General features: G+C 60.5%; 95 protein-coding genes, 1 tRNA gene, 1 pseudogene and 1 riboswitch (1 of these 98 cut by a window edge). Of the genes and pseudogenes, 59 read left to right on the top strand and 38 right to left on the bottom strand.

Annotated features, from left to right (window positions below; genetic code table 11):
* Positions 1-124 precede the first annotated feature (124 nt).
* The 7 genes from rpsO to I7X13_RS03670 all read left to right on the top strand — a co-directional run bounded on the left by rpsO (position 125) and on the right by I7X13_RS03670 (position 9,472).
* Positions 125-400 (top strand): 30S ribosomal protein S15, encoded by a 276-nt coding sequence (rpsO, locus tag I7X13_RS03700; RefSeq protein ID WP_198068462.1) that lies wholly within the window; start codon positions 125-127, stop codon positions 398-400.
* A 200-nt stretch (positions 401-600) separates the two neighbouring features.
* Positions 601-2,772, top strand: coding sequence for a polyribonucleotide nucleotidyltransferase (gene pnp, locus I7X13_RS03695; protein ID WP_198074392.1), 2,172 nt, complete (start codon positions 601-603; stop codon positions 2,770-2,772).
* Positions 2,773-2,895: 123 nt separating this feature from the next.
* Entirely contained in the window at positions 2,896-3,759 is an 864-nt protein-coding gene (locus tag I7X13_RS03690) for a sigma-70 family RNA polymerase sigma factor (protein WP_035566352.1), read from the top strand.
* Positions 3,760-3,946: 187 nt separating this feature from the next.
* Positions 3,947-4,882 carry a thioredoxin-disulfide reductase gene (gene trxB / locus I7X13_RS03685; protein WP_198068459.1) on the top strand — a complete coding sequence of 312 codons (936 nt, stop codon included), beginning with the start codon at positions 3,947-3,949 and terminating at the stop codon, positions 4,880-4,882.
* Between the two features lie 142 nt (positions 4,883-5,024).
* On the top strand, positions 5,025-6,146 hold the full coding sequence (locus I7X13_RS21875) for a peptidoglycan DD-metalloendopeptidase family protein (protein WP_211531972.1): 1,122 nt from the start codon (positions 5,025-5,027) through the stop codon (positions 6,144-6,146).
* A gap of 147 nt (positions 6,147-6,293) precedes the next feature.
* Positions 6,294-7,013, top strand: a complete 720-nt coding sequence (gene bshB1, locus I7X13_RS03675; RefSeq protein WP_198068458.1) for a bacillithiol biosynthesis deacetylase BshB1 — start codon at positions 6,294-6,296, stop codon at positions 7,011-7,013.
* 59 nt (positions 7,014-7,072) lie between these two features.
* Positions 7,073-9,472 (top strand): YCF48-related protein, encoded by a 2,400-nt coding sequence (locus I7X13_RS03670; RefSeq protein WP_198074391.1) that lies wholly within the window; start codon positions 7,073-7,075, stop codon positions 9,470-9,472.
* A 174-nt stretch (positions 9,473-9,646) separates the two neighbouring features.
* On the opposite strand, the gene I7X13_RS03665 is transcribed toward I7X13_RS03670, so the two are convergent.
* Positions 9,647-10,069 carry a secondary thiamine-phosphate synthase enzyme YjbQ gene (locus I7X13_RS03665; protein ID WP_198069015.1) on the bottom strand — a complete coding sequence of 141 codons (423 nt, stop codon included), beginning with the start codon at positions 10,067-10,069 and terminating at the stop codon, positions 9,647-9,649.
* Between the two features lie 235 nt (positions 10,070-10,304).
* Between I7X13_RS03665 and parS the strand changes: the two genes are divergently transcribed.
* From parS to I7X13_RS03650, 3 genes are all read left to right on the top strand, one after another.
* Positions 10,305-10,748, top strand: a complete 444-nt coding sequence (gene parS / locus I7X13_RS03660) for a type II RES/Xre toxin-antitoxin system antitoxin (RefSeq protein WP_198068456.1) — start codon at positions 10,305-10,307, stop codon at positions 10,746-10,748.
* An 8-nt stretch (positions 10,749-10,756) separates the two neighbouring features.
* Positions 10,757-11,215 (top strand): RES family NAD+ phosphorylase, encoded by a 459-nt coding sequence (locus I7X13_RS03655; RefSeq protein WP_198074390.1) that lies wholly within the window; start codon positions 10,757-10,759, stop codon positions 11,213-11,215.
* A gap of 73 nt (positions 11,216-11,288) precedes the next feature.
* A complete protein-coding gene (locus tag I7X13_RS03650; protein WP_198074389.1) occupies positions 11,289-12,077 on the top strand; it encodes a bestrophin-like domain in 789 nt (262 codons plus the stop codon).
* Positions 12,078-12,189: 112 nt separating this feature from the next.
* On the opposite strand, the gene accC is transcribed toward I7X13_RS03650, so the two are convergent.
* Positions 12,190-13,701 carry an acetyl-CoA carboxylase biotin carboxylase subunit gene (gene accC / locus I7X13_RS03645; protein WP_198074388.1) on the bottom strand — a complete coding sequence of 504 codons (1,512 nt, stop codon included), beginning with the start codon at positions 13,699-13,701 and terminating at the stop codon, positions 12,190-12,192.
* 258 nt (positions 13,702-13,959) lie between these two features.
* Between accC and I7X13_RS03640 the strand changes: the two genes are divergently transcribed.
* Positions 13,960-15,207: an aminotransferase class I/II-fold pyridoxal phosphate-dependent enzyme gene (locus I7X13_RS03640; protein WP_198068452.1), complete on the top strand. Its 1,248-nt coding sequence runs from the start codon at positions 13,960-13,962 to the stop codon at positions 15,205-15,207.
* 254 nt (positions 15,208-15,461) lie between these two features.
* Positions 15,462-15,632: pseudogene (locus I7X13_RS21870) on the top strand (histone H1); the annotation flags it as partial.
* 253 nt (positions 15,633-15,885) lie between these two features.
* Here I7X13_RS21870 and tyrS read toward each other — a convergent pair.
* Entirely contained in the window at positions 15,886-17,196 is a 1,311-nt protein-coding gene (gene tyrS, locus I7X13_RS03630) for a tyrosine--tRNA ligase (protein ID WP_198074387.1), read from the bottom strand.
* Positions 17,197-17,348: 152 nt separating this feature from the next.
* On the opposite strand from tyrS, the gene holA reads away from it, so the two are divergent.
* The 10 genes from holA (at position 17,349) to trmB (ending at position 29,618) form a co-directional block, all read left to right on the top strand.
* Complete coding sequence (holA, locus tag I7X13_RS03625; protein WP_198074386.1) at positions 17,349-18,407, top strand: DNA polymerase III subunit delta; 1,059 nt, start codon at positions 17,349-17,351, stop codon at positions 18,405-18,407.
* Between the two features lie 57 nt (positions 18,408-18,464).
* On the top strand, positions 18,465-18,668 hold the full coding sequence (locus I7X13_RS03620) for a hypothetical protein (RefSeq protein WP_198074385.1): 204 nt from the start codon (positions 18,465-18,467) through the stop codon (positions 18,666-18,668).
* Positions 18,669-18,911: 243 nt separating this feature from the next.
* Complete coding sequence (locus I7X13_RS03615; protein WP_198074384.1) at positions 18,912-22,175, top strand: tetratricopeptide repeat protein; 3,264 nt, start codon at positions 18,912-18,914, stop codon at positions 22,173-22,175.
* A 35-nt stretch (positions 22,176-22,210) separates the two neighbouring features.
* Positions 22,211-24,013 carry a TonB-dependent receptor gene (locus I7X13_RS03610; protein ID WP_198074383.1) on the top strand — a complete coding sequence of 601 codons (1,803 nt, stop codon included), beginning with the start codon at positions 22,211-22,213 and terminating at the stop codon, positions 24,011-24,013.
* A gap of 101 nt (positions 24,014-24,114) precedes the next feature.
* Complete coding sequence (locus tag I7X13_RS03605; protein WP_198074382.1) at positions 24,115-25,347, top strand: HU domain-containing protein; 1,233 nt, start codon at positions 24,115-24,117, stop codon at positions 25,345-25,347.
* 8 nt (positions 25,348-25,355) lie between these two features.
* Positions 25,356-26,054 (top strand): MotA/TolQ/ExbB proton channel family protein, encoded by a 699-nt coding sequence (locus I7X13_RS03600; RefSeq protein WP_198068444.1) that lies wholly within the window; start codon positions 25,356-25,358, stop codon positions 26,052-26,054.
* 91 nt (positions 26,055-26,145) lie between these two features.
* Positions 26,146-26,565: an ExbD/TolR family protein gene (locus I7X13_RS03595; protein ID WP_198074381.1), complete on the top strand. Its 420-nt coding sequence runs from the start codon at positions 26,146-26,148 to the stop codon at positions 26,563-26,565.
* 33 nt (positions 26,566-26,598) lie between these two features.
* Complete coding sequence (locus I7X13_RS03590; protein WP_198068442.1) at positions 26,599-27,483, top strand: hypothetical protein; 885 nt, start codon at positions 26,599-26,601, stop codon at positions 27,481-27,483.
* A gap of 113 nt (positions 27,484-27,596) precedes the next feature.
* Positions 27,597-28,910 (top strand): bifunctional folylpolyglutamate synthase/dihydrofolate synthase, encoded by a 1,314-nt coding sequence (locus I7X13_RS03585; RefSeq protein ID WP_198074380.1) that lies wholly within the window; start codon positions 27,597-27,599, stop codon positions 28,908-28,910.
* 42 nt (positions 28,911-28,952) lie between these two features.
* Complete coding sequence (gene trmB, locus I7X13_RS03580; protein WP_198074379.1) at positions 28,953-29,618, top strand: tRNA (guanosine(46)-N7)-methyltransferase TrmB; 666 nt, start codon at positions 28,953-28,955, stop codon at positions 29,616-29,618.
* 86 nt (positions 29,619-29,704) lie between these two features.
* Here the strand turns inward: trmB and I7X13_RS03575 are convergent, their stop codons facing one another.
* The gene (locus tag I7X13_RS03575; protein ID WP_198074378.1) at positions 29,705-30,301 is read right to left on the bottom strand and encodes a beta/alpha barrel domain-containing protein; all 597 of its coding nucleotides are present in this window, start codon (positions 30,299-30,301) and stop codon (positions 29,705-29,707) included.
* 135 nt (positions 30,302-30,436) lie between these two features.
* Here I7X13_RS03575 and rpe point away from each other — a divergent pair, with 135 nt between their 5' ends.
* From rpe to hisIE, 9 genes are all read left to right on the top strand, one after another.
* Positions 30,437-31,150 (top strand): ribulose-phosphate 3-epimerase, encoded by a 714-nt coding sequence (gene rpe, locus I7X13_RS03570; protein WP_198074377.1) that lies wholly within the window; start codon positions 30,437-30,439, stop codon positions 31,148-31,150.
* 27 nt (positions 31,151-31,177) lie between these two features.
* A complete protein-coding gene (locus I7X13_RS03565) occupies positions 31,178-33,781 on the top strand; it encodes a TonB-dependent receptor (RefSeq protein ID WP_317191517.1) in 2,604 nt (867 codons plus the stop codon).
* Between the two features lie 402 nt (positions 33,782-34,183).
* Entirely contained in the window at positions 34,184-35,035 is an 852-nt protein-coding gene (gene hisG / locus I7X13_RS03560; protein ID WP_198074375.1) for an ATP phosphoribosyltransferase, read from the top strand.
* 11 nt (positions 35,036-35,046) lie between these two features.
* Positions 35,047-37,449 carry a histidinol dehydrogenase gene (hisD, locus tag I7X13_RS21865; RefSeq protein ID WP_317191516.1) on the top strand — a complete coding sequence of 801 codons (2,403 nt, stop codon included), beginning with the start codon at positions 35,047-35,049 and terminating at the stop codon, positions 37,447-37,449.
* A gap of 45 nt (positions 37,450-37,494) precedes the next feature.
* Positions 37,495-38,601, top strand: a complete 1,107-nt coding sequence (hisB, locus tag I7X13_RS03550; protein ID WP_198074374.1) for a bifunctional histidinol-phosphatase/imidazoleglycerol-phosphate dehydratase HisB — start codon at positions 37,495-37,497, stop codon at positions 38,599-38,601.
* Between the two features lie 67 nt (positions 38,602-38,668).
* Positions 38,669-39,256 (top strand): imidazole glycerol phosphate synthase subunit HisH, encoded by a 588-nt coding sequence (gene hisH / locus I7X13_RS03545; protein ID WP_198074373.1) that lies wholly within the window; start codon positions 38,669-38,671, stop codon positions 39,254-39,256.
* A 32-nt stretch (positions 39,257-39,288) separates the two neighbouring features.
* Entirely contained in the window at positions 39,289-40,005 is a 717-nt protein-coding gene (locus tag I7X13_RS03540) for a 1-(5-phosphoribosyl)-5-[(5-phosphoribosylamino)methylideneamino]imidazole-4-carboxamide isomerase (protein ID WP_198074372.1), read from the top strand.
* A gap of 39 nt (positions 40,006-40,044) precedes the next feature.
* Positions 40,045-40,800: an imidazole glycerol phosphate synthase subunit HisF gene (gene hisF, locus I7X13_RS03535; RefSeq protein WP_198074371.1), complete on the top strand. Its 756-nt coding sequence runs from the start codon at positions 40,045-40,047 to the stop codon at positions 40,798-40,800.
* 30 nt (positions 40,801-40,830) lie between these two features.
* Positions 40,831-41,505, top strand: a complete 675-nt coding sequence (gene hisIE, locus I7X13_RS03530; protein ID WP_233454648.1) for a bifunctional phosphoribosyl-AMP cyclohydrolase/phosphoribosyl-ATP diphosphatase HisIE — start codon at positions 40,831-40,833, stop codon at positions 41,503-41,505.
* Between the two features lie 84 nt (positions 41,506-41,589).
* Here the strand turns inward: hisIE and I7X13_RS03525 are convergent, their stop codons facing one another.
* The 5 genes from I7X13_RS03525 to I7X13_RS03505 all read right to left on the bottom strand — a co-directional run bounded on the left by I7X13_RS03525 (position 41,590) and on the right by I7X13_RS03505 (position 48,657).
* Positions 41,590-42,639: a hypothetical protein gene (locus I7X13_RS03525; protein WP_198074370.1), complete on the bottom strand. Its 1,050-nt coding sequence runs from the start codon at positions 42,637-42,639 to the stop codon at positions 41,590-41,592.
* A gap of 869 nt (positions 42,640-43,508) precedes the next feature.
* The gene (locus tag I7X13_RS03520) at positions 43,509-44,666 is read right to left on the bottom strand and encodes a tetratricopeptide repeat protein (protein WP_198068430.1); all 1,158 of its coding nucleotides are present in this window, start codon (positions 44,664-44,666) and stop codon (positions 43,509-43,511) included.
* Positions 44,667-44,850: 184 nt separating this feature from the next.
* Positions 44,851-47,496, bottom strand: coding sequence for a DNA gyrase subunit A (gene gyrA, locus I7X13_RS03515; RefSeq protein WP_198068429.1), 2,646 nt, complete (start codon positions 47,494-47,496; stop codon positions 44,851-44,853).
* A gap of 225 nt (positions 47,497-47,721) precedes the next feature.
* Positions 47,722-47,952 (bottom strand): hypothetical protein, encoded by a 231-nt coding sequence (locus I7X13_RS03510; RefSeq protein ID WP_198068428.1) that lies wholly within the window; start codon positions 47,950-47,952, stop codon positions 47,722-47,724.
* Between the two features lie 57 nt (positions 47,953-48,009).
* The gene (locus I7X13_RS03505) at positions 48,010-48,657 is read right to left on the bottom strand and encodes an HD domain-containing protein (RefSeq protein WP_233454647.1); all 648 of its coding nucleotides are present in this window, start codon (positions 48,655-48,657) and stop codon (positions 48,010-48,012) included.
* A 133-nt stretch (positions 48,658-48,790) separates the two neighbouring features.
* Here I7X13_RS03505 and I7X13_RS03500 point away from each other — a divergent pair, with 133 nt between their 5' ends.
* Positions 48,791-49,615, top strand: coding sequence for a phosphatase PAP2 family protein (locus I7X13_RS03500; protein WP_198074369.1), 825 nt, complete (start codon positions 48,791-48,793; stop codon positions 49,613-49,615).
* A gap of 92 nt (positions 49,616-49,707) precedes the next feature.
* Here I7X13_RS03500 and I7X13_RS21335 read toward each other — a convergent pair whose 3' ends face one another.
* From I7X13_RS21335 to I7X13_RS03485, 4 genes are all read right to left on the bottom strand, one after another.
* The gene (locus I7X13_RS21335; protein WP_213019008.1) at positions 49,708-49,905 is read right to left on the bottom strand and encodes a hypothetical protein; all 198 of its coding nucleotides are present in this window, start codon (positions 49,903-49,905) and stop codon (positions 49,708-49,710) included.
* A gap of 122 nt (positions 49,906-50,027) precedes the next feature.
* A tRNA-Thr gene (locus tag I7X13_RS03495) sits at positions 50,028-50,103 on the bottom strand.
* A gap of 122 nt (positions 50,104-50,225) precedes the next feature.
* Positions 50,226-52,694, bottom strand: coding sequence for a DUF349 domain-containing protein (locus I7X13_RS03490; protein ID WP_198074368.1), 2,469 nt, complete (start codon positions 52,692-52,694; stop codon positions 50,226-50,228).
* A gap of 90 nt (positions 52,695-52,784) precedes the next feature.
* The gene (locus I7X13_RS03485; protein ID WP_198074367.1) at positions 52,785-53,339 is read right to left on the bottom strand and encodes a YqgE/AlgH family protein; all 555 of its coding nucleotides are present in this window, start codon (positions 53,337-53,339) and stop codon (positions 52,785-52,787) included.
* Positions 53,340-53,591: 252 nt separating this feature from the next.
* Here I7X13_RS03485 and pdxH point away from each other — a divergent pair, with 252 nt between their 5' ends.
* From pdxH to I7X13_RS03465, 4 genes are all read left to right on the top strand, one after another.
* The gene (pdxH, locus tag I7X13_RS03480) at positions 53,592-54,242 is read left to right on the top strand and encodes a pyridoxamine 5'-phosphate oxidase (protein ID WP_198074366.1); all 651 of its coding nucleotides are present in this window, start codon (positions 53,592-53,594) and stop codon (positions 54,240-54,242) included.
* A 128-nt stretch (positions 54,243-54,370) separates the two neighbouring features.
* The gene (locus I7X13_RS03475; protein ID WP_198068371.1) at positions 54,371-55,699 is read left to right on the top strand and encodes a DUF1015 domain-containing protein; all 1,329 of its coding nucleotides are present in this window, start codon (positions 54,371-54,373) and stop codon (positions 55,697-55,699) included.
* Positions 55,696-56,286 carry a Maf family nucleotide pyrophosphatase gene (locus tag I7X13_RS03470; protein ID WP_198068370.1) on the top strand — a complete coding sequence of 197 codons (591 nt, stop codon included), beginning with the start codon at positions 55,696-55,698 and terminating at the stop codon, positions 56,284-56,286. Before I7X13_RS03475 ends, I7X13_RS03470 begins: the two co-directional genes overlap by 4 nt.
* Positions 56,287-56,339: 53 nt before the next feature.
* Entirely contained in the window at positions 56,340-58,109 is a 1,770-nt protein-coding gene (locus tag I7X13_RS03465; RefSeq protein ID WP_198074365.1) for a hypothetical protein, read from the top strand.
* Positions 58,110-58,189: 80 nt separating this feature from the next.
* Here I7X13_RS03465 and I7X13_RS03460 read toward each other — a convergent pair whose 3' ends face one another.
* The 7 genes from I7X13_RS03460 to sdaAB form a co-directional block, all read right to left on the bottom strand.
* On the bottom strand, positions 58,190-58,621 hold the full coding sequence (locus I7X13_RS03460) for an EamA family transporter (protein ID WP_198068368.1): 432 nt from the start codon (positions 58,619-58,621) through the stop codon (positions 58,190-58,192).
* A 4-nt stretch (positions 58,622-58,625) separates the two neighbouring features.
* A complete protein-coding gene (locus I7X13_RS03455; RefSeq protein ID WP_198074364.1) occupies positions 58,626-59,498 on the bottom strand; it encodes a glycosyltransferase family protein in 873 nt (290 codons plus the stop codon).
* 27 nt (positions 59,499-59,525) lie between these two features.
* A complete protein-coding gene (locus tag I7X13_RS03450) occupies positions 59,526-59,939 on the bottom strand; it encodes a DUF4259 domain-containing protein (RefSeq protein ID WP_198068366.1) in 414 nt (137 codons plus the stop codon).
* 41 nt (positions 59,940-59,980) lie between these two features.
* A complete protein-coding gene (locus I7X13_RS03445; protein ID WP_233454646.1) occupies positions 59,981-60,970 on the bottom strand; it encodes an NAD(P)H-dependent glycerol-3-phosphate dehydrogenase in 990 nt (329 codons plus the stop codon).
* Between the two features lie 98 nt (positions 60,971-61,068).
* On the bottom strand, positions 61,069-62,478 hold the full coding sequence (locus I7X13_RS03440; RefSeq protein WP_198074363.1) for an efflux RND transporter periplasmic adaptor subunit: 1,410 nt from the start codon (positions 62,476-62,478) through the stop codon (positions 61,069-61,071).
* Between the two features lie 89 nt (positions 62,479-62,567).
* The gene (locus tag I7X13_RS03435; RefSeq protein WP_198074362.1) at positions 62,568-64,103 is read right to left on the bottom strand and encodes a TolC family protein; all 1,536 of its coding nucleotides are present in this window, start codon (positions 64,101-64,103) and stop codon (positions 62,568-62,570) included.
* A gap of 69 nt (positions 64,104-64,172) precedes the next feature.
* Entirely contained in the window at positions 64,173-64,853 is a 681-nt protein-coding gene (gene sdaAB / locus I7X13_RS03430; RefSeq protein ID WP_198074361.1) for an L-serine ammonia-lyase, iron-sulfur-dependent subunit beta, read from the bottom strand.
* 269 nt (positions 64,854-65,122) lie between these two features.
* Between sdaAB and I7X13_RS03425 the strand changes: the two genes are divergently transcribed.
* Complete coding sequence (locus tag I7X13_RS03425; protein ID WP_198068362.1) at positions 65,123-66,115, top strand: tryptophan 2,3-dioxygenase family protein; 993 nt, start codon at positions 65,123-65,125, stop codon at positions 66,113-66,115.
* A 185-nt stretch (positions 66,116-66,300) separates the two neighbouring features.
* On the top strand, positions 66,301-67,011 hold the full coding sequence (locus I7X13_RS03420) for a DUF2071 domain-containing protein (RefSeq protein ID WP_198074360.1): 711 nt from the start codon (positions 66,301-66,303) through the stop codon (positions 67,009-67,011).
* A 140-nt stretch (positions 67,012-67,151) separates the two neighbouring features.
* Here the strand turns inward: I7X13_RS03420 and I7X13_RS03415 are convergent, their stop codons facing one another.
* Entirely contained in the window at positions 67,152-67,325 is a 174-nt protein-coding gene (locus I7X13_RS03415; RefSeq protein WP_198074359.1) for a hypothetical protein, read from the bottom strand.
* 208 nt (positions 67,326-67,533) lie between these two features.
* Positions 67,534-68,853, bottom strand: coding sequence for an MFS transporter (locus I7X13_RS03410; protein ID WP_198074358.1), 1,320 nt, complete (start codon positions 68,851-68,853; stop codon positions 67,534-67,536).
* A 149-nt stretch (positions 68,854-69,002) separates the two neighbouring features.
* Between I7X13_RS03410 and I7X13_RS03405 the strand changes: the two genes are divergently transcribed.
* Entirely contained in the window at positions 69,003-70,574 is a 1,572-nt protein-coding gene (locus I7X13_RS03405; protein ID WP_198074357.1) for an NAD(P)/FAD-dependent oxidoreductase, read from the top strand.
* Here the strand turns inward: I7X13_RS03405 and I7X13_RS03400 are convergent.
* The gene (locus tag I7X13_RS03400; protein WP_198074356.1) at positions 70,571-71,242 is read right to left on the bottom strand and encodes a sigma-70 family RNA polymerase sigma factor; all 672 of its coding nucleotides are present in this window, start codon (positions 71,240-71,242) and stop codon (positions 70,571-70,573) included. The two genes, I7X13_RS03405 and I7X13_RS03400, sit on opposite strands and share 4 nt — an antisense overlap.
* A gap of 146 nt (positions 71,243-71,388) precedes the next feature.
* On the opposite strand from I7X13_RS03400, the gene I7X13_RS03395 reads away from it, so the two are divergent.
* The 5 genes from I7X13_RS03395 to I7X13_RS03375 all read left to right on the top strand — a co-directional run bounded on the left by I7X13_RS03395 (position 71,389) and on the right by I7X13_RS03375 (position 77,898).
* Positions 71,389-71,814 carry a hypothetical protein gene (locus I7X13_RS03395; protein WP_233454645.1) on the top strand — a complete coding sequence of 142 codons (426 nt, stop codon included), beginning with the start codon at positions 71,389-71,391 and terminating at the stop codon, positions 71,812-71,814.
* A gap of 72 nt (positions 71,815-71,886) precedes the next feature.
* Positions 71,887-72,255 (top strand): CoA-binding protein, encoded by a 369-nt coding sequence (locus I7X13_RS03390; protein WP_198068356.1) that lies wholly within the window; start codon positions 71,887-71,889, stop codon positions 72,253-72,255.
* Positions 72,256-72,451: 196 nt separating this feature from the next.
* Positions 72,452-74,719: a heavy metal translocating P-type ATPase gene (locus tag I7X13_RS03385; RefSeq protein ID WP_198074355.1), complete on the top strand. Its 2,268-nt coding sequence runs from the start codon at positions 72,452-72,454 to the stop codon at positions 74,717-74,719.
* Positions 74,720-74,737: 18 nt separating this feature from the next.
* Positions 74,738-76,387 (top strand): hypothetical protein, encoded by a 1,650-nt coding sequence (locus I7X13_RS03380; RefSeq protein ID WP_198074354.1) that lies wholly within the window; start codon positions 74,738-74,740, stop codon positions 76,385-76,387.
* Positions 76,388-76,492: 105 nt separating this feature from the next.
* Positions 76,493-76,565: riboswitch (Fluoride riboswitch) on the top strand.
* Positions 76,566-76,614: 49 nt separating this feature from the next.
* A complete protein-coding gene (locus I7X13_RS03375) occupies positions 76,615-77,898 on the top strand; it encodes a chloride channel protein (RefSeq protein WP_198074353.1) in 1,284 nt (427 codons plus the stop codon).
* Positions 77,899-77,904: 6 nt separating this feature from the next.
* Here I7X13_RS03375 and I7X13_RS03370 read toward each other — a convergent pair whose 3' ends face one another.
* Complete coding sequence (locus I7X13_RS03370) at positions 77,905-78,456, bottom strand: hypothetical protein (protein WP_198074352.1); 552 nt, start codon at positions 78,454-78,456, stop codon at positions 77,905-77,907.
* Positions 78,457-78,591: 135 nt separating this feature from the next.
* Here I7X13_RS03370 and I7X13_RS03365 point away from each other — a divergent pair, with 135 nt between their 5' ends.
* Genes I7X13_RS03365 through I7X13_RS03355 form a run of 3 tightly spaced genes read left to right on the top strand, consistent with a single transcriptional unit; the run spans position 78,592 to position 81,431 of the window.
* The gene (locus I7X13_RS03365; protein WP_211531962.1) at positions 78,592-79,152 is read left to right on the top strand and encodes an RNA polymerase sigma factor; all 561 of its coding nucleotides are present in this window, start codon (positions 78,592-78,594) and stop codon (positions 79,150-79,152) included.
* Between the two features lie 11 nt (positions 79,153-79,163).
* Positions 79,164-80,240, top strand: coding sequence for a hypothetical protein (locus tag I7X13_RS03360; RefSeq protein WP_198074351.1), 1,077 nt, complete (start codon positions 79,164-79,166; stop codon positions 80,238-80,240).
* A gap of 24 nt (positions 80,241-80,264) precedes the next feature.
* Positions 80,265-81,431 (top strand): porin family protein, encoded by a 1,167-nt coding sequence (locus I7X13_RS03355; RefSeq protein ID WP_198068350.1) that lies wholly within the window; start codon positions 80,265-80,267, stop codon positions 81,429-81,431.
* A 152-nt stretch (positions 81,432-81,583) separates the two neighbouring features.
* Here I7X13_RS03355 and I7X13_RS03350 read toward each other — a convergent pair whose 3' ends face one another.
* Complete coding sequence (locus I7X13_RS03350; RefSeq protein WP_198074350.1) at positions 81,584-82,342, bottom strand: RNA methyltransferase; 759 nt, start codon at positions 82,340-82,342, stop codon at positions 81,584-81,586.
* A gap of 14 nt (positions 82,343-82,356) precedes the next feature.
* On the opposite strand from I7X13_RS03350, the gene tamL reads away from it, so the two are divergent.
* Positions 82,357-85,005 carry a translocation and assembly module lipoprotein TamL gene (gene tamL, locus I7X13_RS03345; protein WP_198074349.1) on the top strand — a complete coding sequence of 883 codons (2,649 nt, stop codon included), beginning with the start codon at positions 82,357-82,359 and terminating at the stop codon, positions 85,003-85,005.
* Positions 85,006-85,118: 113 nt separating this feature from the next.
* On the opposite strand, the gene I7X13_RS03340 is transcribed toward tamL, so the two are convergent.
* Positions 85,119-87,311 (bottom strand): alpha-ketoacid dehydrogenase subunit alpha/beta, encoded by a 2,193-nt coding sequence (locus tag I7X13_RS03340; RefSeq protein WP_198074348.1) that lies wholly within the window; start codon positions 87,309-87,311, stop codon positions 85,119-85,121.
* Between the two features lie 170 nt (positions 87,312-87,481).
* Here I7X13_RS03340 and hemF point away from each other — a divergent pair, with 170 nt between their 5' ends.
* Genes hemF through I7X13_RS03325 form a run of 3 tightly spaced genes read left to right on the top strand, consistent with a single transcriptional unit; the run spans position 87,482 to position 89,597 of the window.
* Complete coding sequence (gene hemF / locus I7X13_RS03335) at positions 87,482-88,399, top strand: oxygen-dependent coproporphyrinogen oxidase (protein WP_198074347.1); 918 nt, start codon at positions 87,482-87,484, stop codon at positions 88,397-88,399.
* Positions 88,392-88,970 carry a phosphatase PAP2 family protein gene (locus I7X13_RS03330; protein WP_198074346.1) on the top strand — a complete coding sequence of 193 codons (579 nt, stop codon included), beginning with the start codon at positions 88,392-88,394 and terminating at the stop codon, positions 88,968-88,970. The genes hemF and I7X13_RS03330 overlap by 8 nt, the downstream gene beginning before the upstream one ends.
* Positions 88,971-88,982: 12 nt before the next feature.
* A complete protein-coding gene (locus tag I7X13_RS03325) occupies positions 88,983-89,597 on the top strand; it encodes a flavodoxin family protein (RefSeq protein ID WP_198074345.1) in 615 nt (204 codons plus the stop codon).
* 23 nt (positions 89,598-89,620) lie between these two features.
* Here I7X13_RS03325 and I7X13_RS03320 read toward each other — a convergent pair whose 3' ends face one another.
* The 7 genes from I7X13_RS03320 to I7X13_RS03290 all read right to left on the bottom strand — a co-directional run bounded on the left by I7X13_RS03320 (position 89,621) and on the right by I7X13_RS03290 (position 96,532).
* Positions 89,621-89,821, bottom strand: coding sequence for a hypothetical protein (locus I7X13_RS03320; protein WP_198068343.1), 201 nt, complete (start codon positions 89,819-89,821; stop codon positions 89,621-89,623).
* 63 nt (positions 89,822-89,884) lie between these two features.
* Positions 89,885-90,475 (bottom strand): riboflavin synthase, encoded by a 591-nt coding sequence (locus tag I7X13_RS03315; protein WP_198074344.1) that lies wholly within the window; start codon positions 90,473-90,475, stop codon positions 89,885-89,887.
* A gap of 144 nt (positions 90,476-90,619) precedes the next feature.
* Complete coding sequence (locus I7X13_RS03310) at positions 90,620-90,952, bottom strand: hypothetical protein (protein ID WP_198068341.1); 333 nt, start codon at positions 90,950-90,952, stop codon at positions 90,620-90,622.
* Between the two features lie 134 nt (positions 90,953-91,086).
* Positions 91,087-92,778 (bottom strand): S8 family serine peptidase, encoded by a 1,692-nt coding sequence (locus I7X13_RS03305; protein WP_198074343.1) that lies wholly within the window; start codon positions 92,776-92,778, stop codon positions 91,087-91,089.
* 45 nt (positions 92,779-92,823) lie between these two features.
* Entirely contained in the window at positions 92,824-93,639 is an 816-nt protein-coding gene (locus I7X13_RS03300; protein ID WP_198074342.1) for a hypothetical protein, read from the bottom strand.
* 30 nt (positions 93,640-93,669) lie between these two features.
* Entirely contained in the window at positions 93,670-94,830 is a 1,161-nt protein-coding gene (mnmA, locus tag I7X13_RS03295; RefSeq protein WP_198074341.1) for a tRNA 2-thiouridine(34) synthase MnmA, read from the bottom strand.
* A gap of 280 nt (positions 94,831-95,110) precedes the next feature.
* The gene (locus I7X13_RS03290) at positions 95,111-96,532 is read right to left on the bottom strand and encodes a sugar transferase (RefSeq protein ID WP_233454644.1); all 1,422 of its coding nucleotides are present in this window, start codon (positions 96,530-96,532) and stop codon (positions 95,111-95,113) included.
* 158 nt (positions 96,533-96,690) lie between these two features.
* Here I7X13_RS03290 and I7X13_RS03285 point away from each other — a divergent pair, with 158 nt between their 5' ends.
* The 5 genes from I7X13_RS03285 to I7X13_RS03265 all read left to right on the top strand — a co-directional run bounded on the left by I7X13_RS03285 (position 96,691) and on the right by I7X13_RS03265 (position 103,550).
* Positions 96,691-97,353, top strand: a complete 663-nt coding sequence (locus I7X13_RS03285) for a protein-L-isoaspartate(D-aspartate) O-methyltransferase (protein WP_198074585.1) — start codon at positions 96,691-96,693, stop codon at positions 97,351-97,353.
* A gap of 141 nt (positions 97,354-97,494) precedes the next feature.
* On the top strand, positions 97,495-99,708 hold the full coding sequence (locus I7X13_RS03280; RefSeq protein WP_198074340.1) for a M43 family zinc metalloprotease: 2,214 nt from the start codon (positions 97,495-97,497) through the stop codon (positions 99,706-99,708).
* Positions 99,709-99,865: 157 nt separating this feature from the next.
* Complete coding sequence (locus I7X13_RS03275) at positions 99,866-102,082, top strand: M43 family zinc metalloprotease (RefSeq protein ID WP_198074339.1); 2,217 nt, start codon at positions 99,866-99,868, stop codon at positions 102,080-102,082.
* A gap of 147 nt (positions 102,083-102,229) precedes the next feature.
* Positions 102,230-102,748 carry an acyl-CoA thioesterase gene (locus I7X13_RS03270; protein WP_198068335.1) on the top strand — a complete coding sequence of 173 codons (519 nt, stop codon included), beginning with the start codon at positions 102,230-102,232 and terminating at the stop codon, positions 102,746-102,748.
* A gap of 55 nt (positions 102,749-102,803) precedes the next feature.
* Positions 102,804-103,550, top strand: a complete 747-nt coding sequence (locus I7X13_RS03265; RefSeq protein WP_198074338.1) for a hypothetical protein — start codon at positions 102,804-102,806, stop codon at positions 103,548-103,550.
* Positions 103,551-103,636: 86 nt separating this feature from the next.
* On the opposite strand, the gene I7X13_RS03260 is transcribed toward I7X13_RS03265, so the two are convergent.
* The 5 genes from I7X13_RS03260 to alaS all read right to left on the bottom strand — a co-directional run bounded on the left by I7X13_RS03260 (position 103,637) and on the right by alaS (position 111,293).
* Positions 103,637-104,758, bottom strand: coding sequence for a TlpA disulfide reductase family protein (locus tag I7X13_RS03260; RefSeq protein WP_198068333.1), 1,122 nt, complete (start codon positions 104,756-104,758; stop codon positions 103,637-103,639).
* 116 nt (positions 104,759-104,874) lie between these two features.
* A complete protein-coding gene (gatB, locus tag I7X13_RS03255) occupies positions 104,875-106,329 on the bottom strand; it encodes an Asp-tRNA(Asn)/Glu-tRNA(Gln) amidotransferase subunit GatB (RefSeq protein WP_198074337.1) in 1,455 nt (484 codons plus the stop codon).
* 146 nt (positions 106,330-106,475) lie between these two features.
* A complete protein-coding gene (locus I7X13_RS03250) occupies positions 106,476-107,330 on the bottom strand; it encodes an energy transducer TonB (protein WP_198074336.1) in 855 nt (284 codons plus the stop codon).
* A 94-nt stretch (positions 107,331-107,424) separates the two neighbouring features.
* Positions 107,425-108,351, bottom strand: a complete 927-nt coding sequence (locus tag I7X13_RS03245; protein WP_198074335.1) for an SPFH domain-containing protein — start codon at positions 108,349-108,351, stop codon at positions 107,425-107,427.
* Positions 108,352-108,611: 260 nt separating this feature from the next.
* Positions 108,612-111,293 (bottom strand): alanine--tRNA ligase, encoded by a 2,682-nt coding sequence (alaS, locus tag I7X13_RS03240; protein WP_198074334.1) that lies wholly within the window; start codon positions 111,291-111,293, stop codon positions 108,612-108,614.
* Positions 111,294-111,419: 126 nt separating this feature from the next.
* Between alaS and I7X13_RS03235 the strand changes: the two genes are divergently transcribed.
* The 3 genes from I7X13_RS03235 to I7X13_RS03225 all read left to right on the top strand — a co-directional run.
* Positions 111,420-111,782: a MerR family transcriptional regulator gene (locus I7X13_RS03235; protein ID WP_198074333.1), complete on the top strand. Its 363-nt coding sequence runs from the start codon at positions 111,420-111,422 to the stop codon at positions 111,780-111,782.
* A gap of 19 nt (positions 111,783-111,801) precedes the next feature.
* A complete protein-coding gene (gene dprA / locus I7X13_RS03230; RefSeq protein ID WP_198074332.1) occupies positions 111,802-112,938 on the top strand; it encodes a DNA-processing protein DprA in 1,137 nt (378 codons plus the stop codon).
* 77 nt (positions 112,939-113,015) lie between these two features.
* Positions 113,016-115,343: the 5' portion of a T9SS type A sorting domain-containing protein gene (locus I7X13_RS03225; protein ID WP_198074331.1), read on the top strand. It continues 189 nt past the right edge of the window; the window shows 2,328 of its 2,517 coding nt (coding positions 1-2,328); it begins with the start codon at positions 113,016-113,018; its stop codon lies beyond the right edge, outside the window.

The raw sequence follows: 115,343 nt of genomic DNA, 5'->3' as shown, positions 1-115,343 counted from the left end.
AAATCTCTCTCACGCCCTTTTATCCTGGTTTTAAATTTCGTACCTTTGCGGCACCCCAACGTGTGGGGTAGTCCAATTTCTTTTTTCATCCTAAGATCTAAGACGGGGTAACACCTATCAACCGATGATTTTAACTACTGAAGCTAAACAGGCCATCTTCGAGAAGAACAGCCTGCAGAAAGTGAAAACCGATACCGGTTCGGCCGAGTCGCAAATCGCCCTTTTCACGCACCGCATCATCCACCTCACCGAGCACCTGAAGACTAACAAGAAGGACCACAGCACCCGCCTGGGCCTCCTCAAGCTCGTAGGTAAGCGCCGCAGCATGCTGGATTACCTGCAGCACCGCGAAATCAACCGCTACCGCGCCATCATCAAGGAGCTGGGCATCCGTAAGTAAGTCCAGAATCTGAGAGTAGGGAGCCTTCCAACGAAGGTTCCCTACTCTTTTTTTGTTCGGGTTGGTTTGGCCCCGAGGCCGGCCCGGAAAGCTGTTTTGCCATCGGGGCACTGTTGTGTTTAGTTTGAGTAACGAGGGCCGCTGGCGGTGCTCGTTTTTGGCTGCTCGCCCGCTGTCGCTTTTCCAAGCAAATCCCGCTGATGTCCCAACCCCACGCCATTACCAAAACCCTGGCGCTGCCCGACGGCCGCGTTATCTCCATCGAAACCGGCAAGCTGGCCAAATTCGCCGACGGCGCCGTCGTGGTTCGCCTCGGCGACACCATGCTGCTCGCCACGGTGGTTTCGGCCCCGAGCCAGCGCGAAGGCGTTGATTTTCTGCCCCTGTCGGTTGATTATCAGGAGAAATTCGGCTCGGCCGGCAAGATTCCCGGCTCGTTTCAGCGCCGCGAAGGCCGCCTGAGCGACTACGAAATCCTGATTTGCCGCCTCGTCGACCGCATCCTGCGGCCGATGTTCCCCAAAGACTACCACTACGAGGTGCAGGTAATGATTACCCTCATCTCGGCCGATAAGGAAGTGCAGCCCGACGCGCTGGCCGCCCTGGCCGCCTCGGCCGCCCTGTCGATTTCCGACATTCCGTTTGCTGGCCCGATTTCCGAAGTGCGCGTGGCGCGCATTGACGGCCAGTTCCAGATTAACCCCAAGACTTCCGACCTGGCCCGCGCCGACATGGACCTGATGGTGGGCGCGACCGCCGACTCCGTGGCCATGGTGGAAGGCGCTATGCAGGAAGTGAGCGAAGAGGAAATGGTGGCGGCCATTGCCTTCGGCCACGAAGCCATCAAGGCCCAGTGCCAGTTGCAGAAGGAGTTGGCCGAGGCCGTGGGCCGCACCGCCGATTCGCCGACCCGCGAGTACCCCAAGTACGAGGAGAACGAGGAGCTGAAAAAGCGTATTCACGAAGGTATCTACCAGGGAGCTTACGATGTGGCCCGCTCGGGCAACACCAGCAAGCAGGGCCGCAAAGAGGGCTTCTCGCTGGTGAAAAAGGCGTTCCTTGAGCAGCTTATTGCCGAGCAGCCTGAGCTGGACATGAAAATGTTCGGACGTTACTATGGCTCGGCCGAAAAGAAAGCCATCCGCGATATGATGGTGAAAGACCGGGTTCGTCTCGACGGCCGTCAGCTCACCGAAATCCGCCCCATTTGGTCGGAAATCAACTATCTGCCCGGTGCGCATGGCTCGGCTATCTTCACCCGCGGCGAAACCCAGAGCTTGACTACGGCTACGCTCGGCACTAAGCTCGATGAGCAAATCATCGACCAGCCGCTGGCCAAGGGCTACTCAAAATTCATGCTGCACTACAACTTCCCCGGTTTCTCGACCGGCGAAGTGAAGCCGAACCGGGGCGCTGGCCGCCGCGAAATCGGCCACGGCAACCTGGCCCTGCGCTCGCTGAAGCAGGTGCTGCCCCCCGAAGAAGAAAATCCCTACACCATCCGCATTGTGTCGGACATTCTGGAATCGAACGGCTCCAGCTCGATGGCCACCGTGTGCGCCGGCTCGCTGGCACTGATGGACGCGGGTGTGAAAATCACCGGGGCCGTTTCGGGCATTGCCATGGGTTTGGTTCAGGATAAAGAAACCGGCGAATACGCCGTACTGAGCGACATTCTTGGCGACGAGGACCACCTCGGCGACATGGACTTCAAAGTGACCGGTACCGAGAAAGGCATTTGCGCCTGCCAGATGGATATCAAAATCCAGGGCTTGAGCAATGAGATTCTGACTGCCGCGCTGCACCAGGCCCGCGCCGGCCGCCTGCACATTCTGGCCGAAATGGCGAAGACGATTTCGGCCCCCGCTCCGGAGTTGAAGCCTCACACGCCACGTTCGCACAAGATGCTGATTGACAAAGAGTTTATCGGTGCGGTAATCGGGCCGGGCGGCAAAGTCATCCAGCAGATTCAGAAGGACACCAACGCCACGGTGATTATTGAGGAGAAGGACGAAAAGGGCCACGTGAGCATCTACGCCTCCAACCAGGAGGACATGCAGGGCGCCATCGACCGGATTCGCGCCATCGCGGCCCAGCCCGAAGTGGGCGAGGTGTACAAAGGCAAAGTGCGCTCGATTCAGCCCTACGGCGCTTTCGTGGAGATTATGCCGGGCAAAGACGGCCTGCTGCACATCTCGGAAGTGACGCACGAACGGATTCAGACGCTAGAAGGCTTGTTGGAAGTGGGCCAGGATATCGACGTGAAACTGGTGGAAATCGATAAGAAAACCGGCAAGTACCGCTTGTCGCGCAAGGTGTTGCTGCCCAAGCCGGAAACGGCCGCTGCCAGCAACGGCGGAGCCCAGGCGTAGTTAAGCGGACGGTCCCGAACTAATGTCGGAGGAAGCCTGTTGGCTACCTCTGACTTAGGGGACTGTCCGGACGGCTTTTTCTTTCGTATAACCCCATCAGATATCGTTCTTACCTAGTCCCCAATGAGACAGCTAAAAATTAGTAAGCAGATTACCAACCGCGAAAGCCAGTCGCTGGACAAATACCTCCAGGAGATTGGCAAGGTTGATTTGCTCACGCCCGACGAGGAGGTGACGCTCGCGCAGCGTATCCGCGACGGGGACCAGCAGGCGCTGGAAAAGTTGACCAAAGCCAACCTGCGTTTCGTAGTGTCGGTAGCAAAACAATATCAGAACCAAGGTCTTAGTCTTGGTGACCTTATCAATGAAGGCAACCTCGGTCTTATCAAAGCGGCCAAGCGCTTTGACGAAACCCGGGGTTTTAAATTCATTTCGTACGCCGTTTGGTGGATTCGCCAGTCGATTCTTCAGGCCTTGGCCGAGCAGAGCCGCATTGTGCGTCTGCCCTTGAACCGTGTGGGTTCGCTGAACAAAATCAGCAAGTCCTTCTCGGAGCTGGAGCAGAAATTCGAGCGCGAGCCTTCGCCCGAGGAAATTGCCGAAGTACTGGAGCTGACTACTTCGGAAGTGGTGGACACGCTCAAGATTTCGGGGCGTCACGTATCGGTGGATGCGCCGTTTGTGCAAGGCGAGGAAAACCGCTTGCTCGACGTGCTCGAAAACGAGGACGAGGAGTCGCCGGACATGGCCCTGATGAACGACTCACTCCGCAAGGAAGTGCAGCGCGCGCTGAGCACGCTGACAAAGCGTGAGGCTGATGTAATTACGCTTTACTTCGGGCTGAATGGCGAAGCTGCTTTGACCCTGGAAGAAATTGGCGAGAAGTTTAATTTGACCCGTGAGCGGGTGCGTCAGATTAAGGAAAAGGCTATTCGTCGTTTGCGGCACACGTCGCGCTCGAAGGCGCTGAAGCCTTACTTGGGCTAACTTCTGCTTAGTTTTGTTGTTGCAAAAACCCCGGCTGTAAGGTTGGGGTTTTTTGTACAGTTTTGTCCTGATGGGCGTCTTCCCAAATTGGGGTGCGAAGTATGCCTTGCATTTCGACTGCGCCATCAGCCACGTTATCCATCCATCGTTCAACGATACGCGAAGCAGAGCTTCGCGCTACAGTACAATGTCTGAACACATCAAATGCCTGATTATCGGCTCTGGCCCGGCTGGTTATACTGCTGCTATCTACGCGGCCCGGGCTAATATGGCCCCCGTTATGTACATGGGTTTGCAGCCCGGCGGTCAGTTGACGATTACCAACGACGTGGAGAACTTTCCCGGCTATCCAGACGGGATTATGGGCCCGGAGATGATGGAGGACCTGAAAAAACAGGCCACCCGCTTCGGCACCGACATTCGCTACGGCATTGCCACGGCGGTGGACTTCTCGGTGACGCCGCGTAAAATCACCATCGACGAAACCACGGAGCTAACGGCTGATGCCGTGATTATTGCCACCGGCGCTTCGGCCAAGTGGCTGGGCATTCCGTCGGAAGCCAAGCTGAATGGCTCGGGCGTTTCGGCCTGCGCCGTTTGCGATGGGTTCTTCTACCGCGGGCAGGACGTGGCCATTGTGGGCGCGGGCGACACTGCGGCCGAGGAAGCGACTTACCTGGCCAACCTGGCGAGCAAGGTGACCATGATTGTGCGCAAGAGCGAGATGAAGGCCTCGAAAATCATGCAGAAGCGCGTGCTGGAAAACCCCAAAATTGAGGTACTGTTTGACACGGTGACGGACGAGATTCTGGGCGAGCACGCGGTGGAAGGCGTGCGCGTGAAAAACCTGCTGACCCACGAAACCCGTGAAATCGCGCTGACGGGCTTCTTTGTAGCCATCGGGCACGAGCCGAACTCGAAGATTTTCCAGCCCTACCTGCACCACGACGAGCAGGGCTACCTGAAAACCATTCCCGGCACCAGCAAAACCAATATTGACGGTGTGTTTGCCTGCGGCGATGTGCAGGACTACACCTACCGCCAGGCCGTGACGGCTGCCGGCACCGGCTGCATGGCGGCGCTGGATGCCGAACGGTATCTGGCAGCCATGGGCATACACTAAATTTGCTTCCTGAACGTCATGCAGAGCGCCGCGAAGCATCTTTACCGCAGTAGTAATCCATTGATTGAATTAGTGGTGGCGGTGGAGATGCTTCGCGGCGTTCTGCATGACGTTTTATGAATCAGCTAATAGATTTCTGCTTTTGACTTTCCTGAAAACAACATTTTGGCGCCCGGCGCTGCTCTTGCTGGCATTGCTGTGGCTGCTGGCGGGGCTGAGCCCGGCCCTGGCGCAGCGCCGCAAGGCTCCACGCAATAAGGCCAAAGCCGGTAGTACAACCGGCAAGTCGGACTTCTTTCGCATCAAAACCCCCCGGATGCGCTATGTGCGGCCCGACACGACTACGGTCATCGAAACCGAAGAAATCCCCGACGACAACTCCGACGCTGCGAAATCCATCTATTTCAACCCAGCCAAGAAGCTCAGCATCGTGAGCGAAGACACCACGACGCTGAACGAGGGCGGACAGGAAATCGTGGAGATGTCGGAGGAGGTGCTCATTGATTCGTCGTGGGTGAAGGTGGCAGGCTATTATTCCATCTGGGATACGCACCGGGTGAACCCGTACCGCGTGGACGGCCGCAGCTACCGCGACTCGCTGAAGCTGCACCTGACTGACCCGCCCCGGCAGCGCTACGCCAAAATGCCGCTGGTGAGTACGCCCATTACCTCGGGCTTCGCCTTCCGGGGCTACCGCTGGCACTACGGCATGGACCTGGATTTGGAAACCGGCGACTCGGTAAAAACCGTGTTCGACGGCGTGGTCCGCATTCAGGCCTGGGACGGCGGCGGCTATGGCAACTACATTCTGGTGCGCCACTACAACGGCCTCGAGACCGTGTATGGCCACCTGAGCAAGGCGCTGGTAACGGTGGGTACCTTCGTGAAAGCGGGCCAGCTCATTGGCTACGGCGGCAGCACGGGGCGCAGCACGGGCTCGCACCTGCACTTTGAGGTGCGCTATCAGGGCAACCCCATCAACCCGGTGCTGATGTACGACTTCCCCGGCTACAAGCTGCGGAAAGACAATTTTACCATCACCTCGGCGCTGTTTAATTACTATAGCCGCGCCCTGGGGCACCGAAGCAGCGGCAGCCGCGGTGGGGCGCCCTCCCGCGCCCGGCAGGTGGTCACGCACAAGGTGCGCTCCGGCGATACCATGTCGGAAGTAGCCGAGCGGTACGGAGTGCGCGTAAGCACCCTCAGAAAATTGAACCCAGGGGTGCGCACCTTGCAGCCCGGCAAAAAGCTGCGGATAAAGTAAAGCTAAGTCGCCCGTACGTCGTGCCGAGCGCAGCAAAGCATCTTGCCCGCGCAACGTAATTATTTACTGCGGCGGTAAAGATGCTGCGTTGCGCTCGGCACGACGGACGCTTTTCTTCAAATTAACCATCCCCACCCAACTCTCCCTATGAAACTCGATATCCTGGCCCTCGGCGCTCACCCCGACGACGTAGAAATGTCCTGCACCGGCACGCTGCTGGCCAGCATGGCGATTGGTAAGAAAGTGGGAATTGTTGACTTCACACGGGGCGAACTGGGCACGCGCGGCACCCCGGCCACGCGGGCGGCCGAAGCGGCAGCTTCTAATAAAATCCTGGGCATCGACATCCGCGAGAACCTGGGCATGGCCGATGGCTTTTTCCGCAACGACCGGGAGCACCAACTGCCCCTCATTGCCGCTATCCGGCGCTACCAGCCCGATGTGGTGCTGGCCAATGCCATTGATGACCGGCACCCCGACCACGGGCGGGCGGCCCAGCTGGCCATTGATGCCTGTTTTCTGGCCGGTCTGCGCATGATTGAAACCCTGGGCGACGACGGCCTGCCGCAGGAAGCCTGGCGGCCCAAAAACGTGTACCACTACATTCAGGACCGGCAGCTGCCGCCCGCTTTCGTGGTTGACATCACGCCGTATTGGGAGAAGAAATGGGAGGCCATTCAAGCCTTCAAAACCCAATTCTTTAATCCTGATTTGGATGCGCCGCAAACCTACCTCTCTAGCCAGGCGTTTGGCCGGTTTATGGAAGCGCGGGCGCGGGAGTTCGGGCACATCATCGGGGTCGAGTTTGGCGAGGGCTTCACGGTGGCGCGGCCGGTGGGCGTGCGCGAGGTGGGGGACCTGCTGTAGAAAGCGGGCGCAGGTGGGGACGGCAGGGGAAACAAGGGATTTTGACCTAATTTTCCGTTATGAAAAAACTGCTACTGGCTGCCATCTGTCTTTGTTTTCTGCACATCTCGCCGGCTGCGGCTCAATGGCAGTGGCTCAATCCCAAGCCCAATACCTATTCGGGGCAAGCCATTCGCTTTGTAAACCCCAACCGGGGCTTCGTGCTACAGGAGTTGGGCCAGCTGCTGCGCACCGATGACGCCGGCCTGACCTGGCGGGAAGTGGCCCGCTACCCCGATGCCGCGGACCTCGAATTCGCGCACGATGGCACGGGCTATCTGCTTACGCACCCCGGGGTGTTGTGGCGCAGCACCGATAGCGGCCAGACCTGGGCGCGGGTATCGCGGGCTCCGCAAACGGCTCCGCAATACGTGGGGTACGGCCCGCCGGTGGTGCAGCACTACTACACCCGCCTGCACGCCATCAGTGCCGATACGGTGGTGGAGCTGACGAATAACGGCCTGCTGCGGCGGTCGGTAGATGGTGGTCGGCAGTGGCAGGAGACGGCCACTGGCGTTCAGGTACTGAGTAGTTTTTTCGTGTCGGGCAAGGTCGGCTTTATGGGCACGTGGGGCGGAAAAATATACAAAACCACCAACGGAGGCACTACCTGGACCAAGCTGTCGGAGGTGACGTATATCCCTTCTGAAATCACCATGCTCCACTTCATCTCGCCGCTGGTGGGGTTTGCCCACCGCGAGCACAGCGACCTGCTGCGCACCAGCGACGGCGGCCTGACCTGGACGGTGGTGTCGAACCGCCTGGAGGACATTAACGAAATGCACTTCCTGTCGCCCAGCGTGGGGTTTGCGGTGGGCGATTATGGCACCATCTATTCTACCGCCACCGCGGGGCTGAGCTGGACGGCCATCGGGCCGGCCGCAACTTCGGGGCTAATCGCGGGCAACAACTGGCGTAGCGTGTATTTCACGTCGCCCGCCACCGGCTACGTAACCGGCCAAGGCAACAAAGGCCCCATCATGCGGACCGTCGACGGCGGCCAGACCTGGCTGCCACTGGGGCCGCTCATGGGCAACATCAATGCGCTGGTGTTTCCGGGCCAGGGCCTGATGGGCTATGCACTGAGCACCAACGGCCTGCTGCACACCACCGACGGCGGCGACAACTGGGGCCTGCGCTCCCCCACGAGCGGGACTGTGCTGGCCTGCCCCGATGCCAGCACCCTAATAGCAGTGAATGGGAACATCTCGCGGTCAGTTGACGGGGGCCTGACCTGGACTTCGGCCGCCGTGCCGGGCCGTTACAACGGCACCACCGTCGTTTCCACCCTGAGCATGGCGAATGCCCAGGTGGGCTTCGCCGCCGGCTCCGATGGCGTCAACACAGTGCTGGCCCGTACCATCGACGGCGCCCGCACCTGGCAGGTGGTCAATGGCTCCTACAGCCAGGGCTTGCGCAAGCTCGCCTTTGTGTCGCCCAGCACCGGATTTGCCATCGGCTACAACGACCTGTACAAAACCACCGACAGCGGCCTCAGCTGGCAGCCGGTTCGGCTGGGCCAGTACGGCACCCCCAGCGACGTCGCCTTTGTGGACGCGCAGGTGGGCTACGCCCTCGACGAGTACGCCACCATATACAAAACCACGGACGGGGGCAGCACCTGGATGCCATCCCAGCTCAACCGCAGCCGCCCCTACGCTGCCGGCCACACCTTGCGCCTGCATTTCTTCGACCGCGACAATGGCTGCGTGCAGGACGACGCAGGTTCCATCTTCCGCACCGCCGACGGGGGGCGCTCCTGGATTTGGGAGCGTAACCTGGGCTCGCAGGCCATGGCCTACACCCACGGCGGGCAGTCGCTGGTGCTGGGCGGTGGCAACGGCATGCTGGTGCGGCGCTCGCTCGCCGCGACTCCCTGGCCGTTCCGGGCCGAGGTGCTGCCGCCTGCCGTGCTCACCGATAGCAGCGCCGTGCTGGCGGGCACGCTCATCAGCACCAACTGCATTGTTGACAGTGCCCGCTTTGAATACGGCCTGGCCAGTGCGCCGGGCTTTAGCAAGGTGGCCGCGGCCTACCCCACGCTGTGGTACGGCAGCGACTCGCTTCGGGCCCAAGTGCCCAGCGGCCTGCTGCCGGCCACCACCTACCGCGTGCGGATACGCATGGTCCACAACGGCAGCGTGTATTACAGCGCCGAATCAACGTTTGCCACGCCGATGCAATCGGTACTTCCCACGCCCGAGCTGGCCGTTTATCCCAACCCTACCAGCAGCTACCTGCGCGTAGTGGCCCCTGGTAGCCGGGGCACGGCCCGCATCGAGGTGTTTTCGCTGCAAGGCACCCGCGTGCGCGAAACCACCGACTCTGGCGTCGACCTGGCCGGACTGCACAGCGGCATCTATATCCTCTGGGTGCATCAGGGCGAGCAGGTTTACCGCCGCCGCATCATGAAACAATAGATATCCAATAAGCCAGGTATTGCCCATAAAACCGGCCGTCATGCGTGAGCGTGGCGGCCGGTTTTGTGTGAAGCGTCATAATCAAGGCTTCAGAATCGGTTTGATGCCGTGGCCGCCGTGCTCCCGGTGCGGTATCGGGCCGGCGGTCATTTCAGGCCAAATTGACTGGCACCCTCACTCGCCCAACAGCGTAATTACCAGCGTCCGCCGGCCGCCGTGGTCGCGGTGCTCGCCCAGGTAGATGCCCTGCCAGGTGCCCAGCGCCAGCCGCCCGTTCGTGACCGGGATGCTGACGCTACTGCCCAGCATTGCCGCTTTCAAGTGGGCGGGCATGTCATCAGGGCCCTCGGAATTGTGGCGGAAGTAAGGCGCATTTTCGGGTGCCGCGCGGTTGAAAAACTGCTCGAAATCGTGCCGCACCGTGGGGTCAGCATTTTCGTTGATGCAAAGGCTGGCCGAGGTGTGCTGAATGAACACGTGCAGCAGGCCGGCCCGCACCCGCGCCAGCTCGGGCAGCCCTTGCAATACATATTCGGTGATGAGATGGAAGCCCCGGCGCATGGCTGGCAACTGCAGCTGTTTCTGAAAGACCATCAAAGTAGAAACGTAAAATATGGTAGGCATACGGAACGCGAGCCTGCCAGTAGGAGCGGGGGCTGAATGGATACGCCCGGGCCGCGTTGTTTTTGGCGGGCGGGGCTGGCTGTCGGCGGGGCACTTACCAGCGGGTTCCCATGTCCGCTACGGCCGGGCCAATGAAACCAAAGGAAATATTTCCCCGTTGTCAGGGAAATATTTCCCATCTTTGGGTAAGAATCAATTTTATCCTCCTATGACTGCTCTCGCCACGCCTCCCGCCGCCGTGTATTCGCCCGCCCTGCGGGGATTGCAAGCCACCGTGGCCGATTCCTTCGCCCTCGTGATGGAGGCCCGCAACGGCGTACCCGCCAAAACGGCCTTCGACGTGGCGGCTCTGCTCAAGTTGAGCACCGACGAGCTGGCCAACCTCCTGCACACCACCACCAAAACGTTGCGCGCCTATCGTGAAGGCAAAAAGCGCCTTGGCCCCGCCGCCAGCGAGCAAATCCTTAAGCTGCTGGCCCTCGCCCGCCAGGGCGAAGAAGTCTTCGGCGCGCTCCCGGCTTTCCGCCGCTGGCTTGATAAGCCTGCCTACGGCCTCGACAACCAGGCCCCGCTGGCCCTGCTCGAAACCAGCGGCGGCATCGACCTCGTGGCCGACGAAGTTGACCGCATTGCCCACGGCGACTTAGCCTAAGACTTCGAGTGGAAATCTACCGCATTTGCCTGGCCAAATACGCCGGTGAGCTTGTCGCTTCCGGCAACCCCGGCCGCTGGAATACCCGCGGCCAGCTAGTTATCTATGCTGCTGGCAGCCGCGCCCTGGCCTGCCTCGAAAACGTGGTGCACCGCAGCGGCGAAGGCCTCAACAGCCTCTTTCGGGTTATCCGCATCGATGTGCCCGATGCCCTGCCCATCGAAGAGCTGACGTTGGACCAGCTGCCGCCCGAGTGGCAACTGCCGAGGCATTACGCCCGCTGCCAGCCCCTTGGTGCCGCCTGGTACCAGCGCCAGACGGCCGCCATTCTGCGGGTGCCGTCCTCCATCATCGCCCACGAGCACAACTACGTGCTCAACACCCGCCATCCCGACTTTGCGCAGGTGAAAATTAGCGGCTGGGAGGATTTTGAGTTCGACCCGCGCATCAAAGCCAGCGTTGACTAACCCGTCCGAATAACGGTCAGGTATTGACACCTTGTGGCATTCATCAATGCCGATATACTCGTATATACGAGTCATGGACACCGCTGTCTTTATCTCAACCCTGCCCTCGTGGCTATTATTCCTGCTGGTAATTGGGGTTTCGTTGGGTGCCAACGAGGCTGGTTTTCGCTTAGGGCGGCTCCTGATTCGGCGCGGCTTGCGTGAGCCCGAGCCGCCGGTGACCGCCGTGGTGGGGGCCGTGCTGGGTTTGTTGGCCTTCCTGCTCGCCTTCACCTTTGCCATGACGGCCTCCCGTTTCGATGCCCGCCGCGAGCTGGTGATTGAAGATGCCAACCGAATTCGAACGGCCTACCAATACAGCCGCCTGCTCCCCGAAAAGCAGCGGCAGGCCCTGCAAAAGCTGTTTCCGGAGTACGTAGCCCTGCGCCTGGGTATCACCTCGCTGGCCGTGGCAAAAAAACGAGAACCCCGTACCAACGAACTCCAGCAGCTGATGTGGCAACAAGCCGCTTCGCTGGTGCCGGAAAATATGGATTCGGAAATACGCAGCCTCTTCATCGGTTCGTTGAGCGAGTTGCTAAACGTGCATACTGCCCGCAAAACCGTTGCCCTGGGCTACCACATTCCAGGCCGAATCTGGCTGGTGCTCAACCTGCTTTCCGCGATGAGCATGCTCAGCGTGGGTTACCAGACCGGCATGTTCAGCCACCGGCGGCTGGTGGGCATGCCCGTCCTAGCGGCCGCGTTTGCCCTCGTCATCATCATGATTGCCGCGATGGATGCCACCGCTCAGCATGGCTTTTTAATCAGCCAGGAGCCCCTGGCCGATGTACTAAGGATGATGCAGGGCAGCCAGCACTAACCTGATACCAAGCCCATAGCCGGTTAACTGCGGGGCGACAGCTCACCGCAGAAGCAGGCTAAAAAAAGAAGCCTGACTATTTCAGCCAGGCTTCTTTTTTTATGATGACGGCCTACCGCACGCCCAGCCGATTCCGCCGCCAGCCCGAAACTTCCGCGGCGGCCGTTTCGCCAGTAACGGCCGCCGCTTTGGGTTTCTTCTCGCTGAGCAGCATGGCGCCCAGCGCGGCAGCTATTTTGGCCGTAGCCTCGTCCGGCGCGGCGGGGGCGAGGGTGGTAGGCGTGAAATGGTCGCGGATGAAATTTGTGTCGAAGTTGCCGCTTACGAAGGCGGGGTGCGTCAGCACGTAGCGGCCAAAGCCCAGCGTGGTTTCGATGCCCGTGATTTGATACTCCTCGATGGCGCGCAGCATGCGGGCAATGGCCTCTTGGCGGTCGGCCCCGAAGGTGACCAGCTTGGCAATCATCGGGTCATAGTAAATCGGAATGTCCATGCCCTGCTCGAAGCCGTCGTCGACGCGCACGCCGGGGCCCTGGGGGCGCACGTAGGTGGTCAGATTTCCGATGTCGGGCAGGAAGTTGTTTTGCGGGTCTTCGGCGTACACGCGCAGCTCCAGGGCGTGGCCGGTGATGGCGAGGTCGTCCTGCGAGAAGGGCAGGGGGTAGCCCTCCGCCACCCGGATTTGCTCCTTCACCAAGTCGAGGCCTGTGATTTGCTCGGTTACGGGGTGTTCTACCTGCAGGCGGGTGTTCATCTCCAGGAAGTAGAAATTGTGCTTGTCGTCGAGCAGAAATTCCACGGTACCGGCGCCGGTGTAGTCGCAGGCGCGGGCCACGTCCACGGCGCACTGGCCCATGCGGGCGCGCAGCTCGGGCGTGAGCACCGACGAGGGTGCTTCCTCAATCACCTTCTGGTGGCGGCGCTGAATGCTGCACTCGCGCTCGAACAGGTGCACGATGTGGCCGTGCTCGTCGCCCAGCACCTGAATCTCGATGTGGCGCGGCCCCGTCACGAACTTTTCAATGAACACCGCGCCATCGCCAAAGGCCGACACGGCCTCATTAATAGCCAGCTGCATCTGCTCCTCGAATTCTGCCGAGTTGTTTACCATGCGCATGCCCTTGCCGCCACCGCCGGCCGAGGCCTTAATCAGAATCGGAAAGCCCACTTCCTCCGCAATCTGCTTGGCCGCGGCTACGTCGGAAATGGCCTCGGCCGTGCCCGGTACCAGCGGGATGTTGTAGGCCTGTACTGCCTGCTTGGCCGAAAGCTTGTCGCCCATGATTTCCATGGCCTCGGGGCTGGGGCCCACAAAAATCAGCCCCGCCTCGCGCACGGCGCGGGCAAAGCCGGCATTCTCCGAAAGGAAGCCGTAGCCGGGATGGATGGCATCGACGCCCAGCTGTTTGCAGACTTCGAGAATCTTATCGCCGCGCAGGTAGCTGTCTTTGGAAGCGGGCGGGCCTACGCACACGGCCTCGTCGGCGTAGCGCACGTGCAGGGCGTTGCGGTCGGCTTCGGAGTAGATGGCCACGGTGGCAATGCCCATTTCCTTGGCGGAGCGCAACACGCGCAGCGCAATTTCGCCCCGGTTGGCGACGAGCAGCTTGGAGATTTTTTTCATTGGGTGGGGTTCCAGAACGTCCTGCCGAGCGCAGCCGAAGCATGACGTGCTTTAGGTGAAGCGTCAAAAACTGTTGCAAAGAAACTGCGAAACCACAGCCCGCCCGCAAACCTGCCACTCATTGTCCGGTTATTACGCCCAAATTATGTACAACCGCGACGCGGGGACTACCTTTGTGATTAGGCAAGTATTGGCTAATTCTAAAATAGCCTTGCGTACCTGTCACCACCCATTTTTCACCTAATTCCCGTTTTTTCAGTGGATATATTCGACCGCATTGAGGCCAACCGCGGCCCGCTTGGCTCGCACTCGCATTATGCCGAAGGGTATTTTATGTTTCCCAAGCTGGAAGGCGAAATTGGCCCGCACATGGGCTTTCGCGGCCGGAAAATGCTGAACTGGAGTCTCAATAACTACCTCGGCCTGGCCAACCACCCCGAAGTGCGCAAGGTAGATGCCGAGGCCGCCGCTGAATTTGGCATGGCCATGCCCATGGGCGCACGCATGATGAGCGGCAACTCGGCCAACCACGAGCGGCTGGAGCGCGAGCTGTCGGAGTTCGTGCAGAAACCCGCCACCTACCTGCTCAACTTCGGCTACCAGGGCGTAGTGAGCATCATCGACTCGATGGTGGGCCGCCACGACGTGATTGTGTACGACGCCGAGTCGCACGCCTGCATCATCGATGGCGTGCGCCTGCACGCCGGCAAGCGCTTTGTGTACCGCCACAACGACATGGCCAGCCTCGAAAAGCAGCTCACCGCAGCCAAGCGCATTACCGACGAAACTGGTGGCGGCATCTTCGTGATTACGGAGGGCGTGTTTGGCATGTCGGGCAACCAGGGCGACCTGCGCGGCGTGATTAAGCTGAAGGAAAAATTCAGCTTCCGCCTGTTCGTCGACGATGCTCATGGTTTTGGCACGATGGGCCCCACCGGGGCCGGAACGGGCGAAGCGCAGGGAGTTCAGGACGGCATCGACCTATATTTTTCAACCTTTGCTAAGAGCATGGCGAGCATCGGCGCCTTCGTCTCGGGGCCGCAAAGCGTGATTGAATATTTGCGTTACAATATGCGCAGCCAGGTTTTCGCCAAATCGTTGCCAATGCCGTTAGTGGTGGGCGCTATTAAGCGCCTGGAGCTGCTGCGCACCAAGCCCGAGCTGCGCGAAAATCTGTGGACCATCGTGCACGCCATTCAGAATGGCCTGCGCGAAAAAGGCTTCAACATCGGCACCACCACCTCGCCCGTGACGCCGGTGCTGCTGGAAGGGGAAATCCCGGACGCAACTCAGGTAACGCTGGATTTGCGTGAGAATCACGGCATTTTCTGCTCTATTGTTGTGTATCCGGTGGTGCCGAAGGGCGTGATTATGCTGCGTATCATCCCCACGGCGGTGCACACGCTGGAGGACGTACAAGAAACGATTGCGGCGTTTGAAGTGGTGGCCGATAAGCTCAAAAACGGCCTTTACAGCCGGACTACGGCCGTTCCGCAAGCAGTATAAAACTTCATTGCTCTGCCAAAACGCGGGCTGCCTTCTCAGGCAGCCCGCGTTTTTTGTTTTTGGATAATTCTAATACGATGGCTGTTGGTGTACTTTGCGTAAACGGCCTTTTTTTTGGCGAAATCGGCCTTTGAAAGCCGGGGAGGGGGTTTTTAAAAAAAAATGAAAAACTTGCTTGTATTTGAAACCCCTGTATATTAGGGCCGGCTTAACACCACCACAAACTCATTTTTCACCCCCAACCCCAACTTCCAATGAACAATTTTGGTAAACTGAAGGACCTCGTGATGTCGCTCGAAGATGACTTCTCGAAATTCTACGACAAGCAGAACGCTGCTGCTGGCACCCGCGTGCGCAAAGGCATGCAGGAGCTGAAAACGATGGCCCAGGCGTTCCGCACCGAAGTGCAGAACACCAAAAACGCTGGTGCCGCTGGCGCCGCCAAGCCCGCCGCTGGTGCTGCCAAGGCTGCTCCGGCCAAGAAAGCCGCCCCGGCTGCTAAAGCTGCTCCGGCCGCTAAGAAGCCCGCTGCTAAGAAGTAATCCTGACCATGGATTCGCGCGGATTCTTCGGATTTCGCGGATTCTGAGGACAAAAAAGGCCCCGCCGATTGGCGGGGCCTTTTTTGTGGTTAGTTGTGCGGGCTCGTGCTCCGGTTTCCTCGGCACGAGGGGGCGGTTACACGAGCTCTACCAGGAAGTAGTTCTTTTTGCCCTTCTGCACTACCAGGTACTTGCCGGCCAAGTGCTGCAGCGCGGCCACCGGCGCATCGGGCGAGGTTACTTTTTCGCGGTTGATGCTCACGCCACCGGACTGAATCATCTTGCGGGCTTCGCCTTTGGAAGGGAAGATTTTGTGCAGGGTGAAATCGCTGAGGAAAGTGGCGGTGTTGAGCTCAGTCATTTCGGCGCGGAGCACGCGCAGGTGCGGCACCCCGGCGAAAACGTCGAGCAGCGTGGCTTCGTCGAGTGAGGCAAGGTCGCCACCGCCGAAGAGGACTTGGGAGGCCGCGATGGCAGCTTCGGTGGCGGCGGCGGAATGCACGCGGGTGGTAACGTCGGCCGCCAGCGCTTTCTGCAAGGTGCGCAGGTGCGGGGCGGCGGCGTGCTCGGCTTCGATGGCTTCGATTTCCTCTTTGCTCAGCAGCGTGAACACGCGGATGAGGCGCGGGGCGTCAGCATCGGCCGAGTTGAGGAAGAACTGGTAGAACTGGTAGGGCGAGGTCATCGTGGCGTCGAGCCAGACGGTGCCGGTTTCGGACTTGCCGTACTTGGTGCCGTCGGCCTTGGTGATGAGCTGGCCAGTGAGGGCGTAGGCTTTGGCTTCGGTACCCTCGGCATTGGCCACGCGGCGGATGAGCTCGGTGCCGGTGGTGATGTTGCCCCACTGGTCGGAGGCGCCCATTTGCAGGGTGCAGCCCAGGGTTTTGTTGAGGTGCACGAAGTCGTAGCCCTGCAGCAGCTGGTAGCTGAACTCGGTGTAGCTCAGGCCGTCGGCGCCGCTGTCTTCGTTGCCGCTGATGCGGCGCTTCACCGAGTCTTTGGCCATCATATAGTTCACGGTGAGGTGCTTGCCCACCTCACGAAGGAAGCCCAGGAAGCCGATTTCCTTGAACCAGTCGTAGTTGTTCACCACCAGCGCGCCGGTCGGGCCTTCGCTGAAATCCAGGAATTTCTCTAGCTGAGCCTGAATGCCGGCCTGGTTGTGGCGCAGCGTCGTTTCGTCGAGCAGGTTGCGCTCGACCGATTTGCCACTGGGGTCGCCAATCATGCCGGTGGCGCCGCCCACCAGGGCCACGGGGCGGTGGCCGGCGCGCTGCAAGTGCACCAGCAGCATGATGGTAGCGAGGTTGCCGATGTGCAGCGAAGCGGCCGTGGGGTCGAAGCCGATGTAGCCCGTGATGGGGGCGTTGGTGGCAAGGTGTTCGGCGGTTCCGGGCATGGAATCGTGGTACATGCCGCGCCAGGTCAGTTCTTCAATGAGATTCAATGGGTGAATGGCTGAATGAGTGAATGGGTGAATGAAAAAGGCTTCACCCGCAAAACGTGGCCTCAAAGGTACGCGGTGGCTTTACCTTTGCCAGCCGGGAAGAATGGCCCATCCGAACCATTCGCCCATTCACTCATTCAGCCATTCACCCATTGATACAAGACGCCGACGCGATACTTAAGCAGCTGCAGCAGCGGCAATTTCAGCCCGTGTATTTTTTGCAGGGCGAAGAGCCGTATTACATCGACGTGGTGGCGGATTTGATTGAAAAAACTGCCCTGGCCGAGCACGAACGCAGCTTCAACCAGGTGGTGGTGTACGGCAAGGATGTGGATGTGACGGCCATTTTGGGCCAGGCCAAGCGGTTTCCGATGATGGCCGAGCGCAGCATCGTCATCGTGAAAGAGGCCCAGACCGTGGCTGATTTGGAGCAGGAGCGGAGCTGGCCTTTCCTGGAGGCGTACCTGAAAAACCCGCTGCCCAGCACCGTGCTGGTGTTTTGCTACAAGCACAAAACACTGGACAGCCGCAAAAAGCTGGGCAAGCTGCTGGCTGGCAAAGACTCGCCAGCCGTGCTGATGACCAGCAAAAAGCTATACGACAACCAGGTACCGCAGTGGCTCACGGCCAACGTGCGCAGCCGTGGCCAGCAAATTACCGGGCAGGCTACGGCCATGCTGGCCGAGTACATCGGGGCCGATTTGGGCCGGTTGGCCAATGAGGTGGACAAGCTGGTACTGAACCTGAAGCCCGGCCAGCCCATCGACGAGGAACTAGTGCAGCGGCTGGTGGGCATCAGCAAGGACTACAACATTTTCGAGCTGCAAAAGGCGCTGGTGCAGCGCGATGTGCTCAAGGCCAACCGCATCCTGGCCTACTTCGCCGCCAACCCCAAGGCCAACCCGCTCATCCCGAACCTGACGCTGATGTTCAACTTTTTTACGCGACTGCTGGTGCTGCACCAGGCCGGCGCCAACCCGCCGGATGGCGTGTTCAAGAGCATGGGCATCATGAACAGCTTTGCCCAGAAGGAATACCAGCAGGCCCTGCGCGTATATCCGCCCGAGCGGGTGGTGGGCCTCATCCACAGCATCCGGCGGGCCGATGCGCAGAGCAAAGGCATCGAAAGCGGCTCGATGGACGACGCCGAGATTCTGAGGGAGCTGGTGTGGCTGATTCTGCACAACGTGCCGGCCGGAGTGTTGGAGTAACATCGGCTTGGTTGCGCTCGTAATGGGAGGGTATTTCACCTTAAACTGATTTCACTCATGAGCGATACTCCAAGTGGCACCCTCGGGGGCCTGATTTCCGGCCTGTTTGGCGGCCGCACCAACGACGACAGCACCCGCGCCACCGGCTCTACTTCGGGCAAACTGGTCAAAGGCGCCCTGCTGGCGGCCGGTGCCGCTTACCTGTATAAGCGCTACAAAGCCGGCAACCTGAATTTGCCTGGCATTACGCCCAAACAATAGCCAAAATGACTCCGGACCAATAGAAAAGCCCCGTTAGCAACTGCTGACGGGGCTTTTCTCTGCCTGCTTTGGAGCGAATCATCGCCTATTTACTCATTGCCAGCGGAAATGCGCACCAAGCCGGTGTGCGGCTGCCGGCAATGAAACCCGCATTTCCGCGTTGGCTGGGCAACCTACGGGCATTTATCGCTACTTTTGGCGAGTTCCCGGGCCCGACGCGGCCCCTCCACGACAGGTATTTACATGAAGCTATTTCCCCGGCTGGCGCTGGCCGCCGCCCTGAGCGCCGCCGCACCCGTGGCCGCCAGCGCCCAGCAAACCCAGGTTTTTGCCTCCGATGAGCGGCATTTTCAGGAAGGGTTGGAATTGTTTGACCGCGGCCAGTACGGCGCTGCGCAAGAGGCCTTTCGGCAGTACCTGGCCATCGAGCCGGTGCACAGCAGCCAGGCCAGCCCCACCGCTGCCGCCGACCGCACCGCCGATGCCGAGTACTATTACGCCGTGAGCGGCCTCTACCTCTCGCACCCGGATGCCGAGGGCCTGATTCTGGATTTTGCGGCCAAGCACCCGGCCCACCCGCAGGCCGCCGCCGCGTATTTCGAGTTGGGCAAGTTCTACTTCGACCAGAAAAACTACGAGCAGGCCATTCGCTACTTCACCAAAGTAGCGCCCGATAACCTGAGCAACGACCAGCGCGCTGAATCCGATTTCAAGCTGGGCTATAGCTATTTCGAGCAGAAGGACTACGAGAAAGCCCGCCTGCTATTCGACCGCAACAAGCAGGTGCAGAGCCAGTACAAGTACGCCAGCTCGTATTACGCCGGCTACCTGGGCTACCGTGCCGGCGACTACGCCGCCGCCCGCGCCGACCTCGGCGTGGCCGAGCAGAACGACGCCTACAAGCCCGTCGTGCCGGCCATCGTAACCCAGATTTACTACAAGGAGGGCAACTACGATGGCCTGATTGGCTACGCCACCACGGCACTGCAAAACACACCACCACCCCAGAATTCCGACGAAATCCAGCTGCTGGTGGGCGATGCCTACTACCAGAAGCAGCAGTACAAAGAGGCCGCCGAGTACTTCGATAAGTACGCCGCCGTGCACCAGAACCGCATTGAGCCGGCGCTGCAGTACAAGATTGGTTTCGCCAATTACAAGATGGGCGACTTCAAGGGGGCCATCGCCAACCTGAAGAACGTAGCCGTGCGCCGCGACTCGCTAGGCCAGAACGCGGCCTACCATCTCGGCCTGAGCTACGTGCAGGCCAACCAAAAGCCCCAGGCCGTAACGGCCTTCGAGGCTGCCCGCCAAAGCACCTTCGACAAAGCCATTGCCGAAAACGCCACCCTCAAGCTGGGCCAGGTGCAGTATGAGTTGGGCAATCTGCCCGAGGTTATCAACGTGCTGCGCGACTTCCGTAAGAAATTTCCCCGCTCGAAAAACCAGCCCATCGTGGATGATTTGCTGGGCAACAGCTTCCTGGCATCTACCGACTACAACCAGGCCATTACCTACCTCGAAGGCATCGACGACCGCAGCGAGAAGCTGGACGCCACGTACCAACGCGTGGCGTATTCGCAGGCCGCGTTGCTGTACAACAACGGCAACTACGCCCAGGCGCTGCCGCTGCTGGACAAGTCCTTGAAATTTCCGTCGGATGATGGGCTGCGGGCCGCCGCGCAGGTGCTGCGGGGCGAGATTTTCAGCGTAGGCCAGCAGTACCCCGATGCCATTATGGCTTATGCGGCAGCGGCCCGCTCGGCCCGGCAGGGCGGCGTAAGCCCCGAAGAAGCCGATTTTGAGCAGAAAGCCCGCTACGGCCTAGGGTATGCTTATTACAACACCAAGCAGTACGACAAGGCCCGGCCGCAGTTCGCGGCTTTCCTGAACGACACCGACGCCAAGCCCTCGGACCCCAACTACTACGACGCCACCCTGCGGCTGGGTGACACCTACTACGTGTCGAAAAACTACCAGCAGGCCCTAGACCAATACGACAAGGTCATCAAGGCCAATGCGGCCGACAAGGACTACGCCTACTACCAGAAGGGCCGCACGCTGGGCCTGATGGGCCGCCGCGAGGAAGCCACCAGCACGCTGGCCGCGCTGCTCAAAGCCAGCCCCAACTCGCGCTACGCCGAGGACGCCGTTTTTCAGCAGGCGCAGTTGTCGTTTGAGGCCGGCGAGTACCAGCCGGCCGTCACGGGCTTCACGCGCCTGATTGAGGGCCGTCCCAACAGCCCGCTCATTCCGCAGGCGCTGCAGAAGCGCGGCGTGGCCTACGCCAACCTAGAGCAACAGGACAAGGCCGTGGCCGACTTTCAGCAGGTGCTCACCAGCTACCCGCGCAGCGAAGCGGCTTCGCAGGCTTTGTACAACTTGCAGGAAAGCCTGACGGCCCTGGGCCGTACCGAGGAATTCGATGCGGCGCTGGCTTCCTTCAAAGCCCAGAACCCCGACAGCAAGGCCACCGAAAGCGTGGAATTTGAAGCGGCGAAATCACTGTATCTGGCTGAGAAATACAAGGCTGCCATTCTGCGCCTTGAGTCTTACTTGAAGCAGTACCCCGAGTCGGCCCTTGGGGCCGATGCCCGGTTCTTCCTGGCTGATTCCTACCTGAAAACCGGCGACAAGCAGCAAGGCCTGACCCGCCTGCGTGCCGTGGTAACGGAGGGCAAAAGCGAATTTGTGAACCGCGCCGTAGGTCGCTTGGCCGACCTCGAGTTCGAGAACAAGAACTACGCCGAAGCTTCCAAGCTCTACGAGCGTCTGCGCGGGGCCAGCACCAACCGCCGCGAAGTCGCCAACGCCACCCTCGGCCAGATGCGCAGCCTGTACGAAAGCGGTGACTATCCCGGCACCCGTCGCGTGGCCGAGGAATTGCGCGCCCAGGCCGGTGCCACCGCCAACGCCACCAACGCCGCCTTGCTCTACTTAGGTAAAGCCAGCCTGCGGGCCGAGAATTACGACCAGGCCGCCACCGAATTGGCTACCGCCGTCGCGGCCGCGCCCAACGACATCAACGGGGCCGAGGCGCAGTATTACCTGGCCGAAACGCTGTTTAAGCAGAAAAAGAACGAAGAGGCCAAAGCTGCGGCGTTGAAAGTAAATTCTGATTTCAGCAGCTACTCGTTGTGGCTGGGCCGGGCTTTTCTGTTGATTGCCGACATCTACGCCTCGGAAGGCGACAACTTCCAGGCGCGCGGTACGCTGAATTCACTCATTGATAACAACTTCCCGGTACCGGAAATTCTGGAAGCCGCTAAGCAGCGCCTCAAAACCCTGGGAGCCGACCAGCCGGAGGAAACCACCCCGCCCACCAAAGCGCCGGTGAAGACGCCCAGCAAAACGCCGGCTAAAACCCCGGCCCCGACCAAAGCACCGGCTGCTCCGGCCGGCACGCCGGCCAAGCCCACCACAGCGCCCACCAAAGGCAAAGCCCCGGCCCCGCGCACCAACCTTCGCGGCACCACCACGGCCCCGGCCGACACCACCCAGCGCTAGGAACGGCGCATTATTTCCCAGAAAAACAATTGCTGATGAAGCGTTTGACGATAAATAAAGGCCGTTCTGTCCACCACGGTGGCCCCAAGCTGGCCACCGGCCTGGCCTTGGCGGCCATGCTGGTGGGCGGCGTAGCACCGGCAGCCACCGCGCAGGCCCAGCCCACCAAAGGCAAGTACAAGGGCAGTATTGAGGAAGCTGAGATTGAGATTGTGAAAGAGCGGGTGAACCAGTTGCCCGAAGCCACCCGCAACTTCGATAAAATCAAGCTGCCCGCCCCGCCCAAGGTCGAGCGCAAGGTGGCCTACACCTTCCCCGATTTCCGCCTGCCCGCCGACCGCCTCACGCCCTCGGTGAAGGTGCTCACCATCCGGGCCGAGGAGCCCACGCCGCTCACCGGCAACTTTGTGAAGGCGGCAATTGGCAACTACGGCACGTTTTACGGGCGTGGTTATTTCCACAGCACCCGCAACACCGACCATGCCTACGGACTGGACATCAAGCACGTAAGTTCCATTCAGGGGCCGGTGGATGGCAAAAACTCCCGGATGTCGGAAACCAGTGCCCACCTTATGGGCGAGCTGTACCGCGGCACCGGAGCCTTCGGGGCCACCCTGGATTTTGGCCGGGAGCGCTACAATTTCTACGGCTATGAGAAGGCGGCTAATGGCGGCCCGGTGGTAGCGCCCGAGTCCGGCGACATCAAGCAGACCTTCAACCGCTTCGCGGTGAAGGCCTACGCTCACAACCGCGACCCCGAGCAACAGCTGACCTACGATGCCGGCATCGGCTACCGCTACTGGGCCGATAATTTTGCCGCTTCCGAGAACGACGTGCGCCTGAACGCCAAAGTCGGCTACGCCCTGGGCGAATCCAGCCGCGTCACCGTGGCCGCTGATGCCTCGTTTATCTCGGACAAGGACCAGGCCGCACCTTCGCTTAAAACACCCAACCCGTTGCAAACCAGCCGCACGCGCACCTTCGTGCAGGCCACGCCGGCGTATGAGTTTCTGCGCAACAATATCGCCTTCTCGGTAGGAGCCACGCTGGGCTACTCGTCCGATACCACGACCAACGTAAGCAAGGGCGTGATATACCCGGCCGTGCGCCTGGGCTACACCATCGAGCCCGAGAAATTCATGGTATATGCCGGCCTCGGCGGGGCTCTGCAGCGCGTAACCCGCTACGACCTGAGCACCGAAAACCCCTGGCTGAACCGCGGCCTGAACGTGGCCGATACCCATCGCGGCCCCACAGTGTACGCCGGGTTCACCTCCACGCCCGCCCGGGGCCTGGAGTTCAACGTGAAGGCCACCTACGCCCGCGACCGCAACCTGTATTTCTACCTCAACAACCCCATCGACCCCACCAAATTCGACCTCGTGTATGACCAGAACGCCACCGGTGTGTTGAATATCCACGGCGAATTGCTCTATAACGCGGCCGAAAAATTCCGCCTCGGCACCCGGGTCGACTACAATAAGTACGCCCTCAAAAACCTGCCGTTGCCGTTTCACCGTCCCGAATTTCAGGGCTCGGTGTTCGGTACCTACAACGTGTTTGACAAGCTGATGGTGGGCTTAGAAGGTTACTTCTTCGCGGCCAGCTACGGCATCAGCTACCGCCCGGCCACCGCCGCGGGAGCCGCACGGGTAGCCGATTTTTACCGCGCCACCGACCCAATTGTCGACCTGAATCTGCGCGCCGATTACCGCATTACGCCAAAAATATCCATCTTTGCAATGGGTAATAACCTCGCCAATCGGCAGTACCAGCGTTTCTACGGATATCCCGTGAAAGGTATTAACGTATTGGGCGGGGCTACCTATACCTTTTGAGTTAGAGGTTAAGAGTTAAGAGTGAAAAGATTAGTGGCTGAAAAACTACTCTTTCATTCTCTCAATGCTTCACTTTTAACTCTGAAATTTTAACTGACCCGATGCACCTCGCCGACCACATTCGCCCCTTGCTCCGTGACCACGATTGCGTGATTATCCCGGACTTTGGGGGACTAGTGGCCGATGTGTCGCCGGCCCGCGCGCAGCCCGGCCGCCAGGCGTTGAGCCCGCCCACCAAGCTAGTGGCCTTCAACCAGGCCCTGACCCGCAACGACGGTCTGCTCGTCGATGCCCTGAGCCAGCACTTGGGCCTGTCCATCGCGCAAGCCCGCGAGGCTGTGCGCACCGCCGTGGCTGGCCTGCAGCAAGAACTCGACGAAACTAACCGGACTGAGCTGCCCGGCATCGGCATCTTCCGCCGCGCCGCCGGCCGGGGGCTGGCTTTCGAATACACCGGCACCGATAATTTACTAGCCGCCGCCTTTGGCCTGCCGGAACTAGCCGCCCGCCCCGTGCGCGTGGCCGATGCCCGCATCAAAAGCGCGCAACCCATCCTGCGGAGTGGCGGTGCCCGTCGTACAACGCTGGCGCGCCTGCTGCCGGCGAGCATCATCGCCGTGGCCGCGGGCCTGCTGCTGCTGGCCAACTACCAGGTGGCGCTTAAAGCCGGCTACCTGCCCGTGAGCTGGCAGGCCGCCATGCCGCGATGGGAGTGGGCGCAGCGCCAACCTGCCATAGTAGCTCCCATCATCACCGAACCCCAACAAGCCACCTTAAGCCAGCAGGACTACGGCACCACCGCCAACAGCAGTGCCATCCCCGCCGAAGGTATGACGCCGGTGGAAAATACCACGGCACAGCCCGTGCCGGAAATGACCGGCGACAGCAGCGCCCCAACTAGCCTGCCACTCGAAAAGGAAAGCCCGAAAGCGGCAGCTAGTACCGCACCCGCTGTGGTGGCTGAAGCCGTTCCGGCCGCACCTAAAGAAGTTGTGAAAACAGCTCCGGCAGTCGCCACCGCGGTTCCTGAAGCGCCGGCCGCCGCGCCCGTGCGTGCCAAAGCCCCGGCCGCCGCAGCCAGCGCCGTTACAATTAAAAGCCGCACCGGGCGTTTCTACGTCATTGCCGGGGCCTACCGCAGCCTGGCCGGTGCCGAGCAGGGCCGCAAGCTGCTGGTCAAAAGCGGGCATGCGTCGCACATCATTCTGCCGCCCTTCGGCAGCCGCTTGTTCCGCCTCACCGCCGCCGACTACCCCGACCTGGCCTCGGCTCAACGCGAAGCCCAGCGCCTGCGCATCAGCACGCACTGTGACTACAATACCTTGAAATTTTAACCGTCCGCATGTCCGTATTCCTCCTGCAAGTGACGCCCGTCGCTGCCGATACTGTTAATACTGCCGCCGCTGCTGCCGCCCCCATTGCCGATACCAGTGTTCCCGTCATCGACCTGCTGCTGCGCGGCGGGTTTATCATGATTCCGCTGGTAGCTCTTTCGCTTCTCTCGGTCTACATCATCATCGAGCGCTACTTCACCATCCGCCGGGCCGCCGGCAACCCCGATGCCTTTATGGCCGGCATTCGTTCGCTTATGGTGAAGGGCGACCTGGCCGGGGCCAAGCTTTACTGCGCCCAGAACGCCTCGCCGCTGGCCCGCATGGTGGAAAAAGGCCTACGCCGCATCGGCCTGCCGCTGAAAGAAATTGAAACCAGCGTGGAAAACGTGGGCAAGATTGAAATCGCCCGCCTCGAAAAAAACATTAGCATCCTGGGCATTATCGCCGGCATCGCGCCCATGATTGGCTTCGTGGGTACCATCATCGGGGTTATCAAGATTTTCTATTCCATCGCCGCCACCAAAGAGTTTGGTATCCCGCAGGTGGCTGATGGTCTGTACGTCAAGCTGGTAACGTCTGCTACGGGTCTTATTGTCGGCATTATTGCCCACGTTGGCTACCACTGGCTGAGCATTCTGGTCGAGCGCATGGTATTCCGCATGGAAAACTCGGCCATTGAATTCATGGACATTCTGCAGGACAACTAGTTGAGTTAAGAGTGAGGAGTTAGGAGTTAAGGTTTGCCGAGCGCATCCTTAACTCTTAACTCCTCACTCTTAACTCATAACTCAAATAGTTATGAATCTTTCCCGCCGTCATCGCCTCACCTCGCACGTCGAAACCGGGGCCATGAACGACATCATGTTCTTCCTGATGTTGTTCTTTCTGATTGCTTCGACGCTGGTTAACCCCAACGTAATTAAGCTATTGCTGCCGAATGCTAAATCGAGCAAGCAGGTAATGAAGCAGCCAATTACCATTTCGGTGGATGCGGCCGGACAATATTTTGTGAACAAGAAGCCTGTAGCACCCACCAACGTGGAGCCGGAGCTGGTGGCCTTGGTGGGCAACGCGCCAACCACCGAGCAGCCCACCGTCGTGCTGCGCGTCGATGCTTCGTTGAACGTTCAGAAGCTGGTTGACATTTTAGAGATTGGCAACCGGCTCAAGCTGAAAATGGTGATGGCCACCCAGGCCCAGCAGGCAGCCGGCAAATAAGCCGCTTCTAGCTGGTTAAGCGTACACAGCATCATGGCTATCGATTATCAAGAACCGCACCGCCGCGAAGGCCTAATTGGCACCCTGGTAGTTCACGGGGTGCTGTTGCTGCTGTTCATCTTCTCGGTTTTTAAGGGACCGAACCCGCCGTTGGCCCCGTTGGGCGGGGGCGATGGCGTAGAGCTGAACTACGGCCTTGACGAAGCCGGCTCGGGCAACGTGCAGAGCATGGCCACGGCAAACAACTCGCCCAACCGCGAGGACAGCCGCCCGCCCCAGGCCAGCCCCGACCCGCAGCCGCGCCCCGTGGCCGTGGCCACGCCTGACCCCACGCCGCCTGCCCAGGAGAAGATAATTACCAGCGAGGCTGAGGAAAGCCCCGTATCGGCCGCGCCGGTTGAAACGCCCGCGCCACCCAAGGAAGAAGTAAAAGCCGCGCCCAAAGTGCCCCGTAAAGTAGCCGTGACTTTCGCCCCCAAGGGCAGCGCCACTGGCGGCGGCAACGGGGTGAATGGCACCAGCAATGCCCCAACCGGCAACAACAATGGCGACCGTCCGGGCGCCGTGGGCGACCAGGGAGACCCGAATGGCACGCTCGATGCTACGGCGCTTTACGGTGCTCCTGGCCGGGGCGGCAGCGGGAGCAGCCCGGGCAGCGGTGGCCTCGAAATGAGCGGCTGGCGCTTCGAGAGCAAGCCGGTGGTGGAGTCGGTGGACGACAACTCGGGCGTGATTCGCTTCAAAATCAAGATTACGGCCGATGGGGAAGTGGAATCGGTAACCAAGGTTTCGGGAAACGTGTCGCCGGCGCAGGAAAAGCTGTGCCGTGATAAGCTGCTCGACACTAATTTTATCAAAACTAATTCGGCTCCTGGAGGCGCTACGGGTTTTTACACGTTCAAATTCTCGGTTAAGTAGCCATCCTCACATGCTGTTTTAGCCCCGCCGTCTGTTCGCAGGCGGCGGGGCTTTTTCGTAGCATAAGCTCAGAATGCCGTTAATTTGTGCTTTCTCCCTGTTTTCGCAGTCTCGTGACTTATCAAGAAACCCTGACTTACCTCTACGAGCAGCTTCCCATGTTTCAGCGGGTGGGTGCAGCGGGCTTTAAAAAAGGCCTCGGCAATACGCTGGCCTTAGCCGAGGCGCTGGGGCACCCGGAACGGAAATTCCGAAGTGTGCACGTGGCTGGCACCAATGGCAAGGGCAGCAGTTCGCACCTGCTGGCGGCGGTGCTCCAGGCGGCCGGCTACAAAGTGGGATTGTACACCTCGCCGCATTTGCGCGAGTTCACGGAGCGCATCCGGGTGAACGGGCAGGAACTGACTCCCGCGTATCTGGTGGAATGGGTGGCCCGCTGGCGGCCGTTGTTTGAAGAAGTCAAGCCGTCGTTTTTTGAAATGTGCGTGGCGCTGGCGTTCGACTACTTTGCCCAGCAACGCGTGGACGTTGCCATTGTGGAAGTAGGCCTGGGCGGCCGGTTCGATTCCACGAACATCATCACGCCGCTGGTGTCGCTCATCACCAACATCAGTTTCGACCATCAGGCCCTGTTGGGCAATACGTTGCCCGAAATTGCGGGTGAGAAAGCCGGCATTATCAAGCCCGGTGTGCCAGTCGTGGTAAGCCAGAGCCAGCCCGAAGTAGCGGAGGTATTCCGGAACGAAGCCGCTGCAAAGCTCGCCCACCTCGTTTTTGCCGACCAAATCTACCAGGCAACATTTGCCGCGGAACCATTCCTTGAAACCGGACTGCGCCCGTTGAAAATCAGCCAGCATGGCCGGCCCTACTTGCCCAATGCTGAGCTGGGCCTGCCCGGCGACTACCAGCAATTCAACCTGCCCGGTGTGCTGGCTACGCTGGATGAACTACGCGCCCAAGGCTTCCGCATTACGGAAGCGGCCGTGCGGGCTGGCCTGCGGCAGGTAACAAGCCTAACGGGGCTGCGAGGCCGGTGGAGCATCATTGGCCGCCGGCCGCTGGTGGTGTGTGATACGGGGCATAACGCGGCTGGTCTTAAAGCTGTAATGACTCAGCTACAGCGCGTTCCACACGAGCGTTTACATTTGGTTATTGGCACGGTGAACGACAAGGACGTGGCTTCTATGCTGGCCCTGTTGCCGAAAGAGGGGCATTACTATTTCTGCGCGGCTAATATTCCCCGGGCTTTGCCTGCCGAAGAGTTGTCTGCGCAAGGAGAAGCGCTGGGTTTGCACGGGCAGGCCTATGGTTCGGTGGAGGCCGCAGTTGCAGTGGCCCGCAAGGCTGCCAGTCCTGATGATGTGGTTTTCATTGGCGGCAGCACCTTCGTAGTGGCCGAAGTGGAAGAGCTTTACGCCACGACCTGAGCGGCCCGTTTTACCTTTGTATAACAACACATTCCTACTGATTTGCCCCGAGTTAAGCTTCAGCGTTTTACCGACAACGCCACCCGTCCCGATATCATTGAGCCGGGCAAACCCGAATACGAACAGCTGGGCGGTCGCTGGCGTACCGATTTCTTCCGTGAGCCCCACCCGCTGACGCTGGAAGTAGGCTGTGGCAAAGGCGAATATACCGTGGGCCTGGCCCAGCGCTATCCCGGCCGTAACTTTCTAGGACTAGACATCAAAGGCGAGCGCATTTGGCGGGGCAGCACCCGTGCCGCCGAGATGGGCCTGACCAATGTGGGCTTCGTGCGGATGCGGGCCGAAGCCCTGGCCGCGCAGTTCGGTCCTGGCGAACTGGACGAAATCTGGATAACCTTTCCCGACCCGCGGCCCCGCGACCGTGACATTAAGCGCCGGCTGACATCGCCGCGCTTCTTGGCGCTGTATGAACAATTGTTAACTTCGGGCGGCCTGCTGCACTTGAAGACTGATAATGAGGGCCTTTTTGAGTACACGCTTGAAACGCTAGCGGCCCGTCCTGGTACCACCGTGGAGCGGTTCACGCGGGATTTGTATGCGGAGACGGCTGCGGAATTTACCGAAGCTCAGGCCATTCAGACCAATTTTGAGGGGAAATACCGCGCCATCGGCGTGCCCATCAAGTACGTGCAGTTCCGGCTGACGTAAGCAGGCTCTTTGCCAAACGAAGCGCCCCCGCAGAAACCAATAAGGAATGGTTCTGCGGGGGCACTTTGCTTATCAAACGGGCCGGTTTATTCGATTTCCAGCGCTTCAAATACGGCTTCTAACTGGTCAAAATCGCGCAAACCCGGTTTCACTTCGTCGCCCGAAGGGAAAACCAAGCCGGCCAATGGGAGTGAGGTGGCCAAGGTACGGGCGTGGTCGGGGTGCAGGCCGGGACCGAGCCACAATGGGTTTTTCGCGCTGACTTGTTGCAGAGCTGCGAGAGTTTCCGGCGCTACGGAGCCCGCTAACTCCAGCACAAAACCGATGGGCGAAGTGGGCAAAGGCTGGGCCAGCCCAGCAGAATCGGCTGCTAACTCCAGGTACACCGGCGGGGCAATTTCGGCTAACTCCTCGTCGGTTCGTGGGGTGCGCAGCAGAACAGCATCCAAGCCGCAATCAGCAGATATCGCGTTGATTTCATGGGCGCTGAGTTGGTCGAACTCGCCTATTAGTTCAACTCCGGCAATCCACCCCGCCAGCTCTTTTACACTCTTGGTATCGAGGTACCCGGGCAGGGCGGGGTCGAGAACAAAGGTCAGCTTATCGGCACCCATACCGGCGCAGTAGCGAGCATCGGAAAGGTTGTTGATGCCGCGAATTAGGAGAGGGACGAGGTGTGGCACGAAGAAGTATAATGTGAGGCAAAGCTGCCGATGAACCGTGGCCGGCCGAAAAGCGGGCGGGCCGCTGCAAAAGTAGAGCCGCCGCCGTAGTCAGCCATTATATGAGGAGTGCGCGGCCTCCGTATCTTCGCTGCCATGAATGCATCCCGCCGCACGCCCTTGCTGGCTCCCTCGTTTCTGGCCGCCGACCTGGCCAACCTGCAAGCCGAAACCGAGCGGCTGGCCAGCAGCGCCGCCGACTGGTTGCACTTCGACGTGATGGACGGCCGGTTCGTGCCCAACATTTCGTTCGGGCTGCCCGTGCTGCAAGCCGTGGCCCGCTATGCCAAGCAGCCCATCGACGTGCACCTGATGATTGAGGAGCCGCAACACTACCTGGCCGCTTTCCGCGACGCGGGGGCCAGCAGCATCACGGTGCACTACGAGGCCTGCCCGCACCTGCACCGCGTGGTGCAGCAAATCAAGCAATTGGGCTGCCGGGCCGGCGTCGCCCTGAACCCGGCCACGCCGGTGGCGCTGCTCGAAGATATTGCCGCCGACCTCGACGTGGTCCTGGTGATGTCGGTGAACCCTGGCTTTGGGGGGCAGGCCTTCATTCCGAACACGCTGAAAAAAGTGGCCATGCTGAAGGAATTGCTGGTCGATACCGGCTCGGATGCCCTGATTGAAGTGGATGGCGGCGTGAACATGGACAACGCCGGCCCGCTGGTCGAAGCCGGGGCCGACGTGCTGGTGGCGGGTAATTTTGTGTTTAGCGCGCCCGAGGGGCCGGTGGCCACGCTGGCCCGGCTGCGCGACCACCTGGCCGGCCTGGAAATGGATGCGGTAGCCGCTGGCCGCCGGCAATAGTTGGGCCGCCCGCCCGTTTTAAGCCCCGTGAAACCACCCGCTACCTCGCCGTTGCCAGCAGTGCCAGTTATTAGGAAAGTTGAGTGCCGCCTGGTGTTGCTGGGCGGTCTGGCCCTCGTGGCATTGCCGGCCGCTACGGTGCAGGCCCAGACCACCAGTCCGGAGCAAACGACGCCCGGCGCACTCGTAACCCTCACGGGCACGCTGCGCGATGCCAGCGGACAGCCGCTGGAACTGGCCGCGGTGGGAGTGGAGGGCCAGCCCGGCGGCACCAATACCAACGCCGACGGCGCGTTTGCGCTGCCCGTGCGCGTGCCGGCCGGGGGCCAGAGTGTGGTGCTGGTGGTGCGCCGCCTGGGTTTTATCACGCTGCGCCAGCCCTTGCAACTGCCCGGCGATGCCGGCAAACCCCTGCGCCTGACCATGCGCCTCGATACCAAGGCGCTGAGCAACGTGCGCGTGACAGGCCGCTCCGACCAGGCCGATACCCGCGAGCAGGTCAGCATTACGCGCATCGACCCGCGCTCGGCCAAGGAGCTTCCTTCGCCGTTTGGTGATTTCAACGCCATTCTCAAGACGCTGCCTGGCGTGGTGTCGAATAACGAGCTGAGCAGCACCTATAATGTGCGCGGCGGCAACTACGACGAGAACCTGGTGTACGTCAACGGCTTCGAGATTTACCGGCCGTTTCTGGTGACCTCGGCCCAGCAGGAAGGGCTGAGTTTCATCAACCCCGATTTGGTGAAGCAGGTGGAATTCAGCAGCGGCGGCTGGCAGCCGAAGTACGGCGACAAACTGGCCTCGGTGCTGAGCGTGGATTACAAGACGCCAGAGAAGTTTGCGGCCTCGCTCACGGCCAGTCTGGTGGGCGGCGCGGCCCACGCCGAAGCCCGCTCGGCTAACGGCCGCGTGAGCTACCTGGCCGGCGTGCGCTACAAGAACGCGCAGTACGTGCTGAGCTCGCTGAAACAGGCGCAGGGCGGCTACAATCCTACGTTCTACGACGCGCAGGCCTTTGTGAACATCGGCCTGGGCAAGAAAGAGGACCTGCAGCGCACCACGCTGGGCCTGCTCGGCGTGGTGGCCCACAACGATTACCGCTTCTCGCCCGAAACCGGCCAGGCCACATTCTCGACCGGGACCAACCAGTTCACCCGCGTGTTCATCGCCTACGATGGCCGCGAGCGGATGCAGTTCGATACCTACCAGACGGGCCTCAACCTGAAGCACGACTTCTCCTCGAAACTGCAGATGGAGCTGCTGGGCTCGGCCCTGATTTCGCGCGAATTCGAGTACCGCGACGTGGAAGCGGCCTACACCTTTGCTGAAATTAACCGCGACCCCAACTCACCCGATTTCAACCAGGCCGTGCGCCAGCGCGACATCGGTTCGCAGTTCAAGCACTCGCGCAACAACCTCACGGCCCGGATTTTTACGGCCGAAACCCGGGGGCGCTGGACGCCCGCCGCCAACCACACCGTGCGCTGGGGTGCTAAAATTGGCCGTGAAAAAATCACCGATAAGCTCGACGAGTACAGCTTTGCCGACTCAGCCGATTTTGTGCCCGATGCCCGCCGCACGCGCCTGTTGTCGGATTTGAGCCTAGAAAGCACCCGTACCCAGGGCTTCGTGCAGGACACCTGGAACCTCGATTCGCTCACTACGCTCACCTACGGGACGCGGGCGCACTACTGGACCACCAACGGCCAGCTGGTCGTCAGCCCGCGGGTGCAGTTCTCGCAAATCAGCCGTTCGCACCCCAACCGCTCGTTTAAGGCGGCCGTGGGCGTGTACTACCAGCCACCGTTCTACCGCGAGCTGCGTAACCAGGCCGGCGACCGCACCGACCCCAGCCAGCCCCTCATCCAAACCGCCAACTTGAACGTGGAGCTGCGCGCCCAGAAATCCTACCACTTCATTGTGGGCAAGGAAATCAGCTTCCAGCAATACGGCCGGCCGTTCAAGTTCTCGGCCGAGGCCTATTATAAGTACCTCACCGATGTGGTGCCCTACGATGTGGACAACGTGCGCCTGCGCTACTTCGCCAAGAACAACGCCCGTGCCTACGCCGCCGGTTTCGACACGCGCATCAGCGGTGAATTTGTGAAAGGGGCGGAATCCTGGTTCAGCCTGGGCCTGCTCACCACCCGCGAAAACGTGGACGGCGACTCCATGAACGTGGTTGATGCCAACGGCAAAGTGACCGGTCGCGAGCCCAAAGGTTTCATCCGCCGGCCGCAGGACCAGCGCCTGAACGTGGGCATCTTCTTCCAGGACCACCTGCCGAATAATCCATCGGTGCGCGGCTACGTCAACTTCGTGTTCGGAACCGGTCTGCCATTCAGCCCCCCCAACCTGCCCGACCTGCGCGGCACCGCCGACCTCACCCGCAGCTACAACCGCGTCGATTTGGGCTTCTCCAAAGTGGTGGGCCTGAAAAACAACAACGCCCCCAAAGCCCATTTCTACAGCTTCGAAAGCCTCTGGCTGGGCCTGGAAATCCTGAACGTGTTTGCCGCCAATAACGTGGCCGGCTACAGCTACCTGCAGGATGTGAATGGCGTGACGTATTCGGTGCCCAGCTACCTGTCGCAGCGCGTGGTAAACCTGCGCTTGATTGCACGCTTCTAGCGCCGAATAGTAAAGGTTTCGAGTGCAGCGCGGACTACAAAGTCCGCGCTGCACTCGAAACCTTTACTCTAGCTTGCCCGTTTGGCATTCCGAATTACCTTTGCAGCCGCAATGACCGCCTTCGCCTTTTCGTTTTCACTGGTTTCGCTTCCCGCTTCGGCTGGCAGCTGGGCTGTTGTGGGCCACGGTCATCATCACCACCATCTGTGGGAGGCCGGGTTGTGTGCCGGGTGCTAGCCTAGCACCGGTTGCCCGAGTCTCCACCGCCGCGTTCGGGGTGCGTGCCCCGGGCTTCACCGTTTCACTTTGCGGGAAATTCAGCCATACGTCGTCAAAATTGCGTTAGGGCTATATCCAATGGTCGTGCCCTGTCGGGGCCGCGCCCGCTAGCTACCCCATTTCATGCTCCGTTTAGCAATTCAAAAGTCCGGCCGTTTGAGCGAGGACTCCCTGGCCCTCATCCGCGAGTGCGGCATCAATTTCCTGAGCACTTCCTACAAGCTCAAAACGGAAGCCACCAATTTTCCGCTCGAAATTCTGTTTCTGCGCGACGATGACATTCCCGGCTACGTGAAGGACGGCGTGGCCGACCTCGGTATCGTGGGCCAGAACGTACTGGTCGAAGCCGGCTACCCGAATCTGGAGGTCGAAACCCTGGGTTTCAGCAAGTGCCGCCTGAGCCTGGCCGTACCCCGGGCCGACGCTTACGCATCGGTTGAGTCGCTGCAAGGCAAAAACATTGCTACGTCGTACCCCAACATCCTTGGTCGCTACCTGGCCGGGCACGGCGTTCAGGCCAACCTGCACACTATCAGCGGCTCGGTCGAAATCGCGCCCAGCATCGGCCTGGCCGAGGCCATTTGCGACATCGTGAGCAGCGGCTCGACCCTGCTGGGCAACGGCTTGCGCGAAGTCGAAACCGTCTTCCGCTCCGAGGCCGTGCTCATCGCCCAGCCCAATCTCACGCCCGAGCAGCAGGACCTGTTGGAGCAGCTGCAGTTTCGGATGCAGGCCGTGCGCCGCGCCAAGCGCAGCAAATACATATTGCTGAATGCGCCCATTTCGGCCCTCGAGGAAGTGCGTCGCCTGTTGCCGGGCATCAAGTCGCCCACCGTCACGCCGCTGGCCGAGGCCGGGTGGGTGTCGGTGCAGTCGGTGGTGCAGGAAGACGAGTTCTGGCACATCACCAGCCAGCTCAAAGCCGTGGGCGCGGAGGGCATCCTCGTGCTGCCCATTGAAAAGATGATTGCCTAGCCCGGTTTGCCATGCAGCTCTATTCCTATCCCGACCCCAGCACCTGGCCCGCGCTCCAGCAGCGCCCCGCCGCGGCCGAAGCGCCTCAGGTAGCCGCCCGCGTCCGGGCCATTTTCGAGCAGGTGCGCGCCGGCGGCGACGCCGCGCTGCTGACTTTAGCTGCCGAACTCGACAAGGCCACGCTCCCCAGCCTGTTGGTTTCCGAGGCCGAGTTTGCCGCAGCGGTTACTCATGTTCCGGCCGACTTACAAGCCGCCATCCGCCAGGCCAAAACCAACATCGAAGCCTTTCACGCGGCTCAGCGCGAGCCGGAGCTGCGGGTTGAAACCATGCCGGGCGTGGCGTGTTCGCGCCGGGCGGTGCCGGTGCAGCGCGTGGGGCTGTACGTGCCCGGCGGCTCGGCCCCATTGTTCAGCACGCTGCTGATGCTGGGCGTGCCGGCCCGGCTGGCCGGCTGCCCGGAGGTAGTGGTGTGTACCCCGCCGCAGTCCGACGGCTCGGTGAGCCCGGTCATTCTATTCGTAGCGCAGCTCCTGGGTATTGATAAAGTCGTGAAAGCGGGCGGGGCGCAAGCCGTGGCGGCCCTGGCCTTGGGTACCGACAGTGTGCCGGCCGTAGACAAGATTTTTGGACCCGGCAACCGCTACGTGACTGCCGCCAAGCAGTTGGCCGCTGCCGAATTTGGGGTAGCCATTGATATGCCCGCCGGCCCTTCGGAAGTCTTAATCATCTCCGATGCCAGCGCTCAGCCCGCATTTGTCGCCGCCGATTTATTATCCCAGGCCGAGCACGGCCCCGATTCGCAAGTAGTGGTGCTGAGCGATTCCAGAGCGGTACTCGAGCAAGTGCAGGCCGAAGTGGCCCGCCAGCTGGCTCTGTTGCCCCGGCGCGATGTGGCCGCTCAGGCGCTGGAAAGCAGCCGCGCTATTCTGCTGCCGGATGCCAATAGCATGCTGGAGTTCTCCAATCAATACGCGCCTGAACACCTTATTCTGGCCACCGACCACGCCGATGCGCTGGCCGCTCGGGTCACTAACGCGGGCTCCGTTTTCCTGGGCCACCTCACGCCCGAAGCCGTGGGCGACTATGCCTCCGGCACCAACCACACGCTGCCCACCAGCGGCTACGCCCGTCAATACAGCGGCGTGTCGCTCGATTCGTTCGTGAAGAAAATCACCTTCCAGCGGCTGTCGGCCCAGGGCTTGCAAGCCATCGGCCCGGTTGTAGAAACCATGGCTGAAGCCGAAGGCCTCGCCGCGCACGCCCGCGCCGTCACCCTGCGACTGGATGCGCTGAATGCCAATGCGGGCCCAACCGTTGACGTCACGTCGGCGAATCCCTACGCCGGCCTCATTCGCCCCAGTGTGGAGCGGATGCAGCCATATTCTTCGGCCCGCGACGAGTTTGAGGGCATGGCCCCGGTTATGCTCGATGCCAATGAAAACAGCCTGGGTTCCGTCGGCCCCTATGATTTCAGTCGTTACCCCGACCCCCACCAGCGCGCCATCAAGGCCGATTTGGCCCGCCTCAAGGGCGTTCAGCCAAACCAGATTTTCCTCGGCAATGGCTCCGATGAAGCCATCGACCTGCTTGTGCGCCTCATCTGCACGCCGGGCCAGGACAGCATCGTTATCTGCCCGCCCACCTACGGGATGTACGAAGTGGCCGCCAACCTCAACGACGTGCGGGTCGAGCGCCTGCCGCTGACTGCCAATTTTCAGTTGCCCGCGGATGCTGCCGAAAAACTGGCCGCTTCCAATGCCAAGCTGGTTTTCCTGTGTTCGCCGAACAACCCCACCGGCAATCTGCTGGCGCAGGATGCCCTTGAGACCATTCTGCGCAGCTTCCGGGGCCTGGTCGTCGTCGACGAAGCGTACGCTGATTTTGCCGATGCCCCCAGCTGGATTACGCGCCTAGCCGAGTTCCCGCGGCTGGTGGTCATGCAGACCTTTTCAAAGGCCTGGGGCTTGGCCGGTTTGCGGCTGGGCGTGGCGTACGCGTCGGCACAGCTCATTGCCTATCTCGATAAAATCAAGCCCCCGTACAATATCTCGGCTGCCACCCAGCAGCACGCGCTGGCGGCGTTGGCGGCCGCGCCGTGCCTGCCCGAAATGCGGGCGGAATTGTTGGACGGTCGGCGTTGGCTTATTGAGCAGTTGGACCAGGTAGCTATGGTGGAGCACATTTTTCCCTCCGATGCCAACTTTCTGTTGGTACGCTTCAACGCCGATGCTACCGCCGTGTACGACCAGCTTCGTCGCCGGGGCATCGTGGTGCGCAACCGCACCACCCAGCCCGGCTGCGCCGGCTGCCTTCGCCTTACGGTAGGAACTGCGGCCGAAAATCGTCAGCTTGTGCAGGCACTGACTGAAATCGGGGCAGAAACACAGGTTCAGGTTGCCCCAATCCAATAATTACCGCTAACCCTCGGTATTCTCGTACCCCTTAATCTATTTGAATTGAAAAAGGCGCTTTTTATCGACCGCGACGGTACCATTCTCGTGGAGCCGCAGCCCAGCCAGCAAATTGACGGCCTCACGCCTGATAAGTTTCAGTTTTTGCCAGGGGCCATCAGTGCACTGGCACGCATTGCCCGCGAGTTGCCCGAGTATGAGCTGGTGCTGGTTACCAACCAGGACGGGCTGGGCACGGCGAGTTTTCCGGAGGATACTTTCTGGCCGGCTCATCAGCTGATGCGCGATATACTGGCCAACGAAGGCGTGCATTTTACCGCTGAGCACGTTGACCGAAGCTTTCCGCACGAGGGACTGCCCACTCGCAAGCCCGGGACGGGCCTGCTCGGTCAGTACCTCGACCCCGCTAACGAATACGACCTGCCCAACTCCTACGTCATCGGCGACCGACTCACCGATGTTCAACTCGCGGAAAATCTCGGCTGCCAGGCCATATTGATAGGAGAGGAGCCTGACCCCCGCGCCGCTCTCACCACCACAAGCTGGGATGCCATTTACCATTTCTTACGTTACCCGGCCCGGGTGGCTGCTATCGAGCGCAACACCAACGAAACCCAGATTGCCATCCGGTTAAATCTGGACGGCAATGGCCAAACCGATATTCACACCGGTCTGGGCTTTTTCGACCACATGCTGGAGCAACTGGGCCGCCACAGTGGCGTTGATTTACACATAAGTGTAAAAGGGGACTTGCACATCGATGAACATCACACGGTTGAGGACACGGCCCTTGCATTAGGGACAGCCTTTTCCCAAGCGCTGGGTAACAAACGGGGCCTGGCCCGTTACGGTTTCTTGCTGCCCATGGATGAGGCCCTTGCTCAAGCCGCTATTGACTTCTCTGGGCGGCCCTGGCTGGTGTGGGATGCCGAATTCAAGCGTGAGCGGGTAGGGGACTTACCCACGGAGTTGTTCTTCCACTTCTTCAAGTCCTTCACCGATAATGCCCGGGCAACCCTCAATATTTCCTGCCGAGGCGACAACGAGCACCATAAGATAGAAGCCATTTTCAAAGCAGTAGCTAAGGCTATCAAGATGGCACTGCAACGCGATGAATCGGGCGCTATACCCAGCACCAAGGGTATTTTGTAGCAAGTAAAAATAATGTATAATGCCAAATGAGTAATAAATATTATTCATTTGGTTAATAAGATTAGTTATGGAAATTGCAGTAGTGGATTACAAGGGAGGCAACGTGCAATCCGTGCTTTTTGCTCTTGAAAGACTGGGCGCGCAAGCCACCCTTACTGCCGACCCTGAAACATTGCGCTGCGCCGATAAGGTGCTTTTCCCAGGTGAAGGCGAAGCCTCATCAGCCATGCAGGCACTGCGAGAGTCCGGTCTCGACCTCATTTTGCCCGCCCTAACGCAACCGTTCCTGGGCATCTGCCTGGGGATGCAGCTGCTCGGTACGCACAGCGAAGAGAACGATACCCCCTTGCTTGGCCTGCTCCCTTTCAAGGTGCAGCGTTTCGCCCCCGATGCGGCTCACAAGGTCCCGCACATGGGCTGGAATAACCTCCAGGCCTTAAAAGGCCCATTGATGGCGGGCCTCACCGAGGCCGACCACGTCTACTTCGTACACAGCTATTACGCTCCCGTGGGTTCTTATACCATCGCGCAAGCCGCGCACCCCGGGCCATTCAGTGCGGCCGTGCAACACAAAAACTTCTTCGGCGTGCAGTTCCATACTGAGAAAAGTGGGCCGGTGGGTACCCGCATTCTCGCCAATTTCCTCGCGCTTTAGTCAGCGCCATACATCACGAAATCCGACATTCAGTGGAAATTATTCCAGCTATCGACCTTATCAACGGCCAATGCGTGCGGCTGAGCGCCGGCGACTTTGCCCGGCAAACCACTTACGACGCTAACCCCGTCGCCGTGGCTCAGCGGTTTGCCGATGCCGGTTTGCGCCGCCTGCATCTGGTCGACCTCGACGGCGCCCGCGCCGGCCACCCGGTCAATCTGGCCGTGCTGGAGGCCATTGCCCGCCAGACCAGTCTCGATATTGATGCCGGCGGTGGTATCCAAACCGAAGCCGCGTTGGCCCAGGTATTGGCAGCGGGCGCGGCTCACGCCACGGCCGGCAGCCTGGCCGTGCGTGAGCCTGCCACCGTGCAGGCCTGGCTGGCCCAGTACGGCGCTGATACCATTTTCCTGGGTGCTGATTACAAAGACCAGCACATTGTCATCAATGCCTGGGCCGACCAGAGCACGCTGACGCTGACCGGTTTCATCTCCGGATACCTGGCTGCCGGCGCTAACACGTTTATTTGTACCGATGTAAGCAAGGATGGGCTTCTGCAAGGGCCCTCGCTGCCTGCCTACCGTTTGCTGGTTCAGCAGTTCCCCGCTGCGCGTTTTATTGCGAGTGGCGGGGTCACCACAATCACCGACTTGGAACAGCTGGCCGAGGCCGGCATGCACGGGGCCATCATTGGCAAGGCGCTGTACGAGGGCACCATTGCCCTGGCCGATTTGCAACGGTTCCTATAGTTATTCCATTCGCTCGGTTTTCCCTAAACGGTATTCATTGTGGTTAAAAAAAGACTTATTCCTTGTCTGGACGTGCGCGACGGCCGCACCGTCAAGGGCATTCAATTTGAGGGCCTGCGCGATGCCGGCGACCCGGTGGCGCTAGCCGCCCGCTACGCCCTTGAGGGAGCTGACGAATTGGTATTTCTCGATATCACGGCCACCAATCAACGCCGCCAGCCCCTTACGGAACTCGTGCGCGACGTAGCCCGCGTATTGGACATTCCCTTCACCGTAGGCGGGGGGATAAGCACCGTGGCCGATGTAGAAGCCTTGCTGCTGAGCGGAGCCGATAAGGTTTCCATCAATTCGGCTGCCCTCGCGCGTCCCGCTTTTATCACAGAGTTGGCCCGTCGTTTTGGCTCCCAATGCGTCGTGGTAGCCGTCGATGCCCGCCTGATGGAAGGCGAGTGGCAGGTAATGACGCGGGCTGGCACTACGCCCACCGGCCGGCAGGCGGTTGATTGGTGTCGCGAGGCCGCCGATTTGGGGGCCGGCGAGCTCCTGCTCACCTCTATGAGCCACGATGGCACCAAAGCCGGTTTTGCCTTAGAGATAACCCGCGCGGTGGCCGATGCGGTATCGGTGCCGGTTATTGCTTCGGGCGGGGCCGGGCAGCCGTCCGACTTCACGGCCGTATTTGAAGCTGGGGGCGCTGATGCTGCTTTGGCGGCCAGCATTTTCCATTTCAACGAAACGGCTTTACCTGCGCTGAAACGGTATTTGCATAATGCGGGTATTGCCGTCCGCCTGTAATGCTGGGTTTCACTATTTTACACAGATAATATGTCTTCTGCTTCCATTTCGATGCCCCCCGGCACCCTTCGCTTTGATGAGTCTACCGGTCTGGCCCCGGCAATTATTCAGGATGCTGATACTGGCCAGGTGCTGATGCTCGGTTATGTGAATGCTGAAGCATGGGCCAAAACATTGCAGGAGGGAAGAGTTACCTTCTTCTCAAGGTCGAAAAACCGGCTTTGGACCAAAGGTGAGTCAAGCGGCAATTTTCTAACGGTGGTAAGCACACATATTGATTGCGATGCCGACACCGTTCTAATTCGGGCGCTGCCCGCCGGTCCTACCTGTCATCGCGGCACCGTAAGTTGTTTCGTGCAAGCCAATGAAGCAGTTGCGCCCTCTGCTCCAATAGGCTTTCTCGCCAGCCTCGAGCGTCTAATTGCCGAGCGGCACCGCTTTCCCGAACGTGCCCCAACTTCTTACACCGTATCCCTTTTCAACAAAGGCATCGCCAAAATCGCTCAGAAAGTAGGCGAGGAGGCAGTTGAAACGGTAATTGATGCAGTTGCAGGCAGTCATGGCACCCTGCCCGGCGAGGTTGCCGATTTGTTGTACCACCTGCTCGTCCTCCTGGAAGCTTCTGGTGTCACTACGTCGCAGGTTATGGATGTTCTTCAGGAACGTCACCGTCTGCCCAACACACGTCATCTATCTGAGCTGTGATGTTGAGCCCCGCGATTCCTGCCGACTACAACAAATTTCTCATTTTGAATTTGTTGTAGTCGGCAGGAATCGCGGGTGCTCGTCTCAGCCTTTTATCTGTCGGCGAATTTTCTCGAGTATGGCAATGGCTAAAGTTATATCTTCTTCTTCATTGATAGACAGTTCTGTGCTTACGCCAGGTCCTTGAATTTGAATTTGATAGCTTGCTTTTGTACTCAACGTTTGGAGTGTTGTTGGTAAGGGCGGAGGGTTTTTACTTATCTCGATATCGTTGTCTGAATTGTGTAAGGCAATGTCAGGCTGGTTCACTCTTTCGGGATTTTCATCTCTCGGTTCGACAGACTGCGTTACCTGATTTGTTGTGAACCCAAATAAGCTGGCAATTGCATCAGTATTCCTGTTCTGTGCAGCATTGGCGACAGCTTTCGTTCGAATGGTATTACCCACTGTCGATGGTTCCAGATTAGTCTGGTGTTCAGGAAAAGGCCCTTCATATGATGTTTTCTCTTCCGCCCTTTCTCCTCGAAGAGCATCATGAAGAGCATCGTTTGATAATCTTGTAGGTTTTGGAGTCGGTGAAAGTTCATCTTCCGGATGGAACATGTTTACTCTAGGTGCTGGAGCAGCTAGTTGTTGCCTAGGGGGTTGTTTTGAGGCAAATGCATCTATATCAGCCATGGTATTGTGTTCATCCAATAGCCCGACCATCCTGCAACCATCCACGAATGCTTTCGCTACGCCCTGCGCATTGATTTCTTCTACTCCAAACTCCCTTATTAGCATCACATCCAGCATTTGAACAGGGAGTTCTCGTGACCGGAATTTGCGGCAAATCTGAGTAAAGAGGGGTGGAGTTAGGAATGCTTCCCTGTGGAAGGCTAATTCCTCCTGTTTGTCATAGGCGTGCTTAATTCTTTTGAATAGTGTGGTGGTGGTTAGTAGTTCTCGTTTGCTGGTTATAAGTCCAAACTTAACGGCAGAACCAATAATGGCCTTAAATGACCCACTCACTTTTCTATTAAGTTTTCTTGCCGCGGTTTCGATTGTGCATTTTCCGCCAGTGTCGTCTGTTATTTCGGCAAGTTCCCAGGCTCCGGTATAACTCGTACGTGGGTAGTCTATAAGTTTAGGCATGGTGTAAAATTTAAGTTGGCTGGGTTGCGTGATTATTTTTCGGTAAAAAAAAGTAAAAAATAGGTAATTTATGTACTTTTATGAACTTTATATATGATGTGCGTATTATACTGCTAATATAAGTACAAGTGTGCTTACGTATTACCTTCATTCGATGTTTTAAAGCGCTGTTTTAGTATCTTAAGATGCTATTGATGCATCAGTTCTTGAGAAAATTTATTGCTTCTCAGAAACAATCACTCTACATTGTCGCAAATGGTGCACTAAAAGAGCAATAGAATTATGTACTAATCAGCAGAGTAGGGGAGCCCAATTAATTAAGTAATAAAAAGTATATGCCTTACCGGTTTTGTACTTTTTATTACTTAAATATATTGCGCTCCTTTGAATGCCCAACAACATATAGCTGATAGTTTATAGGTTGGAACCGCTGCTATTTAACGTACCTTGGCTATTCTGCGACCAGATAAATACTTAATAGCAGTACTCTGCTTCAGTCACAAAGTGAACAGCCTGTGGCGCGACAACCAACGCGCGCCACCGAAACGAAGCACTTTCCCAGGCCTCTCAATAGCTCGACCACCAACCCAAAGCGCCCAAGTTTATCCCCGAATCAACCCACAGCTTCCTCATGCGAATGTACCAGTACTCGGAGCGCCCAAACCATCACAGGCCCAATTATAGAGCGGTGCTGAGAGCACTTTTGCTCATCAAAATCATCGCCAGCTAGACTCCTATATTTTCCCATTAATCTGTCTTATAATTTATATTATGTTAAATTAAATCTGGGAAAACACGGCTTTCTCTAATATCCACAAAAAAAGGCCCGCTTTTTAGCGGGCCTTTTTGCAGCTTACAATATTACTCCCCTACTTCTTCAGACTCTGAAGCTTAGCATTGAGTCTTTCAGAATCGGCAGTCCGACCCAACCGGAAGTACACTTTCTGCAACGAAGCTAAAGTATTACGGTCATCAGGCTGCAACTGGAGCGCTTTCTCGAAATACGGAACAGAGGCCTCAAAGTACTTTTTACCTTCTGCTTCAAATTTCTTCCCTGAGGCTTGATATGTTTTCAAGTCCATTTTACTGGCCTTGGTGTATGCATCCGCAGCCTTGTTGTAGTTGTAAACCCCAAGATTGAATTGCGCATCAAAGTTGTTGGGGTCCAGTTCAACTGCCTTTTTATAGTCAGCCAAGGCCAAGTCGCTTTTCTTCTGCTGGTCATACATCGAACCACGTACTGCGTAAAGGTTCGAATTACCTGGGTCGGCAACAATAGACTTGTTAATTTTAGCGAGAGCGTCTTCGCCTTTGCCGCTGGCAAGTGACATATTCAGGTCTTCCAGCATGAAAGCCTTATTGGTGGGATAAGCAGCTAGAGCCTGCTGAACCACCTTGGCGGCTTCCGCATTGTCATTTTGCTGCTTAGCCATTTGGAGCAAGCGTGAATACAAAGTCACCGACTTATAATTCATCCCCAGCAACTGATTATAGCTGGCTTTAGCACCGGCATAATCTTGTTTGGCTTCCGATGCATAAGCCGAATAAAGAACAGCCGTGGTATCCTGGGGCTTAATCTTGGAGGCTAGCTTATAGCTCTCGATGGCTTTATCGTATTCCTTGGCATTATAGCTATTTACAGCATCGTTGAACGCACGACCGTAAAGACCGTCCATTCTAGCAACTGCTTGCTTACCGAACTCGCCATCTTTGGTATCGAGTTCAATGGTCTTGTTATACGACTCATACGCTTTCTGAACGCCTTCACCCGGCTGCAGCTGCTTGCCGTAGATAGGGCTTTCCAGCATGCCTTGATAAATCTCACCACGGGTGTACCAGGTTTTGGCTTTGCCCATGGTCTTCTCATTTACAATGGCTTTGTCGATGTCCGTGCGGGCTTTATCCAACAAGCCAGAGCGCTGGTTCAGAATGGCGTTGGTGACGGCTGAAGTTTGGGCGTTAACCACCGAAGGCAAAGCACCGGCCAGGGAAACGGCGACGGCAATCGTCAGAAATGTCTTCTTCATGAGTTCGGGAATATGCCGGTAGTCAAGCACTGACTAAAAGTCAATCAGTTTGAAACCAGCGGGGAAAATGAAAATAAGTGAGTTTGAAGGCAGAACCCGTATCCGGAAACGAGGACTTCCGCCCTTGGGTTCGTCAAAAATAAACGGGGCGACCCAAATGGACCGCCCCGCTCCTATTCAGCAATTATGCCAAGTCATCGGATTCCGATTCATCATCGGAATCATCCTCATCGTCGCTGTCTTCTTCCAGCTCGTCATCGGTTTCGTCAGCCTCATCGGCCTCATCGGCAACAACTTCGTTATCAGCACTATTCAAAGCAGCGAAACCCAACGCTCCAGCTTCTGCAGTGGTAGCGAGCAGTGCTGCTTCGGTTTCTTCTTCTTTCTCTTCAGCAGCCACTTTAGCTACCGAAGAAATTTCATCGTTGCCGCTGATTTTAATCAGTCGCACGCCTTGCGTCGCGCGGCCAATGGTACGCAAATCACTCATGCGCAAGCGAATGGTGATGCCCGACTTATTAATAATCATCAGGTCATCGGAATCATTAACATCCTTGATGGCCACTAGATTACCGGTCTTTTCGGTGATTTTCATGGCACGCACGCCCTTGCCACCACGTTTGGTAACGCGGTATTCTTCCAACTGGCTACGCTTGCCGAAACCATTTTCGCTCACCACCAACAATTCCTGCGTTGGGTCGGCTACGCAAACCATGCCCACCACGCGGTTACCGGGCACATCTTCAAGGCGAATACCGCGCACACCAGCTGCGGCACGCCCCATCGAGCGAGCTTCGCTCTCGTTGAAGCGAACGGCGCGGCCCGTGCGTGAAGCCAGGATGACCTCGGAATTGGGCACAAGCAGCTGCACGTCCAGAATCCGGTCGCCTTCGTTGATGGTGATGGCGTTGATGCCGGCCGTGCGAGGGCGAGAATACGCTTCGAGCGGGGTTTTCTTCACCGTGCCCTGCTCGGTGCAGAACATCAGGAAGGTGTTTTCGAGGTAATCCGGGTCTTTCAGGCCGCGCACGTTGAGTACAGAGCGAACTTTGTCCTCCCGTGGAATCTCGATGAGGTTTTGCAGGGGCAAGCCTTTGGTCGCCTTCCCTCCTTCCGGCACTTCGTACACCTTGAGCCAGAACACCCGGCCAAGCTCCGTGAAGAACAACAGGTACTCGTGGGTAGTAGCCACGAAGAGGTGCTCCGTGAAGTCGTCCTTCTTGGATATGGCCCCGCGCGAACCCGCGCCCCCACGGCCCTGGGCGCGGTACTCGTCCAGGTTGGTGCGCTTGATGTAGCCTTCGCGGGAAATGGTGATGACCATGGCCTCGTCGGCAATCATGTCTTCGGTCGAGAAATCACCACCGATGTAGTTGATTTCCGTGCGGCGGGCATCGCCGTACCGCTCCCGGATGTCTTCCAGCTCGGTTTTGATGATGCCGCGCTGCAATACTTCCGACTCGAGCACCGATTTCAGGTAGTCGATGAGCTTCATCAGCTCGTTGTACTCGGCCACAATCTTGTCGCGCTCCAGGCCGGTGAGGCGCTGCAGGCGCATGTCCAGAATGGCGCGGGCCTGAATTTCGCTCAGGGCAAAACGCTCGATGAGCTGGCCGCGGGCCACCTCGGGGTCGCGCGAGCCACGGATGAGGGCAATGACCTCGTCCAAATGGTCGAGGGCAATGAGCAGGCCTTCGAGAATGTGAGCGCGCTTTTGAGCCTCGGCGAGTTCGAAACGCGTGCGGCGCACAATGACCTCAGCGCGGTGCTCGACAAAGTAATGGATGAGCTGCTGGAGGTTCAGCGTCATGGGTCGGCCTTTCACAAGGCACACGTTGTTGACACCGAAGGAGCTTTGCAGCTGCGTTTTCTTGAAGAGGTTGTTGAGCACTACGCTGGCCATTGCGTCTTTCTTCAAATCGAACACAATGCGCATGCCATCGCGGTCCGACTCGTCGCGCAGGTCCGAAATGCCTTCGAGCACCTTGTCGTTGACCAGCCCCGCGATTTTCTCAATCATCGCCGCCTTGTTCACCATGTAGGGAATTTCGGTGATGACGATTTGGTCTTTACCGGTCTTGCTGGTTTCAAACGTGTGCTTGGCGCGCATCACCACGCGGCCGCGGCCGGTTTCGAAGGCCTGCTTTACGCCCTCGTAGCCGTAGATAATCCCACCGGTAGGGAAGTCGGGCGCAGTGACGTGCTGCATGAGCTCGGCCACGGTGATGTCGGGGTTATCGAGGTAGGCAATGATGCCGCTCACGACCTCTGTCATGTTGTGCGGGGCCATGTTGGTGGCCATGCCCACGGCAATGCCCGACGTGCCGTTTACCAGCAGGTTGGGAAATTTGGCGGGCAATACGCTGGGCTCTTCGAGCGAGTCGTCGAAGTTGGGCTGAAAGTCAACCGTGTCTTTGTCCAGGTCGCCGAGCATTTCGTCGGCAATGCGCTTGAGGCGGGCCTCGGTGTAGCGCATAGCGGCCGGTGAGTCGCCATCGACGGAGCCGAAGTTGCCCTGGCCGTCCACCAGCGGGTAGCGCAGGCTCCAGTCTTGGGCCATACGCACCATGGTATCGTACACCGAGGAGTCGCCGTGTGGGTGGTATTTGCCCAACACCTCGCCCACGATACGAGCCGATTTCTTGTAGGATTTGTTGTAGCCCACGCCCAGCTCGCTCATGCCGTAGAGCACGCGGCGGTGCACGGGCTTCAGGCCGTCGCGCACATCAGGCAGGGCCCGGGAGATGATAACCGACATCGAGTAATCGATGTAGGCGCCCCGCATCTCGTCTTCGATGTTAATCGGAATGATTTTTTCGCCTTCCGCCATTGAGGGGGTTGATAGGCGGCTTAAAAAAACCCAAATACGTGGGTTTTCAGCCGCAGGGTGAATGGTTCTTTATACGCGTGCGAAGATACAATAAAAAGGCCGCAACGGCAAGCGCTGCGGCCTTTTTCGGGCATAAATCGGACGGGCAATAAGTGGGTGCCATTCCGGCAAAAAAACCAGCAAAACCACTAAATCAGCCGCTTCCCTCCTGCTGCCGAAACCGGCTTACCGGATGGACTTGCTATGGTCGTTGTCGTGCTTGGCGGGCTTGGAATTGTAGACCTTGATTTTCTCGCCAATGGCTGGGTTCTGCTTTTTCCAGAGCGGTTGCCCCCGGTATTTTACCCCACTGTGCATGTGCACCTTGCGCGTATGGCAGGATTCGATGGGACAGGTGCGGCAACTGACCACGGCCAGCAGCAGCAGGCAGAACAACGAGCGTAAAAACAGCTTCATAGGGCAAAGGTAACGCATATGACAAGCGGCACAGGCAATACCGCCGAATTACGCTTTTTAGTCCTCGCCGTCCCACTCGGCCAGGAAGCGCGCCACGTAGGCTTCCATGAAAGCATGGCGCTCCCGAGCTATGACACGGGCACCATCGGTATTCAGCCGGTCTTTGAGGTGGAAAAGCTTTTCGTAGAAGTGGTTGAGCGTGGGGGCTGTGTTCTTCTGGTAGCTGGCGAAGCTGTCGTGCGCGACGGGTGCAATGGCGGGGTCGTGCAGCGGCCGGCCGGCATGCCCGCCGTAGGCAAACGCCCGCGCAATGCCGATGGCCCCAATAGCATCCAGGCGGTCGGCATCCTGCACCAGGGCCGCTTCGATGGACGACACCGGCGTGGCCACGCCCAGCCCTTTGAAGGAAACCTCTCGGATGACGGTTTCGACGCGGGCAATGGTAGCTTCGGGTACCTGCTGGCTGAGCAGCCAGGCGCGGGCGGCGCGAGGCCCAGCCTCATAATCGCCGCCGTGAAATTTCCAATCGGCAATGTCGTGGAGCAGGGCGGCCAACTCGGTTACCGTCGAATCGGCTTCAGGATGGGCGGCAGCCAGACGGCGGGCCATCAGCCAGACGCGGCGAATGTGCGCCCAATCGTGCCCACTGCCTTCACTGGCGAACTTGTCTTCGATAAAGCGGGCGGTGGTGGCAATTACGTCCAAGAGAGTTGAGAGAATACGATGAGAAAGTAGCGAACCTTGAGTGGCGCCGCTGTAAGCCAAGCAAAAGTACAGGCACGTTTCACTACACTTACACCTTGCGTCGCGTACTTCGTCTTCTCAAAGCCTCATTTTTATGATTTCCCGCTCATTACTTTCGCTGGCCCTGCTCCTGGCATTGGCAGCGTCGCCGCAGTTGGCGGCCGCACAGGTGCCCCTGGCCACGCCTGCGCCGGCCGATACCACCCACAAGTATCAGAACGCCGGCGGGGTGTCTTCGCCGGTCAAAAAATCGTTTTTCAAAAGCAAAGGGTTTCGGGCCAGCATCATTCCGGCGGTGCTGATTGGCTACGGTGTCAGCACCATCAACGACCACGGCTTTTACAGCTCCTATGATGCCAAAAACGATATTCGCCACGTGTTTGGGAATTATCGCAACCACATCGATGACTATCTGCAATGGGCACCCTACCTGGAAATTCCTGTGGTGCTGCTGGCCGGAGTTGAGTCTCACAACGACCGGCTAAACCTCGGGCTTGTCATCGTGAAAAGTGAGCTGATTATGCTTTCATCGGTGTACGTGGTAAAAACGCTCACCGGCATCGAGCGGCCCGATGGCTCCAATAACCTCTCGTTTCCGTCGGGGCACACGGCGCAGGCATTTCTGGCGGCCAGCATCGTGCACACCGAGTTTCGGGACAAGAGCCAATGGTACGGCATCGGGGCCTACACGCTGGCCACCAGTGTGGCCGCGTTTCGCATGATAAACAACAAACACTGGGAATCGGACGTGGTGGCCGGGGCGGGTTTCGGAATTCTCTCGGCGCACGTGGCTTACCTCACCCACCGCAACCGCTGGGGCCACAAGCCCACCGGCCGGGGCGTCGGGGACACCAGTTTCATGCCCATGTGGACCCCAGCAGGCGGCCCGGGCCTATGCTTGACGTGGCGGCCTAGGTAGTTGCTGAATTCATCTGGGTACAATGGCAAAAAAATTGCCCTGCCGAAATTGAATAATTTCGGCAGGGCTATTTTGCTTTAAGCGTATCTCAATCAGATAACCGGGGGTTCAGTCCTATCCGGGCTCGTGGTACCGAGCGTTTCCTGTTCATCGAAAGCTTCCAACTCAACTTCCCGTTGCCACAGCTGGTCGGGGTTAAACACACTGGTTGCGGCAACCAAGTCCTCAAGCAGATGGTCGTCAGCTGTTCCTTGCTCTTCCGGATTCAGGGGCATTTCATTTGGTTCCATAAGTTGTCTACGGAAACACAGCGCTTCGCGGCTGTTGTGGGGTGAGTGATGATGGAAACTGTTGGAAGTATCCCAGCAAAAAGCCCGTTGTAATCCGGGGATTACAACGGGCTTTTGCCTTGTGGAGCCGCCTGTCGGACTCGAACCAACGACCCTCTGATTACAAGTCAGAAGCTCTACCAACTGAGCTAAGGCGGCGGGTTGGTGGTGCAAAAGTAAACAGCCGCCGCCGCTTTCCCAGCAGTTGGGCCACATTTATCGAAAAAAAGAAGGCCGACATGGTGGATGCCGGCCTTCATTTCTGGATTTGGAAGCGCTAATTAGCTGCGAATCATCCGCAACTGTTTTTTAAGCGCTTCGATGCGCTTCTGCCCTTCCGCAATGCGGCCCTGGTACTCCTCACGGAGCTGGGTAGCATTTTTGGAGCGGGCGAAGAAATCGAGGTTGGTTTGCAGCGTGGCCGCGTCGTTTTCCAACTCGTTGATTTCTTTGCGCAGGGCCATTTCCTTGCGCGTGAGTTGCTGCTGGGCCTGCGGACGGGCCTTGAGGCGCGCCACTTCGGTTTGGAACAACAGGTCGGCGCGGTCGGCGTAGCTCAGGCCGGGCACGTGGTCGAGGTACTTACCCAGCAGGGACAGTAGTTGCTCTTCGCTGCGGTCGGCGGTGCCACGGTTGGGTTGCTCATCGTTCGCATCGAACTCGGTGGCCCACCCGGCCAGGATGGCGCGGAAGCCTTCGAGCGAGCCGGGAGCATCGGCGGTGAGGGCATTCACCTGCTCCGCAATTTTGTCGAGGTGCGCGGTTTGCTCCGCCGACGACTGCTGCACTTTCTCCTCGCGAACGCGGGCTTCCTGCTTGGGGCGCTCAAACACGGCGTCGCAGGCAGCGCGGAAGCGGTGCCAGAGCTTATCGGCGAGCTTATCGGGCACGCGGCCCACGTCTTTCCACTCCTTCTGCACCCGGATGATAACCTGACGAGCGGCATCGCCGTCGGGGTTATTGGCGGCTTCCTCGGCCTGGTCGATGAGGGCCTGCTTGGCCTTCACGTTGGCCGACTTCTCATTATCAAGCGACTTGAAGAAGTCGTTTTTCCGATTGAAGAAAGCCTTGTAAGCGGCCCAGTATTGCTTGTTCAGGGCATCGGCCTGGGCGCGGGGCACGAGGCCGGCGGCTTCCCACTCGGTTTTGATTTCCTGCAGCTCGTCGGTTTTCGAGCGCCACAGGTTCACGCGGTCGGTGTCGAAGGTGGCGAAAGGCAGCACGCGCTCCAGCAGGGCCTGCTTCACTACGAGGTTAGCTTTCTCTACGGTCGAGCGCTGGTCCACGAACTCCTTGCGGCGCTGGTGCAGCACATCCGAAGCGGCGATGAAACGCTGCCACAGCGGCTCGCGCTGGTCATTGGGCACGGGGCCGATGTTCTTCCAGTCCTCGTGAAGCTTGGTGAGCTCATCGAGAGCCTTGTTGATGCCGGGGGCTGAGCCCAGGGCTTCGGCACGCTTGATGAGGGCTTCCTTGGCCTCCTGGTTGCGGCGGCGGTCCAGGTCCTTCATTTGCAGGAACTGGCCCTGCTTGCTGTAATAAATGTCGAGCAGGCCGTGGTAGGTATCCCAGATGCCCTGGCTGTCGGACTGCGGCACGGCGCCGGTGGCTTTCCACTCAGCTTGCAGGGCTTTTAGCTTAGCCGAGCTGTCCTTGGTTTCGGCAGCATCCACTAGGGTGCGGAGCTGGTCGAGCAGGGCTTTCTTCTTGATGAGATTGTCCCCGCGACTGGCATCCTCGGCTTTGGCATCTTTGGCACGGCTCTCGCGGAACTCCTGCAGGGCCTTATTGAGCTCCTGCTGGCCCTCGGGCTGCTGGAAGGCAAAAGCCTCGGCACCCTCGCCACCGGCCGCAAATTTTTCGCGGGCAGCGGTGCGGGCCAGGCCCACGTTGGTTTCGTATTGGCGGGTGAGGTCCGAAATCTGCTTGCGGTTTTTGCCCGCGTTGGGGCTGCGCAACAGGCTAACCAAGTAATTGGCCTGAGCGGGCAGGTCGAGCGCCGTGAAATCGGGAACCACGGTTTCGGCAGCACCTTCGCTTTCCACTCCAGTGGGTTCCTCGCCGGCATCAATGGCTGCCACGTCGGCCGGAGCCGCATCCAGCGGCGTTTCCGAAGAGGTGGGCAGGGTGGCCAGCGGCTCCTGGGCGGCTTCCAGCTCCGGAGCATCGTGCAGTTCCACGGTAGGCAACTCGGCAGTCTGGTTTTCGATGGTGGCGGCCGTGTTCGGGCCACTCAGCGTTTCGGGGTCGGCAATGGGCGCGGGGGTGGCGCTGTCGATGTGCTCGGCGGCAGGCAACGCATCCGGATTGGGCGTGGTAGCCATTTCTTCGCCGTAGTGCGCCACGGCCCGGGCCTGCGGGGCCGAAATGTCGCTGCCATCAACCGTTACCGAATCGGGAACGTGCTGAGCGGTTTCGGCGGCAGCGGCGGCTTCTGGGGTGCCGGGTGCGGGCGCGGTGCTGCCCAGGTCGGTGGTGATTACGGCCGCGGCGGGTGCTTCGGCGGTGCCGGCACCATCGGGCTGGCCAGCGGCCAAATCAGGCGTGCCCTGGGCGGGCAGTTCTACCTGGGTTTCGCCGGCCGCGTTGGGCGTGGGCGTAGCCGAGGGCGCAGCATCAGCCGCCGGGGCAGCCGGAGCCGATTTGCTCTGAATCTCGGCCAAACGGCGTTGCAAAATGGACATCCGGTCCTCGGCGGCCGGGTCGGGGCCACCGGCGAGCGGGGCAGTGGGGTTTTCTTCAGCAGCCATAAAACTTCGTAAAAGCCAGCCCTGAATCGGGGGCCAGAGGAGAGAGCAAAAAAAAGTGGGAATAAAACAAGTGTTCGGGCAAAACCTGCATCAGTTCAGGCGAGGGTCGACGGGATAATTGGCCAGCACTTTGAATTTGCCGCCTTTTTCCCGCAGAATTTCCCGCCAGAACGCATCAGATGCCAAAGTAAACACTTTCCCGGCGCTTGCGGGGTGCCGTATCCAACTCTGCCCCTGCATTTCGCCTGCCAGCTGGCCCGCCGACCACCCCGAATACCCGGCAAATAGACGCACCTCATCGGCCGCCACGGCTCCGCTGCCCAGCAGCCCGAGCAGGATTTCAAAGTCGCCGCCCCAGTACACTTCCTGGCCCAGGGCGGTGGCGCCGGGCAGGTCGGCCCGGCGGTGCAGGTAGTGCAAGGTGTTGGGCTCGACGGGGCCGCCCACGTAGATGGGCACCATGGCGGCGGCCGTGGCTTCGGGCGGCAGGTCGAGCACGTCGTCGAGCACGAGGCTGGTGGCGCGGTTCAGCACGAGGCCGAAGGAGCCGTCAGTAGGTTCGTCGCGGCAGAGCAGAATCACGCTGCGCTCGAAATTGGGGTCGCCGAGAAAGGGCTTGGAGATGAGCAGAGTACCGGGCCGCATGACCAGAAGAATTTGAAGAATGAGGAATAAAGGAGACGCAGCAGCCGGTGGCGGGTGCACTCACACGGGCTGCCTTGCCTTGCGCGGGTTCGTATCTTGCGCCTGCAAGGCCCCGGCAACCGCACTGGCAGCATAAGTAAGACTGCCTTTCGCAGAAAAATGTTCCTCTCACTTCTACGCGAAACCACCGCCACGGCGGTTGCCTAATGCTTATAATTAGTTTCCCGCTCCTGCCTCCGCTAACCCTAGCTCATGATTGACCCGCACCTTGCCGACCTGCGCAAAACCTACGCCCAACGAACCCTTTCCGAAGCCGATGTGCTGCCCGAGGCCGTGCCGCAGTTCCGCGCGTGGCTGGAGGAGGCCTTGGCCGCTCAGGTCGACGAGCCCACGGCTATGACCGTGAGCACGGTGTCAGCCGCCGGGCAGCCGTCGTCGCGCGTGGTGCTACTGAAAGGGCTGCCGGATGATGCCGGATTTTTGTTTTACACCAACTACGACTCGCGCAAGGGCCATGAGCTGACCGCGCAGCCGCTGGCGGCGCTCAACTTCTTCTGGCCCGGCTTGGAACGGCAGGTGCGCGTGGAAGGCCGCGTGGAAAAAGCCCCGGAAACAATGTCGACCGAATATTTCCAGAGCCGGCCGCGCAGCAGCCAAATCGGGGCCTGGGCCTCGCCGCAAAGCCAGGTAATCGGCAGTCGCGAAGAGCTGGAAGCCCGCGAAGAAGCCGTAGCCGAAGAATTTGGTGCGCAAGACACGCTGCCGCGCCCTGCCCACTGGGGCGGCTACATCCTGCGCCCCACGCGGCTGGAGCTATGGCAGGGCCGGCCCAGCCGCCTGCACGACCGCATCGTGTATGAGCTGGAAGGTGCGACGTGGAAACGCAGCCGCCTGGCCCCGTGAAATTTCATTTAACAATTAACATTTATCATTTAACAGTCGAACACTGCGAATAGCGGGCATCGAGCGAAAATGTAAATGATGATTGTTAGCGTGTTAAATGATAAATGTTAATTGTTAAATGAACACCCTTGGCTGAAATTCAACCCCTGCGCGGCTGGCGCTACAACGCCGTGCTTAGCGCCAACATAGACGCTTACGTTTCGCCGCTGTTCGATGTGGTATCGGCAAAGCAGCGGGAAGCGCTTTACCGCAACCCGCTTAATTCCATTCACCTGTCGGTGCCCCGGGGCGATGACCCAGCCGAGGAAGCGCTAGTACGGCTGCGTGAGTGGGAAGCCAGCGGCGTGCTAAGGCAGGACGAACTGCCCGGTATTTACGTCTATTACCAGTATTTCCAGCTGCCCGGCAGCCCCCGCCAATATTGCCGCAAGGGCTTCATGTGCCACATTCGGGCTTATGACTGGGACGAGAACGTGGTGTTGCGCCACGAAAACACGCTGCCCGCTTCGGTGAACGACCGGGCCGAGCTACTGGCCCGCACCCAGTTCCAGACCAGCGCCACGCACGGGCTGTACCGCGACGAGGATTTTGAGCTGGAAGCCTACCTGGACGAAGCCATGCTTTCGCCGCTGGTGGAAACCGAGGAAGACTACCAGGGCGCCCGCGACGTGCTGGCCGTAATTCAGGACGCGGCCGTTATCCGGCGGTTTCAGGAGGTGCTGGCCCGCCGCGAGGTGATTCTGGCCGACGGCCACCACCGCTACGAAGGCTCGTTGGCCTACCGCCAGGCCCGCGAGCTGGCCGCTGAGGGCCATGCCACCGGCCGCGAGCCCTGGAACTACCACCTCATGTACCTTACCAACGCCGCAGCCGACGACCTGCGCATTCTGCCTACCCACCGCCTGCTGCTGGACCTGCCCGGCAACCCGAGCCCCGGTGAGCTGCTGGACCGGCTGGCTCCCTATTTCACGGTGCTGCCCATTGAAGATGCCAGCGGCCTGCCCGAAATCATTGCGGGCAAGCAGTGGGCTTTCGGCTTGTACATTGAGGGCGAGGCGTTCAAAATCCGGCTTCGGCCTGAGGTTCACGCGCAGCTGAATTGGGACACGACCGAAGAAGTAAAGGCCCTCGACTTGACGGTCCTGCACTTTTTCGTGCTGGAAAAAGTGCTGGGCATTGTGGGGCCGGATGCGCAGCGGGCGTGGCCGGGCGTGGCCTATGTGCGCAACTTCACCGAATGCCTGCAGCGCGTGGACCGCGGCGAAGCCCGGGCGGCACTCATCGTGAACGAGGTGACCATGGCCGAAGTGGAAGCGGTGTGCCATTCCGGAGCCGTGATGCCCCCGAAATCAACTTTTTTCTATCCCAAAACCATTGGCGGTTTCCTTTTCAGCAGCATTGCCGATGAGGAAGCTGGCAACGCCTTCGCCGAGCATTTCCAGGCCAATCCCGCGTGAAACTCGTTCTAGCTTCCAACTCGCCCCGCCGCCGCCAGCTGCTGACGGACATGGGCCTGCCCTACAAAATCCGGCTGCGCGAAGTCGACGAGGACTTTCCCGCCCACCTGCGCCGGGCCGAAGTAGCCGAATACCTCGCCGCCCACAAAGCCGCCGCCTACGCCCCCGACCTGGCCCAGGATGAGCTGGTCATCACGGCCGATACCATCGTCTGCCTCGAAAACGACGTACTCAACAAGCCCGCCGACCGCGCCGAAGCCACCGCCATGCTCACCCGTCTGCAGGGCCGCGCCCACGACGTATTCACAGGCGTGTGCCTGCTGGCCGGCGACGGCCGCCAGGTCGTGTTCTCGGACCAGACCACCGTGCACTTCCGCGCGCTGAGCCCGGCCGAAATCGGCTACTACATCGACACCTGCCAGCCCTATGACAAGGCCGGCTCCTACGGCGCGCAGGACTGGCTGGGCATGGCCGCCATCACCCGACTCGAAGGCTCTTACTTCAACGTGATGGGCCTGCCCACGCACCGCGTCTGGGCAGAGCTGGAAGCCTTGGGCGCTCTGCCTGGCAATGCGCAGCTGCGATGAGTCCGCAGGCAAAGCAGCCGGGAGCACGCTTTTTTGGCATATTATCGGTGGGAATGCTGGCCTTGTGCGCGGGTTACGCGGCGCTGGTAATGCACAGCTCCAGCTGGACCGAGGCGCGGCAGCTCGACGCCATTTTTCCGTTTTATAAATGGCGCATCCGGATTTTTTCGGCCGATGAATATTCCCGCGCCAGGCAACTGCTGGCGGGCGTAGCAGTATTGTTCGGCTTACTGGCCGGCACTTGGATTAATTCGTCCCGTGGCCGCATTGAGGGCCGTCAGTTGATGCGTGAACTGCGCTCCGTAATCGCGGGGTTGCGGCGTGCTTTCGCGGCCTTGCCCACTGCACAGCGGCGCGGAGCGGCCCTGCTCCTGCTCGCACTTACGGCTTTCCGGTTTCTCATCAGCTTACCGGCCGTGACGCCGGGCTACGACGACGTGCCTTCTTACGAAATGTTTGCCAGTAAGAGCCTGCTGGCCGTTTCGGCTTACTATCCGGTTCCTAATAATCATGTGCTGTCCAACACCATTAGCTGGGTGTTTTATCATCTGACTCCTGGGTTTTGGTTCACCATGCGTCTGCCGGTGATACTGGCGGCCACGGTGGCCACTATGCTACTCTTTCTGGGCCTGCTATGGGCGCGGGCCAGCTTTCGGGTGGCGTGGCTGAGCACGCTGCTGTTCAGCCTGGCCCAGCTTAGCCTGTACCATGTGGCCGTGGGCCGGGGCTACTGGCTGCTGACGCTGATGGCGGTAGTGGCCTTCTTCGCGTCTCTGGCCCTGGTAAATGGCACGCGCCAGCCCCGTGCCGCCTGGACCGGCCTGATGGTGGGCGGCGTGCTGGGCCTCTACACGGTGCCCACGTTTGCGTTGGTGCTGGGGTCGGCTTTTTCGTGGCTGGGTTTCTCCTGTTTGCGCCAGCGCAGCTGGACGCGCATTGCGGTACTAGCCGTCTCCGGCGCGGTGGTAGTGACGGGCAGCCTGCTACTTTATTCGCCGCTGCTCTTCGTGTCGGGGCCAGCCATTTTCTTTGGCAATGGCTTCGTGGCTCCGAAGACATTCGGGACATTCTGGCGCGGTCTGCCGGCGTACCTGTGGGAAACCGAAGGATTCCTTGCAGGTCAGGCGAAGATTGGCGGGCTGCTGGTACTGGTCGTGTTGGCGGCGGTGCTGTTGCTCAGGCGACGGGTGCCACAATGGCCCACCGCGCAACAGCAGCTCTGGCGCAGGCTGGTACCGGCGGCAATATGGTTCATGGCCTTTCCCTACGCCATGATGGCGGTACAACGCGTATTCGCCCCCGGCCGTGCCGTGCTATACAAGGCGTTTTTTTTCTTCCTGCTACTGGCGCTGGTGATTGATTGGCTTTTGCAGGTGACCCCGAAAGCCTGGCAACAGTGGCTGCGCCCGGCCCTGAGTGTGGTGGCGGTGCTCTGGTTCAGCTACGAAATCAACAGCCTCTGGCGCGACAACCAGCGCCCGCGCCGCCGCAACGAAGCATTGTACCAGGCCTTTCTGTGGCTCGACCAGCACCCCAAAGCGCCCACGCTCATCCCCGAATCAACCCACAGCCTCTTCGTGCGCATGTACCTGCACTCGGAGCGCCCAGGCCAACTTTGGCTCATCGACCACTTCCCGCAGCCGGGCATTAGCTACACCTACGTGCTGGCCTTCCCGGATTTGCACGGCTGGTTTCAGCCCCGTTTTGCCTTCCCCCCCGTTTTTCATAACGAGCAGGTTGATATCTACCGGCTCAACCCGGCCGTAGCCGATTCGGCCAGCGCGGCGGGGGCACTTCCCTCCTATTGGCATTTGGCTGAATAGTGTCATTCCAAACGCAGTGAGGAATCTGGCGGAAATTGATGAACGACAATCCTCAGATTCCTCCTGCGTCGGAATGACAATCAATGCCCTCTCGCCAGCAGCGCGATTCCGGCCACAATCAGCAGCAGGCCGCCGACCTGCGGCAATGTCAGCGCCTCGCGCAGCACCACCAAGCCCAGCACAGCCGTGAGCAGCACCGAGCCGCCCACAATCACGGGCGTACCCACCGAGGAATTTACCCCGCGCTGAAACACCACAAAAGTGAGAATTTCGGCCAGGCCCACGCCCAGCCCGGCCAGCACCGCCCAGGCCAGCCCCTTGCCCGATACGGCCAGCGGCTGGCCCTGCAGCTTCAGTTTCAGCAGCCACACGGCCCCGAGGGCAGCGGCCACCAGCTGCAGCACCACCGCGCCCACGGCCGGCGGCACGTGGTCGGCGGCCAGCTTGATGAAGAAATTGTAGAGCGCCAGGCACAGGGCCGTGAGCAGCGCCAGCGGCAGCCAGTTCATCATGGTATTAGATGAGCTTATAGTTGCGGTACTCGCCCAGCCGGTAGCCCGTCAGCTGCTCCAGCCAGCGCTTGAATTTGTCCTTGAAACGGTGCTGGTTACGACTCATGTCGTGCTCGTAACGCCAGTTTTGCTGCTGGATGCGGCCTAGCATCACCTGCGGATGCGTGCCGGTGAAGCGTTGCAGCGAGTCGACCTGACTGTAGTCGAACTCCTCGGCGGGAGCCACGTGCTGGGCCACCCACTCATCGGAATGCCACAGCTTGTTGAAAGTTTCCTGCTTGCGCTGCATGGCGGCGGGCGTTTTCACCCAGCCGTAGTGGTGCACGGTGGCATCGAGCAGCTTCACATGCAGCTTGCTGTTATCGGCCAGCCGAAAGCCCTGTGCGTCACGGTACGAAGCCACCCCAATGCCAGGCCGCACAATGCGGATTTCGCGCCGGTACCAGCGGTAGGAATCGCCAACGTAGTCGTAAGAACCGTAGAAATGACGGTAGTTCAGCAGCAGGCCCTGCACCGATTTATCATCCTTCCAGCGCTCCATACCGGCCCGAATGGCCGCGTAGTCGGCCTCGTGCAGCACCTCATCGGCTTGCAGGTAGATGGCCCAGTCGGCATCGGCGGGCACGGCGCCCAAGGCCTTGTCGGTTTCCACGGCCAGCACCCGGCCGCCCTCGCGCAAAGAGTCGTCCCATACCGTTTCGATGATGCGGATTTTGGGAGAGTTGATTTGCTGAATCAAGCCCAGCGTATCATCTTCCGAATTGCCTACGGCTACTACTATCTCATCACAGAGTGGCAGCAGGGAATTGATGCTTTCGAGGACAGGGTAATCGTATTTGATGGCATTGCGGACGAAGGTGAAGCCGACGATTTTCATAGAAAAATTAGACGCGAAATCAAGAAGTTATTCCAATCGTTTAAGGAGATTTTCCTGCACTTCCCGCCATTCCTCAAGTTCCCCTGCTTCCTCCCATAGCTCTTGCAATTCAGATTCCTCTCTGATAAACCAAACTGCTCTTACAGCTAGATTCAAGAACTTTTCATAGTCTGGAAACTTCTCCCATCCAGCCCCAACAACCAACTGACGAATGTCATCAGGGAAATTCGATACAGGTTTTTTGCGAGAAGCTGCAATGATTTCAACAGCAACTAGAGCTTCCTCACAATCACTCGCGTCAAGATATTTATCACTCAACGCTGTGTCATTAACACGCACCAAAATTTCTACTAACGAGGCCGAACTGGGATTGTCCCGAAAATCCCCTATGAAATCTGAGGCTGTATCATTATCCAAGTTTCCTATTCCCCAAGCACCCATAGTTATTAATTAATGATTCAAGAAAGTTTATTAAGCCATTTCTACCGCAGCTTCTCTTTCAGAATATCCATCTCCACGGCCGGGGAACTCCGCTCGTATAGAATATTATACGCGGCCTCCGTTATCGGCATGTTCACTTTGAGCTTCTTATTCAGCTCGTGGATGGATTTCACGGCGTAGTAGCCTTCGGCAATCATGTTCATTTCCAGCTGGGCCGACTTCACCGTGTAACCACGCCCTACCATGCTGCCGAAGGTGCGGTTGCGCGAGAACTGCGAATAGGCCGTCACCAACAAATCGCCGAGGTAGGCCGAGGCCGACAGGTCGCGCGGCTGCGGGTTGATGGCCTGCAGAAAGCGGCGGATTTCCTGCACCGCGTTGCTGACCAGCACGGCCAGGAAATTGTCGCCATAGCCCAGGCCGTGGGCAATGCCGCCGGTGAGGGCAATAATGTTTTTCATCACGGCGCAGTATTCGATGCCGTCGAGGTCGGTGGCCGGGTGCGCGCTCACGAAGCGGTTGCGCAGCAGCTCGCAGAAGGCCAGCGCCAGCCCCGCATCGGGCGAGCCGATGGTGAGGTAGCTCTGTTTTTCCAGCGCCACTTCCTCGGCGTGGCACGGGCCGGCAATCACGCCCAACTGCGTGCGCGGCAGCCGGAAACGCTCGGCCACGTAGTCGGTCACGAGCTGGTTTTTGCTCGGAATCATGCCCTTAATGGCGGAAATCACGTTTTTGTGCTTCAGCGCGTCACGGTCCAGCTTGTCGAGTACGGGCTGCACGAAGGCGGCCGGTACGGCTAGCACCAGCCAGTCGGCTTCCTCAATGGCATCTTCCAGGTCGGTGGTGGGGTACACGCGGTTCAGGTCGAACTGCACGGCCGAGAGGTAGCGCGGGTTGTGGCGGGTGCGCAGCAGGTGCTGCACGTCCTCTTTAGAACGCAGCCACCAGTCCACGCGGGCGCCGTTTTCGCTGAGGATTTTAACGAGTGCGGTGGCCCAGGAGCCGCCGCCGAGCATGGCAATTTTTTCCAAAGGAGATGGGTGGGGATAAGGCAGAGAATTGGGTGCAATAACGGCAAAACTCCTCTCCCAAGCCGGAAGAGGAGTTTTGCACGTACGGTAGAACGAAGTTATTTGGCGTCGTCGGGGCCTTCTTTCAGCCCTTCTTTATTGAGCGTTTTCTCGTCTTTGATGTCCACCACCGCGCCATCTTTCAGGGTTTTCGCTACGGCTCGGAATGGCCCGCGCACTATCTGCGCCCCGGCCGGCACGCCGCTCAGTATCTCAATGTTCTGGAAGTCGCTGATGCCAGTTTTCACCGGCGTCATCACTGCTTTGCCATCCTTCACCACGAATACCACTTCCTGAATGTCGGCCTTTTTGGTGGTCGCAGTAGGGTCAACGGCCGTGGCGGTGCCGCTGCCCCGGCTGCCGCCCACGCGCGGTCCGTTCTTGGCATTTTCGGTTTTGGCCGAGTCCGAGCGGGTGGTCACGGCGGCCAGCGGCACGCTCAGCACGCCGCTTTTGCGGTCGGTGATGATGTCGACCGAAGCCGTCATGCCCGGGCGGAACGGCACCACGATATGGCCGCGCACGTTGCGCAGCAGGTGCTGGTAGCTCTCGGGCAGCAGCCGAATGCGCACCTCAAACTCGGTGACGGCTTCGGCCGTGAGGGCGTCCTTGGCCGTGTTAGCAATGTTGGTCACGAGGCCGCGGAACTTCTCGTCCTTGTTGCTGTAGGCGTCCACTTCCACTTCCACAGAGTCGCCAATGCTCACGTTGTTCACATCGTTCTCGTTCACGTTCACGCGCACCTCCATGTTGTTGAGGTTGGCAATGCGCATGATTTCGGTACCGGCCATCTGGGTGGTGCCCACCACACGCTCGCCCTTCTTCACGTTGAGCTTGCTGATGGTGCCGCTCACGGGCGCGTAAATCGTGGTTTTGTTAAGGTTTTTGCGGGCTTCTTCCAGCGAGGCCGAAGCCGCATTCACGGTGCTTTGCGAGGCCCGGATGGTTTGCCTGGCGCTGTTGATTTCCTCCTGTGAGGCGTTGTAGGCGGCCTGGCTGGCTTCGTAGTCGGCCTGCGAAATCACCTTTTGCTTATACAGCGAGGCGTTGCGGCGGAAGGTCAGCTCCGTTTGCTTGGCCGAAGCCATGAGCTGCTGGAGGCGGGCCTGGGCCTGGCCCACGTTGGCGCGCTGGGTGCCGACCTGGGCGCTCTGCATGGCCACCTGGGCCTGGTAGTTATCGGGGCGAATGCGGAGCAGCAACTGGCCCTTGCGCACAGAATCGCCTTCCTGCACATACAGCTCGGTGATTTCGCCGGACACGTCAGGCGAGATTTTCACTTCGGTTTCGGGCTGCACCTTGCCCGAGGCGCTCACCTTCTCCACAATGTTGGCCGGGCCGGCCTTGGCCACCAGCACTTCCACGCCGGGCACTTTGCCCACCCAGCCCTTCTTCTTCGCCACGGTGTAGCCCACGATGAGCACCAACACCAACCCTCCTAAAATGTACAGTAAACGGTTGTTTTTCATGGATTTTCATTCAACATTTATCAATTAACATCTAACAGCCCGGCCACGCCGACGTGCCTGTTAAATGATAAATGTTAATTGTTAAATGATTAGAGTGAAAGTGGCTTGCCCTGGTAGAAGTCGAGCACCTTGCGGCGGAAAATGAAGCTGTACTTGGCCTGAATCCGGTTCGACTCGGCGAACGTGAGGTTATTTTTGGCGATGTTGAATTCGGTGCCGTTCAGCAGGCCGTTGTTGAAGCGGATTTCCGAGTTGCGCTGCGTGAGCGTGAGGGCCACCACCTGCCGCTTGGCCGCCGCGTATTGCAGCTGAGCGGCGCGGGCATCGGCGTAGGCCTGCTCGATGCTTTGGCGCAGCGTGAGGCGGGCCTGCTCGGCGCGCACGGTCTGGGCCTGCTCGTTGATAACGGCGCGCTGCACACCGGTGCGCACCTGCAAGCCGTTCAGAATCGGAATGTTGAGCTGCAGCGCCACCTGTTGGCCCAGGTTCTTGTCCAGCTGGTCCCAAAAGCCCTGCGGCAGGCTGATGATGTTGCGCTGGTACGTCAGCACGCTGAGCGGGGTCTGCACGCCGCCGTTGTTCACGAAAAACGTGGTGCGCCGGGCCGTCGAGTCGGTGCCAATCGAGTTAACCGTCCGCACCGACGAATAGCCCGAGAATACCTGCCCCGTCAGGGCCAGGCGCGGGTAGTAGCCACCGCGGGCCAGGTCAGTGCCCCGGCGGGCGCTTTGCACGCGCAGCTCAGCCGCCCGAATCTCGGGTAGGTTGCTGGCCGCGGTTTGGTACGTGGCGTTCAAATCCAGTGCCAGGGTGCCCTCCTCGTCGGGGTCGGGTAGCTGGGGCACGGCAATGGCGAACCCGCCCGCGTTGGCCGGGTCGATGTTCATGAATTGCAGCAGCGACAGCCGGGCCAGGTCGGCCTGGTTCTGGGCCGTCACCACGTTCAGCTCGTCGGTGGCCAGCTGCGACTGGCTGTCGAGCAGCGTACTTTCCGGAATGCTGCCGGCCTTGAGTAAAATCTTCGTGCGGGCAATCTGCTCCTGGTCGCTGGCCACGCGGGTTTGGTTGGCACGCACCAGCTCCTGGGCCAGCACCAGCTGCAGAAAGGCCGACGCCACGTTCAGGCTCAGGTCGTTCCGGGCCTTTTCAATATCGGCCAGGCTGGCCTTGTAGTCCAGGTCGTTGCGCCGGATGGTGTTACGCAACTGAAATCCCTGAAACAGCGTGAGCTGCGCCACCCCGGCAAAGTTATTGGCCCGCACGGTGCTGTTCTGAAACTCATAGGTGAGCGGGTTCACGCTCGTGCCATACTGCCATGACTGCGAGCCGCTCAGGTTGACCGAGGGCAGCAGCGCGGCGCGGCTCTGGCGCAGCACCTGCTGGTTGTTTTGGGCCTGCAGCTCGCTTAGGCGCACGTTCAGATTATGGGCCAGGGCATAGTCCACGGCGCCTTGCAGCGTCCAGGGGCCGGTGGGCACGGCTTGGGCGGGGGCGCTGGAGGGCGGCGCTGCCGGAGCGGCCGGCGTTTGGGCCTGCGCGGCGGACGCCAGCAGCAGGTTCAGCCCCAGCCCGGCCAGGGCCAGTGCCCGGGGCGAATAGGCAGCAATGGGTATCCTCGTTTTCATTTTGCAGAAAATTGGGTGCGTGGTGGTAGCATAATCGGTTTCGGAACGGCTTTATTACACGGCCGGGCCTTAGTCCAGCGTCGGAATGTAAGTGATTCCCTGCACCCAGCTCAGCTGCCGGAGGTAGGTGAGGGTTATTTCTTTAATCGGGCTGTCCATTTCAATGAACTGCCGGGCGGCGTCGTTGCGGCCCTTGCGGCTCACCATCATGGTGGCGATGTTGCACTGGTCGTGGGCGATGACCGAGGCAATGAAGGCAATGGAACCGGGCACATCATCGGCATCGATGATGAGCGTGTGCAGCGCGCCCGAAAAATCGGCCGGGAAGCCATCCACTTCCACAATGCGAATCACGCCGCCGCCCCGGCTCTGGCCCACCACTTCCACGCGGCGGCCGGTAGCGCCATCCAGCAAGTTCAGCTTGATGGTATTGGGGTGCATGGTGGAGGCATTGCCCACGCCCTGAAACACATAGCGCAGGCCGGCGGCCTCGGCGTGGTCGAACGCGGTGCGGATGCGGGTATCGTCGGGCGCGTAGCCCAGCAGGCCGGCCACGATGGCGCGGTCCGAGCCGTGCCCCTCATAGGTGCGGGCAAACGAGTTGTAGAACGTAACCACGGCCTCGGTGGGCACCGCCCCCAGAATGCGGATAGCGGCCCGCGCAATGCGCACCACGCCCGCCGTGTGCGACGAGCTCGGCCCAATCATCACGGGGCCAATCATATCAAAAATGCTGGATTTTTCAGCCATGGGCAGATGCCTTCGGTCGGTTTGGAAGGCTAAAAGTAGCGGTTGCGCGGCGGACTAAGCGGTTATTGGGCGTGGCACTTTTCACACAATAAATTTTCGAGGCAAATTCTTTTCGTCCAGGATTGGGGGCAAAGATGCGCCCCAACCGTTTTGGTTGCGGATTGTTCGGCACGCCGCGCAAAATCTCATTTTGTAAAGTCAGTATTCTGACGATATTTGTCGCAGGCCCACCCAGCCTTTTCCCACCATCCCACCTCACTTCCATTTTCATGTCCCCCTCTCCCACCCAGGAGGAGTTTTCTCCCGCCGTGCTGGCGCAGCTGCGCCGGCTCCAGGAGAAATACGCCCCCGATGGCCAAGACCTGGCCGCCTACCTCGAAGGTCTGTACCACGCCAAATACGTTAACTACTGGGATTATATCGAGCTAGACACTTTACTCTCCCTCCAGCGCCCGCTCACCAACCTGCCCGACGAGCGGATTTTCATCATGTACCACCAGATTTCGGAGCTGTATTTCAAGCTCTGCCTGTGTGAGTATGAGCAAATCGGCGACCTCAAGCAGCCCACACTGGGCGAAGTGGTGCTGCGCATCGGCCGCATCAACCGCTATTTCGACAACCTCATCGACTCGTTTGATGTGATGGTCGACGGCATGGATAAGCAGCAGTTTCTCGATTTCCGCATGGCCCTCATGCCCGCTTCGGGCTTCCAGAGCGTGCAGTACCGCATGATTGAGATTGCCAGCACCAGCCTCGAAAACCTCACTGACGAAGCCAAGCGGCAGGCCCTGGGCAAGGCTTCGGCCTACGATTACGACGAGCTGCTGGGCTGCATCTACTGGAAAGCCGGGGCCACCATTGAAGCCAGCGGTGCCAAAGCCCTCACGCTCATCGAATTCGAGCGCAAGTACACCGCTGACTTGGTGCGCCACGCCGAGGCCTTCCACCACCGCAACGTGTGGGCCGTGGTGCAGCGCCTGCCCGAAGATGACCGCCACCACCCGCGCCTGCTACGCGCCCTGCGCCAGCTCGACATTAGCGTGAACGTGAACTGGCCGCTGATGCACTTCAAATCGGCGGTGCGCTACCTGCAGCGCAACCCCGCCGACTTGGCCGCCACCGGAGGCACCAACTGGCGCAGCTACCTGCCTCCCAAGTTCCAGCGCCGCATTTTCTACCCCCAGCTCTGGAGCGCCCAGGAACTCGAAGACTGGGGCAAAGGCTGGGTCGAAAGCGTACTGGAAGAAACCGCCAACGCATAGGCATTTGCAAGTTTGAACTCAACACGAAAGGCCTCATCATTCAATTGATGAGGCCTTTTTGTTTGTTATGACTTAACCAGAAGACTGGAGCCAGTAATATGGTAATGCGCTGAACCCTGGGTTTTAAAGCATCCGGACGGTTTAATCGTCAGACATGGTATCATGCCTGCATAAGCTCCATCTTTATGAACGCGCTGCCCCTCACCGGCCTTATCGACCGTCGCATTCTCATAAATTTTCGCGCCGACCCGGCGGTCGTTAGTAAGCTGTTACCCGCTCCTTTTCGGCCACAGTTGCAGGCGGGTAGTGCGATGGTGGGCATTTGTCTGATTCGCTTGAAGCAAGAGCGGCTCCGCGGCTTGCCAGTGGCGTTCGGGCTAACGTCGGAAAACGGGGCCCACCGCATCGCCGTTGAGTGGGAAGTAGGCTCCGGGTTGCAACAGGGCGTTTACATTCCCCGCCGCGACACCTCTTCCCGCATCAATTGCTTGGTTGGAAACCAACTGATTGGAAAACACTACCACAGCAAATTCTGGGTAAAGGAGCAAGACGGCAGTTATGCTGTCTCATTTCTCAGTTCCGACGGCACTTCCCTGGCGGTGGAAGCCCAGGAAACTACGATTTGGCCGTCAACCAGCATTTTTGCCAGCTTGGAGCAAGCTTCCGAATTTTATCAAAATGGAGCAACGGGCTACTCACCCAATGCCTCCGGGCCGGGTTTCAGGGGAGTTAAGCTGAGCACGCGGCAATGGCAGGTTTCGGCTCTGTCTGTCGGCAATGTCATTTCCAGCTATTTTGAGGATGCCACCCTGTTCCCTCACGATTCTGTGGTTTTCGACAACGCCCTTTTAATGACGAACACAGCCCACGAGTGGCGCCGTTTATCGGCACTTTAATACAACATTGTGCTTTTTTAAGCACGCGCCTCCCCGACTGCCGGTGCCCAACAGCAGGGGCCGTACAACCGTCATGTATTCGGGAATTTGACACCATGCCGTTGGCGTTACTTAAAGGCCGAGTACCCTGCCCGTTTAAGTTACCGTCGGTTGGTGCCGTACATTTTCCACCGACCAAAAAAGGCCGCCGCTGCAACTACGATAACCAGCCCCACCGTAGCGTAGCGGAATCCGCCCTGGCCGGTTTGCGTCCAGCTCCACCAGGCCACAATTCCCGCCAGAAACATCAGCGTGGTGACCAGCAACAGCCGCATGGGAGAAACGTACGGAGACCTCAACATGGTTTTCATGGCTGGGAAAATTTAAATGAGAGAATGAATAAACAGGCTGAAACACTTCGGCAGACGAATTCGAGCTGCTGCCGGACGGATTTGATATATAATATATATAAAATAATTTATTTAGACAAATAAACTTGGTGGAGCATATTATAGCATATAGCAGTGCGTCTCCGCTCAATCCCTACTCTACCATTGCGCCCTTCTCGGCCCGCGTTTCACTCATGCGCCAGTACACCAGCAGCGAAAGCAGCGCGCAGCCCGTCACGTACCAATAAAACCATTCTTCCACGCCGTGCTGCTTGGCGAATAGCGCCACGTACTCGGCCGTGCCGCCAAAAATGGCCACCGTGAGGGCAAACGGCAAACCCACACCCAGCGCCCGGATTTCGGTCGGAAACAGTTCGGCCTTCACCACCGCGCTAATGGACGTGTAGCCGCTTACCACAAACAACGCCGCGACGAGCAAGCCTGCTGCCAACCAGGCATCGTGGGTTTGGGCCAGCTGCCGCAGCAGCGGCACCGTGCCCAGTGTAGCCCCAATGCCAAACATCAGCAGCACGGGCCGCCGCCCTACTTTATCGGAAATAGCGCCCAGCAAGGGTTGAAACAACAGCGCCACGGCCATCACCCCAAACGAAATTATGGTAGCCTGTTCCTTGGTGAAGCCCGAGGTGTTGACCAGAAATTTCTGGGCGTAGGTGGTGAAAGTGTAGAACGCCAGCGTGCCGCCCAGCGTGAGGCCGACCACGGTGAGCACCGCCCGCGGGTACTGCATCAGCAGGCGAAACTGGCTGGGCAAAGGCGCGCGGCCTTTGCCTTCGGGGTTGGCCGAAACGGTGCTTTGCTGCTGTTCGAAAGCAGCCGTCTCGCCCATATGCGTGCGCAGATACAGTGCGCCCATGGCCGCCAGTGCCCCGATGACGAACGGAACGCGCCACCCCCATTCACCCAACTGCGCCGGGGTGAGCAGCTGCTGCAGGCCCAGCTGCACCACCAGCGCCAGCAGCTGCCCACCCATCAGGGTGAGGTACTGAAAGCTGGACCAGAAACCCCGGTGCTTCGCGCCCGCCATCTCGCTCAGGTATGTGGCCGAGGTGCCGTACTCGCCTCCCACGCTTATGCCCTGCACCAGCCTAGCCAGCAGTAGCAGTGCCGGCGCGACTACCCCGATGCTGGCGTAACCGGGCGCGGCGGCAATCAGCAATGAGCCGCCGGCCATAAGCCGCACCGAAAGCAACAGCGCGGCCCGACGCCCATTGCGGTCGGCATACGCGCCCAGCAGCCAAGCTCCCAGCGGCCGCATGAGAAAGCCCACCGCGAAAATGGCGGCCGTATTCAGAAGCTGGGCCGTGGTACTGCCTTTGGGAAAAAAGACGGGAGCGAAGTAGAGGGCAAAGGCCGAGTAGGCATACCAGTCATACCACTCAACCAGGTTGCCGATGGAGCCGCTGATGATAGAACGCAGTCGCGAAACCGGCGGGAAAACTGTAGTTGTAGTCATGAAGCAAATAAACGGTTTGCGTCGCACCAAGGCTGAGACCTTTCGCTTTTCTGCTCGAAATACGCTGTTGTAATGGCCGTAACTTTGCAAAGGCATTAATCAATTCACTGCCGATAATCAAAAGGATAGCCACCTTTCAAATTACACAAATGTTAAAACAAGAATTAGAAATACTCCTTGCCCCGGAAGTCGCATTTGATGAGCTAGCCCGCTACGAAGCTATTTTAAAGCAGGCTGGATTAGTGCCGGGCGAAGCGGATTTTGTGCATTTTCGTCGCCGTTCCATTGATGCTCGGGGCCGCCAACCTCTCGTGCGCCTACGCGCCGACATTTACCGTAGCACTCCACCGGGCGAGTTATTTGGACCCTGGTTTATTTATCCAAATGTGAAATCTAATAGCCCGCGTGTGCTTATAGTTGGCGCTGGCCCGGCGGGGTTATTTGCTGCTTTGCGCTGCCTTGAGTTGGGGTTGAAACCAATTGTGCTGGAGCGCGGGCGAGACGTGCGTACCCGCCGCCGCGACCTCGCCGCCATCAACAAAGAGCATCTGGTGAACCCCAACTCCAATTACTGTTTTGGTGAAGGCGGTGCTGGCACGTATTCGGATGGCAAACTTTATACCCGGGCTACTAAGCGCGGCGACGTGGGCCGTGTGCTCCGCCGCCTGGTGCAACACGGCGCTACGCCCGACATTCTGGTGGATGCTCACCCCCACATTGGGACCAACAAACTGCCGGCCGTGGTGCAGGCCCTGCGCGAGGCCATTATCGAGGCGGGCGGAGAAGTGCGTTTCGAAACCCGCGTGACCGACCTGCTGCTTGACAACAACCAACTGCGCGGCATAGTCACGGCCAACGGCGAGAGCATCGAAGCGGAGGCGACCATTCTGGCCACCGGCCACTCAGCCCGCGACATTTACGAACTGCTGCACCGGCGCGGCGTGCTCATCGAGGCTAAACCGTTTGCCTTGGGTGTCCGCGTCGAGCACCAGCAGGAGTTGATTGACCAGGCGCAATACCGCCGGGCCGAACGCGGGCTGCTGCCGGCCGCCTCCTACTCGCTGGTGCACCAGACGGAGGTGCGCGGCGAGCAGCGTGGCGTGTTTTCGTTTTGCATGTGCCCTGGCGGCTTTATCGTGCCGGCGGCCACGGCCCCGGGCGAAGTAGTGGTGAACGGCATGAGCCCAAGCCGCCGCGACTCGCGCTTTGCCAACTCCGGCATTGTGGCCGCCGTGGAACTGAGCGACATGGACGTGAAGCAGCATGGCCCGCTGGCCGGCCTGCATTTTCAGCAGCAGATTGAGCAGCTGGCCTGCCAGGCGGCGGGCGGCACGCAGCAGGCCCCGGCCCAGTTGCTCGGCGACTTTCTCAAGGGCAAAACCTCCGCCAGTCTGCTCGAAACATCTTACCAGCCCGGCCTTGTGTCTGTGCGCATGGACGACGTGCTCGGGCCGGTGCTGGCCGAACGGCTGCGCCAGGGCTTCCGCGATTTCGGCCGGAAAATTCCCGGCTATGCTACCAATGCTGCCCAGATTGTAGGCGTGGAAAGCCGGACTTCGGCCCCCATCCGCATTCCGCGCGACAAGGACACGCTTCGGCACCCGATGGTGGCGGGGCTGTACCCATGCGGCGAGGGCGCGGGCTACGCGGGCGGCATTGTGTCGGCCGCAATGGACGGCGAGCGGTGTGCCGAGGCCGTGCGGGCCGCGGTGAGCCGCTAGTTGCGGGCCAGCGGCAGTGGCATGGCGCTGAGGCGCGCCAGCACCCGGCGGACCATGCGAGTGCAGCGCGCGCCCAGGTAGGCAAAGGTGTGCTGCGGGGCAAAACCGGCCAGCTGGGTGCGCAGCTGCTCACGCGCCCGCAGCAGGCGCACTTTCACGTTGGCCTCGCTGAGCTGCAGGGCTCCCGCGGTGGCGGCCACGCTCAGGCCTTCTACTTCGCGCAGCACGAATACGCTGCGGTATTTGTCGGGCAGCGATTGTACGGCTGCTTCGAGGGCTTCGCGCAGCTCGTCGTTTAGCACGGTTTGCAGTGGCGTGGGGGCAGCAGCGGCGGGCTCCGGCTCGTCGTCGGGGGTGTTGAGGTCGACAAAGCGCTGCTGGCGCCGCCGGTCCATCAGGCATTCGTTGAGCATGATGCGGGTGAGCCACGTCGGAAAGCTGGCCCGGCCCGCAAAACCACCGAGCTGCACATAGGCCTTTACCCAGGCATTCTGCATGGCTTCTTCGGCGGCGGGGTGCCCCAACAGGGCCACGCCGGTGCGGAACATGCGCTGATTATAGCGCCGCATGAGCAGTTCAAAAAGTTGCTTTTCGCCCGCTAGCACCCGGCTGATTATTTCAGCGTCGGTAAGCGGGCTGTATGGCATGAGGGCCAGGGGCGGCAGCATGATGGATGGTGCGCTAATGGTTTTCGACGGGATATTCTTTAGATGCCCCAACCTGGAATTCGGTTACAGAAAATAGCAATAATAAAATGTAACCCGCCGCAGGGGTAATTCATCCAATGGCAACAACCCATTAAAACCCCATTGCCATGTTACCCTCCGCCAACTTCCCCTACGCCGGGCCGGAAGCCCGGCCCGCGACCGGCCCGGTCCACACCGTAGTCCGGGTCCTGACCTTCACCTACGGCATCGTGCCCATCGTGGCCGGCCTCGACAAATTCACGAACCTGCTCACCAACTGGGAAGCTTACCTCGCGCCGGGCCTGGTGAAGATGCTGCCCGTTCCGGCGCATTCATTTATGATGCTGGTGGGTGCCATTGAAATTGCGGCCGGCGCGCTGGTGCTGTGGCGGCCCCGCCTCGGGGCCCGCGTGGTAATGGCCTGGCTCACGGCCATTGCCCTGACGCTGCTGGGCAGCGGCCGATACCTCGACGTAGCCGTACGCGACCTAGTGATAGCCGTGGGAGCCTGGGCACTGGGCCACCTGGAAGCATCTGACCAGCCGCAAGCATAACCTGGCAGCCCCACAAGCGGTTATTGCGTATGGAGCACGAACGTTTTTGCATCCGCACGTATTTAACTACCCATGGAATCTACGAAAAAAACCCTCGTTCTCGGGGCCTCAGATAATCCCTCCCGTTACTCCTACCGGGCGGCGCACATGCTCAAAAACCACGGCCACGAAGTGGTGCCCGTGGGCATCCGCAAAGGCCAGGTGGCGGGGCTCGACATTCACACCGACCGCCCCCAGGAAAACGACATCGATACGGTGACGCTTTACGTGGGGCCGCAAAACCAGCCCGCTTGGTACGACTACATTCTGGACCTCAAACCCAAGCGCATTCTCTTCAACCCCGGCACCGAAAATCCTGAGCTGGAGCGCCTGGCCCAACAGCGCGGCATCCAGACCGAAGAAGCCTGCACGCTGGTACTGCTCTCGATTGGACAGTATTAACTAACCTGATAATGCCAACTGCGCGCCTCCCGAAATCAACTTTCGGGGGGCGCGCTTGCTTTTGCGGGCTAGCAGCCGATGGCCGGCAAGGGGCGAATTCTGCATCTTTTTGGCCTTATTCCGTACCAGAGGCGGGGCCGCAATGCCCGAATTTTGCACCATACCCCGGCACCTCTATCACGGTGCTCCTACCACTATGTCACCCTCCCCCGAAACCACCACCCTCGACATTGAAGGCATGAGCTGCGCGGCCTGCGCCTCGGCGGTGGAAAAGTCGCTGGCCCGCACGCCGGGCGTGCAAAGTGCCCTCGTCAACTTCGCCACCGAAAAGGCCACCGTGCAGTACCGGCCCGACCAAGCCACGCCTGCCGCCCTAAAAGCAGCCGTAGAAAATGCCGGCTACGGCGTGGTGGAGCGCGCGCCCGACACCAGCGCGGCCGACCGTCAGGCCGAAGTCGACGCCCAGAAAGCAGCGGCCTACCGCCAGCTCAAGCGCCGCTTTGGCGTGGCCGCGGCACTCGCAGCCGTGATTATGGCGCTGAGCATGCTCATGCTCTGGCCCGCGATGATGGCCCGCCTCAACATGAAATGGCTGAACTGGGCCCTGCTCCTGCTCACGCTACCGGTGCTGCTGTTCAGCGGGCGCGAATTTTATGTTTCGGCATGGAACGGCCTCCGGCACCGGGCCGCCAATATGGACACGCTGATTGCCGTGGGCACGGGCGCAGCCTTTGTCTATAGCCTCGCCGCCACGGTTGCGCCCGGGTTTTTCCTCAGCCGGGGGCTGCGGCCCGAAGTGTATTACGACACCACGGCCACCATCATTGCCCTGATATTATTGGGCAAGGTGCTGGAGCTGCGCGCCAAAACCCAAACCTCGGCCGCCATGCGCAGCCTCCTCGGCCTGCAGGCCAAAACCGCCCGCGTGGTGCGTCCCGATGGTCAGGAAATCGACACGCCTATTAATAAGGTACAGTTGGGCGATATTGTGCTGGTGCGCCCCGGCGAGAAAGTGGCCACCGACGGCCTCATCACCGAAGGCCGCTCGACCCTCGACGAAGCCATGCTCACGGGCGAAAGCCTGCCCATGGAAAAGCAGGCCGGCGACGCCGTGTTCGGGGCCACGCTCAACAAAACCGGCTCTTTCCGCTTCCGTGTGACTAAGGTTGGGGCCGATACGTTGCTGGCGCAGATTGTGAAGCTGGTGGAAGATGCCCAGGGCAGCCGCGCGCCCATTCAACGGCTGGCCGATAAGGTGAGCAACGTGTTTGTGCCCACGGTGGTGCTTATCGCCATCCTCACGTTTGGGCTGTGGTTCGGTTTGGCCCCGGCCGGCACGCGCCTGCCGCTGGCACTGGTCAATTTTGTGGCCGTGCTGATTATTGCCTGCCCCTGCGCGCTGGGCCTGGCCACGCCCACGGCCATTATGGTGAGCACCGGCAAGGGCGCCGAGCACGGCGTGCTCATCCGCAACGCCGAAGCCCTCGAAAAAGCCTACCAGGTAAACACCGTGCTGCTCGACAAAACCGGCACCATCACCCGGGGCGAGCCGGCCGTGACGGATTTCTGGGCCGCTCCTAGCCAGCTCAAGGAGAATTTGCTGGCGCTGGTAGCCGCCGTGGAGCGCCAGAGCGAGCACCCGCTGGCGGCGGCCGTAGTGCGCTACGCCGAGGTGCAAAACGTGGCCTCGCCGCCAGCCACCGATTTTCGGGCCGTCGAAGGCCGGGGTGCAGCGGCCACCGTGGCCGGCCAGGCCCTGCTCATCGGCAATGCCGGCCTGCTGGCCGAAGCGGGAATTTACCTGCCGCCAGCCCTCACCACGCAGGCTGCGCAGCTCCTCGCCCAAGCCAAAACGGTGCTTTACGTGGCCGTGGCGGGCCAGGCGGCGGGCCTCATCGGCGTGGCCGATACGGTACGCGAGACCTCCCGGGCGGCCATTCAGCAGTTGCAAAAAATGGGACTAGAAGTAGTGATGATGACCGGCGACAACCCCGAAACCGCCGCTCAGGTAGCGGCGCAGGTAGGCATCACGCGCTACTTTGCCGAGGTGCTGCCCGCCGAAAAAGCCACCCAGGTGCAGGCCCTGCAAGCCGAGGGCCGCGTGGTGGCCATGGTGGGCGACGGCATCAACGACGCGCCCGCGCTGGCCCGGGCCGATATCGGCCTGGCCATGGGCGGCGGCACCGACGTAGCAATGGAAACCGCCGGCATCACCCTCATGCGTTCCGACTTGCGGGGCGTGGTTACGGCCATCGAGCTCAGCCGCCAAACCATTCGCATCATTCGCCAGAATCTGTTTTTCGCTTTTATCTACAATACGCTGGGCATACCCATCGCGGCCGGAGCGCTCTATCCAGTGTTCGGCATTCTGCTGTCGCCCATGCTGGCGGCTGGCGCGATGGCGCTGAGTTCCGTATCGGTGCTCACCAACTCACTGCGCCTGCGGGGCTTCCGGGCCGAGTAATCACTCACGCTCATTTCTATGAAAAATCTTTTTCTGGCTTCCTTTGGCCTGTTAGTAGGCACTTCGGCCTTCGCCCAGCACACCCACATGCCGGGCATGAATATGCAGATGCCGGCCGCCAAGCCTAAGCCGGCAGCGCCCAAGCCAAAACCCATATCCACTCGCCCGGCCCCCGCACCGCGCCCAAAACCCGCCGCTGCCGATACGACCCGCGCCAAAGCGGCACCGGCCATGCCGGGAATGGACATGCCCGGCATGAACATGCCCGCGCCCGCAGCTGAGCCAGCGCCTGCAGCCCGGCCAGCCCACGACATGCCCGGCATGAGTATGGGCTCGAGTGGCAATACCGCCATGCCTGGCATGGCCGCCGACAGTAGCGACATGATGATGGAAATGCGCAACTCGTTTTCGAAAAACCTGCCCATGACGCGGCAGGGCTCGGGCACCAGCTGGCATCCCGATTCCTCGCCCATGTACATGCAGATGGCCCAGGCGAAAGGCTGGGACATGATGTTGATGTATTCCGTTTTCCTGCGCTACACCAGCCAGAACTTCAACCATAGCGCGCTGCGGGGTGATGCTAATTTCCGGGCCAACTCCTACGTAATGGGCATGGCCAACCATCTGGTGGGCGAGCGCGGGCTGTTCAGCATTCAGGCCATGGTATCGGCCGACCCCGTGACGGTGGGCGGCGCGGGCTACCCATTGCTGTTCCAGACCGGCGAATCCTGGAAGGGCGAAAAGCTGCATGACAACCAGCACCCGCACGACCTCGTGAGCGCGCTGGCCTTGGGCTACACCTACGCCGCCAGCCAAGACGTAGACCTGACCGGCTACCTCGGCTACCCCGGCGAGCCGGCCATCGGGCCGCCCGTGTTCATGCACCGGCCCTCGGCGGCCAACCTGCCTGCAGCGCCACTGGGCCACCACTGGCAGGATGCTACGCACATCCAGTTCGGTGTGGCCACGGTGGGCGTGCGCTACCGCAACGCCAAGCTCGAGGGCTCCCTCTTCACCGGCCGTGAGCCCAACGAAAACCGCTACAGCTTCGACCGGCCGCGCTTCGATTCTTACAGCGCCCGCCTCTCGGTAAACCCGTCCGATAATCTGGCCCTGCAGGTTTCGGCTGCCCATCTCAAAAGCCCGGAAGAACTGGAACCCAACGACAACGTGGACCGGACCACCGCCTCGGTGATGCACAATGCCAATGTGGGCAAGGAAAGTATTTTGTCGTCCACCTTCGTGTGGGGCATGAACCGGCACAGCGGCATTGGTGAGGAAACGACTTATTCTCATTCCTTTCTACTCGAAAGCAACCTCCAGGCCCGGCAATTCAATCTTTTCACCCGCCTCGAAACGCTGCAGCTTAATTACGATGAGCTGCTACTGCCCGCCGCCACCGACCACGACGCCCACGCCAACCGCCAGGTGGCGGCTTTCACCCTGGGCGCGTCCAAATACATCGCCAAAACCAAAGCCGGCTGGCTCGACCTTGGCCTCACTGGCACCCTCAATACCTATAATACCGAGAATGCCGCCCTGCTCACGGCCTACGGTCGCAACCCGCTTTCCTTCGAAGTGTACCTCCGCTTCATTGCCCCGCGCATGAGCATGCATATGGGCCACGGCGGCATGAAGCACGGCGGAATGCCAGGCATGAAAATGTAAAGCGGCTGACTGCTTAGTGGCTGAACGCAGTGCCAATAACATGGCGCTGCGTTTTCTTTTCATCGCGCCCAATGCCCCGCCAGCAAGTGCCGTTTATATTTGGCCTCAGATTACGGTGATGGATTGCCACCGCGAACCGCCGGAGCCCCCGCCCCGCGCTGATGATTCCTACGAAACGGCACAGCCCCGATGGCAGTGCCGTATGGTTCATCCTGCCGTTCGCACCCATGTTTGCATCCGCCTCTTTTGCCCGCCTGCGGGCCTCCCACTTCGTCTCGGTTCTGCTATTTCTACTGCGCTGGCTGCTGATATGCAGCTTGGTAGGCGCACTGGCGGGCACGGCTTCGGCCGGTTTTCTGGTGTCGCTCGATTGGGTCACGCGCTGGCGCGAAGCCCACCCCTGGGTGCTGGCGCTGCTGCCGGTGGCGGGCCTGCTTATCGGTTTGGCTTACCATCATTTCGGCAGCCGGGCGGTGCGCGGCAACAACCTTATTCTCGATGAAATCCACCGGCCCAGCCAGCGGCTGCCGCTGCGGATGGTGCCGCTGGTGCTGGGCGGCACGCTGGCCACGCACCTGTTCGGCGGCTCGGCGGGCCGCGAGGGCACGGCCGTGCAAATGGGCGCGGCCCTGGCCGACCAGCTCCCCCGCTGGCTGCGCCTGCGCCCACGCGACCGCCGCCTGCTGCTCATCGCCGGCATGAGCGCGGGGTTTGCCTCCGTCTTTGGCACGCCGCTGGCCGGGGCCGTGTTCGGGCTCGAAGTCTTTTTGCTGGGCTCCATTCGCTACGATGCCGTGCTGCCCAGCTTCCTCGCCGCCGTGGCGGCCGACTGGGTCACGCGGGCCTGGGGCGTGGGCCACACCCACTACCCCACACTGGGCGAGCTGCCCCTCACGCCGCTTTTGCTGGGCTGCACCCTGCTGACGGGCGCGTTATTCGGGCTCACAGCCCGGGCTTTTGCTGCCCTCACGCACGGCATCGGCCGAGTTTTCAGCCGCATCAGCTACCCGCCTTTGCGGCCAGTAGTGGGTGGTGTGGTGGTGGCCGGACTGCTGTGGGTGGCCGGTCCTCTGCGGTTCGGCGGCTTGGGCATCCCCGTGATTGTCGAAGCCTTTCAGCATCCGCTCGCCCCCACCGACTGGGCCTGGAAGCTGGCCCTCACGGCCCTCACGCTGGGCTGCGGCTTCAAGGGCGGCGAGGTCACACCGCTGTTTTTTATTGGGGCGGCGCTGGGCAGTGCGCTGGCGGTGGTGCTGCCGCTGCCCGTGGCGCTGCTGGCCGCCATGGGCTTTGTGGGCGTGTTCGCCGGCGCGGCCAATACGCCGCTGGCCTGCCTGCTGATGGGCCTGGAGCTTTTTGGAGCCAACGCCAGCGTGTACTTGGCCATGGCCTGCGTGGTGGCGTATCTGTTCTCGGGCCACACCGGCATCTACGGGGCGCAGGTGGTGGGCCAGGCCAAGCACCTGCGCGATGGCCGGCAGCAAGGCCGCCCGCTGCGCGAGCTGCCCTAGCCAGACCTACAGCAGAATATCAAACGTGAGGGCGGGCATCACGAGCAGCTTCCGACTTGCAACGCGCATATCGCCGGCCTGATAGTCGGCCACGAATCCATTCGCCAATAGTACGTTGATGCCGGCCCGGAAATCGTTGCTGAAGCGCAGGTTCAGGCCCATGCCGCCGCCCACGTTGAAGTCCGTCAGGTTGCCTTTGGTATTGCTGTTGTTGGAATTGGGGCCCAGGTCCCAGTGGTACAGCGAATAGACGCCACCGATGCCAACCACCGGTTCCAGACGCGGGTTTTTCAGGGGAATGTAGTAGGTGAGCAAGCCGAGGCCCCCGGCGCTAAATTCGTTTTGCCGGTGCGAATCGAATACCTGCGTAGCCACCAGCCGCCCGCCAAAATGCGTCCCAAAACGCCCTTCTGCCTGCACGCCCAACACCTTGGGATTGCCCAAAATGCCCAAGGCAGCGGTGTATTTCCGGTAATCAGCCGACTTAACGGGTGCCTGCTGCGCCGCCAGGCGTGAGACGGCCAGCGAGCACAGGAGGAAGGGTAGCAGTTTCAGCATAATGGCCTTGATTAGCGCCTGCGAATCTACTCCATCAAATCCAACGAATGGGGCGCAAAAAAAACTTCCCGCCTCAGGCAACCCTTCCCGTCCTTTTCGCATCTGCCGCCCTGACTCACCATCCCTTCTGCTCCTTTGCCCACCCTTACCGTGACGACCGAAGCCGACCTCATCGCTGCTTGTGTGCGGGGCGAGCACCGGGCCCAGCGCCAGCTCTACGACCAGTTGGCCGGACTGATGCTCACCGTGTGCCGCCGCTACCTCAAGCGCCGCGAAGACGCCGAAGAAGCCCTTATTCTGGGCTTTGCCAAGATGTTCCGGGCCCTGCCCAACTACCGTTTTGAAGGCAGCTTTGAGGGTTGGGTGCGCCGCATTATGGTGAACGAAGCGCTGATGCAGCTACGCCAGCGCGAGATGATGACCGTGTCGTTTGAGGACTTTGCCCAGCCCGAAAACCTGGCCACTACCGCTGCCACCGCCGATACTCAACTACAGGCCGAGGACCTGATGGCTCTGCTGGCCACCCTGCCCACCGGCTACCGCACCGTCTTCAACCTCTACGCACTGGAAGGCTATGGCCACCAGGAAATTGCCGAACTGCTGGGCATCAGCGAAGGCACCAGCAAATCGCAGCTGAGCAAGGCCCGCGCCATGCTTCAGCGGCGCGTTCAGTTTTCCGCCATTTCGGCGAATTAGCTCTTATTCTTATGCTTCCCGAAGATAATATCGACGATTTATTCCGCCGCCAGCTCGACGGCCACGCCACTCCGACCGGCGACGACCTCTGGGCGCGCCTGCAAGCCAGCGCCCCCCAGCCCGAAGCCCACGACCCACGCCTCGACGAGCTGTTCCAAAAAAACCTCGCCGCCCACGCCACGCCCCCGCGCCGCGAGCTCTGGGAGCGCCTCGAAGACGAGCACCTGCGCCCCCGCCAGCGCCGCGCCGCCGCGTGGTGGCCCATGGCCATGGCCGCTGCTGTGCTCATCCTGCTGCTGGCCGGCGGGGCTGGCCTATGGCTCGGCTTCCCGGCCGGTAAAGCAGACGGCAATGACGTGGCCGTTCAAAAAGCGGATGGTGCGAATGCTGCGGCGAGCAAGGCTACGATAGGTGCCACCGCACCCAACGCCACGGCAGCCTCAAAGGCCGCTACGACGACGACCGCCACAACCGCCGCATCAGTTTCTGAAGCAGTAGTGGCTGCAAATAATACCCTGGAAGCCACCAAAAACCTGGTTTCTGCTTCTGTTCAAAAAAACACCGCGGCCCAGGCAACCCGCTCCCTGGCCCTCGCATCTACCGCAACAAAGGCCGGTAAGTCGGCCGAGCGGCTGTCGCCGCGCCACTCGCTGGGAAGCAACTGGCAGCCGGACGCGGCCGCCCCTTCGCCCGCCCTCGTGGCCCGCACGACGACCGTTCCCCCGACCCAAAAATCCGCTACTGACGAGCAGCACCCGGCCCCGGTGGTAGCCGCCAACACCCCGCCCACCCCAGCGCCCGCGACGGTAATCGACCCCGCCCGCCTGGTGCCTTCCGCCGAGCTTATCACGGTGGAGGTGCGCAACGGCGAGGCCCCGGCCCGGCCCGCCCGCGCCGTGGCCTCGGCCCTAGCCGCCAGCCCCGAACCGGCCGAGCGCCGGCGGCTGGGCGGCCGCCTCCTGCAGCAAGCCGGCCACTTGGTGCGCGGCGAGCGGGTGAGCCTGGCCGAAGTGACGGGCCTGCCCGAAAACGTGACCATTCAGGCCACCGTGGCCGGGCACCGGGTCACAAAATCCATTCAATTGTAATTCACCTTTTCTTTCTCGGAAATCATGCAACGCGCTTTTCTCCCCTCTTTTCTGCTCTTCACTGCCCTCACGGCCGGGCTGACCGAGGCCCGCGCTACCGGCCTGACGCGCCCCGCTACGGTGCAGGACACCATTGTGATGCGCCTGCCCAACCGCGCCACCCTCACCCTGACGGTGCGCGATGCGGCCCAACTGCGCCAGCTCAAAAACTACCACCTCGACTCGCTCACCACCCGCCTGGCCACCTACATCACGCAGGCCGAGGCCGCCGCCAAAGCCGGCACCACCAACCAGGTGACCATGCGCTTCTACCCCGACAAGGACCAGCCCGGCCAGAACCTGCCCGAAGAAATCCGCATCACGGCCCACAAGCCCGGCACCGACGGCACCAAAGGCCCCACCAAAACCCAGGTATTTCTGAATAAGAAATTCGGCATCACCACTTACAACAAAGGCGATGGCGAGAACTCCTTCACCATCGACACGAACGGCAGCACGCATGCCACCGCGAAAGGAGATTCGGCGAAAAACGCCAGTCGGAGAGACCGCCACACCGTTGACCTACACTTCGAAGTCGGCCCAAACACCTTCGTCAATTCTTCGGCCAATGGCGTGAGCACGGCTCCTCCGTTGCGCTATTGGTCTTTTTGGGGCGGGTCGGGCATCACCAGTTTTGGCCTCGATTATGTGCAGCCCCTGGCCTATAGCAAGCGCGCCAAGTTGGCCATCACCTTTGGTCCTGAATTTACGAGCAACAGATTCCTTCTGAGCGGCAACAACCAGTGGGTGAAGAACGGCAACATCACGACTACGGAGCGCGCGCCCGATAGCAAGCAGATTGACGATTCCAGGCTCGTAGTTAACTATTTGAACTTGCCCATAATGCTGCGCCTAAAGCTGCGCAACAAAGAGGACAAGCGGACCCTCTCGGCGGGCATTGGTGCCTTTGGCGGCTACCGTGTGGGCGGCAACATCACCACGGAATACAAGCTGGCCGGCAGCGACAATAAGCACGAGGACAAGCTGCGCGGCGACCTCAACGTCAACGACTGGCAGTATGGCCTGCAAGGCGAGTTGGGCTTTCACTTCCTCCGGTTTTTCGCCAAGTACAACCTGAATGAAGTGTTTCAAACAGGTCAGGGCCCTCAAACCCACGCCCTCAGCTTTGGCTTCCGCTTTATTGGTTTCTAAGTCAGATTCAAAGTATGAAAAAAGCGCCCCGGCATTCCGGGGCGCTTTTTTTATGGCCTGTCATCCTGAGCGGAGCAAAGGACCTTATCACGTAGGAATAACTCAAACGTGATAAGGTCCTTCGCTCCGCTCAGGATGACTGATATTAAAAATTACTCGTTTCGAAAGAAGTTATCCAGCAGAATGGCGGCCGAAATCGCCACGTTCAAACTCTCGGCTTGGCCGCCGGCTCCGCGCGGAATGTGCAGCCGCCGCGTGAGGGCCGCCGCCACGGCGGGCGTGAGGCCGTGCGATTCGGAACCCATCACGAGCACGCCGGCGGGGTGCAGGCTGAGGCGATGAACGTTGTCGCCTTCCAAATCGGCGCCGAAGATGCCCACGGCGGGGGCCAGCGTGGGTAGCCACGCGGCCAGGTCGCGCTCCCAGACACGCACGCGGGCGAAGGCCCCCATGCTGGCGGCCACGGTTTTGGGGGCATAGGCATCGGCGCACCCGGGGCTGAGCACCACGCCGGGCAGGCCGTACCAGTCGGCCAGGCGCAGCAAGGTGCCAAGGTTGCCCGGGTCGCGCACTTCGTCGAGGGCGAGCAACAAAGCCGATTCGGGCAGCGTTAGGGGCAGCGGGGTTTCGGCGGGTAGGTGCACCACGGCCAGGGCGGTGGTATTGGTGGCCAGCGTGCCGAGCTGGGTGAGTTCGGTTTCGGTGGCGGCGCTGAGCGGCAGCCGGGCGGGCAGGTGGGCACGGTTTTGGTCGATGAATTCGGCCGTGGCCAGCACGTGTTCAACTTCCAGGTCGGAACTTAGCAGCTCCAACACGCTTTTGCCCCCCTCCACCAGGAACGCCCCGTGGCGGTGCCGGTACTTCTTCTGGTGCAGCGACTGCACGTATTTGCCAAGTGCTTTTGAAACCATTACGCTTTACTTATTTGCCAAAACTACGGCCTGCGCACCGGCTCGGGCCGCTGCTGGCGTTGCTGGGGCTGGCGGCTTGCTCGCCATTCAGCCTGCTGCGGCCCAAGCAGCGCCTGCTCAGCCGCGTCGAAATCAAGGGCATCGAGCAGGCCGACAAAGAACGGCTGACTGCGCTGGCCCAGCAAAAGCCCAACACCAAGCTGCCGCCCAAGCTGGCCATCTACCACCTGGGCTTCAACTTCTACGATTCGGTGCGCATCAAAAACAAGCTGCGCGAGATTGAAACCACTTACGCGGCCAAAATAAAAGCCGCTGGCACCGACTCGGCCCAACTGGGCAAGCTCATTGCCCAGCGCGAACGCAAAACCAAGCGCAAGCAATTGGCCCTCGACAAGGGCAACGCCTTTATGCGCTTGGGCGAAGCACCGGTCATCTACGACACGGCTCTCACTAAGAAATCGGTGGAGCAGATGACGACCTTTCTGCGGTCGCAGGGCTTTTTTCGGGCGCGGGTGTCGGCCACCGATACGGCCCGCTACCGGCGCGGCATCGTGCTGCGCGTCCTGAAAGCGGTAGGCTCCATTTTTCCCGGCAAGCCCGATTCGCTGGACGCCGCCAAGCAGTACCGCCGCGTGACGGTAACTTACAACATCAAGGAAGGCCAGCCGTTTCTTTACCGCCTGCAGACCCCCAGCATCCCCGATTCGGGCGTGGCCGCCGTGGTACGCCGGGGCCAGCCAGCCACGCTGCTGCACGAAAACGACCGCTACAACGAGGACCTCATCGGCCAGGAGCGTACCCGCCTCGAAACCCTCATTAAAAACGCGGGCTACTACGACTTCCGCCAGCAGTACATCACCCTCGAAGCCGATACCAGCTTCGAGAAGTTCACGGTCCGGCTGCGCACCTTCATCGCCAACCCCGCCCCGGGCCAGGGCCACCGGGTGTACACGTTGCGGCAGGTCCGTTTCATCACCGATGCCGGCGTGGGCCGCACCCTGCGTAGCGCCTCCGGCGACACCCTGCGCCGCGCCGGCACGCCCGGCGCCCTGCGCGCTCGCCCCAGCCTGGGCATTCGCACCGATACAGTGGTCACGGACTCGGTTCGTTTCGCCGCTTACGAGCAGAAATTCAGCACCGGCCTGCTGGCCAACAAGGTGCTGGTGCGTCCCGAGCAGCACTACAGCCTGACCAACACCATGCAGACCCAGCGCCTGCTGGCCGACCTGGACATGTTCCGGTTCAATACCGTGAACTACCGCAAGGTGCCCGACCCGCCCACCACCGACAGCACCAGCCGCCCTGGACCCGGCCAACTGGTGGCCGTCATCAACGCCTCGCCCGCGCCCAAGTTCTCGCAGACTGTGGAAGTGGGCGCTACCTACGTGGCCTACCTGCCCGGCCCGTTTCTGAACTACCGCCTGAAAACGCGCAACCCCTTCGGCGGAGCCGAGGTGCTGGAATTTGGTGTGCGGGCCGGCTTCGAGGGGCAGCTCACGCGCGTGGCCACCGACAACACGACTGACAACGTGTATACAACCCAGCTCGGGGCCACGGCGGCGCTGGTGCTGCCGCAGTTTCTGGTGCCCTTCCGCACCAATTATTTCCTGACGCGCTACAACCCCAAAACCCGCTTCTCGCTCTCCGAAACCTACGTGAAGCGTCCGGAATACATCCGGTCCAACTTCGAGTTTGCCTGGGATTACATCTGGCAGCGCTCACCTTTTCACCAGTATGTGTTTTCGCCGGTGGTCATCACGCTCGTGAACACGCCCTTTACCAGCGACTCGTTCAACGTGCGCCTGCGGCGCTTGCAGGTCACGGAAGGCTCGTCGCTCTACCGCTCATTCAGCAAGCAGGTCGAGCCGAGCTTCAGCTTCACCTCACTCTACAATTCCAACGATTTTAACGAAACCCGCGATGCCTCTTACCTGCGGCTTTTTGGCGAAATCGGCGGCCTCACCCGCGGGCTCTACCGCAAAAACCTCTACGAAGGCACCGGCCTGAGCGTGTACGATTTTGCCCGCATCAGCGCCGACTTCCGCCGCTACCATCGCCTCACGCCCCAAACTTATTTCGTGTGGCGCCTCAATGGCGGGGTAGTGCACGCCCTCACTAAAACCGACGACCCCACCACGCCCGAAAGCGACTCACAGTACATCATTCCCTACGACAAGTCATTTTTTGCCGGGGGCTCCACCAGCCTGCGGGCCTGGCAGCCGCGCCGCCTCGGGCCGGGCGGCTTCACGCCCCTGCGCCCGAGTGGCGGCCAGCTTGTGCGCGACTACCTCACCGAGCAGCCCGGCGAGCTGCTGCTGGAAGGCAGCGCCGAATACCGCTTCCCGATTTACGGCTTCTTCAAAGGCGCACTGTTCACCGATTTTGGCAACGTGTGGGGCTTGCAGGAAAAGAAGGACCCTGCTACCGGCGAGTACCTGCGCACCGGCGCGCAGTTTCAGCTCAACACTTTCTACCGGCAGATTGCCGTGGGCTCCGGTTTCGGGCTGCGCTTCGACTTCACGTTCCTGATTCTGCGCCTCGACATTGCTACCAAAATCTACGACCCCACCGCCCCCACGAGTGCTGATAAATGGGCCCTGCGCAACTTCGACACCAGTGCCAACCCCATTTCCTTCAACCTGGGCATCGGGTATCCATTCTAATGGATTGGTGGGTCGCGCTGGCCACAGTTTAGCGCAAAAAAGCCTCTCCGGTTTCCCGGAGAGGCTTTTGCAATTATTACACGCCGCTTTTCAGCTGTGTGTGAGGCAGCAGGCTAATATCCCAGCAGCTCGCCCAGCACCACAGCAACTTTAGCCGCGCTCGGCAGCATCTGCTTTTCCAGCTCCACATTCAAGGCAATGGCCGGCAGGTTGGCCGCGCCGAGGGTGAACACCGGCGCATCCAACGCCGTGAAGCAATGCCGCTGAATGCGTCCGGCTAGGCTTTCGGCAAAGCTGTTCATCAGCGGCTCTTCGGTGAGGACGAGCACCTTGCCATGGCGGCGGGTAGCGGCCGTCACCGCATCAAAATCAATCGGGTTGAGGGTGCGCAGGTCGAGGATTTCGATTTGGCCGGGGAAGTCGCGGCTGGCAGCTTTGGCCCAGTGCACGCCCATGCCGTAGGTCACGACCAGGGCGGTTTCTCCTTGGCGTAGCTTTTCAGCATCGGCAGCCTGCGCAATGGCGGCTACGCCCAGCGGAATAACGTAGCCCGCCGCCGGCTCCACAGTTTTGGCTTCTTCGGTGCCGGCCACCTTGCTCCAGTACAGGCCTTTGTGCTCCAGCATCACCACCGGGTTGGGGTCGAGGAAGGCCGCGCGCATGAGGCCCTTCATATCAGCCGCGTTGCTGGGATACACCACCTTGATGCCCCGAATGGTAAGCAGCGTGCTTTCGATGGAACCCGAATGATAAGGCCCGCCCCCGCCATACGCCCCGATGGGCACCCGGATGAGGGCCGGAATCGGGAACTTGCCCATGGTGAGATAGCAGGATTTACTGAGTTCCTCCACCAGCTGGTTCAGTGCGGGCCAGATGTAGTCGGCAAACTGAATTTCGACGATGGGCCGCGCCCCAACGGCCGCCATGCCCGCCGTGCTGCCCACGATGTAGGCCTCCTGAATGGGCGTGTTAAACACCCGTGCATCGCCGTACTTCTTGGCCAGCAGCGCCGCCTCGCGGAACACGCCGCCCAGCTCGCCGCCCACGTCCTGCCCGTAAAACAGGGCTTCGGGGAATTCCTGCAGTATGTCGTCCACGGCGTGCAGGGCGGCGTCCACCATCAGGGCTTTTTCGGCCCCGGCGGGGCTGCGCTCGCCAGCTTCTTCGGTGATGGTGGGCGGGGCAAATTCGTGGTCGGCGAAGGTGGCCGGGTCAGGGTTAGGCGCAGCCAAAGCCTCGGCCCAGTCGGCGCGCACGGTGGCGCGGGCCTCGGCCTGCAAGGCGGCCAGTTCCTCCTCTTGCATGCCCAGGGCCAGCAAGCGCTGGTGCAGGCGCGGCAAAGGGTCCTGCTCCTGGTGGGTGGCTAGGTCGGAGCGGTACCACTCGCGGCGCACGCCGCTGGTGTGGTGGCCCAGCAACGGGCATTTGGCGTGCACCAGCACCGGCCCGCGCCGGGCGCGCACGTGCGCAAACGCCTCGGCCAGGCCGGTGTGCGACGATTCAAAATCGGCCCCGTCCACCTGCATGCGGCGCAAGCCGGGGAAGCCGGCGGCAAAATCGTAGGCATTCATGGCGCGCATTTCGCGGCCCGTGGCCGAGATGCCCCAGTCGTTGTCCTGCACCAGGTACACGATGGGCAACTGGTGCAGAATGGCCATTTGCAGGGCCTCGGCCACCTCGCCCTCGGTCATGGCCCCGTCCCCGATGGAGCACAGCACTAGCGGCTTTTCGGCCAGCCAGCCCGCTGACTTATTCAACGACTCGATGGCCAGCCCCTGCTTTTCGAAGTAGCTGATGGCGTGGGCCATGCCCGTGGCCGGAATGGCCTGCATGCCTGTGGCCGAGCTTTGGTGCGGAATAATCGGGATGCCTGCCCTCCGCAGCGAGGGGTGCGAGTAGTAGGTACGCCCGCCACTGAACGGGTCGCCGGCTTTGGCCAGCAGCTGGAGCATCAGCTCATACGGGCGCAGGCCCAGGCCCAGCAGCATAGCGTCGTCGCGGTAGTAAGGGGCGGCGTAGTCGTTGCCATTCAGCAGGAAAGCGGCGGCCAGCTGCACGGCCTCGTGGCCGCGGGCGGTGGCGTGCACGTAGCGCGAGGCGGTAGCCTTTTCCTCTTCGTAGAGCGTGGCCATTTCGGCGGCCGTGTGCATCAGGCGGTAAGTGCGGCGCAGTAGGTTGGCGTCGGGCACTGGCGCGGCGGTGGCGGGCGCGGTGAAGGCCGAAGCGGCCGCGGCCGCAGCAGCAGCTACGCGGGGATTGGCAAAGTCAGCAGTTTCGGGAGCGGCGGGGGCAGCAAAATCGGACATTGGGGGCTGGGCGGGGTGAGACTGCAAAAGTACGTCCCGCGCCCTCGTCCGTATCTTTGGGGAGTTAAGAGTTAAAAGTTGGGAGTTAAGAGTGGTGCGTCACCGACTATAAAATGCACACTCTTAACCCCTAACTCCTAACTCCTAACTTTTAACTGCCAACTCCCCGCATGCCCTCTCCCACCATCCGTCCCGAAATTGAAGCCTGGCTGGCTGATTTTCAGCTTCGTCTCTGCCAGCAGCTCGAAACCGCCGACGGCGGCCCCGCCACTTTCCACACCGATGCCTGGCAGCGCGAAGGCGGCGGCGGTGGCCGCTCCAAAGTGCTGGAGCACGGCGCTATTCTGGAAAAAGGGGGCGTGGGATTCTCAGCCGTGTGGGGCGAAATGAGCGAGGCCGCCGCCCGCCAGCTGCACATGCCCGACCCGCATTTCTACGCCACCGGCGTGAGCGTGGTGCTGCACCCGCGCAGCCCGCGTGTGCCCATCATCCACATGAATGTGCGCTATTTTGAGGCCGGCAACGGCGAAGCTTGGTTTGGCGGCGGCATCGATTTAACCCCGATTTATGTAGACGAAGCACAGGCCCGCCGCTTCCATGAGCAGCTGCGCGCCGTGTGCGACCGCCACAACCCGGCCTACTACCCCAAGTTTACGCGCTGGGCCGACGACTATTTCTACCTCCCGCACCGCCAGGAGACGCGCGGCGTGGGCGGCATTTTTTTCGATAGACTGACCGTGGGCCAGGACGGCACCGCCGAGGAACTATTTGCCTTCATGCGCGACGTGGCCGAGCTATTCGGCCCGTTCTACACCCAGCTCATGGCCGAAAACCACGCCCTGCCCTTCGCCGAGCGCGAAGAAGCCTGGCAAAGCCTGCGCCGTGCCCGCTACGCCGAATTCAACCTGGCCTTCGACCGCGGCACCCGCTTCGGCCTCGAAACCGGCGGCCGCACCGAAAGCATCCTCATGAGCCTGCCCCCGCGCACCGGCTGGGCCTACAACCCCGCCCCGCCCGCCCCCGGCACCCCGGAGGCCCGCACCCTGGCCTGGCTCCGCAAGGGCGTAGACTGGTTGGCCGATGCTTGAGACTATCCAACAGCTTGACCGGCAGTTGCTGCTGGCCATCAACCACGCCCACAGCCCTGTGCTGGATGCGGTGATGGTTTTTGCCTCCAACCGTCTGGTGTGGTTTCCGGTCTACGCCGTCCTGGTTGGCTGGCTGATATATCATTTCCGGTGGCGGGCAGCCCTGCTACTGCCGCTGGTCATTGCTGCCGTGGGCTTGGCCGACAGCATTACCAGCCGGCTGTTCAAGCCATTTTTCGGGCGGCCCCGCCCCTGCCACGATGCCTCGCTCGACCACTTGCTGCACCTGCCTGATGGCTGCGGCGGGCAATTCGGCTTCCTATCCTCGCACGCCGCCAATTCCATGGCGCTGACAGTTTTTTTGGCAATAATTCTGCCCCCGGGTCGTTTCCGCGGGCTCAAAATCGGGGTATTCGCCTGGTTTGTGCTATTATCCTACAGCCGCGTGTATCTTGGCGCTCACTACCCCACCGACGTACTGGGCGGGGCTGCGGTGGGGGCCCTTATGGGTTGGCTGGCAGCAGTAGCTTTTCGGCGCTGGGCTCCCCATTGGTGGCCCGAGCAGGCGTAGCTTATTTATATTATGAGCCAGTCACAACGGCGGTTTCTATTCATATTATCCAGCACCCGCCGCCTCGGCAACAGCGAACAGCTGGCCTACTGCGCCGCGCACCCGCTGCCACCGGGCACCGAACAAAAGTGGATGCACTTGCTGGACTATCCGCTTCCCGATTTTGTCGACCTGCGGCACAGCGGCCCTTTCCAGCCACCCGCCGGCAACGCCCAACTGCTGCTTGAAGCCACCCTCCACGCCACCGATTTGGTGCTGGTGGCCCCGCTCTACTGGTACAGCCTGCCCGCACCCGCCAAGCTCTACCTCGACCATTGGAGCGCGTGGCTACGCACCCCGGGCGTTAATTTCCGCGAATACATGAAGGGCAAGACTCTGTGGGCCATCACGGTTAGCAGCGGCGAGCGTACCGAAGCCCAGCCTCTTGAAGACTCCCTGACCCTAACGGCCAACTACCTGCAAATGCGCTGGGGCGGCATCCTTTTCGGCACGGGTTCGCGCCCCAACGATATTCAGCTCGATGCCCCGGCCCTGCTCCGGGCCAAGTCTTTTTTTGCCGCCTCAAACAACGCGGTTTTGGCGGCGAACCCACCAGAGGTTGATATTCTAAAAAGCCCCGCTGAATAAACAGCGGGGCTTTTTAGAGTTTATTATTTAGCCGGTTTGCGGTTGCCGGTATGGCCATCGCCTTTATCGCCCTGGCCGGGCTTGCTGGTCTTTTTCGAGTTGTGCTGGTCGTCCTGCGAGAGCGACCGGTTCAAGTCGACAGACTGTTCAATCTCACCGTTCTCACCGCGCCGAATGTAGCGCTTATCGCCCGGATGGGGTTCGTTTAATTCACGTTTTGACATGGTGGCAAAGGAGTTACGTGGAAATACTCTTTCCTACGCACGCTTGCCAGCCGGGTTGCCGGCCTAGCGGCCCAGCAGCTTCGCCACGTACTTGCCCACGATATCAAACTCCAGGTTCACCGTTTCGCCGGCCTTCAATTGCTGAAAGCTGGTGTGCTCGTAGGTGTAGGGAATGATGGCCACCGTGAAGCCCGTGTCGGTGCTTTCGAAGCAGGTAAGGCTGGTGCCATTCACGCAGATGGAGCCTTTCTCCACGGTAAGGCGGCCGGGGCCAGCCTCGTGCTCGAAGCGGAACAGCCAGGAGCCGTCCTGGTCGGTCACGCTCAGGCAGGTGGCCGTGGCATCGACGTGGCCCTGCACGATGTGGCCATCAAAGCGGCCGTTGGCAGCCAGGCAGCGCTCCAGGTTCACATGGCGGCCGGGCTGCCACTGGCTCAGGTTGGTCACGCGCATGGTTTCATCAATGGCCGTCACGACGTGGGTACCGGCGGCCGCGTCCACAGCCACCACCGTCAGGCACACGCCGTCGTGGGCCACGCTCTGGTCAATTTTCAGCTCGGCCGCAAAGGGCGAGGCCACGGTGAAATGACGGTTGCTGCCTTGGTCTTCAACGGCAACGATGGTACCCAGGGCTTCAATAATTCCAGTAAACATGAATTGCGGAGTTAAGCAGATTGGTCAGATTTTGTGGAAAGCAACAGGCCAATAATCGGTTCTGCCGCTTCGCGCACACAAAGAACGGCACCCTGCTGCCAGAGTGCCGTTGGTGGGGTGATAACCGCGCAGTCGGCACGGAGGTTATTTGTCGCTCTTCTCGAAGGGCCGCCAGTCAAGCTCGCCGGGCATGCCGCCGGCTTTCTTGCGCAAGAAGACGGTCTGGTCGTCGTCCTCCCGTTTGCCAAAGGTCACATCGGCCCGACAATCCAGGCAACGCACCGAAGTGTATTTGAATTTGCCCTGGGCCACGCGGCTGGTCAGGTCCAGGTTATCGGACCCGCAGATGCCACAGGCGGCCACATCGGCAAAGCTCAAACGCTCGTATTCGGCCACCGTTTCGTGAAAGTTATTGCCTTGCACGGTAAAGTGAAACTGGCGGCGCCCGATGCGCTTGGTCGTCATCATTTGCAACATTTTACTACTCTGAAAGGGGTTAATTGATACTTTAAAAGTACGAATTATCGACCTCAAAAACAAGCTGATACCTCAAAATAAATACATAAAAAAAGGTGCCGTAAAGCACCTTTTTTTAGTGGCTGAAAACCTGCTTATTGCTGCACGAATTTTACCGTTCGCAGGGTGTTGCCCGCACTTACCTCGCATACGTAAGTCCCCTTCGCCAGCGGCCCAAGACGGAGCGGAACTTCCTCGCCGGTAGTAGCCGGCAGCTGCCGCTGCGCCACCACCGCCCCCCGGACATCCAGCACGCGCACGCGCAGCGCCTGGCCGCGCAGCACCGCCGGTACTACCAGCATGAGCGGGCCACTACCGGCTGGGTTGGGGTACAAGCCCAAAGCCCCCGCTGCAGCCGGCGAAACGGTGTCCAACGGGGCGTTCGGATGCAGGGCGTTGTAGGCAGTCACAAAATTGGGAATGCCGTAACCCAGCGTATTATCGGGGTTGGCCGCTTGCGTGGCGGTGCTGCGTAGGGCCACAATTACTTGCTGCGCAGTGAGCGTGGGGTTGGCCTGCCAGAAACCGGCCGCCATACCCGCCAGCACGGGGCAGGCAAATGAGGTGCCGTTGCCCCGAAAAGCGCCGCCATTAGGCGAAATCACGGCCGTAGCCAGCCCCATGGCCGACAGCGTGGGCTTGATGCGGCCATCGGCCGTGGGGCCATAGGAGCTGAAAAACGCATGATTCCCCAATGAATCCACGGCTCCAACGGTCATGATGGAATCGGCATCGGCGGGGGCCGAAATATAGTGCCAGGCGTGGTTGCCTTCGTTGCCGGCGGCACTTACCACCAGCATGCCTACGCGGGCAGCCATCGTCGCCGCCCGCGAGCTGATGGCATTGCGGCCAGTCATATCGGCATAGGTGTAGGACACCGAAGGCGCATCGAAATCGGTATATCCTAAGGACGAGCTGATAACGTCGACGCCCACCGAATCGGCGTATTCGGCGGCGGCCAGCCAGTTGGCTTCTTCAATTGGGTGCTCCGAATACACGTCCTCCGTGATGCACAGGTGGAACGTGGCCTTGGGCGCGGTGCCAACGAAAAACCCCGGCTGGTTAGCGGCCATGGTGGACAGGCAGTTGGTGCCGTGGTCGCTGCGGCCGTACACGCTGGTGCCGCCATCCACGAAGTTGCGGGTGCTGGCCAGGCGCTGTTCCAGAAAGAGGGGCTGCAAGGCCGAAATCTGGTCGGCCCCGGGAAAGCCCGCGTCGAACACGGCTATCTGCATGCCGTCGCCCCGGAAACCGGCATCGTGCATGGCCAGCGCACCAATCTGCTGGTTTTGGCGGTAGGCCGGGCCGTACTGGGCGCGGGTAGCCGCCGGATTCTGCGCGGAGGGTTCGGGCAGCTGCGTGGGTGCGGTGAAGGGCCCCGGCACGCGGGCGCTCCGGTTGAGGGTGCTGGCGCGGCTCACCTTGGGCAGGGCCATGATGCGGCCCAGGGTAAGGGAATCGCAGGAAACCACGGCCGCATTGAACCAGCGGGACGTGTATAGCACTTGCGGCGCACCACTCACGGCCCGAATCTGGGCCACGTAGGCGGGGTTCACGGGCAGGTCGCGGGGCAGCACGGCGATGCCCTGCCGGCTGCGCCGGGCCAATGACCGGGCCGACAAAAAAGCCTGCGGCTGCGCCACCGAAAACGGCGTACCGGCCTTATCCCGGAAATACACCAGATGGCGGCGGACGGTACCCTGCGCCTTGGCCGGAACGACTGCCAAAGCATTCAGCGCGCAGGCTACCATGCCCAGGCTCACCCATTTAAACGTAGAAGGCACCATAAGTTGCGGTGGACAGCGAGGGTAATAAAATCAGCGGCAGGCAGCCTAATTTACTTTGTATTCAATCAGGGTTTCGCGGCGCGAATAGCCAAAGGTGTACGACTTGGGCACGAAAACGACATTGCCCCCACCGGAGCTTATGTAGTAGTAATTGGAAAAGCGCCGCTTACGCCGAAAAACCGGCCCCACACCCTTTGCAAATACCTGCTGATAGGTGTTCACATAATACGCGTCATCGGCCTGCGCCGTGCCTTCGTTGGTGGTGGTCACGGTGGCCGGGTAGGCTGTCGTAGTGCCGCTTACGGTGGTGCTGAACGGCTCCCCCACATGGCGGTAGCGCCGGGTTTCGGCTGTCACGGTGTCTTCGGAGTTGTTACTGTAGGCATTGAAATTCCACAAGCGGCCTTCGCGCACCGGAAAAATCAATTCCAGTGTGCGAAGGTTGTTGCGGTTAAGAATGACCGACTGCGCCGACGGACTCAGGATAAACACGCTGTCATCGACCCAGGCCGCCGTGGGCGACAGGCGTTTGGAGCGCACCAGCCGGTAAGACGTTTTACCGGCCGCATCGGTGAAGGTACTGGCAATGGTTTCCCGGAACTGAAAGGCATTTACCGTAGCTACGCTGGGCGTTACCTGGGAGCCCTGGCCGCTGGCCGGGCTCCAGGTAGTATCGGCCACGGCGTAAATCCAGTAATTACCGACGGCCACCGGGTAATAGCCCAAGCCTGCATCGGGCAGGATTTCCACGGTGTTTTCTTTGCAGCCGACAGCGCTAAGGGCTAATGCGCCCGCTGCCAAAACCAGGCCGGCCCGGCGGGTAGCTGCCGGCAAATTCCAGAAAGAAAACAGTTGATGCATGGATAGTGAGCAGCGGGTTGTGGAAAGGAATTAGTGACCAGCCGTGGCCGGAGCGGCAAAAGGTAAGGGAATTTCGCCGATTACGTGGCGCTCAATCCAACCGCCGCCCAGCACGTCCTGGCCGTCGTAGAACACGGCAGCCTGGCCGGGCGTGATGGCGTGTACGGGCTCTTCGAAATAAACGCGGATTTTGCCGTCCACTTCTTCCAGAAACGCCGGCGAGCCGTCGTGGTTGTAGCGCACTTTCACTACGGCCGGCACCAGGCCCAAGCCCGTTAGGTTGGCCAGTTTGCCCATGTTCAGCTTGCCCACCACGGTGGCCGTGCTGGCCAGCTCGTCGTAGTTGCCGAGTACCACTTCGTTGGTATCGGGCCGGATTTCGAGCACAAAGGCGGGGTAGCCCAGCGCCACGCCCAGCCCTTTGCGCTGCCCGATGGTGTAGAACGGGTAGCCCTCGTGCTTGCCGATAACACGGCCGTTTTTGGTCACGAAGTTGCCGCCAGCTACGCGCGCCTCCAGGCCCGGCACGCGGCGGCGCAGGAAGCCCCTGTAGTCATTGTCGGGGATAAAGCAGATTTCGTAGCTCTCGGGCTTGTTCACCAGTTCGGTGAAGCCGCGCCGGCGGGCTTCGTCATAAATTTCGGTTTTGCGCATGCCGCCCAGCGGAAACAGCGTGCGGCTCAGGCTCTCCTGGCTCACGCCCCAGAGGGCATAGCTTTGGTCTTTGTTTTCGTCGAGTCCTTTGCTCACCACGAAGCGGCCGGTTTCCTCATCCTTGCGGATATTGGCATAGTGGCCCGTGGCAATGTACTGGCAGCCAAGCTGGTCGGCGCGACGCAGCAAGGCATCCCACTTGATGTGGGTGTTGCAGAGCACGCAGGGGTTGGGCGTGCGGCCAGCGAGGTATTCGTCGGTGAAGTTGTCGATTACGAAGTCGCCAAACTCGTCGCGGATATCAATGATATAATGCGGGAAACCAAGCGTCACGGCAATGTCGCGGGCGTCGTTGATGCTATCGAGCGAGCAGCAGCCGGTTTCCTTTTTGGAACCGCCGGCGCTGGCGTAGTCCCAGGTTTTCATGGTCATCCCGACCACTTCGTAGCCTTGTTCGTGCAGCAGCACGGCGGCCACGCTGCTATCAATTCCGCCGCTCATGGCGACGAGGACTCTTCCTTTTACTTCGGTATTCATATTAGTGGTGCAATTCACCCGGAGCTTTAATGGTTCCGGCCGGCACCTGCAAAGGTACGCCGGTCATTGCGAGGAAGCCTGTTATCGTGAGGCCTCGCCTGTCATTGCGAGCGCAGCGAAGCAATCCATCTTATTCTCAGCGACCAACCTTCTAATGTGACCAGTTCAAGTAAGAAACCCCGGTACTGCGCAGTGCCGAGGCTTTCTGGTAAAGAACAGGTCTGGTTTTGAGAGGACGGATTGCCACGGGCTTCGCCCTCGCAATGACAGCCGCAGGCACTTACTTCCCCCGTCCTTCCACAATAATCTTGAGCGTGTATAGCAACACGCGGAAGTCCATCGCCAGGCTCATATTTTCGATGTAGAGAATGTCGAATTTGAGCCGTTCTACCATCTGGGCTACGGTTTCAGCATAGCCGTATTTCACCTGGCCCAGCGAAGTAAGGCCCGGCCGCACGCGGTGCAGGTGGCGGTAGTGGGGCGCGATTTTCACAATCTGGTCGATGAAAAACTGGCGCTCCGGGCGCGGGCCCACAATGCTCATGTCGCCCTTCAGCACGTTCCAGAACTGGGGCAGCTCATCGAGCCGCACCTTGCGCATGAAGCGGCCCCACTTGGTGATGCGCGGGTCGTGGTCGGAGCTCAGGGCCGGGCCCATCTTCTCGGCATCGGTGAACATCGAGCGGAACTTGATGATGCGAAACGGGTGACCGTCGCGCCCGATGCGCTCCTGCCGGTAAAACACCGGCCCGGGCGACGACAATTTCACCATCACGGCCGTGAAGGCGTAGACCCACGAGGCCAGCAGCAAGAACAGCGCCGAGCCCACCACGTCGATAATCCGCTTGAGCATCACCTGCCACACGGGCAGCAGGTCCTGCTTGATTTCGATGAGCGGAGTGCCGAATAAGTGGTTGACCTTCACGGAGCCCAGCAGCATCTGGTAAAGGTCGGGCAGGATGCTGACGCGGGCCGGCGTGCCTTCCAGCAGGGCTAGTATGTCCTGAATAAGCAGGTGCTCGCTGGGCTCGATGGCGATGACGACCTGCTCGATTTTGAGGGCCCGCACCAGGGCCGGCAGGCGCTGGTAGGAGCCTCGGGCGGGCAGCTCGGCGGCCAGGGCGGGGTCGATGGTGTCGCCCACCGGCGCGAAGCCTACCAGGCGCAGGCCTAGGTGCCGGCTGGTGCGCGAGAGCTCATGAAAGGTATTCAGGGCCAACGCATTGGACCCAACCAGCAGCGTGGGAAAGAAAATCTGCTGCTTGCGAATCTGGCGCTGCACACTGCTCACGGCCACGGTGCGCAGGATGGCCGTAATGAAGAAATGCAGCAGATAGTACGCGGTAAAGGTCTTGTAATAAGCCCGGTAATTCACCACGCCCTGGTCGTCGAGCAGCAGGGTAAAGAAAATGACCACCGCGCCCAGCATGGCCACGCGCGCCAGCCGCAGGATTTCGCCCAGGCGCGACTTGCGGTAAATGTCTCGGTACTCGCCCACCAGCGCGTAGAGCACCGTCCAGAAGATGGCAATAAACACGGCCGACCCGGTGAGGTCGAACAGCACGCCTTCGGTGAAGTGGTAGCCGGTCAGCTCGTTGAGCAAGTATTTGCGCACGAGGTAGAAACACATCCAGGCAACCAGCGCCGCGCCAAAGTCGGCGGCAACTAGCTTGATATATTGAAATCGACGAATTAACTGCAAAACGGCGGGTGGGGTAGTATTTTCGCGGCCTGTGGAGAAGTACCAATCCGGACAAAGGTAGGGAAGGCCGGTAGTTGTCCGGCAGCTTCTGTTGGGGGCGGCCAATGCCCCCAAGTCCTTGGGTTCGGCTTTTATTCATTACTTTTTAACGTTTTATTATCTCACCGCTTCAGGATACTTATCGCCATCAGGGGCAGCGGCGGGCGCTGGCCCGCGAGCTGCGGCGTCGCGGCATTCACGACGAGCGGGTGCTGCAGGCCATTGCCACCGTGCCACGCCACCTCTTTTTTGCGCCCGCTTTCGAAGCTCACGCCTACCAGGACAAGGCGTTTCCTATCGGCGAGGGCCAGACGATTTCGCAGCCCTACACCGTGGCATATCAGACCCAGCTGCTCAACCTGAAGCCCACCGACCGGGTGCTGGAGGTAGGCACCGGCTCGGGCTACCAATGCGCCGTGTTGCTCCAGCTCACGCCCCACGTCGACAGCATCGAGTTCAACGAGGTGCTGTTTACTAGGACACGGCAATTGCTGGCGTCGCTGGGGGCTGGCGGGGCCGGACTGTACTGCGGCGACGGCTCGGTGGGCCTGCCCGACCGTGCCCCTTTTGATGCCATTCTGGTCACGGCCGGGGCACCGGGGCTGCCCCCTGCCCTGCTGCGCCAGCTGCGCGTGGGCGGCCGCCTGGTGATACCCGTGGGTGGCAGCCAGACCCAGCGCATGGTGCGCGTGACCCGCGAAGGTGCCGAGGCCTTTGTGCGCGAAGAATTTGAGGATTTCCGGTTTGTACCGCTGCTCGGGGTCGGGGGGTGGCGCTCGTAATATTCCGCTTCATTCTTTCCCCATTTATCCGGTGTAATTTGCCTGCAATTACCCCGCCTGCTTCCCCCAGATGCAGGGCCGGGCAGTTTTATTTTTCCATCCCCTTTTCTCTCCAGCTTTTTCCACCCGTTTTCGCTGCTTATGATGAAAATGTTACGCCATTTGAAGGGCGGGCTGCTCAGCGCGGCCTTTGCTCTGGGCGGCCTCGTGGCCACGGCCCAAACGCCGGAAGGCGTGGTGCGGAAATACCCCGAACACCAAACCGGCTACCGCTGTGCTTTCGACAGTGCCCAGCAGGCAGCTTTTGCCCGGCAGCCGGGCGCAGCAACTGCCTACCGCGCCTTCCTCCAGAATGTGGTCCGGATGCCCGCCGCCACCCAGGCCCGCCTGCTGGCGGCTCCGGACGTGACGGTCCCCATTGTGGTACACATCATTCACACCGGCGGCAGCAACAACATTTCGGATGCGCAGGTAAATGATGCCCTGCGGGTTATCAACGAAGACTACAGCAAAACCAACCGCGACACGGCCGACGTGATTCCGGCCTTCCAGTCGTTGTATGCTAACATCGGCTTCCGGTTTCGCCTGGCCAAAAAGGACCCCAACGGCAACTGCACCACCGGCATCACCCGCACGTATTCGACCGATACTAACATTGGCGACGACCGGGTGAAAAGCCTGATTGTGTGGCCGCAGGACAAGTACCTCAACATCTGGGTATGCACCAGCGCCAATGGAGCCGGCGGCTACGCCTACCTGCCCTGCTCGGGCGGCACCGCCGATGGCATTGTGATTCGGAACGCGCAGTTTGGCAGCATTGGCACCTCGGGCGGCAGCAACCTGGCGGTGCGCTCCCTCACCCACGAAATCGGCCATTACTTTGGCCTGCCCCACACCTGGGGCGGCAGCAACACGCCGGGCCTGGCCAGCAATTGCAGTATCGACGACGGCATTGCCGACACGCCCAACACCATTGGCTGCCAGCTGAGCTGTAGCGCGGCCTACGGAGGCGGCACGGTGCTCTACAACTTCAACGCCTGCGGCCCGCTGGCCAACGTGCAGAACTACATGGACTACTCGGGCTGTACGCGCATGTTCACCCTGGGCCAGCGCGCCGTGATGCGGGCCTCGCTGCAGCTCGGCTGCCGGCAGGTGCTCACCAGTGCCGCCAACCTAGTGGCTACCGGCACCAACGACGGCTATGTGGCGCCCAACTGTGCCCCGGTGGTGGCGTTTCAGGCTTCGGCCACCACTATCTGCGACGGTTCGACGGTGACGTTTACCGACTACTCCTACAATGCTAGCCTGACGGCGGCCACCTACGCGTGGCAGTTTCCGGGCGGCGTGCCGAGCACTTCCACCCTGCGCAACCCCACGGTGACGTATCCCACGGGTGGCCTTTTTGATGCTACGCTGACCGTGACGGCCGGCGGTGCCACGGGCACGGCTACGCGCACGGGCCTCGTGCAGGTAATCGGGGGCAATTCCGGACTGGTGGGCGCGGTGGCCGAGTCATTCGAAGCGCCCGGCTTCCCGGCCAATTTCACGGCTCCCGACCTGCGGAACTGGACCAGTTCCTCGAACGCCGCCACCACGGCGGCGCGGTGGATTCGGCGGACCAGCACGCCCGGCGGCTTGGCCGTGAGCGACGGCACCGCTTGCGTGCTGGTGCCCAGCTCGGTGCTGACGGCCGGCACTCAAACCATGCTCACGTCGCCCAACATCAACCTGAGCGGCCTGACGGCGGCTGACCAGCCGGCGGTGACTTTTGACCGGGCCTACGCCCTGCGCACGGGCCAGGCCAACGAGTCGCTGGCCGTGCAGTTCAGCAACGACTGCGGCCTGACCTGGGCCACGCAGCGGAGCTTCTTCTCGCTTGCGCTCAACACCCGCGATACGCTGCGCACCTACGGCTACACACCCCTGGCTGCCTCGGAGTGGAAAGGCCTGCGGGTAGACATTCCGGCCAGCTACCTGACCAACCACTTCCAGGTGCGCCTGACCATGCTGAGCAATGGCGGCAACTACATCTACCTCGATAAGCTAGCCGTGGGGGCCTCCCCGCTCCTGGCCACGCGCTCGGGGGCCGGCAGTACGGCGGCCCGGGTGTATCCCAACCCGCTCACGGCAGAATCGGTGGTGGAATTTAGCCTAGCCGCCCCCGGCCCGGTCGAGCTTCGACTGACCGACCTGCTGGGCCGGCCGGTAGGCGCCGTCACGCGGGCGGCCGGCCGGGCCGGCGTCCAGACGCTGCACCTGGTGCCGGCCGGCACCGCTCGCCCGGCCTCCGGTATTTATCTGGTTGAACTGCAAACTGCCAATGCGCGTTCGACCAACAAAGTTGTGATTCCCTGATGGCAGCGGTGGTGCTGCGTCACCGGGACGTCGCAGAATTAAGGTTTTTTCGGTAAATTTGAAAGCCCCGCGTTTGGAGCAAATTCTTTTTGCGGCCCCAGCCGCCATTTTCTTTCCTCGCTTCTAAAAAACCCAAATTTTCTCCTAATTTTTTCTCATGTTGAAAAAACTAATACCCACGGCGCTGACCTTGGCATTGGCCTTGAACGGTCTGAGTGCCAGCGCTCAAAATACCGTTAACGAACGCAGCCCCAACTGGTGCGGCGCCGTGGCCGAGCAAGAGCGGTATTTCGTAGAGCACCCCGGTGCCCGCGAAGCCCAGCGCGCCATGTACAAGCAGCTGGAGGCTATGGCCGCCACCCAGCAAAACAAAACGTCCTACGTGACCGATGTAACCATTCCGGTGGTTGTGCACATCATTCACGCCGGCGGGAGCGATAACATCAGCGACCGGCAGATTAACAGCGCCATCGACCAGCTGAACATCGACTACCAAAAACTAAATGCGGACACGGCTAATACGGTGCCCGCTTTCCGGGCGCGGGCGGCGGCCATTGGCTTCCGGTTTCGCCTGGCCAAGAAGGACCCCAACGGCAACTGCACCAATGGCATCACCCGCCACTACGCGCCTAGCCTGGTGAACGACGACCAGAGCGGAGCGGTGCAATCCCTCGTTATCTGGGACCGTCAGCGCTACCTCAACATCTGGATTGTGAGCAGCATCGGTACGCCTTCAGCTGGCGGCATCGTGCTGGGATATTCCAACCTGCCCCAGAACTCTACGGCGCAGCGCGACGGCTTTGTAGCCCGTGGCGACTGGTTCGGCAACACCGGCACCAGCTCGCCCGCCCGTGCCCAGAGCCGCACCGCTACCCACGAAATCGGCCACTACTTCGGCCTGAGCCACCCCTGGGGCCAGACCAACAACCCCGGCACCGGCAACTGCAGCGGCGACGACGGCGTGGCCGACACTCCCACCACCGACGGCACCTTCAACTGCGACCTGACGTACTCGCCCTGCACTGACCCGGCTACCGGCCAGCGCATTCTGGCCAACGTGCAGAACATCATGGACTACGCGGCTTGCCCCACCATGTTCACGCAGGGCCAGAAAACCCTGATGCGCAACGTGCTGGCTACCCGCCCGGAGCGCACCGGCCTCACCACCCAGGCCAACCTGATTGCTACCGGCACCAATGATGGCTATGTGGCCCCCGCCAGCTGCGCCCCGGTTGCGGCCTTCGCGGTTGCATCGGGCTCTAGCACCAGCGTGTGCATCAACACGCCCGTTACGCTGAACGACTATTCCTATAACTTCTCGTCGGGCGGCGGCGCACTCACCTATTCCTGGTCGTTCCCCGGCGGTACGCCGGCCACGGCCACCGGTTCTACGGTCTCGGTATCTTACGCTGCAGCCGGCTTCTATCCCGTGACCGAAACCGTGAGCAACAGCGCAGGCAATAGCACCAGCACCGTGACCAACTACATCCGGGTAGAAGGCCCGACGGGCGGCGAGACGGCTCCCTACACGGAGTCGTTTGAAAACGCCAGCTTCCCGAACCTGTTTGCCGACCCCACGCTGCGCAACTACACCTCTTCGGGCTTCACCAGCGCCGGGGTGGCTGCTCCTAACTACCGCTGGGTTCGCCAGGCAAACGTACCCGCTGCCACCGGCACCGGCTACCTGATTGTGCAGGACCGGGTTATTCCGGCCGGCGCCACCAGCCAGCTCATCACCCCCAACATCAACCTCGCTTCGGTACCCCGCCCAGCTACGCTGAGCTTCTCGCGGTCCTTCGCCCTGCGCTCCTTGGCCAGCAACGAGCAGCTGCGCATTTCGTTCAGCAACGATTGCGGCGTGAACTGGTCGACGCCCGCCGTGCTCAACGTGACTGACCTCACCACTCAGGGCCTCACGCCTATCGATGGCTTCGTGCCCACCAGCAGCGCCGATTGGCAGACCACTACGGTAGCCATTCCGGCCCAGTTCCAGGGCAGCGGCCTGTTCAAAGTGCGTTTCCAGATGGTGAACGGCACCACGGCCGGCAACAACTTCTTCTTCGACAACCTGCGCATTGCCGGCCCGCTGGCCACCAAAGCCGACGCCCTTGCTAGCCGCGGCATCAGCGTGTACCCGAACCCGATGACCAACGAAACGGCTGTGCACCTCAACCTGACGGCCGCCACGCAAGTAGCGGTGCGCCTCACCGACGTGCTGGGCCGCAACGTGGTTTCGCAGCCCGCCAAAATGTATGGCGCTGGCCAGCAGACCGTCTCGCTGCAAAGCGCCGGCCACGCCCTAAAGGCTGGGATGTACGTGGTGCACATCTCGCTCGATGGCGAAACCTTCACCAGCAAGCTCAACGTGGAATAGTCCCGCGTCCGGCATTTTATTGCTGCTTGAGAAAAGCCCCGTCCGAAATCGGACGGGGCTTTTTTTGGGTGCTGGCCCCCGCTGCGCTGGGGCCGTACCTTTGCGGCAGTTTTCCTGGCCTACCGCAGGCCGCATTCCTTTTTCTCCATGCGCAAGCAAAAACCCGTCGCCGACTCGTTCGTCATCATGACCGAGCTGGTACTACCCAACGACACCAACACCCTCAATAACCTCATGGGGGGGCGCATGATGCACCTCATGGACATTGCCGCCGCCATCGCGGCCCAGAAGCACTCCAACCGCATCGTGGTCACGGCTTCGGTTGACAACGTGTCGTTTCGCGACAGCATCCGGCTGGGCAATGTGGTCACGCTGCAGGCGCAGGTGACGCGCGCGTTCAGCTCCAGTATGGAAGTGCACATCGACGTATGGGCCGAGGACATCCCGAGCGGTACGAAGCTCAAAACAAACGAGGCCTTCTTCACTTTCGTGGCCGTGGACCAAAGCGGCCGTCCCATCGATGTGCCCGAGGCCGTGCCGGAAACCGAAGCCGAAATCAGCCTTTACGAAGGTGCCCTGCGCCGTCGGCAGCTGCGCCTGGTGCTGGCGGGCCGCATGCAGCCCGCCGAAGCCCAGGAGCTGAAAGCCTTGTTCGATTTGAAATAATCGGTATAATTACTTCGGTAACTCAGCCAAACCTCCTCACCCTAACCGTCGCGCCATGTCTGCCGAAAAGCTGGCCTTTCTGCAAAATTTCTATACCGACGTGACGCTCTACGTGCCGGCCGACCCGGCGGCTGAGGAGCAGGCCACTGCGCCGCCGGCTCCGTCGGTTGCCGAGGCCGCGCCCGCCCCACCACCAACCCTTAAGCCTGAGCCAGTGGCGGCGCCCCGCGTTTCCAGCATGCCGCCGATGGCTTATAGCAAGCCCTCGGCAGGCCTGGAACGGCTTACTTCGAGTGCCTTGCACCCGGTAGCAGCGGCGGGGCCACCAGTGCCGGCGGCCCCGCGCCCGGCCCAAGCCGCCCCGGTAGCGGCACCTATGGAACCAGCTGTGCCGCCTGTCATGCGCACGCCATTCACGGTGATGGGCGACAACGCGCAGGGCGTAATCCTGCTGTTTCGGTTGCCGTCAGACCAGTTTCTCAAGATGCACCGCAACGTGTTTCTGAACAAAATGCTCCAGGCCCTCAACCTGGTGATGGCCGACGTGCTGCTGGTGAATGTGGAATCAGAGCTGCCCGTGGCGCTGGCCAACCTGCGCCGCGAGCTGGCGGCTACGCACATTGTGGCCTTCGGCAAAAACCTGCTCGATACCACCATCCGGAACACCCAGATTTACGAGCCCGTCCTGTTCCCCAGCCTCGGCCTCGCCTATCTGGCATCGGCCACGGTCGATTTGGTGGAGTATGATGTTAGCTTGAAGAAGCGTCTCTGGCCCGGCTTGCAACGCATGTTTTTGGGCTAATTTCTGGGGTACGCCCCTACTTCGTTCGCAAACAAAAAAGCCCCGTCTGAAATCAGACGGGGCTTTTTTGTTGATGCAGATGTGAGCTATTTCAGCACTTCGGCCAGCTTGGCGGACAGGGCTTCGCCGCGCAGGTTCTTGGCGATGATTTTGCCTTGCGGGTCCACCAGGAAGGACTGCGGAATGGCTTTCACGCCGTAGGCAGCACCGGCCACGCTTTGCCAGCCGGCCAGGTCCGATACGTGGTGCCAGGTGAGGCCGTCGGCGGCAATGGCTTTTTCCCATTTGCCCTTCTCCTGGTCCAGCGACACCGAATAGATGGTAAAGCCTTTGCCCTTGTCTTTAAACTGGTTATAGGCCCGTACCACGTTGGGGTTTTCCTGGCGGCAGGGGCCGCACCAGCTCGCCCAGAAATCAATCAGCACGTATTTGCCACGCAGGCTGCTCAGGGCCAGCTTGGAGCCGTCGGGCTGGGGCAGATTGATTTCGGGAGCCATAGCGCCCTGAGCGGTGGCGCGCATGGGCTCGAGGCGGGCCGTTAGCTCCTTGGTGAAGGGCGAATTTGGGTTGGCCTTGCGCTGAATGGCCGCAACGGAGTCGGCAAACAGAAATTCTTCTTCGGGATTAATGAACGTGCCCACGGCAAATCCACTGGCTACGGACGTCACATTGCGCCGAATGAGCGACTTCATTTTGGCCGTGTTGCGGCCCTGAATGGCGTAATACTCCTTCTCAATGGCCTTCATCTCCTCGGTTTTGCCGGCCTGCCCGGCCACGCCGTAGCGCTTGCTGATGTCTTCGAGCTGGCCCTTGCTGCCCTCCATCACCTGCGTGAGCTGGCGGAGCACTTCGGCATCCTTGCTGCCTTTCACACTGTAGGAATTAGGCAGGCTTTTGGCGTCGCCGCTCACTTCTACGTGGGTTTTGTTGTCGAGCAGCAGCAGCACCTGGTTGGCATCGTCCACCTTGAGCTGGTAGATGCCGGGGGCCACGGCGGCGCCTTTCAGGGAAAACTTCCCGGCGGCATCGGTTTTGGCCGTGGTTTTCTCCACAAACTGGTTGGAGTTGAGCTCGGAAAGGTGCAGCACCGTGCCGGCCGGGGCATTTTTCAGCTGGCCCGAAATTTCGTAGCCATCGGCAGCGGCAGCATTCTGGCAGGCGTTGGCCATGCCCAGCACGGTGGCAGCCAGGAAAACAGATTTTATCATGAGGTGAGGCATGTGCGTGAACTTGTGAATCGAAATGGCCAACGCGGGGCCGTTAGAGGATTGTTCCGGCAGCGAAAGCCGGAGTCGGTGGGGCAGACGGATTAAAACCGAAGCCCTTACCCGTCCAGCCCGGCGCGGAGCAGCTGGTTGGCCAGCTTGGGGTCGGCCTTGCCGCCGGTGAGCTTCATGAGCTCGCCCATGAACATGCCGGTGAGTGACTTTTTGCCGGCGCGGTACTCGGCTACTTTGGCGGGGTTGGCGTCGAGCACTTGCTGCACCAGGCCGGCCAGCTCGCCGTTGTCGGCTTGCGTGAGCAGGCCCAGGCTTTCGGCTGCGCCAGTGGCGTTGGCAGTAGGGTGCTCCAGCAGGTGCGGAAACAGCTGCTTGCTGGCCACGGAGTAGTTGATTTTGCCGGCGTCAATCAGCTCGATTATGCCGGCAAGCTGGGCGGCGTCGAGCGGAAAATCGGCCATGGTGAGGGCGCGCTCGTTTAGGTACGACTTCACGGGGCCCATCACCCAGTTGGCCGCCGCTTTGGCGTTGGGCGTGAGGCGCGAAAGGTCGTCGAAAAACAGCGCCACTTCTTTCTGGTCGATGAGCACCGAGGCGTCGTAGGAACTCAGGCCCAGCTCGCCGGTGAAGCGCGAATAGAGCTGCTGCGGTAGGGCCGGCAGCTCGGCAGCCACGCGGTGCAGCCACTCGTCCGATATCACCAGTGGGGGCAAATCCGGCTCGGGGAAGTAGCGGTAGTCGTTGAGGGTTTCCTTGCTGCGCTGGCCGTTGGTGGTGCCGCTGGCGGCATCAAAACCACGGGTTTCGCTAACCACTTCGCCGCCGGCTTCGAGCAGGTTAATCTGCCGCTCCACTTCGTAGGCAATGGCGCGCTGCACGTTGCGGAAGGAGTTCATGTTCTTCACTTCCACCTTCATGCCGAACTTGTCGGCCCCTTTCAGCATCACCGAAATGTTGGCGTCGCAGCGCAGCGAGCCTTCCTCCATGTTGCCGTCGCAGATGCCGAGGTACTCCACCAGCTTCTTGATTTCGGTGAGGTAGGCATAGGCTTCGTCGCCGGTCCGGATGTCGGGCTCGCTCACGATTTCGATGAGCGGCACACCGGCGCGGTTCAGATCCACCAGGGTTTCGGTTTCACCGGCCAGGTGCATCGATTTGCCGGCGTCTTCCTCCATGTGAATGCGGGTGATGCCAATGCGCTTGGTTTCCTCGCCTACGCGCACTTCGAGGTGGCCGTCGTAGCAAATCGGGGTTTTGTCCTGGGTAATCTGGTAGCCCTTGGGCAAGTCGGGATAGAAGTAATTTTTGCGGGCAAACAGGTTGTCGCGCCGAATCTGGCAATTGGTGGCCAGGCCCATTTTCATGGCAAATTCCACGGCCGTGCGGTTCACCTTGGGCAGGGTGCCGGGGTGGCCGAGGGTGATGACGGACAGGTTGGTATTGGGTGCAACGCCGTACTCGTTCTCGTCGGAAGAGTACATCTTGCTGTGCGTGAGCAGCTGGGCGTGAACTTCCAGACCGATGACGGGCTGGTATTTGGCAAGGGTGGCTTCGTCCATATTCTGTAAAAACGCGGGGTCCTACTGGGTATTCAGCCTTAAAGGTAACGGGTAGGCAGAAGCCGGCCCGCATGGCAGAGCCGCCAATGGCCGATTTTCGGCCCAGAAGTAGCTGAATTGGCCCGTGCCGTTATGGTCAACCGGACCTAGCGGCGCATCCGGGGGCTGCCGTAGCTGCTCGGGTACGACTGACGGCTGGGCGCTTCGAGGGTGTAGAACAGCGGCACCGTGAGGAAGCTGGTCATCACTTGGCCGTCGCGCCGGCCGGGCACAAATTGCCGTTGCAACTTGGCCACGGCCCGCAGCACGGCATTATTCAAAAAACCGGCGGTGGACTGTACCACCCGGGCATCGGTGACGCGGCCGTCGGTGGCCACGGCCAGTTCCACATCCACCTCGCGCCGCCAGCCAAATTGCACCATGTCCGGCATGTGGCGGGTGGCGCGGCGGGCGGCGGCCAGCTCCTGGCTGTTGAGGCGCACGGCTTTGGCGAGCTCCTTCAGCAGGCGCTCCTCGCCGCCGGGGTACAGCGGCAGCTGCTCGTAGGCAAAGTAGGGCACGGGGTAGCCGTTGGCGTCGTAGCAGGTACCCACGCCGCAACGCCCGTCCTGGCAGTGCTCGCGCCGTTTGAGGGTGCCATCGGGATAATAGGTCAGCAGGTCGCCGTGGCGCACCCCTCGCACGTAGTCCTCTTTCGTGCACATCTGGCCGTTCTCGTACCAGGTCGTGACGCTGCCGTAGCGCACACCCCGCACCACGTTGAGGTAGGGAATGTACTGCTTGAGCTTGCCTGACGGATAATACACCCGCGTGATGCCGCTCAGGCTGTCGCGAAACGTGGTTTCGGCGCACAGGGCCGTGCTATCGGAAGCGGTGGAAGGCTGATAGTCGGGCGTAAAAAAGCTACTGATGGGGCCGGGCGTAGCGGCCCGGGGCGCTTGCGCCTGGCCGGCCAGCGGGCCCGCCAATAAAAGCCCCAGATACAGTAAGCGTGTTTTCACCGGACAAGTAAAAAGGAGTTGAAAGCCCTAGAAACAGTGCCAGACTTTCAACTCCCCCAAATTACGCACCGGGCGGCAAAACGGCTGCCCCAGCTTACTTCAGCGGGCGCTGCAGCTGCTGCATGGCCATCATCTGCTCCAGGTTTTTGCTCATCCCTTCGTTCGAGCCGTCGAGGAAAATGACGTTGCCTTTGCCCTGCTCAGCGAAGTGCTTGATGGCTTCGGTCCACATCGAAAAATACACCAGCGAGGGGTCAAGGTTGTTTTTAGTGACTTCCTCCACAGCGTGCGCCAAACCCTTGGTCACTTCCTCGCGGAACAGCGCCACGCCCTGGCCGCGCAGCTGGGCCGCGATTTTTTCGGCCTCGGCCGCAATTTTGATGGCGTTGCCTTCGGCTTCGGCCGCCTTGGTTTTGGTGATGAGCAGGGCCTGACCTTCGTTTTCGGCGGCGGCTTTCAGGTTGTTCGAGGCCACTACTTTGGCCATCGAGCGCATGATTTCTTCGTCGAAGGCGATGTCGTTGAGCTGCAAATCAATCAGGTGGTAGCCCCAACTTTCGAGGGTGGCATCGAGCTGGTCCTTGACGTGGAGCACGATTTCGCCGCGCAAGCTCAGCACGGCGGCCTGGCGCTGCGTGGCCACGAAGGCCCGGATGCTGCCCTCCACGGTGCGCACCAGCGCCTGCATCAGGCTGCTTTCATCCACGAATTTGAAGGCCACGTTCTTGATGGCTTCCTCGCTCTGGTCGAACGCGGCGTACACCAGCATAGCCTTGAAATTCACATTAGCCTGGTCGATGGTGATGGCCTGGAAATTCAACTCCAGCGAGCGGTTCTGAATGGAAATCCGCTTATATACTGTCTCAATAAAGGGTAGCTTGAAATTCAGACCCGGCAGCATGATGCGCCGGTATTTGCCGAATACCGTGACCACCGCCACCGTACCCTGCGGCACAATGACGTAGCACAGAAACAACGTGAGGCCAACGAGAATGAGCAGCGCGAGGGCGAAGGTGGACATGATGGTGAAGCAGGAGAAAAGGTGAAAGTGAGTGGAAATGTCGCTTAAAAAAACGTAACCGTATGCCAGTGCAGCGGCGGGTTTGAGCCATGTATCGTCGGCCGACTTCGAGCATTACACCAAAACAGGCGAACATTGTCCGAAAATCGGCCAAACCATTCTCAGAACTCCGCAGCCATGGAAGCATATTTTTAAAACAAAAGGGGCAGCTTCCGCGCCGGAGCTGCCCCTTCAGGGTGTGTACCAAAGTGGTCGACTACTTATTGGGCCGCCGCAACCGCAGCTTCAGCCTTGGCAATGGCCGCGCCGAGCCCGGCTACGTTCTTGCCGCCGGCCGTGGCGAAGAACGGCTGCCCGCCGCCGCCGCCTTGGATTTCCTTGGCCAGCTCGCGCACCAGCGTGGTAGCATTGAGCTTGCCGGCCTGGGCAATTTCGTCGGCCAGCATCACGGCCAGCTGCGGCTTGCCGTCCACTTCTGCGCCGAGCACCAGCACGAGGTTGGGCACGGCCTGGCGCAGGTTGAAAGCCAGGGTTTTGAGCGCGTCGGCGCTGCCGGCCTGCACTTGCGCGGCCAGGAATTTCACCCCGTTCAGCTCCTTCACCTGGCTCACCAACTGGTCTTTTTGCTGGTTGATGCTTTGCTGGGCAAACTGCTCGATTTGCTTGCGCAGGATGGCCATTTCCTCGCCCTGCTTTTCGAGGGTGGTGAGCAGGTGCTGCGGGTTGCCGAGGGTTTCGCGCACCTGAGTCAGCAGGGCCAGCTGCTGGTCGACGAAGGCTTCGGCGGCGCCGGCCGTCACGGCCTCGATGCGGCGCACGCCCGCGCCCACGGCGCTTTCCGTCGTGATTTTGAAGTACCCGATGCTGCCCGTGTTGGCTACGTGCAGACCGCCGCACAGCTCCACCGAGTAGTCGCGGTCGAAGGTGATGACGCGCACAAAGTCGCCGTACTTCTCACCGAACAGGGCCATGGCGCCCAGGGTTTTGGCCTCGGCAATGGGCACGTTGCGGCGCTCGTCGAGCGGGATTTGCTGACGAATGCGCGCGTTCACCAGCTGCTCAATCTCGCGCAGCTGCTCGTCCGAAACTTTGGTAAAATGCGAGAAGTCGAAGCGCAACAGCTTGTCATTGACCAAAGAGCCTTTCTGCTGCACGTGGCTACCCAGCACCTCGCGCAGGGCGGCTTGCAGCAGGTGCGTAGCCGTGTGGTTGTTGCGGATAAGCGTGCGACGGGCAACATCGGGCCGGGCCAGAAATTCCTCGTTTAGCTCCTGCGGCAGCTCCAGCGTGGTGTGGATAATAAGGTCGTTTTCCTTTTTCGTGTCAATCACACGCACCTTGCTCAGCGTCGATTCCAGGTAGCCGGTATCGCCAATCTGGCCGCCACTTTCGGCGTAGAACGGGGTTTGGTCGAACACCAGCTGGTATTCGGTTTTACCCTTTTTGTCGACTTTGCGGTAGCGCAGCAGGCGGGCAGTGGCCTCGTCCTGGTCGTAGCCCACAAACACATTGGGGGCGTCGTGTTCGGTTACGGTCACCCAGTCGCTTTGCTCGGTTTCCTGGGCGTTGCGGCTGCGGCTTTTCTGTTGCTCCAGCTCCTTCTTAAAGCCTTCCTCGTCCACCGTCAGACCCTTTTCGCGGGCAATGAGGGCGGTGAGGTCGAGCGGAAATCCGAAGGTGTCAGACAGCTCAAAGGCAGTTTTGCCGTCGATGACGCCGCCGTTGGCGCGCGTGGTTTCTTCCAGCGCATCGAGGCGGCGCAGGCCGGTTTCCAACGTTTTCAAGAAGGCAATTTCCTCCTCCTCAATCACGCGCTGCACAAAGGCCGTCTGGGCTTTCAGCTCGGGGAAAATGTTGCGCATCTGCTCGGCCAGCACGGGCACCAGCTTGTAGAGGAACGGCTGCTTTTGATTCAGCGACGAAAATGCATAGCGCACGGCTCGGCGCAGGATGCGGCGAATCACGTAGCCGGCCTTCACGTTCGAGGGCAACTGGCCGTCGGCGATGGTGAAGGCGATGGTGCGGATGTGGTCGGCGATGACGCGAATGGCAATGTCCGTCTTCTCGTTTTCGGTGGCGGGCTGGTCGTTCACCGTGGCGGGCGCGGTACCGTGGTACTCCAGGCCCACTTCCTTGGCAATGAACTGAATGAGCGGCTGGAACACGTCGGTGTCGTAGTTCGACTTTACGCCCGACACGGCCATCATCAGGCGCTCGAAGCCCATGCCGGTGTCCACGCTCTGCTCGGGCAGCTTGATGAGGGACTTATCGGCCAGGCGCTGGAACTCCATGAACACGTTGTTCCAGATTTCCACCACCTGCGGGTGGTCGGCGTTCACCAGCTCGCGGCCGGGCTTGGCGGCGCGCTCCTCGTCGGAGCGCAGGTCGATGTGGATTTCGGTGCAGGGGCCGCAGGGGCCGGTGTCGCCCATCTCCCAGAAGTTGTCCTTCTTGTTGCCGGGCAGAATGCGGTCGTCGGAAGTGTATTTCCGCCACAGGTTTTGGGTTTCGGTGTCGGCGGCGGTGCCGTCCTTCTGGTCGCCCTCAAAATACGTGACGTAGAGGCGTTCTTTTTCCAGTTTGTACACCTCGGTCAGCAGCTCCCAGGCCCAGGCAATGGCATCGGTCTTGAAGTAGTCGCCGAACGACCAGTTGCCCAGCATCTCGAACATGGTGTGGTGGTAGGTATCGTAGCCTACTTCCTCCAAATCGTTGTGCTTGCCGCTCACGCGCAGGCATTTCTGGGTGTCGGCGATGCGCTTGTAGGGCGCGGGCTTGTTGCCCAGGAAGTAGTCCTTAAACGGGGCCATGCCCGAATTGATGAACAGCAGCGTAGGGTCATCCTTCACCACAATCGGGGCCGAGGGCACGATGTGGTGGCCTTTAGAGGCGAAGAAATCGAGGAACTGCTGGCGAACAGCGGAAGCGGTGGGGAGTGACATAGGAAGCGCCAACCCGAAGTTGACGGATGATGAGAAACCGTTGGATTATCTCCACCAAAGAAGCCGGCAACTGCGCATAGCTGCGAATTTTAGGCTACTTTTCGGAGTATTTGCAAAGGTAGCCATATGCCCTATAAAGAGCGCAGCATCGAGAAACAGTACTTCACCATCGGCGAAGTGGCCGCCCAGTTCAAGGTGGCCGAGTCGCTGGTGCGCTTCTGGGAAACCGAGTTTGAGGAGCTGCGCCCCCGCCGCAGCAAGAAGGGCAACCGCCTCTACACGCCGCAGGACATCGAGGTTTTCCGCACCATCTACCACTTGGTGAAGGAGCGCGGCTATACCATCCCCGGCGCGCGCGACATGCTCAAGCAGAAAGGCCCGCAGCTCAAGGATAAGATTGACGTGGTCCAGAGCCTGGAGAAGGTGCGGACGTTTCTGCTGAGCCTGAAGAAGGAAGTGGAAGCGGCGGGGAAAGCCGATTCGGAATAGTCCCGCCTCATATCCTTCCATGTCCGATTCTACCAACGACACCCTCTTCCACGAGCTGGCCCTTACGCTGCTGCCCGGCATCGGCCCACAGCTCACGCGGCAGCTGATGAGCTACGGCGGCGCGGCCAAAAACGTGCTGATGATGCCGCCCGGCAAGCTGCGCCGCATTCCCGGCGTGGGCGATGCCACCATCAAAATTCTGACCGGCCCGGAGCGCGAAAAAGCCTTTCGCAAGGCGGAAGCTGACTTGAAAAAGGCCGAAAAGGACGACGTCGAAATCCTGTTCTACACGAACAAGCGCTTCCCCAGCCGCCTCAAGCTGATTCCCGACGCGCCGGCCATTCTCTACTACCAGGGCACGGCCGACCTCAACGCGCCCAAAACCGTGGCCCTGGTGGGTACCCGCCAGGCCACCGACTACGGCCGCGAGCAAACCGAGCGCATCATTGCCGGCCTGCTGCCGCACCGGCCGCTGGTGGTGAGCGGCCTGGCCTACGGCATCGACATCATGGCGCACCGCGCGGCCTTGCAGGAAGGCCTGGAAACCGTGGGCGTGATGGCCACCGGACTGGATATCATCTACCCCGCCGCGCACCGCAAAACCGCCGAGAAAATGCGCGAGCAGGGCGGCCTGCTCACCGAATTTCCCTTCGGCACACCGCCCGACCGCTACAACTTCCCGGCCCGCAACCGCATCATCGCCGGCCTTTCAGATGGCACCGTGGTGGTGGAAGCGGCGATAAAAGGCGGCGCGCTCATCACCGCCGAGCTGGCCCTGAGCTACGACCGCGACGTGCTGGCCGTGCCCGGCAACCTGAGTTCGCCCGCTTCTGCCGGCTGTAATGCCCTCATTCGCGACAACAAAGCCGCCCTCTACGCCGAACCGCGCGACCTGGAACAACTGCTGAATTGGGACGCCGCCCTGCACCAATCGGGCAAATTCAAGCCTGCCCCCTCCTATTCCGCCGCCGATTTTACGGCCGATGAATATGGCCTGATAACGGTGCTGGCCGCCGCGCCGGGCCGCGAACTGCACATGGACGAACTGGCCTGGAAAGCCCAGCTGGCCATTCATGCCGTGGCCTCGCTGCTGCTGGCCCTGGAGTTTCGGGGCGTGGTGCGGGCGCTGCCGGGCAAGAAGTTTGCACTGGCCTAGAATAAGGACGTGTAATTTTTTCAATATCTTGTTTACAACTTCGTATTTCTGGATTTAACCATTTCAAAGATTTCTTAATGAAAGCACCCTTACTGTTTCTCGCAAGCCTGAGCCTGCTGCCCGCCGTGCTGCCGCACGCACAGGCACAAACCCTCGACCCCACGTTTGCGCCGTCGAGTGTATTCGCGCCGGGCGCGGTCGGCTCCGTGGCCGAGCAGCCGGACGGCAAGTTGGTCATCGCGGGTCGGTTCAGCCGGCTCAATGGCAGCCCGGCCTCGTCGCTGAGCCGCCTGACCGCTGCTGGGACCGTGGATGCCGCGTTTCAGCAAAATGTGGGCACCACCTCGGGCATATACGAGATTGGGCTCGCGGCCAATGGCAAGATTCTGGCCAGCGCGGGCGGCGGCAGTGTCACAGCGGGCGGCCTCACCCGGCCCGGCCTGGTGCGGCTCAACGCCGACGGCACCGGCGACGCCACCTTCAACCCCGGCACGGGGCCGGCGGGGTCGGTTGTTTACCTCGATGAATTTCTTTCGCTCCCGAATGGGCAAACCATCGTGGTGGGCACTTTCGATACCTTTAACGGAGCAACGGTCAACAACATTGTGCGCCTCACGGCCACCGGGGCCGTGGATGCCACCTTCAACACGGGAACCGGCGTGGCCGGCACTGGCTATACCGAGGTGAACACCATTGTGGCCCTGCCCAGCGGCAAGTACCTCATTGCCGGGCAGTTCACCTCCTTCAACGGCAACCCCTGCAACGGCCTCGCCCGTCTAAATGCCGACGGCAGCTTCGATCCTAGCTTTTCGACGAACCTGGGGGCCGATTCTTACATCGTTAACGTGCTGGTGCAGCCCGACGGCAAAATTCTGCTAACGGGCTCGGTTTACGTGGGGGCGGCCACCACCGGCCAGGGCCTGGCGCGGCTCACCGCCACCGGCGCCCTCGACACCGGCTTCACGCCCCCGGCTTTCCCGGATTATGACGTGTACTCGTTTTCGGGGTCTTCCATTCAGCTGCAACCGGACGGTAAAATCCTGCTTATCAGCAACCAGGGCGTGGCTAGTGCCGGCGTGGGCCGCGTAGCCCGCCTGAACACCAACGGCACCGTGGATGCCACCTTCCAGGTGGGCACGGGGCCATCTAACGTGCCCAGCGCCATCACTTTGCTGGCCAATGGCAAGCTGCTCGTGGCGGGCAGCTTTACCAATTTCAACGGCCTGGGCGACCGTCCGCTGGTGGAGGTGACCAGTACGGGCGCATTGGACCAAGCTTTTCAGCCCGTGCTCCAGAATGCCGGCATCGTGCTGGCGATGGTGCGCCAGGCCGACGGCAAAATCGTGGCAGGCGGCAACTTCTCGGAAATCAACGGCCAGCCGATGCGCCGTCTGGCCCGCTTCAACGCCACGGGCAGCCTGGATGCCACCTTCCCCTCCCCGAACCTGGAAAACTCCGTGACCGACCTGGCCCTGCAGCCCGACGGCCGTCTGCTGGCCGCCGGCCCAAGCTTCCTGAAGCGCTACCAAACCACCGGCGCGCTGGATAACACCCTGACGGCCAGCTTCAACAGCAGCAATGTAAAGCTGCTGCTTCAGCCCGACGGGCGCATTCTGGTGGGCAGCACCGCCCTTAGCATTAACAACACCGGGGGGTCGGTGGGCATCATCAGCACGGGCTTTATGCGCCTGCTGGCCGATGGCTCTATCGACAACTCCTTCGCGCCGAATGGGGCGGGAGCCAACCGCTTTATTGGGTTCACGGCCATGACCCTGCAACCCAACGGCAAGATTTTGGTAGCGGGCCGGTTTGTGGCCGGGGCGGCCACTGTAGCCATTCGCACGGTGATGCGCCTGGAAAGCACCGGGGCGCTGGATGCCAGCTTTGCCGGAGCCGAGTTTACGGGTGCCCTGCCTACTGTGAACACCCTGACGGTGCAGCCCGATGGCAAAGTGCTGGCCGGCGGCTCCTTTACGGGGTATAGCAACACGGCCCGCAGCAACGTGGCCCGGCTCAATGCCGACGGCACCCTGGATACCGGCTTTGTGCCGCCCGTCATCAACGGCATCGTTAATAAACTGCTCGTGCAGCCCAACAACCGCATTCTGGTGGCCGGCAGCATCAATGGCACTGGACTGCCCAGCTACCTGACGCGCCTGCTGAGCACCGGCACCGCCGACAACTCCTTTGGGGCCTCGGCGGTGCCCAACTCTTCTGTGAATGCGCTGCTGATACAGCCCGACGGTGCCATCGTTATAGGCGGCAGTTTCACGGCCATTGCCGGGCAGACCTATATGGGCCTGGCCCGCCTCACGGCCAGCAATGTGCTGCACGTGCAGGCCCCGCAGGCCGTGGCCGCCCGCACCCAGGCCTGGCCCGTGCCCGCCCACACCGCCCTCACCGTG

This window comes from Hymenobacter negativus (genome assembly GCF_016056375.1).
GTDB classification, from domain to species: Bacteria; Bacteroidota; Bacteroidia; order Cytophagales; family Hymenobacteraceae; genus Hymenobacter; species Hymenobacter negativus_A.
Note: the sequence above shows the minus strand (reverse complement) of the source record. Positions and strands in the feature narration are given on the sequence as shown.

Coding starts and splice junctions, on each gene's coding strand:
- rpsO (WP_198068462.1), top strand. CDS start 125: ATGATTTTAACTACTGAAGCTAAACAGGCCATCTTCGAGAAGAACAGC.
- pnp (WP_198074392.1), top strand. CDS start 601: ATGTCCCAACCCCACGCCATTACCAAAACCCTGGCGCTGCCCGACGGC.
- I7X13_RS03690 (WP_035566352.1), top strand. CDS start 2,896: ATGAGACAGCTAAAAATTAGTAAGCAGATTACCAACCGCGAAAGCCAG.
- trxB (WP_198068459.1), top strand. CDS start 3,947: ATGTCTGAACACATCAAATGCCTGATTATCGGCTCTGGCCCGGCTGGT.
- bshB1 (WP_198068458.1), top strand. CDS start 6,294: ATGAAACTCGATATCCTGGCCCTCGGCGCTCACCCCGACGACGTAGAA.
- I7X13_RS03670 (WP_198074391.1), top strand. CDS start 7,073: ATGAAAAAACTGCTACTGGCTGCCATCTGTCTTTGTTTTCTGCACATC.
- parS (WP_198068456.1), top strand. CDS start 10,305: ATGACTGCTCTCGCCACGCCTCCCGCCGCCGTGTATTCGCCCGCCCTG.
- I7X13_RS03650 (WP_198074389.1), top strand. CDS start 11,289: ATGGACACCGCTGTCTTTATCTCAACCCTGCCCTCGTGGCTATTATTC.
- accC (WP_198074388.1), bottom strand. CDS start 13,701: ATGAAAAAAATCTCCAAGCTGCTCGTCGCCAACCGGGGCGAAATTGCG.
- I7X13_RS03620 (WP_198074385.1), top strand. CDS start 18,465: ATGAGCGATACTCCAAGTGGCACCCTCGGGGGCCTGATTTCCGGCCTG.
- I7X13_RS03615 (WP_198074384.1), top strand. CDS start 18,912: ATGAAGCTATTTCCCCGGCTGGCGCTGGCCGCCGCCCTGAGCGCCGCC.
- I7X13_RS03610 (WP_198074383.1), top strand. CDS start 22,211: ATGAAGCGTTTGACGATAAATAAAGGCCGTTCTGTCCACCACGGTGGC.
- I7X13_RS03605 (WP_198074382.1), top strand. CDS start 24,115: ATGCACCTCGCCGACCACATTCGCCCCTTGCTCCGTGACCACGATTGC.
- I7X13_RS03600 (WP_198068444.1), top strand. CDS start 25,356: ATGTCCGTATTCCTCCTGCAAGTGACGCCCGTCGCTGCCGATACTGTT.
- I7X13_RS03595 (WP_198074381.1), top strand. CDS start 26,146: ATGAATCTTTCCCGCCGTCATCGCCTCACCTCGCACGTCGAAACCGGG.
- I7X13_RS03590 (WP_198068442.1), top strand. CDS start 26,599: ATGGCTATCGATTATCAAGAACCGCACCGCCGCGAAGGCCTAATTGGC.
- rpe (WP_198074377.1), top strand. CDS start 30,437: ATGAATGCATCCCGCCGCACGCCCTTGCTGGCTCCCTCGTTTCTGGCC.
- hisG (WP_198074375.1), top strand. CDS start 34,184: ATGCTCCGTTTAGCAATTCAAAAGTCCGGCCGTTTGAGCGAGGACTCC.
- hisD (WP_317191516.1), top strand. CDS start 35,047: ATGCAGCTCTATTCCTATCCCGACCCCAGCACCTGGCCCGCGCTCCAG.
- hisH (WP_198074373.1), top strand. CDS start 38,669: ATGGAAATTGCAGTAGTGGATTACAAGGGAGGCAACGTGCAATCCGTG.
- hisIE (WP_233454648.1), top strand. CDS start 40,831: ATGTCTTCTGCTTCCATTTCGATGCCCCCCGGCACCCTTCGCTTTGAT.
- I7X13_RS03525 (WP_198074370.1), bottom strand. CDS start 42,639: ATGCCTAAACTTATAGACTACCCACGTACGAGTTATACCGGAGCCTGG.
- I7X13_RS03520 (WP_198068430.1), bottom strand. CDS start 44,666: ATGAAGAAGACATTTCTGACGATTGCCGTCGCCGTTTCCCTGGCCGGT.
- gyrA (WP_198068429.1), bottom strand. CDS start 47,496: ATGGCGGAAGGCGAAAAAATCATTCCGATTAACATCGAAGACGAGATG.
- I7X13_RS03510 (WP_198068428.1), bottom strand. CDS start 47,952: ATGAAGCTGTTTTTACGCTCGTTGTTCTGCCTGCTGCTGCTGGCCGTG.
- I7X13_RS03500 (WP_198074369.1), top strand. CDS start 48,791: ATGATTTCCCGCTCATTACTTTCGCTGGCCCTGCTCCTGGCATTGGCA.
- I7X13_RS21335 (WP_213019008.1), bottom strand. CDS start 49,905: ATGGAACCAAATGAAATGCCCCTGAATCCGGAAGAGCAAGGAACAGCT.
- I7X13_RS03490 (WP_198074368.1), bottom strand. CDS start 52,694: ATGGCTGCTGAAGAAAACCCCACTGCCCCGCTCGCCGGTGGCCCCGAC.
- I7X13_RS03485 (WP_198074367.1), bottom strand. CDS start 53,339: ATGCGGCCCGGTACTCTGCTCATCTCCAAGCCCTTTCTCGGCGACCCC.
- pdxH (WP_198074366.1), top strand. CDS start 53,592: ATGATTGACCCGCACCTTGCCGACCTGCGCAAAACCTACGCCCAACGA.
- I7X13_RS03465 (WP_198074365.1), top strand. CDS start 56,340: ATGCTGGCCTTGTGCGCGGGTTACGCGGCGCTGGTAATGCACAGCTCC.
- I7X13_RS03460 (WP_198068368.1), bottom strand. CDS start 58,621: ATGATGAACTGGCTGCCGCTGGCGCTGCTCACGGCCCTGTGCCTGGCG.
- I7X13_RS03455 (WP_198074364.1), bottom strand. CDS start 59,498: ATGAAAATCGTCGGCTTCACCTTCGTCCGCAATGCCATCAAATACGAT.
- I7X13_RS03450 (WP_198068366.1), bottom strand. CDS start 59,939: ATGGGTGCTTGGGGAATAGGAAACTTGGATAATGATACAGCCTCAGAT.
- I7X13_RS03440 (WP_198074363.1), bottom strand. CDS start 62,478: ATGAAAAACAACCGTTTACTGTACATTTTAGGAGGGTTGGTGTTGGTG.
- I7X13_RS03435 (WP_198074362.1), bottom strand. CDS start 64,103: ATGAAAACGAGGATACCCATTGCTGCCTATTCGCCCCGGGCACTGGCC.
- sdaAB (WP_198074361.1), bottom strand. CDS start 64,853: ATGGCTGAAAAATCCAGCATTTTTGATATGATTGGCCCCGTGATGATT.
- I7X13_RS03425 (WP_198068362.1), top strand. CDS start 65,123: ATGTCCCCCTCTCCCACCCAGGAGGAGTTTTCTCCCGCCGTGCTGGCG.
- I7X13_RS03420 (WP_198074360.1), top strand. CDS start 66,301: ATGAACGCGCTGCCCCTCACCGGCCTTATCGACCGTCGCATTCTCATA.
- I7X13_RS03415 (WP_198074359.1), bottom strand. CDS start 67,325: ATGCGGCTGTTGCTGGTCACCACGCTGATGTTTCTGGCGGGAATTGTG.
- I7X13_RS03410 (WP_198074358.1), bottom strand. CDS start 68,853: ATGACTACAACTACAGTTTTCCCGCCGGTTTCGCGACTGCGTTCTATC.
- I7X13_RS03405 (WP_198074357.1), top strand. CDS start 69,003: ATGTTAAAACAAGAATTAGAAATACTCCTTGCCCCGGAAGTCGCATTT.
- I7X13_RS03400 (WP_198074356.1), bottom strand. CDS start 71,242: ATGCTGCCGCCCCTGGCCCTCATGCCATACAGCCCGCTTACCGACGCT.
- I7X13_RS03395 (WP_233454645.1), top strand. CDS start 71,389: ATGTTACCCTCCGCCAACTTCCCCTACGCCGGGCCGGAAGCCCGGCCC.
- I7X13_RS03390 (WP_198068356.1), top strand. CDS start 71,887: ATGGAATCTACGAAAAAAACCCTCGTTCTCGGGGCCTCAGATAATCCC.
- I7X13_RS03385 (WP_198074355.1), top strand. CDS start 72,452: ATGTCACCCTCCCCCGAAACCACCACCCTCGACATTGAAGGCATGAGC.
- I7X13_RS03380 (WP_198074354.1), top strand. CDS start 74,738: ATGAAAAATCTTTTTCTGGCTTCCTTTGGCCTGTTAGTAGGCACTTCG.
- I7X13_RS03375 (WP_198074353.1), top strand. CDS start 76,615: ATGTTTGCATCCGCCTCTTTTGCCCGCCTGCGGGCCTCCCACTTCGTC.
- I7X13_RS03370 (WP_198074352.1), bottom strand. CDS start 78,456: ATGCTGAAACTGCTACCCTTCCTCCTGTGCTCGCTGGCCGTCTCACGC.
- I7X13_RS03360 (WP_198074351.1), top strand. CDS start 79,164: ATGCTTCCCGAAGATAATATCGACGATTTATTCCGCCGCCAGCTCGAC.
- I7X13_RS03355 (WP_198068350.1), top strand. CDS start 80,265: ATGCAACGCGCTTTTCTCCCCTCTTTTCTGCTCTTCACTGCCCTCACG.
- I7X13_RS03350 (WP_198074350.1), bottom strand. CDS start 82,342: ATGGTTTCAAAAGCACTTGGCAAATACGTGCAGTCGCTGCACCAGAAG.
- I7X13_RS03340 (WP_198074348.1), bottom strand. CDS start 87,311: ATGTCCGATTTTGCTGCCCCCGCCGCTCCCGAAACTGCTGACTTTGCC.
- hemF (WP_198074347.1), top strand. CDS start 87,482: ATGCCCTCTCCCACCATCCGTCCCGAAATTGAAGCCTGGCTGGCTGAT.
- I7X13_RS03330 (WP_198074346.1), top strand. CDS start 88,392: ATGCTTGAGACTATCCAACAGCTTGACCGGCAGTTGCTGCTGGCCATC.
- I7X13_RS03325 (WP_198074345.1), top strand. CDS start 88,983: ATGAGCCAGTCACAACGGCGGTTTCTATTCATATTATCCAGCACCCGC.
- I7X13_RS03320 (WP_198068343.1), bottom strand. CDS start 89,821: ATGTCAAAACGTGAATTAAACGAACCCCATCCGGGCGATAAGCGCTAC.
- I7X13_RS03315 (WP_198074344.1), bottom strand. CDS start 90,475: ATGTTTACTGGAATTATTGAAGCCCTGGGTACCATCGTTGCCGTTGAA.
- I7X13_RS03310 (WP_198068341.1), bottom strand. CDS start 90,952: ATGTTGCAAATGATGACGACCAAGCGCATCGGGCGCCGCCAGTTTCAC.
- I7X13_RS03305 (WP_198074343.1), bottom strand. CDS start 92,778: ATGGTGCCTTCTACGTTTAAATGGGTGAGCCTGGGCATGGTAGCCTGC.
- I7X13_RS03300 (WP_198074342.1), bottom strand. CDS start 93,639: ATGCATCAACTGTTTTCTTTCTGGAATTTGCCGGCAGCTACCCGCCGG.
- mnmA (WP_198074341.1), bottom strand. CDS start 94,830: ATGAATACCGAAGTAAAAGGAAGAGTCCTCGTCGCCATGAGCGGCGGA.
- I7X13_RS03280 (WP_198074340.1), top strand. CDS start 97,495: ATGATGAAAATGTTACGCCATTTGAAGGGCGGGCTGCTCAGCGCGGCC.
- I7X13_RS03275 (WP_198074339.1), top strand. CDS start 99,866: ATGTTGAAAAAACTAATACCCACGGCGCTGACCTTGGCATTGGCCTTG.
- I7X13_RS03270 (WP_198068335.1), top strand. CDS start 102,230: ATGCGCAAGCAAAAACCCGTCGCCGACTCGTTCGTCATCATGACCGAG.
- I7X13_RS03265 (WP_198074338.1), top strand. CDS start 102,804: ATGTCTGCCGAAAAGCTGGCCTTTCTGCAAAATTTCTATACCGACGTG.
- I7X13_RS03260 (WP_198068333.1), bottom strand. CDS start 104,758: ATGATAAAATCTGTTTTCCTGGCTGCCACCGTGCTGGGCATGGCCAAC.
- gatB (WP_198074337.1), bottom strand. CDS start 106,329: ATGGACGAAGCCACCCTTGCCAAATACCAGCCCGTCATCGGTCTGGAA.
- I7X13_RS03245 (WP_198074335.1), bottom strand. CDS start 108,351: ATGTCCACCTTCGCCCTCGCGCTGCTCATTCTCGTTGGCCTCACGTTG.
- alaS (WP_198074334.1), bottom strand. CDS start 111,293: ATGTCACTCCCCACCGCTTCCGCTGTTCGCCAGCAGTTCCTCGATTTC.
- I7X13_RS03235 (WP_198074333.1), top strand. CDS start 111,420: ATGCCCTATAAAGAGCGCAGCATCGAGAAACAGTACTTCACCATCGGC.
- dprA (WP_198074332.1), top strand. CDS start 111,802: ATGTCCGATTCTACCAACGACACCCTCTTCCACGAGCTGGCCCTTACG.